Source organism: Agrobacterium sp. NPDC089420 (assembly GCF_044900305.1).
Taxonomy (GTDB): Bacteria; Pseudomonadota; Alphaproteobacteria; order Rhizobiales; family Rhizobiaceae; genus Agrobacterium.
On the sequence record NZ_JBJDMY010000012.1, the window covers coordinates 1 to 114,758 of the forward strand.

Genomic DNA, 114,758 nt, shown 5'->3' on the forward strand with positions numbered 1-114,758 from the left:
TCCTTGTTGATGGCGACGATGACCTTCGAGTCCTTCATGCCGGCCAGATGCTGGATGGCGCCCGAGATGCCCGCCGCGATGTAAAGCTGCGGCGCCACCACCTTGCCGGTCTGGCCCACCTGCCAGTCGTTCGGCGCATAACCGGCATCGACGGCGGCGCGGCTTGCACCGACGGCTGCACCCAGCTTGTCGGCAACCGGCAGGATGACTTCCTTGAACTTCTCCGAAGAGCCAAGCGCACGGCCACCCGAGATGATGATCTTCGCGGACGTCAGCTCCGGACGGTCGGACGACGCCAGCGCATCGGAAACGAAGCTGGAGAGGCCGGGGTTTTCGGCAGCACCGATGGTTTCGACCGCTGCCGAACCGCCTTCCGTTGCTGCCGCAAAAGCGGTCGGGCGCACGGTGATGACCTTCTTCGCATCGCTCGCCTGCACCGTCTGGATGGCGTTGCCGGCATAGATCGGACGCTTGAAGGTGTCAGGCGACACGACCTCGATGATTTCCGAAACCTGCGCCACATCCAGAAGCGCCGCAACGCGCGGCGTGACATTCTTGGCCGATGCGGTGGCCGGCGCAATGATGACATCATAGGAGGGGCTAAGCGAGACGATCAGCGCCGCCAGCGGCTCTGCCAGCGCATTGGCATAGGAGGCGTCGTCGGCAAGCAGCACCTTGGAGACGCCGGAGAGTTTCGCGGCTGCGTCAGCCGCACCCTTTGCGCCGGAGCCGGCGACCAGCACATGCACGTCGCTTCCCGTCCCCTTGGCAATCTGGGTTGCCGCCGTCAGCGTCTTTGCCGTCAGGTCGGAAAGGGTTGCGTTGTCGTGTTCTGCCAGAAGAAGAATGGTCATGAGAATATCTCCCTTTTCCGAAACTCGGAGCATTTCCAGTAAAACTGCGCAGCGGTTTTACGTCCGGAAAATGCGTAAAAACAAAGATGCAGAGTGCGTCCGGGCGGACGCGCTCTAAAGGACGCCGTCGGCCTTGAGCTTTTCGACCAGCTCGGCAACCGAGCCGACCTTGATGCCGGCCTTGCGGCCTGCCGGCTCCTCGGTCTTCAGCACTTTCAGGCGCGGCGACACGTCGACGCCGAAATCGGCCGGAGCCTTTTTGTCGAGCGGCTTCTTCTTGGCTTTCATGATGTTCGGCAGCGAAGCATAACGCGGCTCGTTCAGGCGCAGATCGGTGGTGACGACGGCGGGAAGCTTCAGCTCCACCGTCTGCAGGCCGCCATCGACTTCACGCGTCACGGCGACCTTGCCATCGGAAGGCTCGACCTTGGAGGCGAAGGTGCCCTGGCCCCAGCCGAGCAATGCTGCCAGCATCTGGCCGGTCTGGTTCGAATCGTCATCGATCGCCTGTTTGCCGACAATGACGAGACCGGGCTGTTCGGCTTCCGCCACGCCCTTCAGGAGCTTGGCGACGGCGAGCGGCTCGACGGTTTCGTCGGTCTCGATCAGGATGGCGCGGTCCGCACCCATGGCAAGCGCCGTGCGCAGCGTTTCTTCCGCCTTGGCCGGGCCGATCGACACGACCACAACCTCTTCGGCCTTGCCCGCCTCTTTCAGACGAAGCGCCTCTTCCACCGAGATTTCGTCGAACGGGTTCATCGACATCTTCACATTCGCAAGCTCGACACCAGAACCATTCGATTTCACACGGATCTTCACATTGTAATCGACAACGCGCTTGACGGGGACAAGGATCTTCATCGGCGGCTTTCCTCAGGCAGATGTGTGGTTCCGGCCGGAAAATTTCCGGCCGCTCTATGCATCCTGTCAGGCAATCAGCAGGCTTGCGCGAATGATGCGTTCATAAATATAGACGGAATTCTCAATGATAAGCTCTCTACGACCCTCATCGGGCTCGTAGTGAATCTGCATGGCGGCATAGGCACGCATGCCAAGCAGCTGATAGATGATGCAATCTATCTTGTCGTCGGACAGAAGCGCGATATGTCCCGTCACAATGCCGCGTTTTATCGAACGCCTGTAGCCCGAGACGATATTATCCATATGGATGCGGTGAGCCTCCGGGGCGAAAACCTCCGCCTCGTAGAGGATACGATAAAAGCCCTCATTCTTGACGAGATAGTCGAGAAATGCGTTGAATCTCGCCAGCTCACGCGCCATGCCCGGAGCCGATTTGCGCGCCTCTTCTTCGATGACCGCCAGCATGCGCAGCCCCTCATAGGGCAAGAGCTCATCGAACAGTGCCTGCCGGTCGAAGAAATAATTGTAGAAGGTGCCGTGAGCGACGCCGGCGGTATCCGCGATCTTCGCGATGGAGGCTGAAGCATATCCCTCCGCAGCGACCACCTTGCAACCGGCGGACAGCAGACTTTCACGCGTCAGCTTCGCCTTTTCATCTCTTGAAAGGCGGCGTCCGAAGCGCCGGTTCGACCGTTCATCGTTCATTTCTTCCACGTCCTATCCTGTATGCGAAGTTTCAAAATGACCATGTCGGTCCATGTCCCGCAATATACGTTTGAGTACCTTCCCCGAAGGATTGCGGGGCAGTTCCTTGAGCAGCACCAGATCGTTGGGGCATTTGAACTTCGCCAGCGACTTCTGACAATATGCCGACAATTCCTCGAAGCCGAGGCTGGCGCCCGCATGCAGCACCACGGCGGCAACGGCAACCTCGCCCCATCGGGGATGGGGGCGGGCGAAGACCGCAACCTCCTTGACGGCAGGATGGCCATAAATGACACGCTCCACCTCCGAAGAGGCGATATTTTCTCCCCCGGAAATGATCATGTCCTTCTGTCGATCCGTGATAAACAGGAACCCGTCATCGTCCATATAACCGATATCGCCGGAGCGCATATAACCGTCCGGATGAAACACGGCAGCGGTATTGTCGGGATCGCGCCAGTATTCACGCATGACCTTCGGCCCGCGCATGCAGATTTCCCCTTCCTCGCCCGCAGGCAGCGGTGCGCCCTCGTCATCGCGTATCTGCACCTCGACGAAACGCAGCGCGCGGCCGACCGATCCGATCTTTTCCAGTTCGCGACCGGGTTCCATCATCGTATCGCCGGAGCAGGTCTCGGTCATGCCGTAGGCGTCGATGTAACGAGCCTGGGGAAAACGTTTCATGAAGGCGCTGATGCGCGATTCCGGTGTACGCTCGCCCCCGCCTATACACCACCGAAGGGTGTCCATCGTCGGCAACCCCTCCACCGGCAACGCCAAAATATCATTGGTCATCACCGGCGCCAGCCAGATACCGTCCACACGCCGCAGGACGATGGTCTCCAACACCTTGCGCGGATCGAAATCACGCATGAGCACGATGGCGCCGCCTGTCAGATGCACGGCCAGCCCCGGAAGATCGCACCCACCGACATGATAGAGCGGCCCGACAATCAGCAACCGGCTGCTTCTCTTCAAATCAAGGGCCAGGATGTGATCGAAACATTTCCAGTAATAGCTGTCGTAAGTGTGCACGACACCTTTCGGCCGCGAGGTCGTGCCAGACGTATACATGAGCCGGAAAACATCGTCGCGGCCACGCGGCACCAGACTTATGCGCCTGCGGCCATTGGCCACCGGTTCCAGCATAGCGCCAATATCGCGGCGTCCTTCTTCATCAAGAGAAATGACGGGAAGCCGCGTCTGTTCGGTGGCGTCGACAAAAATGTCGTCGGCGATGACGATCTGCGCTCCGGCATGAACCGTGATATATTTCACCTCATCCGCGGAGAGCCGGAAATTCAGCGGAAGGACGACGGCGCCGATGTGCCCGATCGCATAAATCAACTCGATATAGGCGAGGCTGTTCTTCATCAGCAATGCGACGATTGAGCCTTCTTCAACGCCGCGCCGCGCCAGACAATAGGCAAGATGGCTGACGCGCTTCTCCAGTTTACGCCAGTCCAGACTAATATCGTCGAAGATCAGGGCTTCCGCATCGGGCATCACGCGGGCGTTTTGCGCAAGGATGTGTGACAGGTTGAGTACAGCGCCGCCCGGACCGGATTGCGGCGTCGCGCCCTTGTGAACCAGAGGGCTCACGCCCTTCTTGACCGTGGATTCCTTCTCCACCGGGCGATCATGACGGCCGCTGGTTTGCGATGACTGATCCGGTACGCCGTTCAAACTCATTATGTCGCCTCTCCCGATCCCGTTCATAGTTGTTTTGGCTCCATGATTCAATATTCATTTTGTTGTCCGGCACTCTCCCTGCTTTTGCCGGACGAGGGGCACGGATCAGTTTCGCCAGCCGCGCAGCCGGTTTCCACCGTCGCAGCGAACGACCTCGCAGGTGATGAAGCGCGCATCGTCGGACGCCAGGAAGAGATGCAGGGCGACGATGTCGTCGGGGACGCCGCGAAGGTCGACGAGTTGCATGCCGCGAATGCGTGCATGGGTTTCCGGTGAAAGCCCGGCCAGATTCGCTTCCGTCTCCATCAGCCCCGGTGCAACGGCATTGACCCTGATGCCATCAGGACCAAAGACCTGCGCCATGCCATAGGTCATGGAATTGAGCGCAGCCTTGGTGACGCCATAGGCCGATGCCGGCACAAAGCTCGCCATGGAGGACTGGTTCAGAACGACGCCCCGGGTGCGGGCGAGGGCGGGACGCAGGGCTTGCGCCAGGACGAGTGGCGAGACCGTATTGATCGCCAGAAAGCGCAGCCACTTATCCATGCTCAACGTCTCGAAGGACTGGCTGATTTCCCCATAGGCCAGACCGGCATTGTTGATGAGGACGTCGAGCCGTTCATGACGCTGGTGAAAATCGGCCGCGAAGTCGTGGATGGCGCCTTCGTTTGCAAGATCGATCGTATGGGTGGAGACCCTTGCACCTGTCGCTGCCAATTGTTCAGCGGTGTCGGCGAGCCCCTTCTCATTGATGTCGAGAAGAACCAGTTCCGCCCCCTCGCGTCCAAATCCGAGGGCAAGCGCCCGCCCCAGGCCACCGCCGCCGCCGGTCACCACGACCCGCCTGTTTTCGAAACGTTTTGTCATTGAAGCTCCAAAATTCGATTGTTGCTGAAAAAATCCCACCCTCATTCGCCTGCCGCCGGCACTCCGCCCGGTTCCGCGACGGGTTGATATTTTCTCTCCCGACGCTGAACGAGGAACACGAAGAAGACGGGGGTGAACAAGGCCACCAGCACGGTTGCGGAGATCATTCCGCCAAGGACGCCGGTGCCTATCGCGTTCTGCCCGGCCGACCCGGCGCCTGAGGCCACCGCAAGCGGCAGGACACCGAACATGAAAGCCAGCGATGTCATGACGATAGGCCGGAACCGTATGCGCAGCGCTTCCACGGCAGCGTCCCTCAGGGGCACTCCCTGCCGCAGGAGGTGTCGCGCAAATTCGACGATCAGAATGGCGTTCTTCGCAGACAGCCCGATGATGGTAATGAACCCCACCAGAAAATAGACATCATTGTCCATGCCTCGCATCATGACCGCCACTATCGACCCGATCGCCCCGAGCGGAACGGCCAGCATGACCGAAACCGGTATGAACCAGCTTTCATACAGCGCGGCGAGCAGCAGAAAGACGAACAGAACCGAAAGTGCGATCAGCAACGGCGCCTGCGCCCCGGCCTGGACCTCCTGCAGGGATTCGCCCGTCCAATCGTAACCGAAACCTTCCGGTAGCTTGGCCGCCAGCCGCTCCATCTCGGCGATGGCATCCCCGGAAGAATGGCCGGGCTTTGCCTGGCCACTGATCCGCAAGGCCTGATAACCGTTATATCCGGTGATCTGGGTCGGCCCCATCGACCATTCGACACTCATGAAGGCGGAGAGAGGCACCATGCCACCGCTTGCGTTGCGGACAGAAAGCGTCATCAAATCTCCAGGCAGCATGCGCGCGGCACTATCTGCCTGAACCGTCACGCGCTGCATTCGGCCGGCATTGGGAAAGTCGTTCGCATAGGCCGAGCCGAGATTGGTCGAGATCGTGCTGTTGATGTCGGCAAAGGAAACACCGAAGGCATTGGCCTTTTCCCTGTCGATCATCAGGTTGAGCTGCTGTCCAGCCGGCATGCCCACGACCCTCAGGCCGGTAACGATGTCGGAACCGGCCGCTGCGGCGAGCAGTTCTTCCCATGCCGCCACCAGCGCATCCTGCCCCCTGCCGGCCCGGTCCTCCAGACGGAAATCGATGCCGGCAAGCGAACTGAGGCCCGAAATCGAGGGTGGAAGCATGGCATAGATCTGGGCATCCTTGATGCCGGTGAAGAATTTTTCATTGAGGCGATGCACGATGGCCTGCGCCGAATCCTCCGGTGCCCTTTCCGACCAGTCCTTGAGTGTCAGATAGACGCTGCTGACATTCTGGCCTGACCCCGCCAGGTTTCCGCCCGTCTGGGCGCTGACCCTTGTTATTGCCGGCTCCGACCGCAGGATTTCCTCCATCTGCCGGATCACCAGTTCCGTCCTGCGTGCACTTGCCTCCGTCGGCGCTATGATATCGACCATGATGGTGCCCCTGTCCTCCACCGGAAGGAAGGAAGTGGGAAGCTGCATGAAAGCCCAGCCCGCGCCGGCGGCAAGCGCGGCGTAGATCACCATCATTCGCCCCGTCTTCCTGACGCCGCGCCGCGCGAGCGCGACGTAACCGTTCGTGGTGTCCTTGAAAAAGCGGTCGAACCAGCCGAAGAGACCACGTCCGGCATGATGGCCTGCCGCTGGAGGCCTGAGCAGGCTGGCGCAGAGCGCGGGCGTGAATGTCAGGGCCAGGAAACCCGAAAACAGGATCGATACAACCATCGTCAGGCTGAACTGCCGATAGATCACCCCCACCGCCCCGGGGAAGAAGGCCATCGGAACAAAAACCGCCGTCAAGATCAGCGTAATGCCGACAATGGCGCCGCCAATCTGGCCCATTGCCTTATGGGTCGCCTCGCGCGGGGACAATTGTTCCTCGGCCATGATGCGCTCCACGTTCTCGACCACGATGATCGCGTCATCGACGAGAATGCCGATCACCAGCACCATGGCGAACATGGTGAGAACATTGACCGAAAATCCGGTGACGAACATGATCGCACAGGTTCCGAGCAACGCCACCGGTACGACGAGGGCCGGGATGACAGTGCAGCGAAAACTCTTCAGGAACAACAACATGACCAGAAAGACCAGGCCCATGGCTTCAAGGAGCGTCATGACGACCTTGTCGATGGATGCCCCGACAAACGGCGTGGAATCGAAAGAAATATCGTAGGTGATGCCAGCGGGGAACGATCTGGAAAGCTCGCTCATTCTCTCGCGCACCGCCGCCGCGGTTGAGACGGCATTACCGGTCGGATGAAGCTGCACGCCGATGGCGGCGACGGCCTGGCCATCGAGACGGGCGGTGGAACTGTAGTTCTCTCCACCGATCTCGATCCGCGCGACATCGCGCAGGCGCACCGTTGAACCGTCGGGATTGGCCCGCAGGGTGATCGCGCCGAATTCCTCGACAGTCGACAACTGCCCGTGGACGACGACGCTGGCCGTGATCGCATTGTCTGCCACGCTGGGCTCCGCCCCTATCCGCCCTGCCGCCACCTGGGCATTCTGTGTGCGGATGGCATTCATGACATCATTTGTCGTCAGGCCCAGTCCCAGCATCTTGCCGGGATCGATCCAGACACGCATGGCGCGCGGCGACGCGATCAGCTGTATCGGACCGACGCCCTCGACGCGCTGGATTTCACGCATGATGTTGCGGTCGAGAAAATCGCCGAGGGCGATGGAATCATAGGCTCCGTCGGTGGAACGCAATGCCACGACCATCAATATATCCGCGCTGGCCGGCTCGACGCGAATACCGCCCTGCTGGACGACCGCCTGAGGCAGCCGTCCCTCGATGCGGCGGACGCGGTTCTGGGCATCCATTGCCGCCTCGATGACATTCGTGCCTGGCCTGAATGTCGCATTGATGGAAACGCGGCCGGATGCATCGGAACTGGATTCGAAATAAATCAGGCCCGGCGTGCTGTTGATGGCATCTTCGATCACGCGCGTGACGCTCTGGTAGATTTGATCGGGTGAAGCGCCGGCGTAGTTCGTCGAGAGATTGACCTTTGGAGGCGCCACATTCGGATATTGCGAGACGGGCAGCGCAGGCAGCGCCAGGACACCCGCAAGCATGATGAAGATCGCGGTCACCCATGCAAGAACCGGCCTGTCGATGAAAAAGCGTGTCATGGCCGGTGTTCCTCACTTCAATCCACGGACGGCGGCCTGCATGCCGGTCAGAACCGACAAGCCAGCCCATTCTGTGGGGGAAACCCTGCTTCCGGGCCTGATCTTCTGGAAACCCTCGACAACCGCGCGGTCGCCAGGATTGAGGCCGTCGACCACCACGCGGTCCTTGACCTGACGATTGATCGTGACGAAACGCTGCTCGATCTTCTGCTCACCATTGACGACAAAGACATAGGCCTTGCCGCTGGCATCGCGCTGTATGGCCTGCCGCGGCGCGGCGACAACACCGCGCTCCACGCCGTGTTCGATGACGACGCGCACATACATGCCGGGCAGCAAATCGGCGTCCGGATTGGGGAAAGTGGCGCGCAGCGCGATCTGCCCGGTGGATGAATCGACCGTCGAGTCCGAAAACAGCAGAATACCATGGTGATGATAATCGCTGCCGTCGTCCAGCCGCAGCCGCACATCCGCCTCGCCGGGTGCTATGCTGACAAGCCGGCCCGAAGCCAGCGCCCGGCGCAAATCGCGCATCTCAATGGAAGATTGGGTGAAATCCGCATAGACGGGATCGATGACATGAATGAGGGCCAGAACATTGCTGGAGCTGACCAGTGCTCCTTCGGTCACCAGCGCCCGCCCGATCCGGCCCGAAATCGGCGCCCTCACCTCGGAGTAATCGAGGTTCAGCTGAACCTGCGCCAGATTTGCAGTCGCGATTGCGACATCGGCATTGGCCTGCGCCAACTGGGTGCGGGCATCCTCCAGCTGCTGCGAGCTTGCAACATTGCCCTCCCGGAGTTTCGCCTGGCGATCGGCGCGTTGCCGGGCTGAATTCTGGCTGGTCTTTGCCCGCTGCAGGGCAGCCTGCGCACTTTCGAGCTGCACCCGGAACGGACCGGGGTCAATGCGATAGAGAACATCGCCCTCATTTACGAGGCTCCCCTGCTCGAATACCCGTTCGACCAGAATACCGGAGATCCGGGGCCTGACTTCGGCGATCGTGGTTGGAGCGATGCGGCCCGGCAACTCGTTGACGATCGGAATATCTTCCGAAGTCATCGTTGCGATACTGACGGGCGGTATCGGCTCGGCGGCAGCGCCCTGCGATCCGACCAATGCCATAAACCCGGCCAGAGCCAGAGATCGAGCCGAGCGGCCCATCCGGCCACGGCCACCGGATCCTCCCCGCCCCCCAGGCGCGGCAGATGCCCCGACAGGACCGCGAGACAAATCCGCGCCGGACGAAGATGACGATTTCGTATCCGAGTACTGAAACTCAAACATCATAGAATTCTCCTCCCCTTTTTCCTCCCGATGGACCGCTCCTCAACAGCCCATCGTGATCCGTTATGTCCTTTGCCTTGGGTCGTTCGGCACGAACGTGTTCGTGAAACCCCATGGAATACCCAGACTGGTCTGCGCGTCGGTCACGATCGTCGTTTCATCGCGCATGCTGATCCCCACATTCTCCGCGACCAGATGGCGTTCGACCCGGTCGAGATCGACAACTTTCCACGTCATCGAATAATAGGAATCGCCCGGCGCGGCCGCGGCCAGATGGGCCTGCGCCGCCGTTCCGGCGTCCGGCACGGCGTATTCCAGCACCGTATCGGCAAGGGCGACATACGTACTTGTCGCCGCCAATATCGGGTTGCGGCCCTCATGAATGACCCTGCCACCCAACGCGTTCACCGCGAAGTTGAGCGCTCTGTCTGGCTGGCTCGTCAAAATGGTGTGGTGGGAGCAGCATTCGATGGCAAGCGGGTCGTTTTCCTCGACAGGCGGCAGAAGCCAGCCGGGTGCCGTGCGGGGGTCGAGGGGGAACGGCGTTCCTTCCAGAAAGAACTGGTATTGCAGACCGGCATCCTGCGGCACCGTGAAGAACGTTATGACGCCGCCACCGGGTGAAAGGGGCGGCTGCTCGCCTTCGGCAATCTCGTCCGAAAGTCCCATCGACCGGATACCCGCTCCACGCAGCCCGAGATGCAGCGCGGTCATACCCTCGATATACCAGCCCAATCCCTTCAGGCTTGGAGCCTCGACGGCCGGATAACGCTGGAAACCCGAAACGAAGTGACGTTTCGGATCGATGGAATCGATGAAGACATCGCGGATTACCGTGAAGGTCGAATAGTCGGTGGGATAGTTCGGCGTCGAAGGCAGGATCGTCTCCAGCGACGCGCTCTTGCGCCCGAAAACCCGCTCGAACCAGCCTTCCGTCGTGGCGAGATCGTGCACATGGATCGTCGGATGAAACAATCGCACGACACGAAAATTCTGCTTGCTTGCGTTTTCCTGCGTCGTCATGGGGAATTCCTTTCCGCCTCAGTCTCCGGGCACCGTCGGCATGGAAATGAGCGGCCGCCGATGGCGGCACGCGCTTCCGTTTCAGGCTGGGACGGCGTCTGCCGCAGCCGATGACAGGGTGAAGTTGGCAAAGCCGGATTGCCGGCTGGCGTTCATCACGTCGAACAAAACGCCGCGTCCTGCCGGGTTCAGCAGGAGCTTGCGCGGCTTTCCCGGAATGTTCGAGCCATAATAATAGCTTAGCTCCGGGGAAAACGGCGAGTAGGGCGCTGCGCTGACCATGATGTGGTTCCACTCATCCTCTGCCGCCTGCGTCGGCTCGATGATGTTCGTGCCGCTCTGCTCGGCATGGGTCAGAAGCTCCATGATGAAGTCAATCTGATCGCCATTGTAGCGCGGGTTGTTGGCGGCCGCGCCGTGCGGACCACCGGGGAAGAACAGGTTGGGAAAACCCGCCGCCTGAATGCCGAGGAAGGTACTCGGGCCATCTTTCCATGCGTCTTGCAGCGCAACGCCCCGCCGGCCGCGAATGCCCATGCGCTGCATGGCGCGGGCAAAGTCGAAACCGGTCGCCCAGACGATGATATCGAATTCCTCGAAACCTTCCGTGGTTTCGATGCCCTTTGCGGTAATGCGTGTGATCGGCGTTTCCTTCATCGCCACAAGCTTGACATGTGAATTGTTGAAGGCCTCATAGAAACCGGTCGCATAGGGCGGCCGCTTTTCAGCATAGATGTGATCCTTCGGGATCAATTTGTCTGCCGTGCCCGGATCCTTGACGATGCTGCGGATCTTGCCGGCCAGAAATTCCGAAAACTCTTCGCGCAGCGGCCTGTTGAAAAAGAAGTCGGCATAGTTGGAGGTCATTTTCGAAAAGCCGGGGCTGTTCCAGAGCGTCTCGAAAAAAGCAAACCGCTCCTCCTTGCTGTCCTCGGATGACGAGCGGTTTGACGGCTCGTGCAGAAAACCGCTGATTGACGTGTCGAGCGTCTTCTTGATCGTCTCGAAATCGGCGCGCAACGCACGCTGCTCCTCCTCGGTGATCGGCCGATTGTTGAGCGGCGTGCACCAATTCGGCGAACGCTGATACACCGTCATCGACGCCACATCGCCGGCAATGGCGGGCACGAGCTGAACACCGCTCGAACCGGTGCCGATGACGGCGACGCGCTTTCCCTTGAAATCAACCGGTGCCGCAGGCCAGAGGCCGGTATGGTAGGATTGCCCGGCGAAATTCTCACGCCCCGGTATCGAGGGGAAGAAGGGCACCGACAGCACGCCGGTAGCCGCGACGAGAAAGCGGGCAATATAGGTCGCGCCATCTTCGGACTGCACCGTGTAAGCACCGGTCGTCTCGTTGAAGACCGCCGAGGTGACCCTGGCGTTGAGCCGTATGTGGGCGCGCAGGTCAAACCGGTCGGCGACATGGTTGAGATAGCGCTCGATTTCGGGCTGGCCGGCGAAATGCTCCGACCAGCGCCATTCGTCATAGAGTTCTTTCGAGAACAGATAGGCGTAGGTGTAGCTCTCGGAATCGAAGCGGGCTTCCGGATAGCGGTTCCAGTACCACGTCCCGCCGATGCCGCCGCCGGCCTCAAGGATGATCGCATTGAACCCCGCCTGGCGGGCGCGATAGAGCTGGTAAAGACCGGTTATGCCGGCACCGACGATCAGCATGTCGACCCCGATCGGGCCTGACGTGGTGTGAACAGCGGTATCAATCATGGGACTGTCCTTTCACGGATCAGAGCGAGTGGGCAAACAGGGCGATGTCGGAGAGCGTCGCATCGTAGATATCCGGTATCGCCCGCATGAAATAATTCTCGGCCGCGTGGCAGACGCCGATTACCGTTCTCGCCCGTGACGGAACGCCTGCTGCCTGCAGCTTTCGATAATAGGCCAGCCCTTCGTCCCGGAACGGATCCAGCTCATTGACCGAAACGGCATGGGGCGGCAGCCCCTCGAGGTCTTCGCGGCTGGCATGATAGGGCCAGGCCAGAGGATTGGTGGCATTTTCCCCGTTCGGATCATAGGCAACGGCAGTGGCGGCAACCACCGCCAGCGGCGTGTACAGCCCGTCATTCTCGTAAAGCGACTGCAGCTCGGGCAATTTTTCCGCATAGGCATTGGAAATATACGGGCAAAGCGCGTAGACGCCATCGACGCGGTCAAGCCGGCCCTCGCGCTTTGCCTTGATCGTCGCGGCCATTCCAAGGTTCGCCCCGCCGGATTCGCCCGACAAGACGACTTTGGAGATGCCCAAACGTGCCCTGTTCTCGGCCACCCAGTCCAGCGCGGAACTGACGTCGTTGAGGCCCGCCGGGAAAGGATGTTCTCCCAGATGGCCGGCGGCATTGCGGAACTCGACACCGATCACGATGAGGTTCTTCGCCGCCAGATCGTCACGCCAGCGGGCATAAAGCGGACCTTCCGCATTGAGAATGCACATGCCGCCGCCATGCAGATGCACGATGGCGGGCAACGGTCCCTCAGCGCCTTCCGGGCGGTGAATGAAGAGGGCAATGACATTGCCGTCAACACCCGTGGTTTTCTCGACGATCGTGCTGATGCCCTTGGCCGCGGGAATGCCCGCAACCGCGGCTTCGAGAAACTCGAAGGATCCGGCTTCAGCCGCCTTGAGATATTGCAGGATGCCTTCCAGCGGCGTCTGCGCCGTCACGTAGACCGGCGGCTCGCCGCCCATCTGCGCCGCATCCAGCGCGGCCACGAGACGACGATCGGCCCGGGGATCATCGCGAATGACCAGATCGGGATTTCCAAGCTTGCCGGGGCGGTGTAATTGCGATTGTTCCATTTATATGTCTCCTCCAGGACGTTTGCTGTTCGTATGTTGTCGCGGCGCGCTGGGCATTCCGCTCCATCATGGGTGAAATTTCAGCGTCAGGCGGTCGCGCCGCCATCAACCGCAATGGCCGTTCCGGTCATAAAACCGGAAGCGCCCGAGGCCAGGAACAGCGCGACCTGCGCCATATCCTGGGCGTTGCCCATGCGCTTCATCGGCACGCTTGCGGCGATCTGATCTATCGTGGCCCTGACGGTGCCATCCTCGATGTCGCGCCGCAGTGCCGGCGTGTCGGTGGCGCCGGGGCAGATTGCGTTTACCCGGATACCTTCCGGCGCCAACAGCAGGGCGATCGACTTCACGTACTGGATCAGTGCGGCCTTGCTGGCGGAATAGGTCGGGAAAAAGGAAACCGCCCGAACACCCGCGATCGACGAGGTGCAGATGACGGACGCATGCGAGGACTTGCGCAACAGCGGCAACAGCCGCTTCGTCAGCAGCATGGGAACCCAGAGGTTGATCGTCATGCAGCTTGTCCAGCTGTCCAGATCATAGTCGAAACCAGGCGGCGCCGGCAGACCCGCCTGATTGAACAGAATATCCAGATGCGCATTGTCGCGGACAAAGATTTCCAGAAAGGCATCGAGAGCCTCCCAGTCGAGCAGATCCACCGTGTGTGCTTCAGCCGTCCCACCTGCGCGGCGGATGTCCTCCGCGGTGTCTTGAGCGGCCTCACCGTTGCGGTCGACAATGACGACATGGGCGCCATGGGCGGAAAAGAGCAGGGATGAGGCGCGCCCCATGCCCGACGCGCCGCCAGTTATGAGAGCTTTTCTGCCCTGCAGGGAAAGAAGGGGCTCAGGCACGCTCGTCATTATTCGTTCCTCCACTTTTATCGTTTCGCGTGATTGGTGAGGGGGCGGCGCAGCCGCCGCCGGCAGCGATCAAAACAGCGCATAGACGCTGAACAGCAGATTGAAGGAGCTTCCTTCATCCTTGAAATATTGCAGGCTCGGCTTGTCGGTGTATCCGACACCAAGGGTTGCATAGAGCCCCGGCTTGATATTGGCCATGTATGAAGCAGTGATGCTGTTCGAAGCATTTATGGCGAACATGTTTGTGAAAGCCGACGCCGAATCGATGGCGTTCTTCACATATTTGCTGGTCTCATTGTGGCTGTAGATAACCGACAGCAGATCGCGCGGACGGCTCTCGAACGGCGCGAACCAATAGGCGCGGGCTTCGTAATATTGGGTAAAGGCTGCAACTTCCGGTTCGCCGTACATGAAGGTTCCGCCGACATAAATCCCCTGATAGGCTGTCAGCGGCGAGGACGGATTGGATTGCCATACCTGATAGTCGGCGAGAAGATAGACACCAAGCGCCCCATCTCTCGTTGCATGCGGATCGGAAAGCAGCCGGCTGTAGTCCCTGAACTCGGAATTGTTGTACAGCACGCCACCGCGGACCCAAACGAAGGGATTGTCGGGCGAAGCCTGTCTTTTGTAGCCCACCTCGTTGGTGAAGAGTATGCCGGTTCCCGGAACCGAGGAGCTGAAATCCAGACCGGAGGGATTGGCACGTTCCTCGTCATAGATCGGATTACCCGTCGGTCCGTTGACAGGCAGGCTTCGCTGGACCCCCGTCTGGGCATAAAGCTCTTCGTTCAAATGCCACGTAGCGCGAAAGTTCGGCGTTCCCATGCCGTTCGGGGAAATGCCGAGCACGACCGGAACAGACGCGGCCGGCCCGAACGGACTTGTCACGACCCCGCCAACGAAAGTTCCGGCAAATTCCGGCAGAGACGGGAAATAACCGGCCTTGACTTCCACCTTCCCGTCAAACAGCGTCTGATACCAGGACAGGCTTTGTGCACGAAGGGCGCTGGGGCTGAATTGCTCATCCGTGCTAAATGCATAATGGACACCGGCGGCAATTTGCCCGTCGGGGACACCCCATTGGCTCATGTCATAGGTCAGCAGTCCGATACCGGAAAGATAGGCTTCCGGTCGCTGTCCGAAATAGGAGCGGCCGCCGGCACAATTATAGTCGATATTCGCCGATGTGCAGGGCAGAAACCCTTCCGCGGGAATCTTGCGCGGCGTGTTCAGAATATTTCCCTGGAATATTGCCGAGTTCTGCGAGTGGAATCCGAAGCCGTAAGATGCAAGCCGCGTGCGCCAATAGCCGTCGTCCTGCACCACCGTATCGGCAAAGGAAGGGAAGGTAATGTTCCATCCCTTGTATCCGTAAACTTTGTCGAGAGCCTGGGCGCGCGCGGCAGACCCCATGTCCCGCGTCTCGGCCGCGTCATCCGACTTGATGGCGCTGTCCGCCCCGTCCTGTGGAGTTGCGGCGACCTTGGTTTTCTCGCTCGCCCTCGCCGATTTTGCAACGTGTTGCAACGTCACTTCGGTTGCACCGGCCGCAGAAAGGCCGATGCACATCACCGCTGCGGAACACGGCAAGGCGACCCGCCGGATGCGACAGGCTATGCTGGAAACAAAAGACATGCCCGGACTTCCGCCGGATAAAACAGGTCTGCGCTGCCCTTCAAGTTCACCCTTTTTCACTGTCGATCCTCCCGACATTTGCAAATTATTTCGCGCGTCCCACAAGCGGCCCGTTCTTGCCGGTCAGGGACGTTTGATGCCGCCGCCTCCCACGGAGCGGCATCAAAGGTGTTCATCGGCCCGCAGGGGCCTGCGCCTCGTAAACCGGCCCGGATCGCGGTGCCGGCAAATGGCGGAATTCGTGCGCTCGTACATCCGCGCCTCCTGCCGAACCTCAATAGGACCGTGGCAGGCCAAGATTGTTCATGGCTATGAAGTTCAGGATCATTTCCTCCGAGACCGGCGCGAAACGGAAAAGCCGCGCATCTCGCCACAGGCGTTCCGCATGGAATTCCTTGGCGTAGCCCATGCCCCCCATGACCTGCATCGATCGTTCGATCACGGCCGAGGCCGCCTGGCTGGCGATCAGCTTGGCAGCGTTGCTTTCCGAACCGAAAGGCAGATTGTTATCGAAATTGGAAGCTGCCTTGAGATTGAGCAGACGGGCAGCCTCGATTTCCGCCCAATGCTGGGCGAGCGGAAACTGCAGCCCCTGATAGGCGCCGATTGCCGTGCCATTGAAGACCTTGCGTTCCTTCGCATAATTCACGGCAAGCGAAATGCCGAGATAGCCGGCGCCGACCAGCCCGGCGGTCGTAACGACGCGTTCCGAGTTCAACACGTCGAGAAGCTGGTCCCATCCGCCATCGACCGTCCCGATAACCTCATCGTCACGCGCCTCGACATTGTCCAGAAATACCGATGACGAAGGCAGTGTATTGGTGCCGAGCTTTTCGATCGGCGTATGCGACAGACCGTCTCGCACGGTATCGATCATGAACAGGGAAATGCCGAAGGTCTTGCGCGGCGCTTCCGCCTGCGGCGTTGTGCGCGCCACAACCAGCATTTTCTGAGACTGAGGAACGCCGGTGATCCAGATCTTCTGACCGTTGATCCGCCATACGTTTCCGTCCCGCCGGGCGGTTGTCTTCAAATTCAGCGAATTGGTGCCCGCGTCCGGTTCCGTCAATGCCATGCAGAAGGTCATCTCGCCGGAGCAGAGCCGGGGCAGCCATTCCCGCTTCATCACCTCGCTGCCGTATTTACTGATGGCAACGCCGCCAAAGACGGGATTGAGCATGAACATCTGCGCCAGCGTCGCCCCGGCCCCGGCCTTGCAAAGTTCCTCAATAATCAGCGCGAGATCGACAAGACCAAGGCCGCCGCCGCCATATTCCTCCGGCAGCATCGCGCCGGCCAGGCCCGCGTCGCAGATCGCCTGCCAGCATTCAAAGGGATATTCCTTTGAGGCGTCCTTGGCCCGCCAATAATCCGGTCCGAATTTTTCACCGATCTGGCGCGCCGTCTCGATGATCATCGACTGTTCGTTTGTCAGTTCAAAATTCATGGGCAATATCTTTCCGTCAGGCATTCACAGCCGCCGCACTCCGCAAGAGCCGCAACGGCTCTTCCAGGTTGCGCGATACGAGTTGGAGGAAACGGGCCGCATCGGCGCCGTCGATGATGCGGTGATCCGCAGCAAGCGTCAGGCAGATTTCACGCGACAGCCGGGCTTGCCCCGCCTCGTCCGGCCGGAACATCTGCTGTTCGGCACCGACACCAAGGATCATCGCCTGCGGCGGGCTGATGATCGGCGTGAGGCTGGTCGCTCCGAACATTCCGACATTCGAAACCGAGATCACTCCGCCGCCCACATCCGTTGCGGCCAGCTTGCCATCGCGCGCCCGCGCAGCGAGATCGGCGCCCATGCGGGCGACATCGTCAAGCGGCAGGCGCCCCACATCCCTGAAAACCGGAATACGCAGACCCTGTACGGTTTCGGCCACCATGCCGATATCAGCGGTGGAAAAAGAAAGGATGCCTTCTTCCGTCCAGATACGGTTCATGGCGGGCATCTCCGCAAGAGCGAGCCCAAGCGCCTTGACCAGCATATGGGTAACGGAGATCTTGACCCGACCGGCGCCATCGCCATTGAGATCGTCGCGCAATCGTCCGAGCGGCAGAACGTTCACCATCCGCGTCAGGTAGAAATGCGGAATTTCCCGTTTGGCGGCCTGAACGCGACGGGCGGTTGCAAGCCGCGACGCATCCGGTTTCTTGATATCCGGCTGAAGGAAGGGGACCGGCACGGCGGCGGGCGGCAGATCTTTCGGCAGCGCAACGAGTGCCTGTTCGACATCCGCCACTTTTATGCGGCCATTCGGCCCGCTTCCCGTCACCTCGTGCAGGTCGACGCCATTTTGTCGCGCGACGCGCCGGGCAAGCGGCGTGGCGATGACACGCAATACGTCGCCTTTCATGATCCGCCCGCCACGGCCGCTGCCAACGACATCGGCGGGGGACAGGCCGTGATCCCGCATCAGCTTGCGCGCGGAAGGCGCATCCGATATCGGCGCATTTGATGGGAGAGCGTCGGATGACCGGTTGCGAGCCGACACCGGTACCGGCCCGCCGGCATCATCCTCATAGGCGACACGCGCGATCGGCAGGCCGACTCCCAGGACGTCGCCTTCGCCGGCCAAAATCTCCAGCAATTCTCCATCCGCTTCCGCCTCAACCTCATTGGCGACTTTTTCCGTTTCGACGACGAACAGTACTTCGCCTTTTGCGAACCGCTCGCCGGACTTTCTGTGCCACTGCACGATCTGACCTTCTGTCATGGTCAGTCCGAATTTCGGCATGAGCAATTCAGCCATCGATCCTCACTCCCCCGTGAAATGCGCGGGGCGCTTTTCGAGGAAGGCGGCACATCCTTCATGTGCGTCACGGCTGTCCAGAACCAGGCCGATCATCGCCTGCTCATGCCGGATCGCCGCCGAGAGCGGCATGTCGGCGCCATCGACGAGCGCGCGTTTCAGGAGCTTCAGCACAAGCGGCGATTTCTCCGCCAGACGGCCGGCCAATGCCCGCGCTTCATCCATCAGCGCCTCATGCGCCACCACGCGGTTGGCAAGACCGATCCGCACGGCCTCCTCGGCGGAAATCATATCGCCCAGATACATGAGTTCGCGGGCGCGACAGGAGGGAACCTGCCGGATGAGCCTCTGGGAACCACCGGCGCCGGGAAACAGGCCGAGATTGATTTCCGGCAGGCCGAGCTTGGCCTTGTCCGATACCAGCCGGAGATCGAGAGCGAGCAGGAGTTCCGTGCCGCCGCCCAGCGCAAAACCGTTCACGGCACCCACCGTTGGCTTGTCCAGCATCTCGATACGCCGGAACAGGCGGTGGATGTCCTCGGCAAATTGCTGGTAATGGGCAAGGCCCTGCCGCGAACTCAGATCGGCGATATCACCGCCGGCAATGAAGGCCCGGCCCTCGCCGGTGAAGATCACCACGCGGATCGAAGGATCCGCCTCGATCCGGTCCAGAGCGGCGTTGTAGGCGGCCACGACCTCGGTGTTGAGGGCATTCAACGTCTCTGGCCGATCGATTGTCAATGTGGCGACAGAACCGTCGACCGTAATTTTGATGGGCGAAGTCGTCATGATAGATTCCACTTCATGCAAGAATACGACGCAGCGCGGCGGCAATGTCGGCGCTGTCGGGTCGATAATGCTTCTCCAGCACCGGGCTGAAGGGGACCGGCGCAAAAGGCGCCGCAACGCGAACGATAGGGGCATCCAGCTCATCGAAACCGATATCGGCCATACGCGCGGCGATCTCCGCACCGACGCCGAACGCCTCCACCGCCTCGTGGGCGACAACCAGCCGATGGGTCCGCGACAGGCTCTCGAGCACCAGAGCCTCGTCCCAGGGCTGAATTGACCGAAGATCGATAACCTCGACCGCTATGCCTTCCCCAGCGAGTTCGCTTGCCGCTTCAAGCGCACTAAAAACCATCGCCCCATAGGCGACGACGGTTGCGTCCCGACCGGGCAGGGCGATACGACCCTTGCCGATCGCCACCGGTTCCGGCGTTTCGGCCAGATCACCCTTCATGGCGTAGAGCGCCTTGTTTTCGACGACGATGACCGGATCAGGATCGTCGATAGCGGCACGCAGCAGCGCATAGGCGTCGGCCGGAGTGGCCGGAACGACGACCTTCAGGCCCGGAATATGTGCGAACCAGGCTTCCAGACATTGCGAATGTTGCGGGCCGGCGGACAGTCCCCCGCCATGCGGCGTGCGCAGGACGAGCGGAACGCTTGCCTGCCCACCGAACATGGAACGTGCCTTCGCCGCCTGATTGACCAGCATGTCCATGGTCAGCGTGGAAAAATCCATGAACATGATTTCCAGAACGGGCTTCATGCCCGTCAGCGCCGCGCCAACGGCGATGCCGGCGATGGCCGCTTCGGCAATCGGTGAATCGAACACACGCTCGGGGCCATAGCTGTCGAGCAGGCCCTTCGTCGCCTTGAACGAGCCGCCGGCGCTGGCGATGTCCTCACCGATCAAGATAACCGTCGGGTCGTGACGCATGGCGTCATGCAAGGCTTGATTGACGGCTTTGAGAAAACGGACCTCAGCCATTGCGGCCTCCGGAGATGGTATAAACATCGGCGAGAATATCGGCGGGCACCGGATGCGGCGCCGCGAGAGCGGCCTCAAGTGCGGCGCTGACCTGCGCATCGACCAGTTCGGCGAGTTCCGCGAACCAGCTTTGTGTCACGCCGTCATCTTCCAGGTAGCGGCGGGCAATGGCGAGCGGGTCGCGGGCGGCCATTTCGGCGACCTCCCCTTCGGGACGATAGTCCTGCTTGTCGCCCTCATAATGTCCCCTCACACGGGTGGTTCGGCATTCCAGAATGGACGGGTGGGGGTTGATCCGCATGGCGCCGATGGCGGCTTCGGCCACGTCGTGCACCGCTTGTGCATCATTTCCGTCCACTTCCGCATAGGTGATGCCCCAGGCGGTGGCGAGTTGGCGCAGGCCCGTCGCCATCTGCCTTTCGGTCGGGCTGAATTCCGACCAGCCGTTGTTCTCGCAGACGAACAGAACCGGAAGCGACCACAATTTGGCGATGTTGAAACATTCATGCACCACGCCCTCCGCAAGGGCGCCGTCACCGAAATAGACCACGGCGATATGGCCCTCACCCTGCAGTTTCAGGGCAAGCGCGCTGCCGGTGGTGATCGGCAATCCGGCCGCGACGATACCGTTCGCGCCCAACATCCCGATTTTCAGGTCGGCCACATGCATGGACCCGCCGCGCCCCCGGCACAATCCGGTCGCCCTGCCCAAAATCTCTGCGAAGAACCCCTCCAGAGCCACGCCCTTGGCAAGCGTATGCCCGTGACCGCGATGGTTCGACGAGACCGTGTCCTGCGGGCCAAGACAGCGTGATATAGCCGCCGCCACCGCTTCCTGACCGATGGAAAGATGGAGAAAACCCGGCACCTGGCCGTCAATGAAAAGCTTCTGCAGCGTCTCCTCGGCGCGGCGGATCAAAAGCATCATCCTGTATATATCTTGCAGAACATCACGGTTCATTACCGGCCACCAATCTTCCTGCGATGCCCAGACCAGACCGCACGGTCGTCACGCATAAAATGCCAAATGATTCATAATTCATTTATTTTCTGAGCTCCTCGCCTCGACCGCCCCGTTACGGTTGAAACACAACGTCGGTTGTCAGAAGGAGATGTCGCGACCTGACAGGAAAGGCCATGGATGGGCCTGTTTGACCAAGGCGTGTGACGTTCCTGCCCCGATGCTGCCCGGCAACGCGCACAACCGCTACCACCAGGACGCTGGCGACTGCCGCCAATACCGCAGCCGGAGTGTGAGGTCTGAAATGTCTAGTTTTCCTGATGAGAACGGCGATTTGAGCCCCTCGCAAGACCACGCGGTCACCCGCTGGCCGGACAGCCGGGGATGGCCGGGCTTCACGCCCTTCGGCAAGCCTTGGCGCCGGCAAAAATGCACGGAAACTCTCCATAGGCCGCAGCATTGGCCATCGTCTTCTCGTCATCACCCCTCCTCCCAGGCTGACAAACCGTCTCTTCGATTTGAGACGAGCGCAGAACAGCAAATAATGATTTACGAGTCAATAGTCGTTTTTATCACTCGCTTTTTGCGATCTCCCAGGGATCGGTGAAAATCACAACCAGCCTTTCCGCCAAAACAGATACACGCCCATGCTCATCTGCTTTTCGCCGAAAGCCCTGAAAATCAGGCCTTTTCACGCAATATTTCTGGCGATAGCTCGTGTAAGCCGTTTTTCCCAGACGGTGGCGGTGGCGTCTCGACCGATCCTTCTTCCCTGTTTTTTGCCTCCGCGCACAAATACGAACATAACTAAACAAACTGACTATTGACTCTACAATCATAATTTGTTGTCCTAATAAATAGTACGGCCAAGTTCCCTAATTATGCAAGCCATAAGGGACCGGCGAATGCTTGGGAGGGCATTCATGTTTCGCGAGCTGTTTGACGGAGCTGTCGGCGCCATGCGCCCGACGGGAATTCTTGTGTCGCCTTATTCCCGGACGGCGGGGAGAGCCGCACCATGAGTGTCCCTGCACATGTCCTTATCGTCGGCGCTTCGGCGGCCGGCCTGTGCACCGCCGAAGCATTGCGGCGCGGCGGATTTAAGGGACAACTGACCCTGATCGGCGACGAGGTACATGCCCCTTACGACCGTCCCCCGCTGTCGAAACAGGTTCTCCAGGGTGTTTGGGCGCCGGACAGGGCGGCTTTGCGCCCGCCGCAAGCTCTTTCGGCGCTGGAAGCCGATTTCATTCTCGGGGATGCCGCCGTTGAACTGGATGTCAGCGCGCGTGCTGTGCGAACCAGTTCAGGGCGCCTTTTCGAAGCCGATGCCATCGTCATCGCAACGGGTGTGCGGGCTCGGCGCCTGCCTGACCAGGCGAGCCTTGCCGGCGTGCATGTGCTGCGATCGCTCGACGATGCCTTGGCACTTCACGCAGGGCTGGAAACGGCCTCACGCGTCGTTGTCGTCGGCGAAGGTGTACTAGGCTCCGAGATCGCTGCAACCTCGCGCCTGCTGGGGCTGGATGTGACGCTTGCCGGACCCCTTGCCGCCCCGATGGCCGCCCAGATCGGCCCGCTCGCCTCGGAACTGCTTGGGCAGGTGCACCGGGAGCACGGCGTTCAACTGCGGCTGGGATCGGGCGTCGCTGGCCTTCTGGGCGTCAATGGCCGAGTTACCGGCGTACGTCTGACGGAGGGCGAGGAATTGCCCGCCGATCTGGTGGTCGTCGCGATCGGCGGCACGCCCGCGACTGGCTGGCTCGAGGGTAGCGGACTGCAAATCGACAATGGTGTCGTCTGCGACGCGCGATGCCGGGCCGCCGAGGGAATCTACGCCGTTGGCGACGTGGCGCGCTGGCACCATCAGACACTCGGGCGTCTTGCACGTTTCGAAAACCGGACAAACGCGACGGAACAGGCCGAAGCGGTCGCCGCCGGCATTCTCGGCAACGAAACGATCTACGCGCCCATACCCTATTTCTGGACCGACCAGTTTGACGTGAAGATTCAAGTCTTCGGCGTGATCGGATCCGATGCAGCCGTGGAGATCGTGGAAGGGGACCTCTCCACCCGCCGCTTCGTTGCCCGCTACACCACCGATGGCGCCGTCTCGGCTGTTCTCGGCTGGAACATGCCGAAACAGGTTCGCCAGCATCGGCAGAACCTCGCCGAAGCAATGGGTGTCCGGGAGCGGCTTTGACCGCACCGCAAAAAACAGGATGTGACAAGAGGAAGGATCATCAGATGAAAATTTTCATCGATCAGGAAAAATGCGTCGCGGCCGGGCAATGCGTCGCCTATGCGCCCAATGTTTTCGATCAGCGGGAAGAGGATGGCATCGTCTTCTTCGTAAACGAAAATCCGCCGCCGGAAGAAGCGGAGAATGTCCGCCAGGCCGCCGCAGTCTGTCCGGCGCTGGCAATCCGCATCGAAGAATGAAGATGGCGGCGTTTCCCGCCGCCCAGCCGAATATAGGAGGAAAAGCTATGGCCACCTGTCCATACCACGCGACCACAGAGGTTCTGGAGCACCCAACACCAAGGGACGCTGCCGCACCATTCCTGCCCTCGCCGGAAATCCGTGCGCTGCACGACGCCGGCGTGGAGCTTACCCGTGTCCGGATATGGGATGGCAGCACACCATGGCTCATCCTTTCGCATGCGGCGCAACGCAAGATCATGTCCGATCCGCGGGTAAGCGCCAATGATCATCTTCCCAATTTCCCCTATATGAACCGGGCGATCGCGGAAACGATTCATGATCGTCCGAAGACCATTTTCGACACGGATGGCGAGGATCACGCACGTTTGCGCCGAACGCTGACCAATTCCTTCACCCGCCACCGCATGGAAAAGATCAGGCCGCAAATACAGCAGGTGACGGACGATCTGATCGACGGTCTGCTGGCAGGCCCCAAGCCGGCCGATCTGGTGGAAGCCTTGGCCCTGCCCTTGCCGTCACTGATGATCTGCGACCTTCTGGGCGTTCCCTACGAAGATCACGGCTTTTTCGAACAGCATGCGAAGGTGGCCAATTCCCGTGACAAATCCCCCGAGGAAAACCGGGTTTCATCCCGCGCGCTTGGCGAATATATCGGCACGCTCATTCAGCGCAAAATGGATAATCCCGAAGAGGATGTCGTCTCCGATCTGGGCCAGAGGGTAAAGGCCGGCGACCTGGACATGGCCGGCGCGGTACAGCTCGGCGTTATCCTGCTGATTGCCGGCCATGAAACCAGCGCCAACATGATTGCGCTCGGCACCGCCCTGCTGCTTGAAAACCCGGAGCAGCTGAAATTACTGCGCGAAACCGACGATCCGAAGATCGTTGCCAGCGCCGTCGAGGAACTGCTGCGCTATCTGACCATTCCGCATCTGCTGCAACGCCGCATCGCGCTCGAGGATATAGATTTCAACGGCACGATCATTCGCGCCGGCGAAGGCATCGTCTCGTCCTTGCCCGCCTCCAATTTCGACCCTGTCGCATTCCCTGATCCGGCGAAAGTCGACATCACCCGCGATGCACGTCACCATCACGCCTTCGGCTGGGGTCCGCACCAATGTATCGGCCAGCAGCTTGCGCGCGTCGAACTTCAGGTGGTGTATCCGACGCTGCTGCGCCGAATTCCAACGCTCAAGCTCGCCGTTCCGCTTTCCGAACTCCGCTTCAAGCACGATTCACTCGCCTACGGCATCGAAGCACTGCCTGTAACCTGGTGAGCACGGCGGCTTCACGCTGTCGAGGAGGCGGCATGCGCTGTGGAAACCGAAGCACCTGAAGGTCGCGGCACGCGGCCCGAAGACTAACATTGAAATGGGAGGAGGACAGGATGGTAAAAAACAAGGTGGACGCAACCGAAGCGCCCGACCTGCGCAGGGCGGGGCTGGCGGCATTGAAAGAAGCCATGCCGGGCGTCTTCCCCGATGGTGACGTCGACCTGCGCGACGGCAAATTCGGCGAAGATCTGGTCGAGATCGGCCTCGTCAGCGTCTGGGGCGCTCTATGGGCCAGAGATGGATTGAGCCGCCGCGACCGCAGCCTGGTAACGCTCGCTCTTCTGATCGCGCTGCACGCCGACGCCGAGCTACGCACTCATGTCGGAATAGCCCTGACAAACGGCCTCACGAAAGCCGAGATCGCCGAAGTGATCTATCACTCGGCCGGATACGTCGGTTTCCCCGCCGCCGTGACCGCCCGCAATGCCGCCCGCGAAGCATTGGCGCAAGGTTGAAATATCGGCAAGGCCATCACATCAAAAGGATACGTTGCGAATGTCACTTCAAGGAAAGAATGTCGTGGTCACGGGCGGCGGCCGGGGGATCGGCCGCGCCATCTCGACGGTGCTTGCCGCCCTCGGCGCATCCGTCGCGGTCTGGGATCTCAATGCGCAGGGCGCCGACGAGACGGTCGAGATTATCCGCAAGGCCGGCGGAAAGGCGATTGCCGTGGCAGGCGACGCGGCCGATGCCGCAGCCATCGCGGCATCGGCCGCCCGCATCCGTGATCAACTCGGACCGGTCACGATCCTCGTCAACAATGCCGGGATCAGCAGTTACGTGCCCTTCACAAGCCTCACCGAAGAGGTTTGGGATCGGGTCATCGGCATCAATCTCAAGGGACCTTTTCTCGTCACGCAGGCATTCCTGCCAGACATGCTGGAGGCAGGCTGGGGGCGGATCGTCAATATTTCCTCGTCCTCGGCACAGACCGGCGCTCCCGCCATGGCCCATTATGCCGCCTCAAAGGGCGGCGTCATCGGTTTGACCAAGGCGCTCGCCATCGAATTTGCAGACAAGGGAATTACCGTCAACCATGTGCCGCCCGGTTTCGTGGATACGCCGCTGGTGCGTGAAGGGCCAATCGACGTCGAGGCCGTGGCCCGAACAATGCCTATGAAACGTGCGGGCCAGCCGGACGACATTGCCCATGCCGTGGCCTATCTTGCGTCGGAGGAAGCCGGTTACGTCACCGGCCAAACGCTCAGCGTCAATGGCGGGCGTTATCTTTTCTAGCTTTTAAAAACAGGGCCGGTTAAACACGGAAACGATCGTTACGTTGCCCGTCACCCTGTTCATGGGATGACCGAAACTCCGCCGTCTCCCACCGCCGGCAATCGCCAGCGGGTCCAGCCTCAGAACATGCAGGCCTTGAACGGATCGCATCCGGCAAGGCCAAGCCACCGCTCCGGCGCGCCTCGCGGTCTGCTCCAAAAAACACCATAAGAACTTGATTTTAAACATAAAAAATTCCAACATATAAACACACAGCACAATAAACCACTGGCTAATATGATCTTCTTTGCAACGAGGATTTCCAAGCATGAGTGGACAATTGACTGGGCAGCGGCATCGTATTGCCGCCAATACAGGCACAAAACCGAATGAAAAAAAGTCTCTGCGGGCTACAATTCTCGTAGGCACGCTCCTGGCCGGATGCGTCGGAACGGCGGCGCTTGCCGAGACCTCCGGGCGCAGCGCCTACTCGCTGCCGGCGGGCGATGATCTCTATATGGCCGGTGCGAGGTTTGAGACGGTTCAGGATCGTCACCGCGACCACCGCAGCTATCGGGAATCGGGGGAACGTGCGCAGAGGCTTGGTGCGCGCGACATCATCCGCCTGCTTGAAGATCGGGGATACCGGGTCAGAGACATCGAGAATGTCGGCGATCGCTATCTTGTGAGAGCCTCACGGCGAGGCGATCGGGTATTGGTCAGCGTATCGAGACGCGGAGAAATCATGGGTGTCGTTCGCGACCGCGATTTCTGACAACAACAGCTCCGCTTCGATGAACGCCTGGGCGCGCCTGACCTGAACGAAATCGCCGGCGCGTTCCATGGCCTGTTTGCGGTCGTTCCAGCCCCGAAGCGATCCTCATTTATCGGAAATGCCGCACCGCCGGACACAGACACTAGCGCCGGTCACGGCAACCCTCGAGAAACAGGTCGAGAACACATTTGACATGCCGATGCGGGTCCTGTGCAGGCAGGGCCTGCCTGCCCTGCAGGATCAACGCGCTCATCGGGGCGTACATTATGGCATCCAGATACCGATCCGCGAGGAAATACGCATCGGCCGGCCGAATTTCCCCTCTGGTGATGGCACGCAGGAAGATGGCGGCCACCACCTCGCGCAGCCTTGCCCCACCCTCGTGATAGGTTGCGGTCAATTGGGGAAATTGCACCGATTTGGAGGCGATCAGCCTGTAAAGTGCCTTGGCCTTCGGGGTGAGAGAGCGATCGACAAGCAAGAGGCCGATACGGTACAGCGCCTCATCGACAGGAGCTTCGTCGCCAATGCCTATGGCATCCGCCATGAAGAGGCCGGACATGCCTTTTTTCATAACGGCAACGAAGATGTCCTCCTTGGAGGAAAAGCGGGCATAAAAGGTCTTTTTGGATATCCGCGCCGTCGAGGCGATCATGTCGACGCTGGTGGTCTCGAAATCATTATCGAGAAACAGCTGAGTGGCGACCTGAACGATACGGTCCGTCAGAAGGCCGGTATCTTCTTTCCTGGGCCGACCTGGCCGCCTCACCTCTTTTTTCGCCGGCACTGAATCGGCAATGGTCATGCGCATGCTTCCCCACATTAACGCCGTTACAAAACGACACCTCTATACGCCCGACTATAAGCGCAGAGTGAGGCCAGCATAGACGATAAATAGCGCAGGCAGGTTTGAATGTTGCCGTATTTGCAAAGGTCACGCCGCCCGGATGCGCGCGAGGAGCGTGCCGCCTGGCCAAGGCCGGATCGAAATCCGCGGCGCCGCAGTCGCGAGATGCCCAGCGAAGCCGCTCCTGAGACGATCCGCCATCCCGCCGGTTACCGATCGGGCGGGCCACGTTCGAAGGCAGCCGAAGTCGGATCGACTGCCTCCCTCACCGTTAAAACTTGTAGCTGGCGCCAAAAACGACCTTGTGCTGGTCGGCCTTGAAATCACCGACCGCCGAACCGAAATCCTTGCTGCCGAAATCCGAATAGCGATATTCTCCGCGCACCACGATGTTATCGGTGAATGCACGCTCGACACCGGCGCCGGCCGTCCAGCCGATCAAAATGGCATCATTCTTGGAAGCCTCCGGAACGTCGACCTTCGCACCTGCAGCGGCCACACCGGCCGTTGCAAAAATCAGCGTGCGGTCAAGCGCATAACCGACGCGGCCGCGCGCGGACGCATCCCATTCGAGATTGGCGTCGCCCTTGTTTTCGAAATTGTAGTTGAAGTCGTTCTCGATACCATAAACGATATCGCCGGACTGGAAGTTGTAGCCGGCATGAAGACCGGCCGAACCGCTGTCGAGATCTTCGGCCGAACCGAAGATGGTTGCCTGGTTCCAGGTATAGCCGCCCTGGCCGCCGAGGTAAAAACCGGACCAGTCAAAAGCCGAATAAGCCTGATGTTCGGGCTGGGGGCTGGGCTGCGCAAACGTCATGTCCGCCGCCGTGGCAGGAAGAGCCGCAGAAACGGCCAGCACGGCGAAAACGATTGTCTTGAAATGCATTGGGATGCCTCGTGATCTGTTGGGAGGGAGGGGGCGTTCCGCTTGCGAATCCCCCTCGGAGCAAGACACTGTCTCCCGGATCAAGATTGCGTACTGTGTTATAAGATTAAATTATGTTGCGAACCCTGTCTCGAAGGGCACGCGCGGCGTTGTCAAAGCCCTGCCTCGAGCGGAGCGGCATCTAGCGCGGCGATGAGGACAAATCCGATTTTTCCGAGCACCGGTCGATGGCCGCCATGCAGCTGCGGCGGGCTTCGCAACATTTCTTAACATTAAAGCAGCAACGGCAACGTCTCTTTTTCGTACACTCTGCGCAAAATTCGGAGCTGGTCGACCATTTGCGATGACCGGCCGCGTGGAATAATGAAGGATGAATTGATGCCGCATTTGTCGAAGAAGGCAGGATTTCTGCTCGCTTCCTGTTTCTGCTTCGCGATCGCGGGGTGCTCGGACGAACAGCAGACCAAGGCTCCCGCCGCCCCGCCGACTAAAGTCGCCATCATCGATGTGCAGGCGGAGACCTTGCCGGTGGTCATCGAGCTTCCCGGGCGGGTGGCGCCCATGGTCACGGCCGATGTCCGCCCCCGCGTTACCGGCTTGATCCTCAAGCGGATTTTCGAACAGGGCTCGACGGTTCGCGAGGGTGATGTTCTCTATCTCATCGACCCTGCGCCATTCCGCGCCAAAGTCGCCTCGGCCCAGGCAACGCTGGATGCGGCACTGGCCGCCCAGACCCTTGCCAGGCAGAAGGCGGATCGGCAGACGCAATTGCTGCAGGGCGGCGTTGCCAGCCGGGAGACGACCGAAAGCGCCGTCGCGCAACTGGCGCAGGCCAATGCCGATGTCGAACGCGCGCGGGCGGATTTGAGCACCGCGCAGCTGGAGTTGCAATATACCGAAATCCGCGCGCCGATCTCGGGGCGGATCGGCCGCGCCCTGGTGACGGAAGGCGCTCTGGTCAGCCAGACATCCGATGTTCTGGCAACAATACAGCAGATTGACCCCATCTATGCCGACTTCACCCAGCCGGCAGACAGCCTCATTGCCCTCAAGAATGCGGTGGCCAATGGAAAACTGAAGGCGGATGAATCAGGTAGTGCGCTTCTCAAGCTCGCATCGGCAGAAGGTCAATCCTATCCGCATGACGGCAAGCTGCTGTTTTCGGAAGCGGTCGTCAATGCAGCGACCGGACAGGTCATCCTGCGAGCGGAGTTTCCCAATCCCGAGACGAACCTTCTCCCCGGCATGTATGTCAGGGCGAGAATGGAGCAGGCCTCGATGGAAGGCGCATTCGCCGTGCCCGAGCAGGCGGTGCAACGCGACACTGCCGGGAAATCGCAACTCTATCTGGTCGGGCAGGACGACAAGGTTGAAGTTCGCAATGTCCAGCTCGGCTGGCTTCTGGATGGCCGGTGGGTGATCGTCAACGGGATCGCCCCGCACGACCGCGTCGTCGTCGAAGGATTTCAGCGGATCGCCCCGGGAATAAAGGTGGCGCCGGAGCCGTGGACGAACCCGGCCATCGCCGCTGCGAAAGACACAAAGAGGAACTGAACCGGATGGCCGCCTTTTTCATTGACCGCCCGGTATTTGCCTGGGTCCTTTCCATTGCCATCATGCTGGCCGGTATTCTGTCCCTGACGGCTCTGCCGATCACCCAATATCCCAATGTCGCACCGCCACAGATCAAGATTTCCGCGACCTATCCGGGGGCTTCCCCCGAGGACACCTATGAGGGTGTCACGCGGCTGGTCGAAGAACAGCTGAACGGCATTCCGGGTCTTCTTTATTATGAATCGACGTCGGATGCCGCCGGCGCGATCAATATCACCGTCACTTTCGCCCCCGGCACCAATCCGGACACGGCGGCCGTCGAGACGCAAAACCGGGTGCGACGCGCCGAGGCTCGGCTTCCCGCCGTGATCGTGCAGCGCGGCATCACCGTGACGGCGGCCAGCAGCGGAACCCTGCTTCTCGTCGCCCTGACATCGAAGAGCGGCGGAACCGACGGGCTGGCGCTCGGCGACTATATGAGCAGGAATGTCGCCAATGAGCTGCGCCGCGTTCCCGGCATCGGCAATGTACAGCTTTTTGGCAGCGAGCGGGCGATGCGCATCTGGATCGATCCGGACAAGCTGCTCGGCTTCAACCTCTCTCCCACCGATGTCAGCGATGCTATCCGGTCCCAGAATGCCCAGGTGGCCGCAGGCCGGGTTGGCGCGGCCCCCGTGGAAGCGGACCGCCGCACCACGGGATCCCTGCTGATCAAAGGCCAGCTCATCACTCCGGAGGAATTCGGGGCAATCGTATTGCGGGCGCAGGCCGACGGTTCCACCGTTCGCCTGCGCGATGTGGCACGAATAGAGGTCGGCGCGGAAAGCTACAACACGTCCACACGGATCAACGGCAAACCCGCAGCCGGAGCGGCAATCGAACTGGCGCCTGGCGGCAATGCGCTTTCGGCGGCAACGGCGATCCGCGAGAGGATGGCGGAACTCGCCCCATCCTTCCCGCAGGACGTTGAATGGTCGATCCCGTATGATACGACGCCTTTCGTTTCGATCTCCATCGAAAAGGTCCTGCATACGCTGCTGGAAGCCGTGATCCTGGTGTTTATCGTCATGTTCCTGTTCCTACAGAACATACGCTACACCGTTATTCCCACGATCGTCGTGCCGATCGCGTTGCTCGGCGCCTGCGCCGTCATGCTGCTGCTCGGCTTCTCGATCAACGTGCTCACCATGTTCGGCATGGTGCTGGCCATCGGCATTCTCGTTGATGACGCGATCGTCGTCGTCGAGAATGTCGAGCGCATCATGGCCGAGGAAGGGCTTTCTCCGAAAGAGGCAACCAAGAAGGCGATGAAGCAGATCACCGGCGCGGTTATCGGCATTACGCTGGTTCTCACTTCGGTCTTTGTTCCCATGGCGTTTTTTCCCGGTGCCGTCGGCGTCATCTACAAGCAATTCGCCCTGACGATGGTGGCCTCGATCCTGTTTTCCGCATTTCTGGCGCTTTCGCTGACACCCGCACTCTGCGCGACCTTCCTGAAACCGCTGGCAAAAGGACACGTCCACGCGAAAAAAGGCTTCTTCGGCTGGTTCAACCGGGGCTTCGACAGCCTGTCGCACGGATATAGCGGCTGGGTCGGTCGCCTCATGCGCAAGAGCGGCCGCGTCATGCTGGTCTATCTCGTTATCGTTGGAGCGGCGGCCTACATGTTCGTCCGCCTGCCTACAGACTTTTTGCCGATCGAGGATCAGGGCACGTTGCTGGCGCAGGTACAGGCACCTGCCGACGCCACGTCCGCCAGAACGCTGGAATCGGTGCAGACGATGGAAAAGATCGTGCTCGACAATCCAGCCGTCGAAAGGGTCGTCGCCATCAACGGCTTCAGCTTTTCCGGCGCGGGCGAGAATGCCGCGCTGGTCTTCATGACCCTGAAGGACTGGAGCGAGCGAGGTGCCGGACAAGCCGCCAGCGAGATCACGCAAAAACTCAATGGCGCCTTCCTGTCGATCAAGGATGCCGCCGCCTTCGCCACCTCGCCGCCGGCGATTTCCGGCCTCGGCGCCACCAACGGCTTCGCCTTTCGGCTACAGGACCGGGGCAACCGCGGCCATGCTGCGTTATCGGCCGCGCGTGACCAGTTCCTGGCCGAGGCCCGCAAGAGCCCGATCCTTGCCGGCGTCCGCGAAGAAGGACTGGCGGATGCGCCCCAGATGGTTCTGACGGTCGACCGCGAGAAGGCAAATGCGTTCGGCGTTACCTTCGCCGATATCAATCAGACGATCAGCACCAATATCGGCTCCGCCTATGTCAATGATTTTCCAAATGCCGGCCGCATGCAACGCGTCACCGTGCAGGCAGAACCCGGCAAACGCGGCAATGTTTTCGACGTCATGAAAATGAACGTGCGCAACACCGAAGGAAGCATGGTGCCGTTTTCCGCCTTCACCACCTATAATTGGACAAAGGGAGCCACGCAGCTCGTGGGTTACAACGGCTTTCCGGCGATACGCATCAGCGGCCAGGCGGCCCCTGGACACTCTTCCGGTGAAGCCATCGCCGAAGTCGAGCGCATTGCACAGTTGCTTCCGTCCGGATTCGGGTTCGAATGGAGCGGCCAGTCACTTCAGGAAATCCAGTCCGGCTCGCAAGTCCCGATGCTGCTTGGGCTTTCCTGCCTGCTGGTCTTCCTGTGCCTTGCGGCCCTCTACGAGAGCTGGTCCATTCCGCTCTCCGTCATGCTGGTCATTCCCCTCGGCATCATCGGCTCGCTCGCGGCCGTCATGCTGCGCGATATGCCCAACGATGTCTATTTCAAGGTCGGTCTCATCACGATCATCGGGTTGTCAGCCAAAAATGCCATCTTGATCATCGAGTTCGCCAAGGATCTGCGTGCGGAGGGACGTACCGTCATCGAAGCGGCAATCGAGGCGGCGCATCTGCGTTTCCGGCCAATCCTGATGACCTCCCTCGCCTTCACGCTTGGTGTCGTGCCACTCGCCATCGCCACCGGCGCCGGTTCGGCCAGCCAAAGGGCGATCGGCACGGGGGTCATGGGCGGCATGATTTCGGCCACGATATTGGCTGTCCTTTTCGTGCCGGTGTTTTTTGCGGTCGTCATGCGGTTCACCGGGCGGCGCCTGCAGCACGAGACCCCGCGAGATGGAGCACCGTCCGCGGCGGAGTGACGACGCAACATTACCGCATCAAACGCCTTCAGTCGGACATGTTTTCTGACCGAAAACACCAAAATGGCAGCGTTAGATGGCAATGACGAAGCCGCAAGGAGAACACAATGACCGTGCCGCACTGGATATCGCAGATAAAAGAGCAAAAGACCGGAAAAATCGCCCTTAGCCTGGGTGCGGTGGGTTTCGGCTTTCTTTCGCTTTACGCCGTTGCTGACGCTGTGCTTCGCAAAGAGAACCACCTCCCCACGGAACTTGCAAAAACGGAAGCGGTCCCTTTCGTGAAGCAGGAAACGGTTGATCAGGACGAAGGACGGAAAATCCCGGAAATCCCACCCCTGGCTCAAGTCCCCGGTCCTGTCGAACGCGTTCCTTTGCCCAGCCCGGCATTGCTGCGCGCGAGTGTGACGCCAAGCGTGAAGAAGGCGCCCCAGCCAGTTTACAATGTGCAACGGTTTGACCGTTGCGTCCCGGCCTGCGATACACGCGATCCTCAAATCACGGGCGCGGTTGCATCGGCGCAACCGCCCCTGCCCCCCGCCGAAGCCGAGGTGCCGCTGCCGCCGGAACCGGAAGCATCCGGCAATAATTTTTCGTTGCTGGAAAGCGGCGGTCAATTGCTTGGAAAAGTCGCGGAAGCTCCAGGCATGACGTTGGACAAAGGCCGGCAGGTGATCCGATTTGCCGCCGACGCTTTCCGCTGACCCGGTTTTGCGGATTTTCCTCGTCAAAGCGCCACGCCACCAGCCTCTTGAAATTTAATGGCGGTCTACCCTTCCTCTATCGGACGCCGAAACATGTGAGCGGCGCTTCACCGAGCCGGACGGCAGATCGCAAGCTCGACCAGCAGGAGCACATTGTCGGCGCGCGAACGCAGCTCCGCCTGCCTCGTGGTACCGATGATCGCTGGATGGAGTACGCACAGGAAGGCGTCGGCCAGCATTTCCACCATCCGTTCCGTTTCATGGGGCAACGGAATATCGGCCAGTGCCTCCCGGATTCCCGCCACCATGTGATCCCGAAGCAATTGATCAACCTCATCCGCGGTCAGAAATGTCGTCATCACCGCGAAAAGAAGGGGTTCCTTCTTGAGGCAGGCATTGAGTTCCACCAGGAGGTCGAACAGAAAATTCCTTATTCGCGCAAGCGGCGTCAGTCCCCGGATTTTTCGACCGGAGCGGAAGCGATCGATGAGGACCGCGTGGGCCAGTTCGGCTTTTGAATGGAAGTGTTTGAAGACGTTTGCGGGCGACATGTTCAATGTGACCGCGATATCCGATATCGATGTCTTTTTATGACCCAGCACGATGAATGATCGCCTCGCCTCATGCAGGATCAGCACGCGCGTCGCCAGAGCGGTGCGTCGCACGCGCCGTGGATTTGATACCTGCTTCTCCACAGGACCTCCGGGAAAATACACAGGACTGAACTGTCCGTCCGGATGAACAGGACGGACTTCGTTTTTAATCGCGGCCGTGCACGTCAGGCCAGCGCGTCAATACCCCTCATGAACGACGCCCATGATCTCTCCCCCGCGTGAAACGCTCACCAGCAGATCATCGCCGTCTCGCGAGGCGCGAACCAGAAAGCGTTCTCCCACATCCGTGACAGTCTTGACGCGATAACCGCGCCGCTCCAGAAGATGGATCGCATCATCGGGACCGAACCGGTCCCATCCCCGCCGCTCGTGGCGCTGGTTCCACCGACCCAGGAAATCGGCTTCCGCCTGGCCGCGATCCTGTGAATAGGCGGGCGGGTCATCATTGTAGATCACGACCTGAGCCTGCGATGGCAAGGCAAACGCCAAAGACGAGGCAACCGTTATTGCTGCAGTGACGGGATATAACTTCATAGCGGAACCTTTCCTCATGTCCTTGTCCGGGGCGGGTTTCGCCAACGGCAAGCAACGGAAGGAGCATAGGTTTCCGCCAATGCGACGGTATTTTTTTTGATTGCGAAATGTTGCGGAGCCATTCCGCGTATCGGCAGGCTTTTTACACGGCCGACCGCACCGGCGGCCAGGCCGTGAAACCATGCCACCGCTGGCGTGGCGGATCGGAGCCGTAACAAAACGAAACAAATTAAAACACCGCTTTGCAGATCGCGCACGTAAGATGATTGCCATATAAGAGGTGTAACAATGTCATCTTGCTCATCCCCGACATCCATGCGCCAGGTGCTGATCTGCCTGCAGAGCCCGAAATCAGCCGCGCGCATACAGGCAGCCCTGTCACAATATGGGCTTGCGGCGATCCCGGTCTCGCTCACCGAAAGACCGTATGAAACGGACATCGCTCATTCCCGGCTCGTGGTGACCTATACCGCCATGGTTGGCCGGGTAAGAACGGCCTTTAATCTGCCTATCGTGAACATAGAAGCGTTCATGTTCGAGAAGCAAGGCGAAGCCTCGTCTCAACCGATCCGGCACTTTGACGGCGCGGCATTTGTAAAACGCGTTCTTGCAATCATCAATTCCGAACGGCGTTTCCCGTCATGACGGATTTTCCTCACCGGTGCATTCTGCTCTTGGCCAACGCCACGGCAGAAAACCAAGATTTTCGCCGGCAATATTTCTCAATATTTAAAAATACAACTCCACGAGCTCCTGGCTATTTTACTGATCTCCTGCCTTGAAGATTTAACGCCGGACAATTGACGGCGAAACATCCGGTCGAAACCGATTTTCCCTCGGTACGGCGATGGCTGCCGATGTTTGGCTTATGATAGGAATAGTAGCGTGACATATCCACATCTTGATGAGATAATTTCCCTTCCAACGCACGCGCCGCACGTCACTCAAGTATCTGCAACGGCATATGAAATGACGGTATCTGAAACATCCAGCGGGCAACCCAATATTCTGATCGTCGAGGACGATACGGAAATTGCGGGCATGTTGGTGGATTTGCTGAAGCGCAATGGCTTTACGGCATCGGCCACAAGCAATGGTGCCGAAATGGATCGCGTGCTTGCCCGTAAAAAATTCGACCTTGTCGTGCTTGATGCGATGCTTCCGGGAGAAGACGGGTTCAATATCTGCATGCGGCTGCGCGCATCGCGCGCAATTCCCATTATCATGCTCACCGCCCGGCGGGAGGAGATCGACCGGATTCTGGGGCTCGAACTGGGTGCCGACGACTACGTCACCAAACCGTTCAACTCGCGCGAATTGCTGGCGAGGATCAAGAGCGTCCTGAGACGATCCTCCCTTTCGCGGCAACGGGAGGAGGTTTCCGGGCCGTTGGCCTTCGCCGGTTGGCGCATTGACCCAAGCAGCCGGCAACTTTTCGACGCCGAAGGCGACGAGGTTTCCATGACCACAGCCGAGTTTGACCTGTTGTGGGCATTTTGCTGCAATCCGAACAGGGTGCTGACGCGTGAACAACTTCTTTCCATGACCCATGCCGGATCGGCAGGACCGGTGGAGCGAAGCATCGACGCCCATATCAGCCGCATAAGACAGAAGATCGAAGCCAATCTCAAGGAGCCGGCCTTCATCAAAACCGTTCGTCTGGGCGGCTATCTCTTTGCGGCAAGCGTCGAGAGAATCTCTTGAAAAAACTCCGATCGGCATCAATCCGAACACAGATTCTCGTTCTGGCGGTGCTGCTCATCGTTCTGGTCTCGGTCGTTGCCGCCACGACGGAGCCTTTCATCTACGGCCGTCACGACAAGGGTATCCAGATCGGCCTGCTGGCCGGCCGGATTGAACGCGTGGTTGACCAATTCCACGATGCCCGCTCTCCCGAGGAAGAGGAGGACGCGCGAAAACTGGCCGCCAGCCTGGGACTTCCCATCGAGGTCCGCACGGCGGATCAAACTCCCGCGGCCAACATAGCCAACACGACATCGGCTGATATTCTCCGCAGCGTGCGCCTTGCGCTTGAGGAAAACTTTCAGGACGTCCTGCACGGCCTGTTCGAGAAGCAGCCGGAAGCGCGACCGCTCGTGGTCAAGCTGGACGATGCCCGGCTTCTTGTTTTCCATCTTCCGGCCTTCCCTCGCTCCTTGTGGTTCTTTCCGGCATTCATCAGCGGAATTCTCAAGATCGTGATCCCGCTGATCGTCCTCGCCTATGTTGGCAGCTGGCTCATCATCAGGCCGATTGCGCGTTTTGCGGCGACGGCGGAGCGCGCCAGCGCGGATGACAGTCTTGAGCAGCCCTTCGTTGCGGAAGGGGCTTCGGAAATACGAAGTCTTGCCGCATCCCTCAATGTCATGCGCAAGCGCATATTGGACATGGCGGAACATCGGACGCGCATGCTCAGCTCGATCAGCCACGACCTGAGAACACCCCTGACGCGGTTGCGTATGCGGGTCGAACGCTGCGAGCAGCCGGAATTGCAGAAAAAGATGCTTGAGGATCTCGACGCTCTGGATTCAATGATCAATGAGAGCCTGTCGTTCCTGACCAATCCCCTGCACAACGTGCCCTCACGCAAGGTGGATCTGTCGAGCCTGCTTCAGACGATCGCCACGGATTTTTCGGAAACGGGTGTCGATGTCAGATATTCCGGCCCTCGCCGGCTGAAATATGTTTGCAAGCCGCAGGCATTGACACGGGCGGTCTCCAACATGGTGGAAAATGCCTCACGTTATGCCACACAGATCGATGTCGAGCTCGAGGATGCGGGCAAGCATGGCATTTTCATCAGGATAAGCGACAACGGCCCGGGATTGAGCGACGACCTCAAGGCGCGCGTTCTGGAGCCGTTTTTCAAGGCTGACGAAGCCCGCACCGCAGGCAGCGGCAGCGGTTTCGGCCTGGGTCTGCCGACGGCGGAAGGCATCATCCGGAAAGGGCATGGCGGAACGCTGACCTTGCGGGACGGAAAACCCAATGGCCTGGTCATTGAAATCCACCTGCCGCCGTTCCACGACCATGGATCAGGCCGTCTTTCAACACCTTCGGGCAATGCCGCCATCTGACCGTCCGAAGCATTCGCAAAGAGCACGCAGCCATGCCGCGCCTTCAGAATTGGTGAAGGTGATGAGTGAACGTGCCCGGCCGCGCGCCCAACTGGCCTGCTCGGGGTCTGCGAATATTTCCGAACATGAAAGAAAACATCGCAACGCGATCGCTCTGTAGAAATGCCGCAGTTGAATTTCCCTCAGACTGCGGAGCCAATCGTGCAAAACATGTTCAGGAAAGCCGTCGCGATGGCTGCATTCGGATCGATCGTCACGGGCTGCTCGACCGCCAGCCCGACGATGTACCAGGCATTGACTTCCGCCTCGCAGCTGCAACCCAATCCACAGGACAAAAGTGGCCGCATCCCCTATCAATACAAGGCTCCCGTCAACTGGCGCCAATATGACAAAATCATCGTTGAGCCGGTCGTCATCTATCGTGGTCCCGACAACCAGTTCGTCAAGATTGAAGAAAACGAGAAGGCCGAACTCGCCGACGACATGGCCACCCAGTTCAAGCAAAAGCTGGGATCCCGCTTCAGGATCATCGGGACGCGTGGACCCGGTACGCTGAGGCTTCGCCTGACCCTGACGGGAGCCAAAAAGACCAGCCCGGTGCTGGGTCCGCTGTCACGCATCGATGTCGGCGGTGGCGTATACAATACCGTTCAGGCTATCCGGGACCAAGAGGGCGCGATGACCGGTTCGGTAAGCTATGCCGTCGAGATCCATGATGCGGAAAGCGATACGTTGCTGTATGCCTATGTTACCAAGCAATATCCCGGGGCCATGAACATCGGCGCCACCTTCTCCTCGCTTGAGGCGTCAAAGGTGGGTATCGGCAAGGGTGCGGATGCCCTCCTTGCAGATATCGGACGCTGAATGCCGGGAGCAGCGCAACAATATTAAACAAAATGCCGGTTTTGGGCCGGATTTAGGACAAAACCTGTCTGCAAAGGGCCGCTAGTTTCTCCACAGATACAGGAGACTAAAATGTCCGCCAACGATTTGACAATTGCGCAAGCACTTCGCGACCCACTCATCCGGCAGATGCTGAAGGCAGATAAGGTCGCACGCTCTGATTTCGCGACCCTGCTCTGGGAAGCCGCCGATAGGGCAAGAAACGCGGCATCGGCGTCCTGCGCCATTGCGCCGCCAGCCACCATGACCGGGGACGAACAAGCGGCGTGACCGCCTTCTTCCGTCAGTTCCCGACCGCCACCCAGGCAAGGCGTGCCGCAACCGTCTCAATATCCAGACGGATCGCGCTGAATGGCAGACGGTGATATCGCCCTGGCCTTCGATGCCGCCATGGGCGTAGGCACATGACCATTAGCCCGGCCATGAAAATTTGACGTTCCCGGGGCTCCTCTAACATTCGGCAGCGCCCCCTTATCACGCACATCCCCACCTTTAGCGTTTCGCTCTGCGGACGATGATGATGCAATCGCACCCATATTAACGAGCTTCAGCGTGCCGCTGGTGGACGCGCGGCATATGATTGCAGGACCGGCAGCCAGAAACTGGCTGCCGGATTTATCTGTTTAAACGGGATCAGCTTGCAAAGGAGCTGTCAAAGCTGAAGGAACCCGAGGCGTTGCTGAAGGAGAATGTCCCGGCTTTCTGCACGAGTTCCGCCGGCAGCGTTGCCGAGAAGGTGCCCGAACGGCTGCCGAAAGTGTAGCTGCCACTGACGGCGCCATCCGCACCAATGGTGACCGTCGAAGCAACGGTTGCAGCACCGCCGCTGACGAGATCGAGCATGTCGTCGTTGATTTCAGTGATCTTGCTCATGTTAGTCTCCTGTTGGGTTAAGGGTGAGGGATTGACCAGAACGGTCCTCCCCTCGTCTTGTCGTCACCGGCTGCCTATGGCCCGCAGGGGGTCCAGTATCCAGTCGGTGAAGTGCCGGCGATCCGTTATGATATCGCCGATGAGGGTCATGCCGGGGGTCAGCGGGCGCTCGTCGCCATAGGCGGTGATGCTGGTACGCTCCAGACTGACGGTCACCCGGTAGACGGGATCCTTGAAAGCAATGGGAGCCAGAAGCTCGCCCTCGCGATAAGTGGCGCGGGAAACCTGCGCCACATGACCCGACACCACGCCGAAGCGCTGATACGGGAAAGCATCGACCCTGAGCCGTACCTCCTGCCCCGGCTGGATCAGGCCGGCGGCGCGCGGCGGCACCAGCAGGTTGGCCTCGAGATCGCTGCCCGCCGGCACAACGGCCGCAAGCGGTGACTGTGCGCCGGCCGTCTGCCCCGGCTGGGCCTGCAATGCAGCAACCCGGCCGGGCACCGGCGCAACCACGACATAGGCGCGGTTCACCTCCAATTGCGCAAGCGACTGTTCCAGCTCGCTGCGAAGGCCCTGCAGCTGCGCAAGCTTGTCATCCCGCTCGGCCGGCAGCCCCGCCAGCTGCGAACGCGCATCGTTGAGGTCTCCCTGCCGCTGCTCCTTCTGTCGTTCAAGTTCGTGAATGACGCTTTCCTGGGAATAGATTTGCTGCTGCCGGCGCGACAATTCGAAGCGCGTACCGCTGCCCTTGAGCTGGAGCTGCGCATAGCGGCCGGCATCGTCCGTCTGCAACGCCTGCAGCCGACGTTCCGATTCCAGCCGCCGTTCCTGGCTTGCCAGCTCGTCGCCCAACCCGCCGATACGCGCCGACAGGCGCCGTTCCTCCCCGTCGAAACGGGTCTGCACCGCCGCAATCTGCGTATCGACCGACCGGATACGGGCCTGCGTTTCAAGGCGCAGCTTTTCTCCGACCTGGCCGTCGGCACCGGTCGTTTCCAGCGACAGTTCCACCATCGGCTGGCCCTGGGTCACCACGTCGCCTTCATGAACGAACACTTTGCTGACGATGCCGCCTCTCGTCGCGTATAGCTGTGCCAGGCCGCCCGTTGGAGCGACATAGCCGGCAACCGTTTCCTTGCGCGCATAGGTGCCGGTCATAAGATAGGTTGCGCCAACGGCTACGAAGACACCGAGGATCGCTGTCATCATCCCGTGGCTTATAGGCTGCGCGATCATCACCTCGCCACCGAGCCGGCGGCGATGTTCAATGACTTCGCGGCGGAACAGGACGTCGCTCATGGAACCACCTGCAAAGTCTGTGTCGACACATCGCGCGACAGCTCGCGGACATGGCCGTTCTCCACGGCGAAGACACGCGCGGCACCTTCGATAGCACCGGGACGATGGGCAACCATCACCTGGGTGACGCCGAGCCTGCTCAGCGCCTGCATGAGGCGTCGCTCCGCCAGCACGTCGAGATTGGCGGTCCCCTCGTCGAGAAACAGGATGGACGGCCGGCGATAGAGCGCCCGCGCCAGCAATGCCCGTTGCTGCTGGCCGCCGGACAACGTGGATCCAAGATCTCCCACCAGGGTCATGTAACCCATCGGCATGCGCAGTATCTCGTCGTGAAGTCCGACAAGACCGGCAACCGTTTCGACCCGTGCGAGGTCGATATCCGGATCGAAAAACGCTATGTTGTCGGCGATCGTGCCCGCAAAAAGCTGGTCGTCCTGCATCACCGCGCCGATCTGTCCGCGGTAGGTCCGCATTCCGAGCGTGTTGAGCGGAAGGTCGTCGACAAGAACCTCGCCCTCATTCGGCGGATAAAGGCCCATCAGCAATTTCAGAAGCGTTGATTTGCCGCCGCCCGACGGCCCGACAAACACCACGGATTGCCCCGGCTTGATCGTCAGCGAAACGTCCTTCAGCACCCAGGCCTCGCGTTCGGCATAACGGAAGGAGAGATTGCGCATCTCGAGAGCGCCAGCAAGCGGACGATCCTTGCGCATCTCGATGTCCAGGTCTGGTTCGGGATCCTGATGCACGGCATCGGCCAGGCGCTCCAGATGCAGACCGGTCATGCGGAACTTGAAGTATTGATCGACAAGCGACAGCGCGGCGGTACTGAACTGGCCGCGGTAGGAGAGGAAGGCCAGCAACATGCCGAGCGTCATCTCGCCTCGGATGATGGCGTCCGCACCGAGATAGAATACCAGCAGCATCTCCGCCCCGGTGAGCAGGGACAGGCCGGCCGTCCCCTGGAGACCAATCTTCTGCAGGCGAACGGTGTTGTTGATACTGTCGGCATAGGCATTCTGCCACAGGCCATGGCGCTCCACCTCCCGGCCGAACAGCTTGAAGGCACGCGCACCGCGAATGGTCTCGAAGAAAATGCCGTCCACCCTGGCCTGATACTGGATGCCTTCATTGGTCACGCTCCGCAGCCAGGGGAAGATTGCGAGCCGGATGCAGATGGTGAGCGTGAGCGAGACCAGCACAATGCCTGCCAGAGCAGGGGCGTAGATCAGCATTACCACCAGGGTGATGATGGCCATCAGCCCGTCCAGGACGCCGGAGACGAGGCCGCCGGACAGCAGTTCCTGCACTGGCTGGAGGGAGTTGAAACGGGACAGGATATCGCCGAGCCGGCGCTTTTCGAACCATGGAACCGGCAGGCGCAAAGCATGACGCAACAGATTTCCACGCATCTGGAAAGTCAAAAGCGTGCTGAAATGCATCTGCACATAGCCGCGCAGCAAGGTCGTGGCGCTCTGGATCAGCAGCAGCAGTCCCGCGCCGACGACAATGATGTTGAGAAGGCTGAGATCTCCCTTGGATATGGCCTCGTCGACGATCGTCTGATTGACGAGCGGAGAGACCAAAGCGAAGAACTGCAGCAGGGCGGATAATATCAGGATTTGCAGCAGGCTCGGAATGAAGCCGGCGCTTTTGGACCAGAGGTCGGTCAGTCGTACGCGTTCCACGACCTTGCGTTTGCGGAAGGTGGCGGCCGGTGTGAGTTCCAGTGCAACGCCGGTAAAGTGCCTGGATGCCTCGATATGCGACAATCGCCGCTGACCGCTGGCCGGATCATGAATCTCGATCCGCCCCGGCATCGCTCGGCTCAAGACGACGTAATGCGACATGTCCCAGTGCAGAATGCAGGGCATCCTCAGCTTGCCGATGTCTTCCATATCGAGCTTCAATGCCCGGCCGGCAAAACCCAGATCATCGGCAATCGCGATGAGGGTCTTCAACGTCGTGCCCTTGGAGGAGACCGTGTGGCGTCGCCTCAGTTCCGGCAGCGTCACATGGTGACCATGGTGGCCCGCAACCATCGCCAGGCAGGCAAGTCCGCATTCAGCAGCTTCAGACTGCAGAAGAGGCTCGATCCGGGTGCGACTGTAAAGGGCTGTAAGACGCAACTCACCATCCCGCTTTTGAACTATGGGACCAGGACTATCGAATCCCGCTTTTCACAAGTGCCGACCCCGCCGCCGAGCGAAGGGGTTCTGCAGCAGCGGATTTGCAGGCATTCCTCTGCCGATAATGGGGGAAGCCGGGGGGCTTGGCTTCCCCCATCCAATTCAGGATTTGTATCCAGCCGTGAGCGTTACCGGTGGCTGTACATCCTCCCGAACAAGAGGGTTCTCAGTTGGAAGGAGGCCTGCAATCACGCCTCCCGATTTCGTAGCCGATGGGCAATTGTGTCACTGATGGTTTGTGCCACGGGCGTTCGAACCGCCGTATCCGAATGTATGGCAGACCTGAATGTTCAGTTGGGTCTTATTATGTTGAGAGATATTATCGCACATCACGAAGTGGCCACATTTGCGCGGCGCCTGCCTGCTCCTCGGCTGGAAGCGGGCAGCCATCAGGGTGTGTTGGCGATTGGTGGGAACCCCGGGGTCGGATGGCGGTGTAGGCCAGCGGCAATGTCATCGCCGGCATAAATACACCGTTGAATTGAAAGGCGGGTTGATGTCGGATCGGCACCAGCCACCGCCACGCGCGCCGCACTGTCCAGCGGAGACGGCTTCGTCACGAAAAAAAGGAAAGCAAAGGCATGATCCAGCACGACGCATACCGGGGGCCGGTCGTCGTTTTCGTCGGCTCCTTGACTGAACACGTCACCGACGGCGGTCTCATGCCGTCGTTCCAACCAATTTAAGACGACGATCACGGCGCATCGTATTGACGAAGGATATCGGCCGCCCACTGGACGACCGGACGGTCAATCATTTTTCCTCCCAGCTGAATGACGTTGTCTCCCGCGGCCTCGACAGCGGCGGCTATGGCCTTGGCCCAAGTGATTTCCTCGTCACTGGGACCGAGAAGGACATTTGCAGTCCCCACCTGCTTTGGATGTATACAAAGCTTTCCGCCGAACCCGAACTCCCGCGCCTGTCTTACATCACGGGCCAGGGCGGCATCGTCATCGAGCGCCAGGGTTACACCGTCTACGGGAGGAGGCAGTCCTGCGGCGCGTGACGCCATCGCAATCTGGAATCTTGCATGGTCCAGAGCGGGGCTCGTCACTGGCAATCTTGCATCGGTGGTAAAGTCGATATTGCCGAATGCAAGGCGGGAAACCCCTCTCAGCCGCGAGATCTCATGCACCTGCATGAGGCCTGATACCGTTTCGATCAGGGCGATCACCGGACGATCGACGAGATAGTGGAGAACGCGCTCCAGCGACGGCACATCTGCCTTGGGGAGCATGATTTCCGCCCGCGAAAAAGTGGCGGCGGCCGCCAGATCCGCGTCGAACCAGAAGCTGTCAGCTGAATTTATACGCAATACGGCGCTATTGCCGTCCCTGAACCAACGGCCGGCGGCATTTCGGGCATCGTCTTTCTCCGCGGGCGCGACGGCGTCCTCGAGGTCGAGTATGATCCTGTCCGCCCCTGAAGCGACCGCCTTTTGAAACCTGTCAAACCGATTGCCCGGAACAAACAGATAGCTGCGCGCATCGCACATGCGCGCGTTTTTTTCGGAAGTGCCAGCCGTCATGCGAACCCAGCCTCCGCCGTCATCGCCAGATTGTTACCCGGTCCCTTCGCCCACAACCGCATCACACCTGCAGCGTCGCTTTCTGTTGCTTCAACATGGAAGGGCCGGTTCACGAAAAGCGGCGAAACGGCGCGAAAGTCAAAGCGTGCCAATGGTCGGCCGCGGCTGGCACGTTGGGCAAGTCCCTGCAGAAGGCTCGAAATCAGCGGTCCATGAACGACAAGATCGGGATATCCCTCTTCAGCCTGGGCATAAGGCGCATCATAGTGAATCCTGTGGCCGTTGGAGGTCAGCGCCGAATACCGGAACAGCAGAACCGGATCGGGCGTCACGACGTCCGACCATGATGCGTCCTGCGGCGCCGGTTGCGCGGCAGGTGGCGGCAAACCGGGCTGCGGCGACTCGCGATAGACGATATCCTGCTCCTCCTCGATGCAGACCCGCCCCTCCGTCATCACACGATGACGCACCGTCACGAAGACAAGCCGTCCGGCTTTGCCTGACTTTGGCGTCACGCTCAAAATCTCGCTGACCCGTTCCGCCTTAGCCCCGATCGGCAGCGGCGCATGGTATCGCAGGCGGCCGCCGGCCCACATGCGCCGGGGCAGCCCGACATCGGGCAGGAAACCGCCCTTCTTCGGATGGCCATCGCTGCCGACCTCACTGCGGCGCACGAAAGGATTGAAGAATATCCAGTGCCAGGCTGCAGGAAGAGCCTTGCCGTCACCCGGCACCGATGGCAGGTCGAACGTGCTGGCAAGGGCCGCAACGCGATCTGGGTCGATCAGCGCAAGGCGTCGCTCCGTGCGTCCCACATATTCCGAATAGTTATGTGCAATCCCGATTCCCGGATCCGCGGACATTTAAAACCTCCCTGGCGTTCAGAAGATCACGTCGCGCTCGATGAGCCCGTCGATTTCACGTTTGGACATTTTGAGAAGCTCGCCATAAACGAAATCCTCGTGCTCCCCGAGCTTCGGCGTGCCCCTCTCGATCGTTGCCGGCGCGCTTACCGAGAAACGGCCGGGAAATCCAACCGCTGCTCGCCGGCCGCCGCCGTTGTCCTCGACATCCACGATCGCCCCGCGCTGCCGCAGATGCTCGTCGTGTACGAGATCATGCGTATTGAATGACACATGGGCGGGAACGCCGACCCCCTGAAGAGCCGCGGCCGCAGCCTCGGCATTCTGACCGACGCTCCATGCGGAAATCGCAACATCTAACTCCCGCCTGTTGGCGTGGCGTGTGTCCGCACTGCAAAACCGATCATCCGATACCAAATGCGCAAGCCCGGCGAAGGTAGCGAAAGCACGCCATTGTCCTTCGCTTCCCACCGCGATGCTGAGCCACCGATCAGGCTTGTCCGTCGCATAGAGCCCGTGCGGGGACATGCGGTAATCGTCGTTGCCAAGCCGCTCGATATGTCCGCCCGCCGATACGGACATCAAGGAATCTCCTACAAGCGAAGAGGCCACGTCGCGGGCGGCAATGTCGACATGCGACCCCTGCCCGGTCCGGCGCCGCCGATGCAGGGCGGCAACTGTCGCCAGCGCGGCATTGAGCCCGACCGAATGATCCATGACGTGCCGCATTTCCATCGGCGGACCATCCCTATATCCCGAAAGGAATCCGAGGCCGCCCCATGCGCCGAACAGCGGGGCGTAACCCGCAAAATGCGAGTCCGGACCCGTCTGCCCCGATGAGGACACCGACACCATCACGATGTCGGGCTTCACATCCTTCAAGTCCGCATAGCCAAGCCCGAGCCGGTTCATCACGCCTGCGCGAAAACTTTCCGCAGCCACATCCGAAATGGCCACCAGCCGCTTCGCCAGGGCAACGCCTTCGGGATGCTTCATGTTCAAGCGGATCGACAGCTTGTTTGACGCCACCTGATCGAAACTCGCAGGCCCGTTTCGGCCATAGACCGCATGCGGCTTTCTGAAAATGTCCGGCCGAAGCGCGCTCTCGACCTTGATGCATTCGGCACCCAGCTGCGACAGCATATGCGTGCAGAACGGTCCTGCGGCATGCACCGTGAAGTCGGCAATCCTGACGCCTTCAAGAGGTTTCATGCCCGCTCCTTCAGCAACGTCTTTTTCCGTGCGGCCAATTGATCTCGCGTTGCAGCGTCGGGGCAAGAAGCTGGGGAGGACGGCCAGGGCCGAACCGGAAGCGGCTCCTTGTCGAACCGAAACGGAGCGGACTGGATGCTGCACGTCCTGCCATCGGCAAGGTCTACCGTCGAGAACAAGCCGCGTGCGTTCTCGTGACGACCGGAAAGGATCTGTTCCGGCGTGTTGTAACGCGCCATGGGTACACCGAGGCGCTGAGCGGCGGCGACGATCTCCTCCACGGGATGTCGTGCGGCCCATTTCCGTATTTGTTCGTTGATGAAATCGCCCTTATGGCTGCGCACGACAGCGTCCTCCAGGCCAACATCCTGCGCCCATTCGGGGTAACCCATCAGTTCCACGAGACCATGCCACTGGCGCTGCTCCAGCGTCAGGAGTTCAACGAAACCGTCACGGCATTCAATCACGCCGCCATAACGAAACGAGCGCGACAGCCTGTGTTCCAGAGACCCGTCGCCATAACGCTGAACAGTGAAGGCGCCGACGGCAAGATTGGCATCCTGAACCGCCACGTCGACATATTGTCCCTTTCCGCTCCAGACGGCGGCGAGCGCGCTCAGAGCGCCGGCGACACCGCCCTGCATTTCTGCGAAATGTCCTGCGATCTTCAATGGCGGCCGGTCGGGAAAAAGCGTGGCGGAAAGACCGTTCGGCAGAAGGAAACCTTCTCCCGCCGAATGGATGAGGTTGAGTTCGGTGCCAAGCCAACCGGATTTCGGTCCATAAGAACCGAACGGCAGGACCGACAGATGCACAAGCCCGGGGCATGCGCCGGAGAGCGCATCGGGATCCAGCTCCCACCGCTTCTTGTCGCCGGTGGCAACATCCTCGATCAGGATATGCGCCGTCTCGATCTGCGTCCGGAACGCCTGCCTGCCGGAGTCCGTTTCCAGATCGAGCGTTACGGACCGCTTTCCCGCAGACACATAGGCAAACAGGGCGCTTTCCCCGCTATCCAGCCCGAGGAAGGGAGGCTCCCGCCTGAGCGGCGAGCCTTCCGTCGGTTCGATCAGGACGACCTCGGCACCCATTGCCGCCAGAAGACGCCCGGCATAGGCCGCGGCGACACCGGTCGAGCATTCGACGCATCGAATTCCGGAAAGAGGAAGCGACATATCCATGATTGCGCCCCGATTTTTACCGGACGACCGGAAGTTCGAGATCGAGATTTCCGCCGTCGAAATGAACCGGAATATTGGGATCGCGACTGGGCAGGATGACGGTCGCCAGTCCCGGTGTCGTGATTTCGCCGCGCTGGTTCTCCCCCCAGATCTCGAGATCGACGAGAGCGTGGCGATCCTTGATATATTTGCGGGTGACCTTGCCCTTGCACCAGGTGGAGTCGCCCATCGTGTTGAACCGGCGCATTTCGGTGCGGACGCGCTTCAGGAAGGCTGCGTCACCCATCCAGTTCGTGACCAGCGAGCACATCCAGGAGGAACGCTGCGGGCCGTAATCATAAACGCCCGGAACACCGACCTCTTTCGCGGTGGATTCGCGGTGATGGCCGATCCCGGTATATTCGATGCCGCCACCGGCCTCCGGATTCCGGAAGAAATGCCCGGGATGCTTCATTGCGGCCTTGAACACGACGCCATGGGTGTGGCCGCGCCCGCACCCGACGAGGAAGCCCATCGTATCCATCAGAGACAGCGGACCGCGAACGATCGGATCAAGCTCCTCACCTTCCTTCACGTCTTCCCAATAGCGGACATTGGCGCCGCGAATCCGGGATTCTTCGCGCAGTATGGCCTCGTCGATCTTTTCAAACTCCTCGGCCGTATATTCGTGGGTTACGATGTCCTTGTACTTGCCGGCATCGCGTGCCGCCTTGCGCTCGTGCCGCGTGCAGGTTCCAAGCGCCCTCGCGACAAGCTCGCCGAACTGGTTGCTGTAGCTCGCCTCGACATATTGCAGCACAAGACGACCGGAGAACTTGCTTTCCTTCTCCTCAACCCCGACAACCCGTTCGATGGCGCTGATGCGGTCACCTGGACGGATGTGGCGAAACAATTCCCAATCGTTACCCGCATAGAAGCCGTGAACGCCTGGCAGTCCCCAGCGCGTGCGTCCGACCCAGCCGAATGCCATTGGGAACATCGGATGAGCGACCTGCCCGCCATAGCGGGAATTGCGGCCATATTCCTGTTCGCGATAAAGCGGATTGAGATCGCCGATACCATTGCACCAGTTGCGGAGCGTGTCGGCGGTCGCATCCTGCAGATAGGGTCCTTCCGGTCTCAACTGAAGACCGATCATGTTGCGGGCGGCTGCGACAGCCTCATCCGTGATGCGGCCCTCTGCAGGTGCGCCACCGACATCCTGCTTAGATTTGTCGATAACCTCAACGTTCATGTTTTCCTCCAACGAATTTGCCGATGCCCGCATCCGATGACGCGACATACCGATCAAGATAATGCATTATATATTATTTTGGTCAACAGGAAATCGAAGGCAAAACACGAAGCCATGGCATTGATTTAAAACAATATTATAAAAAACAAGCGCCTGCATTCCCAGGAAACCTGGGTCCACAGACGCTATGCGATGCATTATTTCAGATCGTCACGCCTGCGGCGCTGGAGATCGTGGCAAAACGACGGACACCCGCCAATGCGTAGTCGTGCTCGTCGTCAGTCGCTCCCGCGCAACAATCCTCCAGCACAACACACTCGAAATCCCTGTCGTGGCCTTCACGGGCGGCAGCCTGCACCACACCATTGGTCGATACTCCGGTGAGAAGCAGGCGTTTCACGCCCATGGCACTGAGCAAGGGCGTAAGCTTGGTGCCGTAAAACGGGCTGACGCGATGCTTGATGATGTCGATATCCCCATCCTGGGGAGCGAAATCCCCGTACACTTCGGTGCCCCACTGCCCCAGCTTGAAGAAACCATTGTCTCTCGCTTTGGAAAAGACGGGAGAATTGGGTGGACATTCCCGATAATCCGGAGAAAAGCCCACCCTGACGTAGCCGATCGGCAGGCCGGCTTCGCGCGCGCGTCGAATGATCGACGTCGTGTTTTGATAGACGTTCCTCTCACGGCATTTGACGACATAGGTCTTCGCCCCCATCCCATCGGGATGGACAAGGTCATTGATCATGTCCATGACGAGCAGAATAGTATCAGCGGCCATTGCGGTACTCCTGGATTGAATTTCCTGTGACGGGACTCAGAACCGGGAGATTGGATGCAGACCTCGCCGACGAGACCTCTATGAGGCGTAGCCAGCCTTGAACTCGTCCCACCCGGAACGGATATGCACGCGAAGCGCCGACAGCATCGCCGCTTCGTCTCGAACGATGATCGCACCGAGCATTTCGCGATGCTCTGCCGATGCCCGCTCGATGCGGCTCTCCAGCTTGTTGATCAGATCGAACGGATAACGCGCCCAGAGGATGCGCACGAACTGCAACGTCTGCGGCAGCTCCGAGGCCATATATATGGTCTCGTGGAAGCGGTAGTTGATGAGACGCACCGCTTCCCGGTCTCCGTCTGCAGCAGCCTGTTCGATCCGCTTCTGCAGCTCGCGCAACTCTTCCACCGTCTGCGGCGTCAATCGCTTCAGCGCGGCCAGCGCGAGCTTCGATTCCAAGGTTACCCGCAGGTCGACGATTTCCTCTGTCGCGTCCATATCGAACGGCGCGACAATCGCACCGCGATGAGAGTCCCCGAGAACGAAACCTTCCGCCTCGAGAATTTTGATCGCCTCGCGAACCGGGGTGATGCTCATGCCCGTCATTTGGGCAAGTTCCGCCTGCTTCAGCTTGGACCCACGCGCGAAACGCCCGGAAATGATTCCTTCCCTCAGGAAATCGGCGACGAATTCCTCTTTCGTACGATGTTTCAAGCCCATGCCTTTCATGACCGAATTCTATTCCGGAATTATCCCGGAAATAGTGCACAATGCAATATCTGATCATGACGCCGCGCTCCCCGAGAGAGGAGGCAGGTCGAGGCGGAACAGGGATCCTCCCGGCTGGCCGGCCGAACCGGGGTAGATGCGTGCAATGCGCGGATCGTGCGCGGGAACCACGTGGTCATCGCCGTCGGCAAGATTGCGGATGCGCTCATGCCCGGCAATCATGTCGGAAAGATTGAAAGCGACGGAGAAAGGAATTCCGCGCTCATACTCCTCGTAATAGTGCAGGGCGTCCGAGGCGAGGACCACCCAGCCCCGCGCCGTCCTGACACGGACTATTTCCTGACCCGCGCAATGGCCACCGACCCAGTGAACAGACACCCCCTCGGCAATATCCTGATCGCGGCCATGCAATGTCAAACGATCGGAATGGAGCAGGTGGACGAGACGCGCGATTTCATCGGCCTCATAGGCTCGACGGAACCACGGCCTTTGCATCCATGGACCCGTGACATAATCCATTTCCTCGGCCTGCATGTAAAAATGTGCATTTTCCAATGCATCCAGATGGCCGAGATGGTCATAATGGGCGTGCGTCAGGATGACGGTTTCCACCAAGACCGGGTCGATGCCAAGCGACCGCCACGCCTGGACCGGACTGTGCTCTATCGTGTGGCCGTGCCTTGCCGCTTTTTCCGGGTCCATGCCAGTATCAACCACAATCACCTGGCCGGGCGCCCGCAGGACCCAGCAGTAGAAGTCCATCGGCATCGCTTCCGTGGGCCGCTTTTCGAGGATGAAGTTTTCCCCCCGCGTGCGGCTCTGGTTGGTCCCATAGCGGATCGCGTGGATTTCCCACAGCGTATCGCTGCCTGCCATGGCCGTTACGTCAGGCATGTGCTTTGTCATCTTCGCTCTCCGAAATCGAGGTCGCACCGAGATAGGTGTCGATCGCCTGCTGGCGTGCAGTATCGTCACGCAGATCTTCGGCACGACGGTAACCGACTATCCGACCGCTTCTGAGGAAATGCAGATCGTCGCAGAGGCGCATCGTCATGCGAAGGTTCTGTTCGACGAGAACGATGGCCAGATCGCCGCCACCGCGGATCGCCCCCAGCCTTTCGAAGACGCGGCGGACAAGAAGCGGCGCAAGGCCGAGCGATGGCTCGTCCAGGAGAAGCAGCCTCGGACCTGACATCAATCCGCGTCCGATCGCCAGCATTTGCTGTTCGCCGCCACTCAAACGCCACGCGCCGCCGTTCAGCTTGTTGGCGATCTCGGGGAACAGATCGAGGATCGCATCCATCCGCGTTCGGCGTTCCCCGGCGGGTATCTGGTATCCGCCGAGGATGAGATTTTCCCTGACACTGAGATCGCCGACAATTTCGCGCCTCTCCGGCACATAGACAATGCCGCGCCTGACCCGCTCACGCGTCGGCAGACCCGCCATTTCCTCACCCTCAAAGAGAATTTGCCCCCTTGACGGGATCAGCCCCGCAATCGCCTGCATGATGGAGGATTTTCCGGCGCCATTCGCCCCGAGAAGCGCCGTGACCTTTGCCGGCTCCACCTCGAAGTGCACATTTTCTACAGCCTGCGCTCCCGCGCCATAAAAGACCGAAAGATTCCTGACGGAAAGGAGGCTAGTCATCGTCGCTCCCCAGATAGACGGAAACCACTTTTTCATTGGTGCGTACCGCCTCCGGCGGGCCGCAGGCGATCACCTCACCGAAGTTGATCACATAGATCCGGTCGCAGAGCGACATGACAAGATCCATGTCATGCTCGACAACGACCATGACCAGATCCGGAGAGGCAATGGTCCGCAAGGTGCGCGTCAGATCCCGCGTCTCCGCATTGTTGAGGCCTGCAGCGGGCTCGTCGAGCAGAAGAACGGATGGCTTGCCGACGATGGCGCGGGCGATCTCAACCAGCCGCTGCATACCCGGCGGCAATTGCTGCGGATAGAGATCGCGCGCTTCGGCAAGCCCCAGATTGGACAATGCGCCCAGCGCGGCCTGCCGCATTTCCGCCGTTTCCCGACGGCCCCGTGCCAGCGGAAGGAAAGCGCTCGTCCAACCGGCGTGGTAGTTGCGGGCAAGTCCCATCATCACATTTTCAATGACCGTAAGGTCCGGGCACAATGCCACCGTCTGAAAGCTGCGGACGACCCCACGCGCAGAACGCGCCGCCGGAGACAATCCATCGAGCGGACGACCATCATACATGATCGAACCGCTCTGCGGCTGGTAGGCGCCCGTCAGGCAATTGAAAAGGCTTGTCTTTCCGGCTCCATTCGGACCTATAAGGCCCGTGATTTCGCCAGCCCTGAATTCGACATCCAGCCCTTGAAACACCTTGAGGCCGCCGAAAGAAAGAGAGATCGCTTCGCCCTTGAGCGATGTGTTGCGCGCATCCATCACTTTGCCTCCCGCCGTCTGGTAGCCAGGTCGGCGATCCTCGGCGAAAAATGCCCGATGAGCACGACCGCTATGAGGGCCACACCGTAGAATACCGGAATCCATGCACCCGAGCCCGACAGAAGTTGCGGTATCAGCGTGAGGAAAGCGCCGCCGATCAGCGCCCGCGTCAGGGTGAGCCCGTAGAAGCTGACCACGGATCCGACGAGAAGAAAGATCGATGACCAGAATGTGTATCCCGTAGGCGAGACGGCCGAACTTGCAAAGGCGAGCATTGCGCCGGAGATTGCGGCGATCCCGCCGCTGATCCCCATGACGCTGACCCTTGCCCAGGCGCGGCGGGTGCCGAAGGCTTCCGCTGCTGCCGGATGCGTGCGGGCGAGCAGAAGTGCTCGTCCCTGCCGCGATTGCCTGAGCTGGACCAGCGCATAAACGACGAAGGCCAGCGCGATCAGGGTGACATAATAGCGTTGCGGTTCGATCGGCACGCGCGGAAGAAGCGGCTTCGATACGTAAAGACCTTCAAAACCGCCGGTCCAGCGGTCTGCACTGATGATGACCTCCGGCAAGGCGAGCGCCAGCGCCATGGTCGATACGGCAAGGTAGATGCCGGAAAGGCGTCGGGACGGCCATGCGAAGAGGACACCGAAAAGGGTGCCGGCCGCCACCGCGACCGGAAGCGAGAGGAACAGCGGGACACCGAGATGCGCTTCCAGTATCGCCACGCAATATGCGCCGATAGCAGCGAAGAAGCTGTGGCCGATGGAGACTTCTCCACCGTAGCGCACCAGCGTGCTGACGGCCAGCACACCGATGCTGTTGGCAAAACAGAGCCCCAGTGCATAGCTCCAGGAGCCGGAAATGACGAGCGGCAAGATGAGCAGCACGGTGAGAACGACGATGTCTATTTTATCCTGGCTCATCGTCGACCGGAGTATCGTCCTAACGGAACGCTCGTCGTTGATTATCACGGCACTATCAGACACGGCTGCCTCCTGCCCTGGCGAAGAGCCCATTGGGGAAAATGTTCAAAGCAAGAAGGATGACGACGAGCAGAAATGTGTTGGTGAACTCTGGTGACACATAAAACGTGAACAGGTTCATGAGGATGCCGATAAGCACACCGCCTACGAGCGCTCCGGGCAGACTGCCGAAGCCTCCCAGCACGGCCGCAGCGAAAGCCTGCAGCATGAAGGTCGCGACAGTGGTTGAACTGAGAAATGTCGTCGGCACGATGAGCAGCGCCCCGATCACGCCGAGGATTGCCGAAACGAGCCAGGCGAACAGGTGGATTGAGCGAAGGTTCAGCCCGCAAATTTCGGCAGCGATGGGATTGACCGATATCGCCCGGAACGCCACACCGAGTTTGGTGTAATCGATCACCAGAAACAACGCGATAATGGTCACGACAGCGACGGCCAGTACGGTGAGATCATAACCCGTGATCCGCAGGCCGAAGACCAGAGCGCTGAAGCGTGGCAGCGGCAGGTCAAGCGGCACGATATCTGCTCCGAAGACGAGAAGCGTCACGCCCTGGGCGATAAGGCCGATGCCGAGCGTGGTGATCGTCGCCGTCAGGTCGGAGGCACCCATGATCGGCGCGATGACGGCGTAGCTGAGGAACGCGATGGTGACGGCGATCAGGAGGGCAAGCAGAACCGCGCTCCCCCACGAGAGGCTCATCAATGTTCCGCTGGAGAAGCCGTAGATCAGAAAAGCGGCAAGACCTGCGACGTTGCCATGGGAAAAGTTCACGACGCGCGAACTCTTGAAGATCATCACGAGACCGAGAGCACCCAGCGCGTAGAGACAACCGGTGACGATGCCGGACCACAGGAGGGGAAAAAGGTCGAGGGTGAAGTCGTAAAGCCTGCTCATGCCTGGGTCTCCGACATGCTGCCATCCTCGACGAGGCGGATCACGCCCGGGAAATATCGACCGCCGAGCCCCTTCTCCACGGCCATCTCGTAATAGCGACGAACCGTTTCCGCAGCCTTGATCGGCACTCCGGTCTCGGCCGCGAGCTGGAATACGTAGTCGATATCCTTGAGGACATATTCCGGAGGGAATGAACGCTCGGGAAATTCACGCGGCAGCATGGCTTTGCGGCCGTGATTGCGCAGCACGAAGCTGTCGCCGGACCCCTTCGAGACGGCATCGAGCAAGGTTTCCGCCTTCACCCCCGCCCGCTCGCCGAGCACGATCATCTCGGCAAGCGTCACGACATGTTCGAACACGAGCATGTTGTTGACCAGTTTGAGCACCTGCCCGGCGCCGACCTCACCGCCATGGGTGACATCTGTCGCCATGTAATCGAGGATAGGCTTGATTGTGCCGAAAACCGGCTGGGTCGCGCCCACCATGATGCTGAGTTCACCGCGCTGGGCTGCCTCACGGGTGCGAGCGACCGGAGCATCCGCGAAATGGATCTCGCGGGCGCTGAGGCTTGCCGCAACCTGCCGGGCAAGAGCGACGGGCGTGGTCGAGAGATCCACGACCGTGGTGCCGGGACTTGCATGAAGGGCGATCTCGGCGGTGACGGCCTCGACCTGCGGGCCTCCGGGCAACGAGAGCAGGACGAAATCTGCCTCAGTCGCAAGCTTTGCAATCGATGGCGCTCGTTCACCCCTGGTGCCTTCGATGGCGGAAAACGCCTCGTCATTCATGTCGAACGCGATGACATGGCCCTGATGCTTGAGCGCAACGTTGCGGCACATGGGGCCGCCCATGACGCCGAGGCCGATGAAACCGATCTTGGATGTGTTCATCATTGGTTCAATCCATCAACATGCCGCCGTTCACATCGAGAACGGTTCCGGTGATCCAGTTCGATGCGGGCGAGCAGAGGAAAAGAATGGCCTGGGCAATGTCTTCCGGCTGGCCGTATCTGCCGAGAGGCACATTGCCATTTGCCGACGGCGCGGCGCGCTGGGTCACCGTGTTCCACATCGTCGTCTCGACGGGACCCGGCGCGACGACGCTGGCATAGACCCCTTTTGCGGCACCCGCCTTGGCGACCCATTTCATCAATCCGTGGACCGCGGATTTAGCTGCCACATAGGCAGGCCCCGATGCCACGCCGCCGATCTTTGCGGCGATCGATCCAAGTGCGACAATCTTGCCGCCGCCGTTTTCGGCCATGACCGGATAGATCTCCCGGACGGGATTGACGACGCCCATGAGGTTGACGTCGAGCATGGCGCGCCATTCCTCGTCAGTCGATTCCGTCAGCGGTCGGTGTGTGATCGTACCTGCGCACAGAACCAATATATCGAGCTGACCGTAAAGACGAAGAATATCGGCCATGACCGACCTGGTCTGCTCAGGCGAGGTGACATCATATTTCAGATAAGCGATGGCCGGACTGGCGAAGTCCGCCTTGTCGGCGATATCGGTCGCGACCACAGTTGCGCCTGCTTCCGCAAGCGCAATGGCTGTCGCCTTGCCAATCCCCCCGGCGGCGCCGGTTACGAGAGCGACGCGGCCGTCGAGGCGGGCGGGAGCACTAGTCGGTATGTTCATCAAAAGCTCCTTAATGCATGGCGGTTCTCCCGCCCGGCGGGGCGGGAGGGACTACGGCGAGGAGCTTATTGGGCAGGCGCGTCGAAGACGGCCGTGGGATAGGGGCGGAACTCACGCACGAGCTCGAACTTTCCGTCCTTTGCCTGGATGATGCCCTCCTGGCGTGTCCCGCGATGATCCCCGACCTTGAACGACACGCCCTGCGCTCCTCCCACCGAGGCATCGTTCAAGGTTTCCAGAGCCGCAATCAGATTTTCTCCGGTCAACGGCTTGCCGCTATCCAACAACGCTTCGAAGCCCTTTGCAAACAGTGCCGCATTGCTCCAGCCATTGAGCCCGAAAACGCCGATCGGATCGCTCGGATAATGTTTGGCGACGGATTCGCGATAGGCCTTCACGTCCGGCTCATCGCTGCTGACCGGCAACAGCCATGACGAAAAATAGGTGCCGTTGAGCAGGTTTCCCGCCAGCTTGACCGTCGATGGGTCTGCTGTAAAGAACGGTGCGAACCATTTCACATCGAGTGCCTGCAAATCCGCGGCCTTGAGCGCGGCGGCAAGATTTGCGTTGGAGCCGAAGAGAATAACGGCTTCCGCACCGGAATTGGCGACGCGGCGAATATGGGGGCTGAAACTGGTCGTCTTGACATCGAAGGGAACCGACTCGGCCGGCGCGAGGCCCAGTTCCTTCATGTAGAGGTCAAAACCGCGTTTCGCCGACTTGCCGAGTTCGTCATTCTCCCATAGCAGCGCAATTTTCTTGAGCCCAAGATCCTTGACGGCATAATCGACATTCGAGGCGGCCGACCAGCCGTAATCCGGCAGAAGCGGAAACACATTCGGCTCCACGAAGAACGCGCTCGCTCCTCCGATCGGCCCGATCATCGGCACATTCTTCTCTCTCGCATAAGGAATTGCGGCGACATTGGTGGCCGTACCGACCGGCGCGGCCAGTGCGAAGGCGCCATCCTCCTCGACGAGTTTACGGCTGACCGCGACGCTGCGCGCCGGATCGTAGCCGTCGTCATAGGTGATGTAGTTGACCTTCCAGCCTTTGATGCCGCCACTCTCGTTGAGATGCTTGAAGTAGGCGTCGGCGGCATGGGTGAGAACCGAATAGAAGGGAACGGGACCGGTAACGGGGGTAAATGCACCAACGGTCACAACCTTCTTTTCGGTATCTATTCCCTTCTCCTGCGCGAGTGCTCCGGCGGAAACGACCAGCGTCATTGTAACGGCGCCGGCAGTCAATCCGACCAGTCTTGCGATACCTGGCAACATTTCGATCCTCCCATCGAATTAGACCAACCATCAATCGATCCGGACGGTATGCCAAGGACGAAATTCGGTCAACATAAAATGCATTATGCGGCGCAGCAATTCCTTGAAGATCGAGAGATATCGGATCCCGCCAGCACGGGAAGGAAACGAAAAAATTCGACTATAGTCAATTAAAATCAACATATTGAGCATAGCGCGAACAATACCGCATAGCGACATGAGACAAACAACTTGTGCATGATATAAAATGCATTATTATTCCAAAAAAACCTCGGGAGGGATGGATGAAAGGCGTATTGGCAGGGAGAACCGTGCTTGAGCTGGGGAGCATGATCGCAGCACCCTTCGCCACGCATATTCTGCAGCAACTGGGAGCCAGAGTTATAAAAATCGAGCCCCCGGGCGGAGAGACAACACGCAAGTTGGTACGGGGTGGCCCGAGTGGCACTTACATTGCCTACAATCGAGGAAAGAACAGCATTTGTCTGAACTTGCAGACAAAGGACGGTGCGCTTGTTTTCCGTGACCTCGTTGCGTCAGCGGATATCGTCCTGCACAATCTCTCTCCCGGCGCCGCCCGCAAGATGAAGGTAACCTTCGAGGATTGTGAGGCGATCAGGCCGGGGATCGTCTTTTGCCACATCAAAGGTTATGGACCCGGGCCGCAATCTGAAGAAATCGCGTCGAACCCCATAGCGGAAGCTGCCACGGGCGTCATGTTCAACAACCGATCGGCGGGGAAGCCGTCGCGGCTGGGACCATCATATCATGACCAGTTTGCCGGCTGTTATGCAGTCATCGGCGTTCTGTCCGCCCTGCTCGACCCCGACGCATCGCCGGAGCGCAGGAACATCGAACTGGGCCTCTACGAAACGGGGCTGCATATCGCGGCCAGGGAACTCGTCGGTGTCCAACTCAAGTCGCAAATCACCGGGAAGCCGGAACAGGAGCCGTCTCCCGAATTCAGCATGCCTGGATACGGGGCATATGAGACCTCCGACGGCCGATGGATCTATCTCGTGATGCTGACAGACGAACATTGGCGGAAGTTCTGCCTCGCTGCCGGGCTGAGCCTCGATCCCGAATTGGCCTCGCTGCGGCAGCGGCGAAAGCACAGGCCTGTCGTAGAAGATATCGTTTCGCAAGCCGTCAGGGGCTCGTCCTATTCGGCACTGAGCACGGCCTTGGCAGCGGCGGGCGTGGGTTTCACCGAGGTACTCTCGGGTGACAAGGTGCTTGACGCGCAGCAGGCCCGAAATCCACCGAAATATACCAACCTGTCATTTGCATCCTTCATGTTTGACGCGCCGGATTTTCCAGTATCGGCTGCGAGTTCCAACGAAGGTCGTGAAATGTCGCCGCCGCTTCTCGGGGAGCACACGGTTACGCTTCTGCGACAGTCCGGCTATCCCGAAGACGAGATCGATAGGCTCCTCGAGATCGGCGCAATAAACGGTGCAAGCGAAGGTGACGATCTCTGGAACACGAAAACCGAAAAACTCGTGCTCGCGCGCTGAAATACCCGCCCCTGTCCGAGGTCCGATCCTAAAGCGTCGAGATCGCCCCCTCGGGCGGTGGTCTCGGCAGGTGGCGCTGTGCCGTCACCTGCCGAACACCCAAGACCAGTCAAAGGCAACCGACGGCGCCGCGGCTTTCGCTCGCCGAGAGGTGGTGAGTTCAAAGGTGTCTGCTTTTCAGCTCAGGCGCATCGCTAAGGTTGCCTGAACCAAGCGCAATCATCGCCGTGACTTGCCGGTTCCTGCTGCGAAATCCATTCTTCCGTGCGTCGTCAGTCTGTTGATAGGATCGCTCGTTGCGCTATTGTCACCGGACAAAGAAACTGACACTATTAGGTGACGGCTCCCAAATGGGGCGCGTATATTCCATGGGCAGGGTAGCTCTCGACCGGAAACGGGCGGGAGCTTTTTTATTTTTTGGTGGCGATGATGAATTCAGAAAGCTGGCGGGTCGGCGTGCTGTTCTCCGAAACGGGCGTGACTGGAGCCGTGGAACAAACCCAGAGGGCGGCGAGCCTGCTGGCGATCGATGAAATCAACGCAGCCGGCGGCGTACTCGGTCGAGAGATAGAGCCCATCGCCTATGATCCGCAATCGACCCCCAGCCTCTATAAGGAACTTGCGGTCAGGCTTTGTGACGAAGACCGTGTCCGGGTCGTTTTCGGTTGCCATATGTCGAGCACCCGCAAAGCCGTTTTGCCCGTTATCGAGGCCCGGAATGCATTGCTGTTCTACCCGACGCTGTACGAGGGATTCGAATACTCCCGGAACTGCATCTATACCGGCGCAGCTCCCAACCAGAACTCCGTCCAATTGGTCGATTTCCTCACCACCCATTATGGAAAGCGGGTCTTCCTTGTGGGTTCGAACTATGTTTATCCTTACGAATCCAACCGAACGATCAGTGACCTCTTTCTTCAGGTAGGCGGACAGGTTCTGGACGAGATGTATGTTCCGCTGAACCTTAAAACGGAGGACGTCTCCAAGATCATCCGGCACATTCGCGCGGCACAGCCGGATGTCATCTATTCCACGATCGTCGGCGACGGTATCATCCCTTTTTATACGGCGTTCAAGGAGGCGGGTTTTCAAGCAGCAACGACACCGATTGCAAGCCAGTCGACAAGCGAGGCCGACGTGATACGCATGCGGCCGGAGGTGGCCGAGGGACATATCACCGCAGCTCCTTTCTTCGCCTCTCTGGATACGCCCCGTGCTCGCGGCTTCGTTTCAGCCTACCAAAAGCGGTACGGTTCGCGGATGCTGCCAACAGCTCCAGCCGAAGCCGCCTATTTCCAGGTCTACCTCTATGCGGCAGCTTTGCAGCGCGCCGGCGGCGATGGTTTCGACCAGCTTCTGCCGGCTCTTTATGATGTCGAATACGATGCTCCGCAGGGCGCGGTAAAAATAGACCGGCTGACGAACCACACGCATCTATGGCCAAGAGTGGCAAAGGTGAATGCGCAGGGGAGCTACGACATCGTCTACGACCCGTCGCTGCGGGTGGCGCCAGATCCGTTCATGCGTGAATATCGCCCGGACCTGACGCAGACCTTTCAAAATCGCGTCCAGGTCTGAGAAGGAGCGACGATGTCTTTCGCCCTTCTCCGAGATTTGCGGGATCTTAAGGTTCTGGTCATCCACCCCCGGACATCCGAAGGAGAGTTTCTCGTTGATCATCTGCGTCGTATCGGTTGTACGGTCAATTGCCTCTGGCCGGTACCGGCCGAACTGCCCCACGGCACGGATGTCGTCTTCCTTGCCATGGAAGATGAGGCGCGGCCGGAAATCGAACGCCTGTTGAAGTGTTTTCCCAACCCTGCGCCGACCATGCTTGCCATCGTCGGCTACGAAAACCCCTCGACATTGCAGATCGTTCTCGAAAGCGGCGCGCTCGCCATTGTCGAAAGACCGATCAAGCCATTCGGTCTGCTGACCAACCTCGCCATCGCCCGCAATCTCTGGCTGGAGCGTCAGAAGCTCGTCAAGGAAGCACGCAAATACAAACGCAAGGTGCTGGGAGACCAGAAGCTGGCCCGAGCGAAAGCCATTCTGATGGCCAATCGCGGCACCAGCGAGAACGAGGCATATCGCGAAATGCGTGAGCAGGCGATGGCCCGGCGCGTGCCAATCGATGAAATCGCCAATTCGATTATCAACGCCGAACAGCTCTTGCGCCCGTCCCAAAAACATGATTAGTTTTTCATGTGTTTCAAAGAAACACCTCCGGCACATCCCTTCGTTTTGCGAAGCCATGTGTCGCTGTTGCACGCGGTACAGCCGTGATGCGGTGATGGCAAAGGCGCCCGCAGGCTTTGACAGGCCTCGCGGGTTTTTTGTTGTCTGCTGACAGTGACGTCAGCCTTTCAATCATTTTTTTCGGCACGACAACCTCGCCTCCTGGCCGGGAAGTGCCGTCGCGTGCACCAATCAAAAAAAGGGGAACCAAGATGGTGTTTAACAGACGTGAATTTCTGAAAACCGCAGCCACCGCTTCCGCCGCGCTCACCCTGCCGGTTATGGGCGGCCGCGCATTTGCAGCCGACACCATAAAGGTCGGCGCGCTTTATTCACAGACGGGCGGCCTTTCTGTCGCCGAGAAACTTCTGGCCAACGGTGTCATGATGGCCGTGGCTGAAATCAACGCCGCCGGCGGCGTTCTCGGCCGCCAGGTCGAGGTCGTCGTTGAAGACGGCGCTTCAGATCCCAAAATCTTCAGCGAGAAAGCGTCGAAGCTGATCCTCAAGGACAAGATTGCCACCGTATTCGGCTGCCACACATCTGCCAGCCGCAAGGCCGTGCTGCCAATCTTCGAGCGACGCGGTGCGATGCTGTTCTATCAGACCCATTATGAAGGTTTCGAATGCTCCCGCAACGTCGTCTATTCGGGCGCCGTTCCTAACCAGCAGCTCTCCAACTACATTCCCTGGATCGTCGAGAAACTGGGCAAGAAGAAATTCTTCATCGTTGGTTCGAACTACGTCTATCCGCGCGAGATGGCCAAGGTTTCCAAGAAACTGATCGAGGCAGCCGGCGCGGAATGGGTCGCGGACGAATATCTGGAACTTGGCCATTCTGAATGGGCGGTAATGGTCAGCAAGATCAAGGAATCCGGCGCGGACGTCGTTCTTTCCAACGTGGTCGGCGACTCCATCATCGCCTTTTACCGCGAGTTCAAGAACCAGGGCCTCTCGCAGGAGGTTATCCCGATCTGCGCAACGGTCACATCCGAGATCGAGATCGCGGCCATGGGCGCCGAATATGCGGCAGGCAGCTACACCTCGTTCCCGTATTTCATGTCGATCGAAACACCTGCCAACAAGAGCTTCATCGATCGTTTCAGGACGTTCGTCAACGATCCGAAAGCGGTGACATACCATTCGCTCGAGGCCGCCTATTTCCAGGTATTTCTGTGGAAGCAGGCGGTCGAGAAATCCGGCGATCTGTCAGCGGATGCGATCCGGGCCGGCATTCGTGGTCAGACCTATGACGCACCCGGCGGCAAGGTGACCACCGATCCGGATAACCTGCATTGCTGGCTGACGCCACGCATCGGGCAATGGCAGCCGGACGGACAGAGCAAGGTCGTCAACGCCTATCCGGCACCGATAAAGCCGCTGCCTTATTCGGCCTATGGTGAGACGGAAAGCAATCTGTTCTGCACCGGCAACGGTCTTGACGCAGCAAAGCTAAAGGGCTGACCCCTCCCCGCGTCGTCCCGCCATCCATGCATGGCGGGACCATGTCTCGGCAAGGCGGATCTGCATTTTCCCTCTCTCGGCGCCAATCCGCTTTCGGGACTGGCAAGGAGCGCGAAAAATCCAGCCCGCCCTTCTCATGAACGGTGGCGTTATGCTCGACATTCTCTTCATCGGCCTCAGTCTCGGCTCGATCCTTCTTCTGGTGGCACTCGGCCTTGCCATCACCTACGGCGCCATGGGCGTCATCAACATGGCCCACGGCGAAATGGTCATGATCGGCGCCTATGTCGCCGTCCTCTCGGGCATCTGGCTCAAAACAAGCCTTCTGCTCGCAATACCGCTCGCTTTCATCATGACAGCATTGCTCGGCCTGATGATCGAACGACTGGTCGTGCGCCGCCTTTACGGCCGCCTGCTGGACACGCTTCTCGCCACGTGGGGCATCGCCATCCTGCTGCAGCAGGCCGTGCGGCTCGAATTCGGCCTCTCCTTTTTCGGCATTCATATTGAAGGCCTTGGTGCCGGATTGCAAAACGTCGCGGTGCCTTCGTATCTGCAAGGCACGTTCAGGCTTGCCGGCGCGGACATCAACGCTTACCGCACCTTCACCATCGCGGTCACCGCCGCGCTGACGCTGGCGACGTGGTTCATTCTTTACCGGACGACGGCGGGCATGCAGGTGCGCGCCATCATCCGCAACCCGAAAATGGCTGCGGCCTGCGGCATCGACGTGAAACGTGTCAACGCCGTGACTTTCGCCTTCGGTTCTGGTCTTGCCGGCGTCGCCGGCGTCATGATGTCCGGCTTCAAAACCGTTTTCCCAGATATGGGCACGACGATGGTCGTTGACGGCTTCATGGTCGTGGTCACAGGCGGGGTCGGCAGCCTTTTCGGCACAATCCTGTCTTCGGGGCTTCTGGGTGAAATCAACGCGCTGGTGGCCATCGGCACGAACGACATCCTCGCACGCGCCGTCGTTTTCGGGGTCGTCATCCTCGTCATTCTCGTCAAGCCCAGCGGGCTGTTCTCGTTCAAGGGGCGCTGACATGAGCATCGAACGAAAATTCCAGATCGCCGCCTACGTCATTTTCATAGCGCTGCTTTTTGCGGCGCCCATTTTCGGCGACGAATTCTGGCTGAACCGCATTTCGAAATATCTTGTCTATGGCATGCTCGGGGTCGCCATTGCGCTGACATGGGGATATGCCGGCATTCTCAATCTCGGCCAGGGACTGTTTTTCGGTCTCGGCGCCTACATGCTCGCCATGTCGCTGAAGCTGTCGAGCGCCACCAGCCTCCAGCAGGGCTCGGATACGCCGGTCCCGGACTTCATGCTTTGGAATGCCGAGCCCGGCGCCCCGACGGAACTTTGCTGTATCAACAAGGGCTCGTTCCTCTGGCTTCCCTTTCAAAGCCAGTCGGTGGGTCTCGTGCTCGGCATCCTGCTTCCCGTGACGATTGCCGGCGCCCTCGGCATGCTGGTTTTCCGCAAGCGCATTGCCGGCGTGTTCGTCTCGATCATCACGCTGGCGCTTGTTCTGCTCGTCCGCCTCGTCATGGTCGACGCGCAACCGTTGACCAACGGCTTCAACGGCCTGACCGATCTTGGCTGGCTGACGATCGGCGGAATCGAGTTCGATCCCTACAGCCGGGCAACCTATTACCTATGCGCCACATGCCTGTCCCTCACCCTCATCGGCGCCCGCCTTGTCGTCGAAACCCGCGCCGGCCTGATCCTGCAGGCAATCCGGGATGACCAGGTACGCGCCCGTTATCTCGGTTTCGACGTCTCCCTCTACCAGGTGTTCTTCTTTGTCATTTCGGCGGGTATCGCCGGTGTCGCCGGTATGCTGTACGTGGTCGTCGCGGAATTCGCCTCGCCGACATTCATGGATCTGTCCTTCTCGGTGACGATGGTCGTCTGGGCCGCCGTCGGCGGCCGCTCCTCCCTGCTCGGCGCTTGTATCGGGGCGATCCTGATCAACATGATCGAGGCCGGGGTCAGCGAGACCGAAGCGCTTGTCGAAGCGTGGAAAGCGATTATCGGCCTTATCTTCGTGCTCGTCGTCCTGTTCATGCCGCGTGGCCTCGGCGGCGTCGCGCATGATGTGCTGCGGCAGCTTGTCCGCCGGCTCAAACCGGGTGTGGCGTCTTCATCATTGCAGCAACAAAGCGAGGCATTGTGACATGAGTGCAATCGCATTGACCATCGATGGTCTCAGCGTCGATTTCGGCGGCTTCAGAGCCGTCAACAATGTCAGCCTCACTGTGCGCGATGGCGAATTGCGCGTGTTGCTGGGCGCCAACGGCGCCGGCAAGACGACCCTGATGGATCTCGTCAGCGGCAAGACCCACAGTACGCAGGGCAAGGTCTTCGTCTACGACACCGACATCACCAACTGGCCCGAACACAGGATAGCGCGCGCCGGAATTGGGCGGAAGTTCCAGATTCCGAGCGTCTTTCGTGACCTGACCGTTCGTCAGAACCTGGAGGTTGCCAATTGCAGGAACCCTTCGGTGTTTGCAAATCTCCGTTTCGGCTTTTCGCATGCCGAGGCGAACCGCGTGGACGACGTCCTGGCGCTCACGGGCCTCGAGGCCGAACAGGACATGATGGCCGCCTATCTCAGCCATGGCCAGACACAATGGCTGGAACTTGGAATGCTCATCGTGCAGGACCCCAAAGTGGTTCTGCTCGACGAACCGACGGCCGGCATGACTGAGGCCGAAACCCGCAAGACCGCGGAGATCATCAACAACCTTAAAGGTCGTCATACGATCCTCGTCGTCGAACACGACATGGGATTCATCCGCGAGATCGCCGAGTGCATCACGGTTCTCCACCTCGGAGAAGTTCTGGCAGAGGGAAGCGTTGAAGATATCGAGCGCAATCCAAAAGTCCGCGAGGCCTATCTCGGTTCGAAAGGAATATCCTGATGCTGACATTAAAAAACGTGCACAGCTATTACGGTCGCAGCCATATCTTGCACGGCGTCACGCTCGATGTTCCGACCGGCAAGGTAACGAGCATTCTCGGCCGCAACGGCACCGGCAAGACAACCCTGTTAAAAACCTTGATGGCGCTGACCGACCGCATGACGGGCGAGATGTCCCTGCAGGGAAAAGACATCTCGTCCTCCCCGACACATCTGCGAGCGCAGGCCGGTATTGCCTATGTTCCCCAGGGCAGGGAGATCATTCCCGATTTTACCATCCGCGAAAACATCCTGATGGGCGCCTTTGCGCGTGCCGATCGCAAACGCGAAATTCCGGCGCTGGTGCCGGAGCTCTTTCCATATCTGATGGCCAACCTTGATCGGCCGGGGGGCGTGCTTTCGGGCGGCCAGCAACAGCAGCTCGCCATCGCACGCGCGCTGGCGGCAGATCCGAAAGTGTTGCTTCTCGATGAACCCAACGAAGGCATCCAGCCCTCGATCGTCGAGGAGATCGAAAAGATCATCATCCGGCTCAACCGCGAGATCGGCATGACGATCGTTCTCGTCGAGCAAAACGTCGCATTTGCGCGGCATGCGTCTCACCAGTTCGCCATGCTGGAGAAAGGCGCCGTCGTTGCGGCGGGCGCTATCGACACGCTCTCCGACGCGCTTGTTCACCGGCATATGGCTGTCTGAAACGGACGGTAACCTTAGTGAAGAAAATGAGGACAACGATGACATCGACACAAAGCTACACCGCCGCCGCCATCCAGTTCGAGCCGACCATGTTCGAAAAGGCACGCAACATCGCGAGACTTGCAGCCCTTTGCGAGGAAGCGGCAGCGGCAGGTGCGCGCCTGATCGTCACGCCGGAAATGGGCACGACAGGCTATTGCTGGTTTGACAGGGCCGAGGTGAAGCCTTTCGTCGAGGCGATCCCCGGGCCGACCACCGATGTTTTCCAGGCCATTGCCAGCAAACACCGCTGCTATATCGTCGTCGGCATGCCGGAAGTCGACCCGGCGAGCGACCTTTATTACAATACGGCCGTTCTCATCGGTCCCGATGGTGTCGTCGGCCGGCATCGCAAGTCGCATCCCTATATAGCCGAGCCGAAATGGGCCGCCAATGGCGACATCGTGCACGAGGTATTCGAAACGGAGATCGGCCGGATTTCCATGCTGGTCTGCATGGATCTGCACTTTTTCGAAACGGCCCGGCTGGAGGCCCTGGCCGGCGCCGATATCATCTGCCACATCTCCAACTGGCTGCAGGAGCGCACGCCCGCTCCCTATTGGATCAACCGCGCCTTCGAAAACGCCTGCTATGTCATCGAAAGCAACCGGTGGGGACTGGAGAGAACCGTGCAGTTTTCTGGGGGAAGCTGCCTGATCGAACCCGACGGAACGGTTGCCGCGTCAATCGATACTGGCGACGGGATTGCCTATGGCACAATCGACCTTGCCCGTGCCCGCCGCCGTCAGGTTTTGTGCGAACCCGTCTTCGAATCCCGTCGGCCCGAACTCTACATGAACATGATGACCAACAGTTTCACCTGGAATCCGGGCGACTATTTCCGTCTTTATGGCTACCAGCCCATCCCACGCGGACGCACATCACGCGCCGCCGTTGCCCAGTTCTCCCCATCGTCCATTATCGCAGATAATATTGCCCACATCACCAGACTGGCGACCGAAGCCAAGGCGGCGACAGCGCCCGATATTCTGGTTTTTCCCGAATTGTCGCTGACAGGACTGGAAGCTCCCCAGACCCGGGCAGAGCCGCTCTCAGGCCCGACGGTATCCGCTTTCGTTCGTCTGGCAATGAAGCTCGGCTTTTATCTGGTTGCCGGATTTGCCGAGGCGGACGGAGACAAGGTCTATAACAGCGCGGTCCTTGCAGGACCCGAGGGACTTGTGGGCAGTTACCGCAAGACGCATCTCGGCATTGCCGACAGTTGGGCGACGGCCGGCGACGAATGGAAAATATACGATCTCGCCATCGGCCGGGTGGGCCTGGCGATTGGCCACGATGCGCTTTATCCGGAAGCCATCCGCTCGCTCTCGCTCATGGGATGCGATCTGGTCGCCTGCCCGTCGGCGATCGCCGGCACTTTCACCGGCGGCCATGCGGGCACAAAAATCCCGCACAACTATCCGATCCCGAAGGGCGCAGATCCCTTCCACTGGCATGCGTTGCGCGTGCGCGGCGGTGAAAACAACGTCTATTTCGCTTTCGCCAATGTGCTGGATGAAGATCACGGATATCAGGGAAAAAGCGCGGTTTTCGGGCCGGATTCCTTCGCCTTTCCCCGCCAGGAATCGGCAATCTTGGACGAAGTCGGGATTGCGACCGCAACCGTCGATACCACCAATCTCGACACCCCTTATCCGACGAACATCGTCCGCAGAAAGGATCTTGTCGTCATGCGCCAGCCGCATCACTATCAGCCTCTCGTCAAATGGCATCAGTGAGAGACCGACAAGATGTCCACATTCACATTCGCAACCGTCCCGCAGATCATTGCAGGTCCCGGCTGCATCGCTAGGCTTTCGGAGCTGAAGGTCAGGCTCGGGCCGCGTATCCTGGTGATCTCGGACGATGGCGTCTTTCGGGCGGGGCTGGTTCAGCCGGCCCTTGCCAGCCTTGCGGAAGCTGGCGCTGAAACGTCAATCTTCACCGGCGTTGTCGCTGACCCGCCGGAAACCGTCATTTACGAGGCTGTGGCCCAGGCAATCGCGTTCGGCGCGACCGGTGTACTGGGCATCGGCGGCGGCTCGTCGCTTGATGTCGCCAAGCTCGTAGCCCTTGTGGCCAAAAGCCGTGAAACACTCGCCGACATCTACGGGATCGGCAATGTGAAGGGGGAACGTCTGCCGTTGGTGCTCGTGCCGACAACGGCAGGCACCGGATCGGAAGTGACGCCGATTTCCATCGTTACCACGGATGCGTACCAGAAAAAGGGCGTGGTATCGCCGGTTCTGCTGCCCGATGCGGCCCTTCTCGACGCGAACTTGACAATCGGCCTTCCCCCGGCGGTGACGGCGGCAACGGGGATCGACGCAATGGTTCACGCCATCGAGTCATTCACATCCGCAAGTGCAAACAATAATCCGGTTTCCCGTGCGCTTGCCAAGGAAGCTCTCCGGTTGCTCGGAGCGAATATCGAGGTCGCCGTTGAGAACGGAACCGACCTCATCGCCCGGCAGGCGATGCTGCTCGGTGCTATGCTGGCCGGCCAGGCCTTCGCCAATTCGCCGGTCGCCGCCGTTCATGCTCTCGCCTATCCGATCGGCGGACGCTATCACGTTCCACACGGTCTTTCCAACAGCCTTGTCCTGCCGCATGTGTTGCGCTTCAACGCGGCGGTATGTGGCGATGCTTACGCGGAATTGGCGCCGCGCCTCTTTCCTCACCTCGAGCCTGCCGACCGGGCTGAACGGCTTTCCGGCTTTCTCGATGGACTGGCATCGATGCCCGTGCGCCTGAACCTGCCAGTACGGCTGCGAGATGTCGGGATTCCCCAAAACGGGCTTTCTCTACTCGCGGAAAATGCGATGGAACAGACCCGCCTGCTGGTCAACAACCCGCGCACGATGTCGCTGTCGGACGCCGAAAGAATCTACGAAGACGCCTGGTAAACGACAGCCAGCGCCACCGTGTCTTCCTGCTTCATATAAGGCATCGTCGAAAACAGGCGATAGGCTGGCGACAGGCCCTGCGACCCTCCGTCTGCTTGCCGATCACAGCACTGAAAAAACGCGCGGCGGCCATGAGACGCCCCGCATCCGCCACCAAGCCGGGAGCGATCTCCGCGAAAGGCTTCGGTGGCGGTATGTGCGACCGCAAGGCGCCTACAGCCACGGGACAGGTGCTTCGGAAGCCATTGCAACCGCGTCCAGACGAACCGACACGATCTGCATTACATCTCGATGGCGGCGACAGGCGCCAATCGCGTCACCGACAGGTCCCGGCGCTGTGTGCCGTCAATGCCTGACAGCGGGCGTGATGGCCTGTCGTGCGGCGCGCAGTTCCATGTTTCTCGGGCACTTTCGTCACGTCCTTTGCACCATGATCATTGCCGGCGGATACAGACATTACCAAGTATGATCCACTATATGGACCTTAATGAAAGACGAATAAACTAAACAAACCCATTTATTTACTGTTGATTTTGTCAATTTTCCTGTGTATCCCGAATATATGGTTTTGTAACGGTCCATATTGTGGAGGCAATACACCGATACTTTCAGACTTTTGGAGGGGTCTGGCCAGTCTGGCAACAGCAGATGTACCCTGATGTCGCGGTCGCGGCACAGGCGCCCTGTTTTGCTAGCCACCATCCATTGCGAAGGTTGTTCTGCGGGAGAGGAGGCCCAATGACCATGACCGCAAGCACAAGTGACGACGTCTTTGTACTCGACGGCGAGATGCTGCACACGGAGCCGGCAACAGGCTCCTGGTTCATGCGGCCGATTGAGGCAGTGGCAGCCGCGCTGTTGGCGGCGATGATCGGCCTGCTTCTGCTGGGCGTGACATCGCGCTATGCCCTGCATCTGCCTATTGTCTGGATCGATGAAGCGGCGTCGTTGTGCTTCCTGTGGTTTGCGATGCTGGGTGCAGCCATTGCCATCGACCGCAGCGAACACCTGCGCCTGACGCTGTTTCTCACCATGTTTCCGCAGCGTTTTCGGGGTTATATCAATTCGCTGGCCCTGGTGCTCGTGGCGACATTTCTGGCGGCGATCATTCAGCCCGCCATGGAATATGCCATCGAGGAATGGGTGGTCACATCGGCTGCGCTGAATATTCCGATGACCTTCCGCGCCGCGGCTCTGCCGTTTGGCGCCTGTCTTATGCTGCTGCTGGTCCTCAACAATCTTTTCCGCAGGGAAAGACTGCGCGATATCATCGTGGCGCTTGTCACCGTCGCGGTCGCTTCCGGCCTGCTTTATCTGGCGTCGCCGACGCTCGAAACCTTCGGCAATTTCAACCTGGCGATCTTCCTCGGCCTGTTCGTGGCGGTGTTTCTGGTGGTGGGCGTACCGATCGCCTTCTGCTTTGGCCTCGGAACCCTCGCCTACCTGACCTTCACCACCTGGGTTCCGACCATCGTGATGATCGGGCGCATGGATGAGGGCATGTCGGGCATCATTTTGCTGTCCGTGCCGGTTTTCGTGCTGCTCGGCTGCGTGCTCGATGCCACCGGCATGGGCAAGGCGATTGTCGAATTGCTGTCCTCGATGTTCGGCCATATCCGCGCCGGCATGTCCTATGTGCTGCTCGGCTCACTGTTCCTCGTCTCGGGCATCTCCGGCTCCAAGGTTTCGGATATGGCGACCGTCGCACCGGCGCTGTTTCCGGAAATGAAGCGTCGCGGCCACAAGCCCAAGGAAATGATCGCGCTTCTGGCCACCGGTGCGGCCATGGCCGATACGGTTCCGCCATCGATCGTGCTCATCGTGCTCGGCTCAGCCGCCGGCGTATCGATTGCCGGCCTGTTCACCTCCGGCTTCATGATTGCCATGGTGCTGCTGCTGGTGCTGGCCGTGCTGGCCCGCTGGAAGGCGCGGCACGAAAACATGGAAGGGGCAAAACGCACGCCATGGCCGCTGGTCGGCAAGGCGGCCCTGCTGGCAGCCCCGGCGCTGGTTCTGCCCTTCCTCATCCGCAGCCTGGTGGGCGGCGGCGTTGCGACGGCAACCGAGGTTTCCACCATCGCCGTGCTTTATGCCATGATCATCGGCGCAGTGCTTTATGGCGGCATCAGCCTCAAGAAGCTTTATGCCATGCTGGTGGAGACGGCAGCCCTTTCCGGCGCCATCCTGCTGATCCTTGGCTGCGCCTCGGCCATGGCCTGGGGCCTGACGCAGAGCGGCTTTGCTTTCCAGCTCACCGCGATGATCACCGATCTGCCGGGCGGCTGGATGACCTATATGGTCGTATCGATCCTGATTTTCATGATCCTCGGCTGCGTGCTGGAAGGTCTGCCGGCGATCGTCCTGCTCGCGCCGATCATGTTCCCGATTGCCCGCACGCTTGGCATCAACGACATCCATTATTCGATGGTCGTGGTGGTGGCCATGAATATCGGCCTGATGGCCCCGCCCATCGGCATCGGCTTTTATATCGCCTGCAAGATCGGCAATGTTTCGCCCGACGAGGCCATGGGCGCCATCTGGCCTTACCTCGCGGCAATGGTCATCGGCCTGCTGCTGATTGCCGCAATTCCGGGTTTCTCGACAATTCTGCTCTGAGGCCTCTGGCGGGGCGGCCGCAATGCCGAGGAAGGACACATGCTTTATTTTGGGAGGAGAAAGCAATGAATATCAACAGACGTACCATGCTCGCCGGCGCCGGTTCGGCCGTTCTGGCCACCGCCTTTGTGTCACGCGCCCGCGCTGCCCAGTTCAACTATAAATATGCCAACAATCTGCCTGCCGCGCACCCCATGAACATCCGCGCCAAGGAGGCCGCAGACCGTATCGCCAAGGAAACCGATGGCCAGGTGAACATCAGCATCTTCCCCAGCAGCCAGCTGGGCGCCGATACGGACGTGCTGAGCCAGGTGCGCTCAGGCGGCGTTGAATTCTTCACGCTTTCGCCGTTGATCCTGTCGACGCTGGTGCCGAACGCTTCCATCAGCGGCATCGGCTTCGCTTTCCCGAACTACGATTCCGTCTGGGCCGCCATGGACGGCGATCTCGGCAAATATGTGCGCGGCGAAATCGCCAAGCAGAATCTCGTTGCCATGGACACCATCTGGGATAACGGCTTCCGCCAGATCACCAGCGCGTCCAAGCCCATCGCCACGCCGGCCGATCTCGAAAGCTTCAAGATCCGCGTGCCGGTGAGCCCGCTCTGGACCTCGATGTTCAAGGCCTTCAAGTCGGCTCCTGCGTCGATCAATTTCGCCGAAGTCTACACCGCGCTGCAAACCGGTGTGGTTGACGGCCAGGAAAATCCGCTGGCAATCATTTCCACCGCCAAGCTGTTCGAAGTGCAGAAATTCTGCTCGGTCACAAACCACATGTGGGATGGCTTCTGGTTCCTGGCCAACAAACGCGCCTGGGAGCGTCTGCCGGACGATCTGCGCGCCATTGTGGCGAAGAACCTCAACCAGTCCGGCAAGGATGAACGCGCCGACGTGGCGAAATTGAACGCCTCGGTGAAGGAAGACCTGATCGGCAAGGGCATGACCTTTAATGAAACCGACGCGACACTCTTCCGGGCCGCGCTGAAGGAGGCGGGCTTCTATTCCGAGTGGAAGGGCAAATACGGAGATGAGGCCTGGGCCATTCTCGAAAAGGCCGTCGGCGCCAGCCTGACCTGATCGATCCGCTGAATAATTGGCCTCGCCTTCAGCGAGGCCAACCCGATTATGTCTGACGATTGCAATGGAGACTGTTTTGACAGGTCGCCTGACGGGAAAACGCGCGCTTGTGTTTGGCGCAGGATCATCGGGTCCGGGTTTCGGCAATGGCAAGGCTGCGGCCGTGCAATTTGCCCGCGAAGGCGCGCGTGTGGCCTGTGTCGATCTCTCCGCTGACGCGGCTGACGAGACGGCGCAGATCATTCGCGGCGAAGGGTTCGAGGCAATTGCTGTCACAGCCGATGTCACCGAGCTACAGTCCGTATCGGCCACCGTTGCCCGCACCCTCGAGGCCTTTGGCGGTATCGATATCCTGCACAACAATGTCGGCGTGACCCATATAGGCGGGCCGGTCGAGCTGGATGAAGAACGCTTTCGCGCCTCCGTCGATCTCAATATCGGCTCGGTTTATCGCACTGCCAAGGCCGTGTTGCCGGTAATGCTGGCGCAGGGCGGCGGAGCAATCGTCAATATCTCCTCGCTCGCCTCCATCCGCTGGACCGGTTATCCCTATTTTGCCTATTACGCCATGAAAGCCGCCGTCAACCAGGCGACCGTGGCTCTGGCCATGCAATATGCCCGGCAGGGCATTCGCGCCAATTGCATTTTGCCCGGCATGATCGACACGCCGCTGATCTACAGGCAGATCAGCAACCAATATGCCTCCGTCGAGGACATGGTTGCGGCGCGTAATGCCGCCGTTCCGGTGGGCCGCATGGGCGATGCCTTCGATATCGCCCGCGCCGCCGCATTTCTGGCATCCGATGAGGCGAAGTTCATCACCGGCGTCTGTTTGCCGGTGGATGGCGGGCAAAGTTGCGCGGTGGGGGCGTTTTCCTGATATGGCGACGGCAATTCCGGTAGAGAATGATCTGACAGGCGCGCGTGCGGTAGACCGGGCGCTGGCGCTGCTGTCCATGGTGGGAAGACACGCCGAGCGCGGCGTATCGCTTTCCGTCATCGTCACCGAAAGCGGGCTCAACAAACCCACGGCCCGCCGCCTGTTGCTGGCGCTGATCCGCGCCGGCCTTGTCGAGCAGGACGAGGAAACACGGCGTTATTATCTCGGCGAGGAAGCCTATGTTCTGGGCAGCCTGTCGTCTCGCCGTTTCGGCCTTCTTCAAATGGCCCAGGACGGGCTGACGCGCATTTCCCGCCGCACCGAGGATTCGAGCTTCCTGTCCGTGCGCCGCGATACATTCGCGCTCTGCCTTTATCGCGAAGAAGGCACCTGGCCGGTGCGCACCCACGCGCTCCAGGCCGGTTTCGAGCATCCGCTCGGTATTGGCGCGGGGTCGCTCGCCATGCTGGCCGCCCTGCCCGATGCCGAGGTGGAAAGTATCATCGCCGCCAATAGCGGGCTGATTGCCGCGAACTATCCCGGCATCACGCTGGACGGGCTGCGCCGCGATGTAGAACTGACGAGAACCAATGGTTATTCACTCAACCCCGGCCTGATCCTTTCGAATTCCTGGGGTATCGGCGTTGCCATCCGCACACCGGAGGGCGCGGTGGCGGGAGCGCTGAGCATCGCCGCCGTCGATAGCCGCATGCGGCCGGAACGCCAGCCGGAACTGGCGGTGCTGCTGCGCGAGGAAGTGACCCGCATCGAAACGCGCATTGCGGAGATGATGGCCAGCCGTGCCCGCACGCGCGGCGACGGCGACACCAAACGGCAAACAAGGAGAACGAGCAAATGAGCAAAGCGCAGATCGTCGGCTGGGCGCATTCGCCTTTCGGCAAATCGGCCCTTGAAAATACCGAGCAGCTGATGGCTTCGGTCGTGACGCCGGCCATAGACCATGCGGGCGTCGATATCGGCGATATTGACGGCATTTTCGTTGGCGTGATGAATAACGGTTTCTCGAAGCAGGATTTTCAGGGCGCACTCGTGGCCATGGGCGATGAGCGCCTGGCCTATACGCCCGCCGTGCGCTTCGAGAATGCCTGCTCCACGGGGTCGGCCGCCCTTTACAGTGCCATGGATTTCATCGAGGCCGGGCGTGGACGCATCGCGCTCGTTGTCGGCGCGGAAAAAATGACGGCGCTGCCGACTGCTGAAGTCGGTGAAATCCTGCTCTCCGCCTGCTACCGCGCGGAGGAGGCCGATATTTCCGGCGGCTTTGCCGGCCAGTTCGGACGTATCGCTGAGGCCTATTTCCAGCGTTATGGCGACCGCTCAGAAGAGCTGGCGATGATTGCCGCCAAGAACCACGCCAATGGCGCGGTCAATCCCTATGCCCATATGCGCAAGGATTTCGGCCTCGATTTCTGCAATACGGTATCGGAGAAAAATCCCTATGTCGCAGGCCCCCTGCGCCGTACCGACTGCTCGCTGATCTCCGACGGGGCCGCCGCGATCATTCTAGCCGACGAGGAAACGGCAGCCACACTCAACCGCGCCATCGGCTTCAGGGGCCGCAAGCATGTCAATGACATTCTGGCATTGAGCCGCCGCGATCCGCTGGCATTTGAAGGCGCGCGCCGCGCCTGGGCCGGCTCGCTGGAACTCGCCGGCGCGACCCTCAACGATCTCTCCTTCGTTGAAACCCATGATTGTTTCACCATCGCCGAACTCATCGAATATGAGGCAATGGGGCTGGCGAAGCCGGGGGAAGGCCACAGGGTGGTGCGCGAAGGGACGGCGCTGAAAACCGGCCGCCTGCCGATCAACCCATCCGGCGGCCTGAAATCCAAGGGGCACCCGGTCGGGGCAACGGGTGTCTCGATGCATGTCATGGCCGCAATGCAATTGATGGACGAGGCGGGCGACATGCAGATCCCCGGCGCCGCGCTTGCCGGCGTCTTCAACATGGGCGGCACGGCGGTCGCCAATTACGTCTCGATCATGGAGCGCGTGAAATGACGATGCAAGACGCCGCGCAGCACCCCCCGGGCGGTGTTGTGCCTTCCACCACACGGGTGATGAACCTCTCGCATTTTCTGACCCAGGCCGCGCGCCGCAACCCGGCCGATACGGGTTTCGTCTGGGGCGACAGGACATGGAGCTGGGCGGAAATGGACGCCCGCGTCGACGCCATGGCGCAGGCGCTGATCACCGAATTCGGCGTGCAGAAGGGTGACCGCATTCTGGTGCAGTCGTCCAACAACAACCAGATGTTCGAATCCATGTTCGCCTGCTTCCGCGTGGGCGCAGTGTGGGTGCCAACCAATTACCGCCAGTCGCCCGATGAAGTGGCCTATCTGGCAAAGGCCAGCGGCGCGCGCGGCATGATCTGCGCCAGCGCTTTTCCAGAGCATGCGAAGGCAAGCCGGGAAGCGACCACGATCGATTTCACCATTGCCATAGGCCCCGCCGCGTTCGGCGAGGATTATGATGCCATCGTGGCCCGTCACCTCGGTCAGAAGGTCAAAAGCCGGGCGGTGGATCGGGACGATCCCTGCTGGTTCTTTTTCACGTCAGGCACCACCGGCCGGCCCAAGGCCGCAGTGTTGACGCATGGCCAGATGGCCTTTGTCATCACCAACCATCTCTGCGATCTGATGCCCGGCACCGGACCGGGCGACGCCTCCATCGTCGTTGCGCCGCTTTCGCACGGGGCGGGCATTCACCAGCTGGTGCAGGTGGCGCATGGGGCGAAAACGGTACTTCCGGCAGCGGAAAAACTCGATGTTCCGGCCGTCTGGGCGCTGATCGAGAAATGGCGCGTCACCAATGCCTTTACCGTGCCGACCATCCTGAAAATGCTGATCGAAGACGCCTCGGTTGATCGTTTCGACCACTCTTCCCTGCGTTACGTCATCTATGCCGGCGCGCCGATGTATCGGGCCGATCAGAAACGGGCGCTCTCAAAGCTCGGCCCGGTGCTGGTGCAATATTTCGGCCTCGGCGAAGTCACCGGCAATATTACCGTGCTGCCGCCTTCCTTCCACAGCACCGAAGATGGCCCGGCGGCACGGGTCGGCACCTGCGGTTTCGACCGCACCGGCATGGAAGTGCAAATTCAGAACGAAGCGGGCGAGGAGGTTGGAGCCGGTGAAACCGGCGAGATCTGCGTCATCGGTCCCGCCGTTTTTGCCGGCTATTACGACAATCCCGAGGCCAATGCCAAAGCCTTCCGCAACGGCTGGTTCCGCACCGGCGATCTTGGCCACCGCGATGACAACGGCTTCGTCTACATCACCGGCCGCGCCTCCGACATGTATATTTCCGGCGGCTCCAACATCTATCCGCGCGAGATCGAAGAGAAGATCCTCATGCACCCGGATATCAGCGAGACGGCGGTTCTGGGTGTGCCGGATGCGGTGTGGGGCGAGGTCGGCGTCGCCGTCTGCGTGGCGCGCGAGGGCGCAGATATCGCCGGCATCGACCTCAAGGCCTATCTCGAGGGCAAGATGGCTCGCTACAAGCTGCCGAAAACGGTGGTGTTCTGGGATGCCATGCCGAAATCCGCCTATGGCAAGATCACCAAGAAAATGATCCGCGAGGAGCTGGAGAGACGCGGCCAGATGCCCGCCTTCGAAGAAAAACGGACCGGCTGACGGGTACGACATCCAATCGGGAGGAGAGGCAATGACACAGCAGACGGCAGGGACAAAAGGCGGTGTCGCGATCACCGGCGGCGCATCCGGCATCGGTTTTTCCACGGCGCGGCTCTTGATGGCGCGCGGCTGGGAGCCATGGTTGCTGGATCTCAAGCGCGACGCGCTGGATGCGGCCTGCGAAAAACTCGGCATGGACCCGTCACGCGGCATCGTCTGCAACGTGGCGGATGAAGCGTCGATAGAACAGGCTTTCAACGCCCTGACGGCTGGTGACATCGGTCATGCCGTCAATCTGGTGGCGGTGGTCAACAGCGCGGGCATCGGCATCGACAAGCTTTCCGTCGATACCAGCGTGGAAGAGTTCCGCCGTATCGTCGACGTCAATCTGGTCGGCAGCTTCGCGGTGGCCCGCGCCGCCGCGCGTTACTGGCTGGAGCACGAGATTTCCGGCTCCATCGTCAATATCAGCTCTGTCTCCGGCATGTGCGGCAATCGTGGCCGCAGCGCCTATGGTGCTTCAAAGGGCGGCGTCAATCTTCTGACGATGGTAATGGCAAACGAGCTGGGACAATCCGGCATTCGCGTCAATGCGATCGCTCCCGGCCCGGTCGATACACCGCTGACCCAGGCGGTTCATACGGAGAATGTTCGCAACCAGTGGCATAGCCGCGTTCCCATGCACCGCTATGGCAGGACGGAAGAGATCGCCTCCGCCGTGGCTTTCCTCGTATCGGACGACGCGAGCTACATCAACGGGCAGGTGCTGGCCGTGGATGGCGGCTTCATTACCGCAGGGCTTGCGGTATGACGGAAACAGGCACGCAAGAGCTGCCCCGCCGCATCGTTCATCCAGGACCGATAACGCGCGAACGCTTTCGTGTGGTCGGCTGCCACGCCCATCCCGTCACGCTGACGGTCAGGCCAGGCGTGTGCGTCAACGCTGCCATTGCCGACGCCTTTGCGGAGCAGGGTTTCGATGGCGGTTATGTCAGGCTGAAAAACGTACCGATGCAGCGATTGCAATATGTCATGCCCGCAGCCGCCCCCGATGACAGCCACGCTGCCTGGTATAGCGAAACCTTCTCCATGCCGGGCGGTACGATCATCGATGCCGGCCTGCATATGGGGCGCCGCGGCGGCGAGCCCTTTCTGCACTGCCACGGCGCGTGGAAAAGCGCTGACGGCATTTTATCCATGGGCCATCTGCTGCCCTTCGAGGCCGAATTTGCCGGGGAAACGTCGCTGGAGGCGCTGGCGCTGGATGGTGCGATCCTCGATGTGCAAAAGGATGAGGAAACGAATTTCCCTCTCTTCACGCCCATCGTGCAACCGCGCCACCGCAGAAGTGCCGGCCTGAAGGCGTTGTTATGCACCGTGCGGCCCAATACCGATATCTGCACGGCGCTTGAAGCCGTCGCCGCGAAATTCGGCCTGCGGGAGGCCGAGATCAATGGCATAGGCAGCCTGATCGGTGCGGACTATGAGGACGGAACGACCCTTGCCGCCTATGCCAGCGAAATCCTCATCCGCAGCGGTCGCGTCAGTACCGTCACGGGCGGTCGAAAAGCGGCGCTGGATATCGCAATGGTCGATCTCACCGCAAATATCAGCGGCGGACGGCTGGTGCGCGGCCGAAACCCGGTTTGCGTCACCTTCGAACTGCTCCTGACCGAAAGAGAGGCCGCCGCATGAGCTGCGCCGGGGTCGATGGCGGCGCGGCGCAGGCCAATGGCCGCTCCTATCATACCTCAGGCTACCTGCGGCTTCTGCGCCGGCAACCATTCTTCCAGCGTCACTTCGAAGGTCATGCACACGGGATTGACCCCTGCAACGAAGGGGCCGCCGTAAACAGCGCCTTCGGTATCGGCGACGACACCGGTGAGCGCGGCGCGCAACGAACCATCGGGCTGGGCGCGCACTTCACCGGCAAGGGAGACGATTTCCACTGCCGGACCGCGAATTTGAACGAACTCGCCGCTGCGGGTGCCGAGGCATGCATCGACCAGGCTGCCCAGCGCGCCACGCACGAAAGCGTTGCGGAAACCTTCGGCGAGGCACAGTTTCTCGACGCCGAGCACCAGGTCCTCATTCGGCCCGATACGGGCATAGGCCACACGGCCCATGGAGCCGGATTCGACAATATCATGCGTGTCCATCGGCGCGCTCCGTGCGGTTCTCTGGTTGAAGAAGAGGAATATTGGTCTCGGGATCGAAAGACTGTTGCAGCACGAAACTGTCGAGCGAGGTCACCAGTGCGGAAATGCCGCCGTCACCGACAATGCAGGATTCGGTCAGCAAATGGCCGCCCCTGACCATACCCGTCACGGTGCGCATGGCGGCGTGGCAATGAACGATCGGCGCGCCCTTCATGCTGCGCCCGAGAGTGGCATTGCCGAAGATCAGCCAGGCCGCTCCGGCATCGATGGGTTTCGTATAGGCAATGACCGCCCTGCCGGAGGGATCGGGCGGAGCCACGCAATAGCACAATATGTCGAAATAACCACCGAGAATGGTCAGAGACGCGTTTTCGATACCATCTTCGAAGAGTGGCCGCACGATGCCGTCGAAAAGGCTGCAGCCCGGTGCAAGGAACAACCGTACATGACGCGCAGATGGCGAGCGCCGGCTGTTGATCCGCACCGGCGAGGAGATACCGGGATGTATCAGCATGCGCGGCCTTGGAAAATGCTGTTGCTGTACCGGTGCCATGACTGCTCCTCCCTGCTGCCTGTCGTTTGCAGTACGGTATTCGAAGACCGGCCGAAGGTGCTTTCGAATGACATTGTGAAAATACGCGCCGGAAAACACTTCTTTCGCAAGCGGCCCCATGGGCGGCAGATTTTTTTGCAGCCTGTTTCGGGGAGATCGGCATGACGAAGCCGCTGGACAGAATTGACCGTAAAATATTGCGGGCGCTGCTGGAGAACGGCAGGCTGAGCAATACGGAACTGTCGGAAAAGGTGGGGTTGTCACCCAGCCCTTGCTGGCAGCGCACCAAGCGGATGGAAGACGAAGGGGTTATTCGCGGTTACACGGCCATTATCGATCAGGCCCATCTGGGGCTGACCGAAACGGTGATCATCGAGGTGATGCTGGAGCGCCACGACGATGAGGTCCTGGAACGTTTCGGCGCAGCCATGGCCGCTCTTCCGGAGGTGCTGGAAGCCTATCTGACCACCGGCGAGTATGATTATCTCATCAAGGTGGCGGTGGCAGGAACGAAAGGTTACGAGCAGTTTCTGCGCCGCAAACTCTACAAGATCGAGGGCGTACGTCATTCCCGTTCCTGTTTCGCACTTAAATGTCTCAAGCACACACTGTCGGTCGTCCCCGATGCCGAGCCTCCGTCCGGTTGATTTGCCTGCGCCCGTCGATTTTCAATCTTCCGCGATGTGCAGGCCGTTACGCCAGGGAAACATTCGTGAAAGCCGGATGCGCCACCCAATTATTCGGTGAAAGCTTCCTCACGTTTGCGGCTGATGCTCGGTGACAGCACCAGCGCCAGTACGGCCACGGCAAATATCAGCAGCGAGAAGCTGAGCGGGCTGCGCAGAAAGATCATGGGATCCCCCTGGCTGATCAGCATCGCACGGCGCAGGTTTTCCTCCAGCATCGGCCCGAGAATGAAACCGAGCAGCAACGGCGCCGGTTCGAACCGCATCTTGCTCAGTGCAAAACCGACAATGCTGAATCCTGCCATGACGAAGACATCAAAAACACTGTTGTTGATGCTGTAGGCGCCGATGCAGCAGAAGCCGATGATCGCCGGAAACAAAAGATGATACGGCACGGTGAGCATCCGCACCCAGAGGCCGATCAGCGGCAGGTTGAGAATGACGAGCATGAGATTGCCCGACCACATGGAGACGATCATGCCCCAGAACAGGCGCGGTTCGTCGGAAATCACGTTCGGGCCTGGGGTGATCCCCTGGATTATCATGGCACCGACCATCAGCGCCATGACCGGATTTCCGGGAATGCCGAGGGTAAGCATGGGAATGAACGAGGTCTGCGCGCCGGCATTGTTGGCGGATTCGGGAGCCGCGACCCCTTCGATGGCGCCTTTGCCGAATTCGGCCCGGTTGGGAGAAACGCGTTTCTCCACCGCATAGGCGGCAAAGGAGGCCAGCATCGCACCTCCACCCGGCAAAACGCCGAGAAGGGAGCCGAGCCCCGTGCCCCTCAAGACCGGTGCGCAGATCCGCCGGAAATCTTCCCTCGTCAGCATCAGTCCCGTGACGCGCTTGACGCCGACCGAGCGCTCATGCTCGTTTTCCAGATTGCGCAGGATCTCGCAAATGCCGAATATACCCATGCTGACGGCAACGAAATTCAGTCCGTCATAAAGTTCCGGAATATCGAAGACATACCGCGGCGTACCGCTTTCGACATCGGTGCCGACCGTACCCAGCAGCAGGCCGAAGACAATCATGGCGAAGGCCTTGAGCAGCGAGCCGCTTGCGAGCGCCACGGAGGCGACCAGGCCAAGAACCATCAGCGAGAAATATTCGGCGGGTCCGAAGTTGAGCGCGACGGCGGCAAGCGGCGGCGCCGCCACCGCAAGCAGGATGGTCGCCACCGTGCCGGCAAAGAAGGAGCCGAGGGCTGCCGTTGCAAGCGCCGCACCCGCGCGCCCGTTGCGAGCCATCTGGTAACCGTCGATGACAGTGACGACGGACGAACTCTCGCCGGGCAGATTGATGAGAATGGCCGTTGTCGAACCGCCATATTGCGCCCCGTAGAAGATGCCCGCCAGCATGATGAGCGCGGATTCCGGCGGCAAGCCGAAGGTGATGGGCAGCAGCATCGCGATCGTGGCCGTTGGCCCAAGGCCCGGCAGCACGCCGATCGCAGTGCCCAGAAGACAACCGATGAAGCCATAAAGCAGGTTCATCGGCAGGAAGGCCGTCGACGCACCCAGCCAGAGGTTAGAAAAGATATCCATGAGCAATCCGATCCGGTTTCGCGACTGGCTGGCAAACCCTAGAAAAGGTCACCGATGAAGGGGATCCATGGCCCGAAGGCTCGGACGGGAAGCGCCAGGAGCTTCGTGAAAAGCAAAGCCGAGCAGCCTGCCAGAAACAGGCCCAGCAGGATCGAATGACGCCAGTTGGCATAACGGCTTGCGGCCGAAGCCCCGACAATGAGCAGGAACATCGCGGGTGCGAGACCAAGCCCCGCCAGCACGAGACCGAAGCCGACGGGAGCGAGGATCACCAGAAAGGAGGCCTTCCAGTTCCAGATCTCGGCCTCTTCCTCTTCAGCACCGACCATCAGCGACTGGATGAGGATGAGCACGCCCAGCGCCATCAGGATCAGGCTCAGCATGACCGGGAAATAGCCCGGCCCCATGCGGAACGAAGTGCCGACGTCGAGATTCCCGCCGAACCAGATGAATAACAGGCCGGCAAAAATCATCGTCACGCCGCCGGCGAAGTCGCGACCGTTTTTTATCTTCAGCATGGCATGATACTCGCGTGTGGAAAATGGGCCGGTCGGAATGACATAACGGAACATCATGTCCGACCGGCAGACCGGATCACTGCGGCGGCACCTGCGCAACCTTGATGACCTCGGCCCACTTTGCCGTTTCCTTGTCGATAAAGGCCTGGAACTCCGTCGAGCTATTGCCGACCGGCGTGACGCCCATCGCTTCAAGCTTCGCTTTCATCGCCGGATCCGCAATGATCGCCTGGACTTCCTTGCTGAGTTTTTCAACAATTTCCGGCGGGGTGCCAGGAGGTGCAAACAGGCCATGCCAAGAGGTCGCTTCGAAACCGGGAATGACGCTTGCCATGGTTGGCACGTCGGGCAGCAGGTTGGCTTTCTCCAGGCTGGTGACGGCGAGCGCCTTGACCTTGCCGGCCTTCACCTGCTGGGCCGCTGTCGGAATATTGTCGAACATCATGTCCACATGCCCGCCGACGACGTCGAGAATGGCCTGGCTGCTGCCCTTATAGGGTACATGCGTGATCTTGAGATCAGCCTTCGTAGCCAGAAGTTCGCCCGCGAGATGGATGGACGTGCCGACGCCGGAAGAGGCATAAGTGTGCTTGCCCGGCTCAGCCTTCAGGAAGGCGATCAATTCTTCGACGGAATTCGCCTTTATCTTGTCCGGATTGACGACCAGCACGTTCGGCAGGCTGGCAATCAGCGAGATCGGCGCAAATCCCTTTTCCCTGTCATAGGGCAACGTCTTGTAGAGCGTCTGGTTGATGGCGTTGGAGCTGACCGTGCCCATGCCGATCGTATAGCCGTCCGGTTTTGACCGGGCCAGATCGCCGAGGCCGATATTGCCGCCGGCGCCGGGCTTGTTTTCAACGATGAAACGTTGCCCCAGCCTCTTGTCCAATTGTTCAGCCACAAGGCGGCCGAATGTATCCGTATTGCCGCCTGCGGCAAAGGGAACGATCACGGTCACCGTCCTGGACGGATAGTCTTCGGCAAGGCTTGGCTGCGGAACGGTTGCGCATGATACGGCTGTAAAAGCCGCAAACGTCATGAAACGCCTGAGGTTCATTATATTTCCTCCACTTTTCTGGCTTCCCGCCAGCGCTGTTCACCACCCTTCGAAACCCTCCTCCCGAAGAAATGGAAGCGCTTTCATTCTAACCTCAAAATCGTTGACTGCAACCACGAGAAGATTTTTTTAAATCAATATAAATCAGTTGATTAGACAAAATTAGGAGAAAGAGCGAACATGGGAACTTGATTAAACCAAAAATGAAAGCGTAAATCATTTTTAAAAAGGATGACGACAATGTCCGAGCACGATAAGAACAGCCATATCATTACAAACGGCCCGGTGACGCTCGCCGACATTGCAAAGCTTGCAGGCGTTTCGCCGGTCACGGTTTCGCGGGCAATCAACACGCCGAACATGGTCAAACCGCGCACGCTGGAAGCGATTGAACGCGTCATCGCAAGGACGGGTTACGTGCCGAACCTCCTGGCCGGCGGCCTCGCGTCCAGACGATCCCGGCTGATAGCAGCGATCGTGCCATCGGTCTCCAGCACCATTTTCGCGGAGACCATCGAGGGCCTGAATGCCGAGCTCGTCTCCGCCGGCTACCAGCTTCTGCTTGGCCTCTCCGGTTACGACAACGCCCGCGAACTGGAACTGACGCGTGCAATTCTGGCGCGTCGTCCCGATGGCATTATTCTCACGGGCATCACGCATCTGAAGGAAACGCGCGCCATGTTGACCGGCGCCGGCCTGCCGATCGTCGAAATCTGGGATTCCACACCCTCGCCGCTCGACACTGCGGTCGGGTTTTCGCATGCGGCGGTTGGCGCGCTGGTGGCCGAACATTTGTTGATCAGAGGCTACGACCGCTATGCCCAGATTGGCGCCAACGACCCCCGCGCCGTTCAACGCCGCGACGGCTTCGTTGGCCGGCTCAGAGGGATCGCGGATGTCGAATTGCCGGCACTGGAAATGAACTCCCCCTCCACCTTCCGCGACGGCAGGCTGGCGATGGCGCAGCTTCTGGATCGCGGACAGGGCACGCTCGGCGTTTTCTGCTCGTCAGACGTGGTCGCCCATGGCGCCCTGGCGGAAGCGCATGCGCGCGGCTGCAGCATTCCCGATAGGCTTGCTATCGTCGGTTTCGGCGATTTCGACTTTGCTCCCTATACGCACCCGCCACTGACCACCGTTCGTATTGACCGCCGCGACATCGGCACCAAGGCAGCGCGTTCCATTCTCAGGAAAATAGAAGGCGACAGGGATGTGGAGGCCATGATCAACATCGACTTCCATATCGTTGCCCGAGGCACCGCGTGACGCCCACGGCTAAGGCCGCTTGCCAAATTCCGCCGTGCCCCGCGTCCAGTGACCGGCCTGTTCAGAAAGCGTAATGCCAAGTCCCGGCCGGGTCGGCACCAGCATGCGGCCATCGCGGATCTCCTGCCGCTCATTGAACAGCGGATCGAGCCAGTTGAAATGCTCCACCCAGGGCTCAAGCTCATAGGCCGCCGCCAGATGAAGGTGGATTTCCATGGCGAAATGGGGCGCAAGCTGCAGCTTCTTCGCCTCGGCCAGTGCGCAGATTTTCAGGAATTGCGTAATGCCCCCGACGCGCGGCGCATCGGGCTGGATGAAATCGACCGCTTTATTCTCGATCAATGAACTATGTTCCAGAACGCTTGCCAGCATTTCGCCGGTTGCGATCGGTGTATCGAGCTGTGCGGCAAGCGCCGCATGCCCCTCGACATCATAGGCATCGAGCGGTTCTTCGATCCACGTCAGATCATAGGGCTCCATCAGACGCCCGAAACGCATCGCCCGAGGACGATCCCATTGCTGGTTCGCATCGACCATCATCGCCACCCTGCTACCAAGGCGCTCATGCACCGCGGCGACGCGCTTGAGGTCGACAGCCATGTCGGGATGGCCGACCTTGATCTTGATCCCACCGATCCCCGCAGCAATCGAGCGCTCGAGATTTTCGAGCACCTCCTCGATCGGTGACGAGAGAAAGCCGCCGGACGTGTTGTAGCATTGCACGGAATCGCGATGCGCACCGAGCAGCTTTGCCAAAGGCAGCCCTGCGCGTTTCGCCTTGAGATCCCACAAGGCCACGTCGAAGGCTGCTATCGCCTGAACCGCAAGCCCGCTGCGGCCGACCGATGCACCCGCCCAGCAAAGCTTGTTCCACAGTCTGCCGATGTCGCTCGGATCCTCGCCGATCAGAACGCCTGCAATCTCCCTGGCATGTTCAAACTGACCCGGACCGCCGGCACGCTTGGAGTAGCTGAAGCCAATGCCGCTATGGCCGTGCTTTGTCTCGATTTCCGCGAACAGAAACGCTACTTCGGTCAGGGGCCTTTGCCTGCCGGTCAAAACTTTTGCGTCGCTGATCGGCGTCTTCAGCGGCAGGAAGATCGAGGAAAGCTTTATCCAGGCAATACTGTCTGCGCCCGTGGCCTGCTGCAGGTGGCCTGTTTCTGCTGACCGCGTATCCATCTTCGCCTCTTTGATTTTCACCCGCAGGAGCGGTTCTCGTCTTGACTGATATCGCAGCGATCAATTTAAGTCCAAGCTGTTTTCTGTTGGATATTGATACCGGATTTGAATAGATGCTTGATTTGGGACAGGTCCGTTCATTTATCGCCGTCGCCACCGAGCTGAACTTCAGCCGCGCAGCCCGGCGCTTGAATATGACCCAGCCTCCACTCAGCCGGCAGATCAGATTGCTGGAGCAGGAGCTCGATGTCATCCTCTTCGAAAGGACCAGCCGAAATGTTGTCCTGACACCGGCCGGGCTGGCGTTTCTGGCCGAGGCGCAAAAATTGCTGGAGCTGGGCAATGCGGCGATAACCGTGACGAGAAGGGCGGCGCGCGGCAGTGCAGGATCGGTGAAAATAGCCTTTGTCGGCGCCAGCACCTATAGTTTCCTGCCGAAATTCATCAGCCAGGCCCGCGCCTCCGCGCCTCAGGTTGAACTCGAACTGGTGCAGATGGAAACGGCCGAGCAACGTCAAGCCATCAATGCCGGCAATATCGATCTCGGTCTGTCCCGCCCGCTTACCGGCAAACATCATCTGGAAAGCCTGTGCGTTGCGCGCGAACCCATGATGTTGGCTATCCCCCGCGCGCATCCGCTTGCCGCCAGACGCCGACCGGCACTGAACGCGCTCAACGGCGAGCCCTTCATCATGTTTTCTTCGCCGGCGCGTTATCTGCACGACAAGCTGACCGGGTTGATAGAGCAGAACGGGCTGATGCCCCGCATCGTGCAAAGCATGACGCATTCTCAGGCCATCCTCTCACTGGTCAGTGCAGGCATCGGCCTGGCGCTTGTTCCCGCCGACACCCAAAATGCCTGCTTTGACAATGTGGTGTTTCGAACGCTCGATATGGAAGAGGAATGTATTGCAGAGCTTCATGCCATTTGGAGCCCCGACAACCGCAATCCCCTGCTACCGGAAATACGCAGCCTCCTCTTTAGGATGCCACGCTCCTCGTGACACGAGCAGGCCCCTTCGCCAGCGGCCTGATCTCCTCGACCTCCCCGGTATCTGCGTGCCCCTGGCGCTCCAGTTCGCAAACGTCTTCTTCAAATCGGACAGGAAAGGCCGGCACGCCCCGAGTTGCCCCAAAGCGAGGAAAGAATGTTTTCACCTCCTCGCCGGCTTAAATGTTTCAAAGATGATGAGGGATCCAATCACGACACCTCAACGCTTTCCTTCACCGAATTTCTCGGTCGCGAAATCCAGAAAGCTGCGAAGCTTGGGCGTCATCCGTCGGTCCGACGCAAAAAGTGCATGTAAGGCACGCGGGGGCGGTTCAAATTCAGGCAGGAGCTGGACCAGCCGCCCTGCCGACAGTTCATTGGCGATATCGCGCCGGAACAGACCAAGGTGATATTCGCCACGCAGCATCCGGCAAAGGCCAAAAGCTTCGACGGGGTATCGGCAGCCGCCCGGACGGCGAAGCCATCCTGGTATGTGGTGAGCGAGCAAGACCGCATGATTCAGCCGGCGCTTCAAGCCGCAATGGCGTAGAGGATTTCCGCAAACGTGACCACGCTGCAAGCCGGACACGCGCCGCACATTTACCGCTCGTCCGAGGAGAGAAAGATGGACCGACAATCCTGGTCCACCTCCCTGATCACGGCTCCGGAAAGGTTCAATTGATGACGATGACTTCAGGGTTCCAGCCATCCGGAACTGGCGATGGTCGCGTTATCTCGACATCGGACAGTGACAGGTTCGCGACATTATAACTGAACAGGCCCGGCATGCCGCCTGGATAATCGTTAAGACCAATAATCCGGCCATTGTCGTCACGTACCCAAGCACCGACGCGGCCTGCGGCGTCCTTGGACGGGGCGAGGTCGGCCTCAGTGGGCCGAATATCCTGCTGTTGCCCAGTGCCCAACGCGCCCGGCCGTTGCGTGAGCCTGACACCATTGATAGTGATGTCGGTAATATCACCCGGCTGGGCCGCATAAAAATTGACCGCCCCTTCATGAACGCCCGTCATGTTCTCAACAAGGACGCGGCGCACTTTGCCGGCCGGCACGCTCGGCCGCCGATCGAGTTGCGTAATGGTCAGAGCTTCACCCGAGCCCCAGAAGCCGAAAGGGGTTTCGCGACAATCCAGATCGATATTGCGATAGCTTATGTCACAAATTTCCCCGCCATCGCGCGACAGGATGCCGAGGCCGCGATTGCATCCCTCTAGAGTGCAATTGTCGACGCTGACGCGCTCGACATTGCCAAACGTTTCCGTACCGATCTTGATAGCACAGCTGCCGCTTTCGATGATGCACTCGGCGATCGAGATGTCGGTGCAATGCCATTGCGGCTGGCTCTGGCAGGTCTTGAGGACCACGCCGTCGTCTGCGGTCCGGATGACCGAATTGCGAACGCTGACGTTGACGCATCCATCCAGGACGAGACCGTCTGTATTGGGCATTCGCATGTCGTTGAACACCTTGTAGCCATCGACAATCACGTTGGTGCAGTGAATGAGATGCATGGTCCAGCTGGAGGCTTCGCGCAGTGTCAGCTGCTCGATACGGACGTTGCTGCTCTCTTCTAGCACCACGGTGCGCAGCCTAGGCTCAAGGGGAATATAGACGCCAGCCTCGGCGTCATCGCCGGCCACGAAATGCGAGCCGCCGCCATCAATCGTGCCGGGGCCTGTAATGGAAACGTTTTCAAGATTTTGACCGAGGATCATGCATCTCTCGCTTCCCTCGACACGTATGGTTGAGATGTTAGCTTCATACAGAGCGTGGTCGGGAAACGGTGAGAGCACGGCACTCTCCTCGAGATGAAGATCAATGTTACTCCTCAATTGCAGTGGCCCGCAGACGTGCTGGCCGGGGAGCAGCCTGACCCGGCCGCCACCGGCAGCGGAGAGCTTGTCTATTTCGCCCTGTAGGTGACCGGGTGCGGAACCGGGTGCGATGTTGATTACAGTTGTCATGATCAATCCTGGTCCTTAGCGGATGCGCCGTCCATGAGCGTCAAAGAGACGCGCCTTGACCGGATCGAACCCCAGATACACCTCGACGCCCTGCTCCGGCGCCTCGGTATCGCGGAGTTCGACAACGATCGGTTCGCCATCCTTGGTCGTGCAATACAGGTAGCCGTTGGTACCCAGATATTCTGCGTAGTCGACGCGGACGGCAAAGGTGGCCGCACTTGCGGGTGTAACGAATAGATGTTCGGGTCGAATACCCAGGCGGACCGTATTGCTTTGCTGCAGTGGCTCGCAAACAGGAACGGTGACTTCAGCGCCCTGGCAGGTGATTGCTCCCCCGGCGTTCACCTTGCCGGGCAGGAAGTTCATACGTGGCGAGCCGATGAAGCCGGCAACGAACTCATTGTCCGGATCTTCGTAAACGTCTTTTGGACTACCGACCTGTTCAATGCACCCATCGCGTAGCACGACGATCCTGTCCGCAAGCGTCATCGCCTCGGTCTGATCATGCGTCACGTAGATCATCGTATTGCCGAGCCGCTGGTGCAGCTTTGCGATTTCGATACGCATGCTGACGCGCAACTCGGCATCAAGGTTGGACAGTGGCTCGTCGAAGAGAAAGACCTTGGGCTTGCGTACGATGGCTCGGCCGATTGCCACACGTTGGCGCTGCCCGCCAGAAAGCTGACGCGGGCGGCGATCGAGCAGCTTGGTGATCTGCAGTACCTCGGCAGCAGCTTCGACCTGGCGCTCGATCTCGTCCTTAGGCGTACCCGCGACCTTGAGGCCATAAGCGAGGTTCTGTCTTACGCTCATATGGGGATAGAGCGCATATGACTGGAATACCATCGCGATCCCGCGCTTTGCCGGTTCTGCATCGGTGACGTCGGCGCCGTCGATGATGATCGCACCTTCCGAAACATCTTCCAGCCCGGCGATCATCCGCAACAACGTGGACTTGCCGCAACCCGAGGGGCCGACAAACACGATGAAGTTGCCGCCCTCGATTTCGAGGTCGAGGCCGTGGATGACTTCCAGGCTACCGAACCGCTTGCGGATGGACTTGAGAGAAATTCCGGCACGGGTGCCGTTGAAGACGGTGTTTTGGAACATACGATTATCCTATTGCGCCGCTGGCGATAGCGCGCCGCTTACTTGAGACCGGTGGTGGCAATTCCCTTGACGAGGTATTTCTGACCGAAAAGGAAAGCGAAGAAGACAGGAACCAGAGATACAATCGACATTGCGAACATCGGTCCGAAGGAGGATGATCCGGTTGCGTCAATAAAACCGCGCAGCGCTACCGGCACGGTACGAACCTCGTTTTTGGTCAGGTAGATCAGGGCACTGAAGAAGTCATTCCAGGAGCCAATGAAAGTGAAAACGGCGGTTGCGGCGAGTGCCGGCATCATCAGCGGCAGGATGATCTGGAAGAAAATCCGGAAGTGATTGGCACCATCGATGCGGGCAGCTTCATCAAGTTCCCGGGGGATGCCACGGATGAACTGCACCATCAGAAAGATGTAGAAGGCGTCGGTCGCAAGGAACTTAGGCAGGATGATCGGCCAGAATGTGTTCACCATGCCCATCTGAGCAAACATGATATACTGCGGCACGATAATCACGTGGATCGGAATCATGATGGTCACAAGCATGATCGCGAACATGATTCGTTTGGCAAAAAACTCCATACGCGCAAAAGCATATGCCGCCAATGAACAGGAGAACAGATTACCAATCACGCAGCCGATTGTGACGATTGCGGAATTGACGAGATAGGTACCGAACGGGCTCTGCAGCGCCGTCCACCCGTTAACGTAATTGCTGATGTCGAAAGACAGCGGCCAAATGCCGGGGTTGCGGAAGATTTCGTCGCTCGGCCGCAGTGAGCTGACCACCAGCCAGAGCAGCGGATAAATCATCACGATACTTGCCATGATCATGACGCCGTGCCGGCGGAACGAAACGTACCAGGGCAAATTGTGAGCCCGGGCCAAGGTAGCTGTAGCTGGATCAGTCATCGTAGAACACCCAATAGCGAGCCGCGAAGAAGTTGATGGCTGTAAAGGCGCCAATGATGAAGACGAGACCCCAGGCCAGCGCCGATGCGTAGCCCATGTCGAGCTGCGCAAACCCCTTCTGATAGAGATAGAGCGTATAGAACATGGTGGAATCCACCGGCCCGCCGTCGCCCCCTGAAACGATGAAGGCCTGGGTGAAGGATTGGAAGCTGCCGATGATCTGCAGTACGAGATTGAAGAAGATGATTGGAGTCAGCATAGGCAGCGTGATCGTGAAGAACTGCTGCCGCTTGGACGCCCCGTCGACCCGGGCCGCCTCATAATAGAGAGACGGAATCTGACGTAGACCTGCCAGGAAAATCAGCATCGGCGCGCCGAAAGTCCAGACATTGAGCAGAATAATCGTGCCGAGGGCAGTGTCCGGATTGGAGATCCAGCCCATTCCCTGAATTCCGACCATCCCGAGCATCTGGTTGACCAATCCCTGAGTACCGAACAGCTGACGCCACAGAATGGCGATGGCAACGGAAGAACCAAGCAAAGACGGGAGGTAGAAGATCGATCGGTAGAGGGCCAGTCCACGCATGCCACGATCCAAGGCGACCGCAACCATCAGGGCGAAAAGCAGCTGGAGTGGTACCGAGACCAAAACATAGGTGAACGTCACGCGGAGCGAATTGAGAAGCCGCGGGTCGGAGAACATGCGCAAGTAGTTGTCAAAGCCGATAAAGCGGGGAGGCTGAATCAGATTGTATTTGCTGAAGGATATGTAAAGCGAAGCAATCATCGGTCCGAGGGTCAGGGCGACAAGGCCGATTAGCCAAGGCAGCAGAAAGGCGTAGGCAACCAGCGTATTGCCCTTGCCGCGACGGCTTTGACTACCCAGGGAGCGCAGTTCGTTAAGAGCACTCATAGCGTTACCAATATTTGGAGGGCGCGCCGATGCGCGGCGGGAAGCCCGGACCCGGGACGCCGGGCCAGGATTTTTACGGAACTATATTGTTCTTGAGCTCGCCGATCATCTGATTAGCAGCATCTTCGGCAGAAAGGCGGCCGAAGAGGTACTGAGCGGTATAACGACGGAAGATATCGCGGAACGTGCCGTAGCCTGCAGGCGGAAGCGGAACAGAAATGGCTTCTGTACTTAACGTGCCGATGAAATTGGCGGCAACCGCATCGGTGGGCGAAAGATTGCTGGCAATCGCGTCGCGGACATCGCTGTTCGGCGGCGTTCCACGCACGATCAGCAGGGCCTTGCCCGCGTCAACGTCGTTGACGATGAAGTCGAGTAGCGCCTGGGCTTCCGCAGGATGGGCGGAGCGCGACGAAACCGACCAATACTGCGCTACGCCAATCGACATCTGATGGGCGCCGGCTTTGCCGGTCATGCTTGGCAGACGCAAGAGTGTAAGATCTTCGCCCGATGCCTTGGCAAGAGCGGTGAATTGGGCTGAGGCCCAAAAACCCATGGCCGCGGTATTGGTCGCAGAGGGTGTCTGCTCGATCGGGAGTGCGGTGACTTCCGATGAGGTTTCAGCGCCGTACGAACCGCCTTCCTGGATGATTTTCTTGGTCAGTTCAAGGTAGGGGATAACGTCTTCAGGCTCGATCAGGATATTGCCCTGAGCGTCATACACCTGGGAGCCATTCTGACGAAGATAGGCTTCGAAAGAGGTAAGATCGGTTCCGAGAGCTTGAGTGCCAACGACGCCCGACGCACTGCCTTTCGAGATGGCCTTGGATGTGGCCGCAAAGTCATCCCACGTCCATGTCGCATCGTCCGGAAGTGGCACGTTGGCAGCCTTGAAAAGGCTCTTATTGGCGACGATTGCCGTTGCCGACAGGCCTGAGGCCACGGCCAATTGCTTGCCGTCAATATTGGCGGCCTGCGTCGTAGCAGGATCCAGCTTGGCCAGATCGACCGCATCGAGATCGAGCAGAGCGCCGCCAGATGCGAGCTGCGACACATATTCGACCGGCAGCTGGATCACGTCGGGTGCATCATTTGCCGCGATCTGAGTGGAAAGCTTGTCCATATAGCCGTCGAATGGCAAAGCTTCAGCCTGAACATGGATATCCGGGTGGCGTTCTTCGAACTGCTTAATCGCCTGAAGCGTCGCACTTGTGCGGCCCTCCGATCCCCACCACACCAAGCGCAGGGTCACCTTGTCCTGCGCGAACGCATCTGTGGCGAGCAGCGGCATACAGGACACTCCAGCCAGGAATAAACTCGTCAAAAATTTGGACATCATTCTCCTCCTCAAACAAATTGGCGGCACTTCACGAACTACTGTCTTGGAAGGGCGAAAACACCACCGACCGCACGATTGGCCGGCTCGTCGATATTGATCTCCGCTTCCGGAGCGATGGCGGCATAGGCCCGGGCCGACACCCGTGGCTTCCAGCTGAGGCCGGAATCAGGCTCGTTGACGAAGAATGGATTGGGGGTTCCGAGAGGGCATAAACGGTACGGAAGCCAAGGTTCGGCATATCAAGTCGGCCGTCCACACCGCGCGCTAGGTCGTCCCGATCGCAAAAATTGCGAGTGCCTCTCCGCGACTTGGGCGGAAAAGCCGTACAGATGCGAACGACAAGACACTCCAGTCCATAGCGCCCGTAGCAATACCGGTGACAGCTCTCGCCAAAGATCTTGGAGACCGCGTACATCGTATCAGGCCGGACCGAGGCACCGAGGCGAATGGGTGAATCGGCCCTCGGATAGAATCCCATGACATGGCAGGAAGAAGCGCAAATCACCCGCCGAACACCGTGCTTGCGCGCGCTTTCAGAAATAGTGCGCGTACCCCCGATGTTTACGGACTGGATGAGGTCCCGGCTCTTCTCGCTCGAGATTGCTCCAAAGCGCACAATTTCGTCGACGCCGTCGACAAGTCTGTCCACGCTCTCGGCACTGAAGAGATCGACTTCCACAACATCGTGCCGGTCGGCGGCTGGACGAATATCGGTCTCCATGACGCGACAGCCAGCACCCTCCATATGTGCGCGCAGGTGGCTGCCTAAGACGCCGCTTGCGCCCGTCAGTAGCATTGTTGTCATCGGCGCCTCCTCCCCGAGGGCGGCCTATGAATGGCAATTGCCGGCGCCATTGTCAACAATATATATTACTACTTTTAAATAAATCGTACTTCTTTCTGATTTATCGAGCAGTGAGTTCTTGCATTACCCACTTGAGGTGTCCGCTTGGTCCCCCCTATCCAAGCGCGGAAATCCCAGGAATTGCTGCCTGTAATCGTGATAGAAGTCGGCGCTTATAGAGCCTCCATCCCGGAGCCTACGCCGATCCGCTGCGGCGGCTTTTGTCCCATGGGGCTGCCCGGCGGATCGATTGCGACGTGCTTCAGGCCCAGTTGAGCCAGTTGTCGGCGGTAGCGGTCCCCAAGGCGCTCTATATCCCTGCCGCCGAGTTGTGGTCCTACACACATCATTCGCCCAAAGTTATGTGAATTCTCTAATGTTGTATGACTAATTTACCGATGCTACAAGGGCAATCACACCTGTTCAGATCCATCGGATATCCAGCTTGCCGGTGTGACCTCGAAGAGATGGGTGAAGATGCAGGATACGGCACGGAACGATGACTGATACGATCGGGGATGGAATGATCAGTCTGACAATTTGCGATCGGGCGACAAACTGTCTGCGTTTGGACGGTAGGCTTTCCGTTGTCCGGGAAGCGATTGCAGGCGTTCGGGCAGAGAGCAGGCTTGGTAGCGGAATGCCGGAAGACCTGGAGTTTCAAACGAGCGTCGAGATCGAGGCTGCAGGTCTCGCTGCCAAGCGCCGCGCCATCGTGGGCGCCATAGCGAACCGGCAGCCCAGGATCGCCCGCGCCCGCATGCATGCCTATCTCGATAATGGCCGTCATCGCTACCGCAACTGGAACCTAGAACATAACGTGACGGTAACCTATGAGTAATCCGGAGGCTGCTTTTGTCGTTGCGGAGCGTTTTGGAGCAGCCGAAAGCCCGACCTGGGATGCGGCAACCGGAGAGTTGTTCTGGTGCGATATTCCGGCAGGCACGATACACAGCTTGGTTATTGAAAGCGGTCAGCGAAAAAGGTGGTCATTCGGCGAGCCCGTCGCCAGCTTTGGGCTGGCGGATTCTGGACGCTTAGTGGTTGCTCTTTCAAGCAGCATAGTCTTTTTCAATCTCGAAACCGGAAAACGCGAACTCATCGCAACAATACGACTGCCAGCCGGAGTGAGTAGGCTCAACGACGGCAAGGTCGGCCCGGATGGCGCGTTCTACGTTGGCAGCATGGATCGGTCGGCGACAACGCCACAGGGCGCACTTTATCGGGTCGACGAGAGCGGCCGGACAGACATTCTCACCTCGGGCTTTTCGGCCTCCAATGGCCTTGCTTGGACGGGTGACGGACAGACAATGTTTCATTCAGACTCGCAGGGAGAGATGTTCGTTGATCGATGGGACTTCTGTCCTCAGTCCGGTGCGATTTCAAACAGACGCCGGCTGCGGGCGCATGACCTGGCCAACGGGCGAGCAGACGGCGGCGCTTTCGACACAGCCAGTGTCTACTGGTCCGCGGCTCCGTCCTGCAGTCGTCTCAACTGCATCGCCCTAGATGGCACCCTGCTGCGCTGGGTGGAGCTCCCCATCTCCAAGCCAGCCATGCCGTGTTTCGGTGGGGCGGACATGTGCACCGTCTATGTTACCAGCCTGGACTCTGGGCTATCTGGAACGGGCAAGGACGGGATCGTCAGTTTCAGGTCCGCTGTTCCGGGCCTGTTGCCCTATATTTTCGGAAGGCGCTCGGCCAAGTGATAGAGCGCCGGGTGGCCATGCCTCGCCTTGGCGACCACGCCTCAGGCATGACACGCGGCAGTTGGTTGTTGTAACTGCACGCCCCAAGAAGTATGAACAATTTGAATTTTGAGAGGTGTCAAATTCCATGAATCCGCCCGTACCGGCCCGCCTTACTGATCAGGTGAAGGCCGGAATCGTGAAGATGATAGAAGAGCGGGGTCTTGCTGCTAACGACAAGTTGCCGACCGCAGAACAGCTTTGCACAATGTTCGGCGTTAGCCGCACAGTAATCCGTGAAGCGGTCGCCAGCCTGACCGCGGAAGGGTTGCTATGGTCTCGCCGTGGCAGCGGCGTGTTTGTAAGATTGGCCGAACGGCCGCGGATCAGCTCACTTTGCATGCAGGAGCCTGAGGACGCAGGCGCCGTTCTTGAGATGATGGAACTGCGAATGTGTGTAGAAACCGAAGCTGCGGCCCTCGCGGCCGAGCGGCGAACAGAAACACATCTGCTGCGCATGGAGGCCGCGTTGAGGTCCGCAGGAAATGATCCGCTCACAGTCTCCGGCGGCAGCAATACGGATCGAATTTTCCACCGGGAGATCGCCATAGCCACGGGAAACAGCCGTTTCCTCATGTTCCTCGACGATCTTGGTTATCTGCTCATTCCGCGCCATGTGCTAGATACGTCGGTCGAGAGCGAAGACGACCGCCGTAAATTTTTGGCTGAGGTCCATGCCGAGCACTATGGGATCTATGAGGCCATCACATCGCGAAATCCTGCCGAGGCACGAGCGGCCATGAGAACACATCTTGAGAAGGGCCGCAAACGTTACCGCGAATGGAGCCTGATGCAAAACATCGGCACTTCAAACTCAGTTCCCTAGTTGTGAGGACAGGAAGATCTGGGTTGCAGCGGTTCATTGTTTAATCAGGTCCAGTCCTGAACCAGTGGGTCGTGTGGGCATGCGGATCGATGATAGGCAGTTCACGCGCCCCTTCGTAAAGTGCGTGCGCCAAGCACGGCGACTGCTCTTCGGTGGAAACCAGCCGATCATCATCCAGCAGTTTCATCGCAATCTTCTCATCGAACTTTGCAAGCGTTTGGGAAAATCGGTCAGACATCAACCATGTCAGCGACTTCGACCGGCAGGCCCGCCTGGAACGAGCGGTTGGCGGCAAGGCCGGTCAGGATCGACATGGCGCCGTCACGAAAATCTGCGGTGAACACGCTGCCCGAGTTCGAGCCGCCAAAAATATCCGCGGCATACGCTTGTCGCCACCGCCGTGTCCGCCCTCCTCCATCAACCGGTAAGACACGCGGTTCCCGTAATGTTACGATGGCAGGCCGCCAGCTACGAACATGTTGCTTTGATCGTCGAAATGCACGGTTTGTGCGGCATTGCTTGAACTGAAATCGAGGATCAATGGTGGCTGAGCAGCGATTTGAGACGAGCTTTGCGCCTTACGTGCGCCTGCTGCGTAGTTTGGAAGGACCTGACTGGGAATGACCAGCCCAGCTTCGGCACCGCTCAGCAAGGTCAGCATTATCGCATTCCCGATCTCAAAGCTTCCCAGCCCGTAAGGCAATATGGAGGCTGCACTGAGAATTGCAGGAGCTTGCTGGGCTCCATTAATGCTGAATACCCTGGCCAAACCGGAGACTATTGTGCTTTGTGAGGAATTTGAAAGTTGAACGGTATCCGGCAGATTGTTCGTTCCAGACTGGCTAATCATACTACCATTAAAATCAAATGTTTGGCCAGGAAGGGCAGTGGCCTGAGAATTGATCTTAAGCACCGTGTAAGGCTGCAAGAGATAGGATGACGAATAGACCAGCTGGGTATCTGACCAACCGACCTGCAGGTTGTTCGCTGCAGACATCAGTAACGTAACAATCTGGTAGTCCGAGGAAGGTTGAGGCTTCAGGAGTGCCACAGACATCTTGGCGCTCGATATCGTTTCAAGCCCTGCATTGTCTATTTGGATATCTAAAGCGTAACCGCTCATGGCTGTTATCCGGAACAAAAAATGAGATTCATGCTGACAGTACAGGTCCTGTATTTGCCCGGAAGAACAAACTGCTCCTCCAGGCAAACATATCGCAAAGCAGCGTAGCGCTACCAGCTTAGAGTCAAATTATCAGGACCAGGGTTAGGCGTCGTATTCGTAATCGAAACGCTTTGACCGTTGATCGCATAATTATCAACGACGCCGACAGCTGCGACATGCGCGACGGCCGCACCTCCATTAATCGAAATGGTGTAAGGCGTGGCAACGCCAACAATGTGAAGGGTGCCTGCAACGACGTTGGCCCCCAGATTGGCCGTAAGTCCACGACCCAGAGTTTGAACTGGCATGATGCTTCCTTTCTTGATCATAACCATCAGATCTTTGATCTGCGTTGTCCTAGGAATGCTCGTATGCGAGAGATCAGCTTGGTATCAGCTCAAGATGAACTGGTTCTGCTGATCGTTGTACGTGATGCTGGCTTTGGGGCTTGTGGTATACTGCACGGTCAGAGCGTTGCCGGCGACCTGCGAGATAACGATACCGTTGTTGGAGTAGCTCGATGTGTATACCTGGATGGTTTCAATCGGCGTAAACAACGCCGTTTGATTAAATAGAACGCCTGCGGCACATATAGGCGCCAGAACCGTACTGCCGTTAACGCTGGCGCCTTGCACCAGTCCGGCTGTGACCATCGCTGTTCCGCTGATGGTAAGGTTGGGATCGTTATTGATGACCTGATACTGGGTTGGACCAACAACTCCGGGATTGCCCGTGTCGAAATACCCTGCGGTGTTCAGCGTGTAGCTGCTGCCCGCGATCGCAGAAGCCTGCGAACTGGTGACAATGACCGCGCCGGACTGCGCATTGGTTGTCGAAGAATAAACAGAGTACTGTTCCGTCCAGGTAATAATGTTGGTCATCTGCGGCGTGAACGAAATCCAGGCAGTGGGTTTGCCACCGCTGGATTGCTTAACGATCGTTACGCTCTGGCCTGCAGCGTTTAGTGCATTGAGACCAGCCTGATCGAACGCGATGTCTAATTCGTAACTTGGCATTGTATCGCTCCTCTAGAAAGGCCCTTCATCAAAAGCAGATTAGGGCAATGTTGACAGAGTGAGGCTCACGTTCCATCCAGACGGTAGTCCATGCTTTATTCAACGGCATGGCGATTTCTCTATCAGGAAACAACCTCAAGTTAAATTTAGCGGGAACAGGATTTTATTCTTTTGCGCCAGTCACATTAAGTTTTGCGCGTCCCAGCCTGCGATAGCGCAGTGGCGTCATGCCGAAATGCCGGAGGAAGGCTGTTGCAAAGTTGGCGGGCAGTTCATAACCAAATCGCTCTGCAATTACATTTATTGGAGAGTCTGTAATCCTCAACTGGCGTGCGGCACCCTCCAGGCGCATCTTTCGCTGCCACGCCATAGGTGGCAGGCCCATCTCGCGATTGAACAACGCGTTCAACGTGTTGTGATTGGTGTTGAACAGCCGCACCAATGCAGCAACTGAAATGTCGCGCGCTATGTTTTCGATTAAATGGGCGCAGCATCGTTCCACCAACGCCACAGGGGAGTACCGGAAGTGTGAATCGCTGAGCGACAACGACCTGCATTGTCCCAACAGACGCGTATATAATTCCGGCGCCAAAACTGGCCAGCTTAAAAAATCTGCAAATCCACTCGTGAAAACAGCGTCCCGATTGAACCGCTCAGGTTCGATAAGCGCAATGTTTGCATGAGCAATGCTATTTTCCTGAAAAAAGACACCGCTAATATCCGGTAGGCTGCGCCGGCAATCATGAATGACGATCCGGTTATCTACATCCTGGGTGACTGGGCCTGCATCTACAATATCCAGCTTATTTGGACTAAAGATTATATGTCGCAAGGTGCCGTCGAGACCCAAATCCTCTGATTGGATCATAAGCTGAAACGTTTGCAAGCCGCGGTGGGTCGTTGTGCGAAAAAAAGCGATATGACGAATAGCGCCCTTCGACATCGATTGGATTTCTCAACTCAGTTTGCGAGGAAACAACCTGAAGTTAAGTTATTTAGTTGACTACCAGTATGCTTTTGCAATTTTCAGTCAGATTTTTGCCTGTTTCATTGGCGCTTTTACGTAAACTCGTTAACGAAATCCATTTCTTGGAGTTCGGAGATGACAGCCCTCAAAAGCGTTGCCGCGGCGCAGGCAAGGCAGCGGCAACGCTGTCCACACTGCTGTCCTTGATCTATAGCCTCGCGTTCAATGCAAGGGCGGTCTACTCGCCAAACGGAAGTCCAATATCTTCGCGGTTTTCTTCGCGCCGTCGATTAGGACTGTTTTGAACCGGTCTGCATCTGGCGCCGGCAGCATCCCCGCCGTGGCTCGGATAGCTTCTTGCCAAGCAAGCTCGCGCTCCCATGCTTCGTTGTAGACGAGAGCCAAGTCGGCGGATGGCCCTGTCTGCGGCAGTGCCTCAAAAAGCAGCGCGGCTTGGCGAATGTTCTTCTCGCGCTTCGCTGGCCCCTGCCCGTCAATGTGGCGGCGGCCCTGTAAAGACCGTTAATCGTTTCGGCGAACGCGTTGTCATAACTGTCGCCGACGCTTCCGGCAGACGGCTCGATGCCCGCCTCCGCCAGCCGTTCAAAATAGCGCATGGACACATATTGCGAGCCGCGGTCGGAATGATGAACCAACCCGCCACGATGGACGGGCCGCCGATCATGCAAGTGCCTGGTCGAAGACATCGAGCACGGAACCCGCATGAGCAGTCCGGCTTAGTTGCTTCTCCGATTTTACTTACATGGCGACTTGGTAGGGCTTCATCCATGTGCCCTTCGTCATCGATGCCTTTGCACACCATATCATCGGTTGGCGGGCAAAGCAGCTCAGCGAGCCGGTATTGAAGCCAGAAGGGGTCATCGAAAATTGTACCGGGGAAAGAAACCGAGCTTTGACCGGAATACGCTCCAGCGGGTCGTGCAAATGCTGGCAACCGGATTGACTAGGCAGACGGTTCTTAGAACCAAAGCATACCAACCCCGGGCGGAAAATGCTCTGATCAGATGGGGTCTATGAAACGCTTCGGTTATGGCAACGGGCGAAAAACGACCATAACTAATTGATGGCGCTGATATATGGCGGAGAGGGTGGGATTCGAACCCACGATACCCTTGCAGGTATGCCGCATTTCGAGTGCGGTGCATTCGACCACTCTGCCACCTCTCCGCATGCGCGAACGCTTGCGTTGCGCGCTCCTCTTAAACATCAATGGCCGGGCTGACAAGGGGAATTTCGTGTTTGTGTCACAAATTATTCGTCACGGATGAGGTCCGGGAAGCGCTTGCGCATTTCGCTGTTTCGCCGGTGATTTTCGACGTGGCGCGCCCCGGTATTTTCCATGCCCGCCACATTCGGCAGGGCGTCACGGCTCTTGATGGCGGCTGAGAATTTCCAGAATTTTTTTATCCTGTTCGCGATCCGGCAGAAGGGCCGGCTGACGGCTGGCGCCGACGGAGGGATCTTGAAGGTAAAGCGAGCGCTTGACCATGGCGGGCGCAAAACCGAGGGCATAGAGGTCGGTGCGGAAGGCCGTATAGATCGCCTGCTGGCGTTCGGCCTCGGCGATATCGCCGGCGTTGAAAGCATTGAGAATGCCGGCGAGCACATTCGGCATTGCATTGCCGAGGCCGGAAATGCAACCGGCCGCACCATTCTGCAACGACCAGAGAACGAGGTGATCGGGACCTGAATAGACCTCGAAACCGGGCACGTCCCTTGCAACCTGAAGATAGGCTTCAAGCGTCTGCTGCGCGCCGCCGGAATCCTTGATGCCGGCAATATTGCCGTGGACTGCCAGTTTCTGTGCGGTTTGCGGTTCTATGTGGTTCTGGGTGCGGGCGGGAATGTCATAGAGATAGATCGGCGTTTCGACGGCATCGGCCACCGTCGAGAAATGCCGGATCAGCCCATCCTGCGTACAGGCGATGAAGAAGGGGGTGATGACGGCGATGCCGTCGACGCCGATACGGTCGAAGGCCTTGGCAAGTTGCAGGGTTTCAAACGTGGCGGGCATGCCGGCATTGACGATCACCCTGGCGCGGCCGGCCACCTCGTCCACCACCTCTTCCGTCAGCCGGATTTTTTCCGCATGCGTCAGCGCGGTGAAATCGCCATTGGTGCCGGCGCACATGATATTGTTGCCGGCCGCCACCTGGCGGCGAACCTGCGCACGCGTCGCCGCGTAATTGATGGTTTCGTCCTCGTTGAAACAGGTGACGAGCGCGACGAAAGCTTGTTTGCTCATGAAAGAACTCCACTTGAATTTCCGATGCCATGGCCGGCGGCGGCGGCGTGATGCCGGGATTGCATATCGGGGTCCGGATCGAGGCTCGCCGAAAGAAGCGCGCGGGTATAGGCCTCGCGCGGCGTTTCGAAGACCTGGCGGACCGTGCCGAATTCCACCACCTCTCCCCGCCGCATGACCATGACATGATCGGCAAAGTCGCGCACCACCGGCAGGTCATGGGCGATGAAGATGAAGGACAGGCCCATGTCGCGGCGCAGCCTGTCGAGAAGCGCGATGACCTGCGCCTGAACCGAAACATCGAGCGCCGAGACCGCCTCGTCGCAGATGATGAGCTTCGGCTCCAGCGCCAATGCGCGGGCAATGGCGATGCGCTGCCGCTGGCCGCCGGAAAACTGATGCGGATAACGGCGCATATGTTCCGGCGAGAGGCCAACCTGCTGCAGCAGCTCACCAACCCGTTCGCGCCATTTCGCTTTCGGCACTATGTCGGGATGAATCACCCAGGCCTCGGAAATCAGCTGGAACACCGTCATGCGCGGATTGAGCGACTGGGTGGGGTCCTGAAACACCATCTGCAGATCGCGCCTCAGAGCAAACAATTCCGCTGGCGGCAGCCTGAACAGATCCTGCCCTTTCCAGACGGCGCTGCCCGTATCCGGCTCGTCGAGCCGCAGCAGAATGCGCGCGAGCGTCGATTTGCCGGAGCCGCTCTCGCCGACGACAGCAATCGTCTCGCCGGCCATCAGATCGAAGGAGACGCCCTTCAACGCTTCGAACGCGCCGTAACGCTTGCGCACGTCGCGCACGCTGAGCAGCGGTTCGCCCGTCGCTTGCGGCTCGTGCATGTCGCCCTTGCCGGGGGCGGCGCTGATGAGCTTGCGCGTATAGGGATGCTGGGGGTTGCGGTAAACCGCGCTGACCGTGCCGGCCTCCACCAGGACGCCCTTTTCCATCACCACCACCCGGTCGGCAATTTCGGCGACAACGCCGAGATCATGGGTGATGATGAGCACGGCCATGCCGGTTTCCCGCTGCAATTCCTTGAGCAGCGAAAGCACCTCGGCCTGCACCGTCACGTCCAGCGCGGTTGTGGGTTCATCGGCGATCAGAAGATCGGGCCGCAGCGCCAGCGCCATGGCGATCATCACACGCTGGCGCTGGCCGCCGGAAAATTCATGCGGATATTTCGAAAGCGCCCGGTCGGGATCGGGAATGCCGACACGGGCGATAAGCCGCCTTGCTTCCGCTTCGGCCTCAATCTTGCCCATGCCATGGGTCGTCATGGCCTCGCGGATTTGCCAGCCGACGGTATAAACGGGATTGAGATGGCTAAGCGGATCCTGGAAGATCATGGCGATCCGCCGCCCGTTGATCTCGCGGCGCGCCTCGGCAGGCATGGTGAGGAGATCCTTGCCGTCCAGCAGGATGCGGCCGCCGCTGATGCGGCCGGGCGGCATGTCGATGAGGTTCATGATGGCCGAGGAGGATACCGACTTTCCCGAACCGCTTTCGCCGAGGATCGCCAGCGTTTCACCGCGGTCGATATGATAGGAAACATCCTTCACCGCATGCACGACACCACTTGCGGTATGGAACTCCACGGAAAGATTGCGCACGTCGAGAAGATGGTCAGCCATGCTTGCGGCCCTTCATTTCCAGCCGCCAGCGTTGCACGGGGTCGAGCGCGATGCGCAGCCAGTTGGACAGCAGGTTCAGCGACAGGGTGGTGAGAATGATGGCAAGCCCCGGCCAGAAGGACAGCCACCAGGCATTGGTGAGATATTGCCGCCCCTGCGAAATCATCAGGCCCCAGGTGATTTCCGGCGGCTGAATGCCGATGCCGAGGAAGGACAGCGCGCTTTCCGCCAGCATCACATAGGCGAAATCAAGCGTGGCGAGCGTCGTCAATGTCGGCAGCACGACGGGCAGGATATGGCGGAACAGGATGCGCTTGCCCGATGCGCCCATCACCCTTGCCGCCTGCACGAACATGCGTTCGCGCACCTCCAGCACCTCCGCCCTCGTGGTGCGGATATAAACCGGGATGCGCGTGATAGCGAGCACCAGCATCAGGTTTAGGATGGAGGAACCGAGCAGATAAAGCACGATGACCGCGATCAGCAGCGACGGAAAGGACATGATCACATCCGCAAGCCGCATGATGATCTGGCCGACGCGGTTGGACGAAAAACCAGCGATCAGGCCGAGTACGGTGCCGGTGACGGCGGAGAGGAGAACGGCGCCGGCGGCGATCATCATCGTGTTCTGCGTGGCGGCGACGATACGTGCCAGAAGCGAACGTCCGAGCGCATCCGCCCCCAGCCAGAAATACCATTGGCGCTGAAAGTCGAACGGGGCAAGGTTGCGCCCGCGCAGGTTCTGCTTGGTGGCCAGATCGCCGAGCCAGGCCGGGCCGACAAAGGCGAGCACGACAATGACGACGAGGAAGATCGCGGCACAGAGCGCGAATTTATCCGCCGACAACATGCGCAGCATGCGCGTTGCGAAGGACGGTTCATCGATGATCTGGGTATCGGCGTTCAAAAGGCTCACGGATCACCTCCCTCAGTGCCGGATACGCGGATCGAGCAGCGCATAGGCAATGTCGATCAGAAGGTTCATCAGGAAGATGGCCAGCGCGGTGACGAGAATGGCGGCCAGCACGACGTTGAAGTCGCGCTGAAGAATGGAATCGATCATCAGCTTGCCGACACCGGGAAACCCGAAGATGGTTTCGACGATGACAGCTCCGTTGAGAAGGCTCGCCGCCTGGTCGCCGATGACGGTGATGACCGGCAGCATGGCATTGCGCAGGGCATGGACGAAGATGATCGGTCCCGACTTCACCCCCTTGGCACGCGCCGTCTTGACATAGGCCGACGACAAGGCGCCGATCATCGAACCGCGCACCACCTGCACGATGATGCCGAAGGGGCGCACGAACAGCACCGAGATCGGCAAGATCCAGTGCAGCACCGAGCCCGTGCCTGACGTGGGCAGCCAGGCGAGATTGACGGAAAAGACGACGATCGCCACGATGGCCAGCCAGAAATCCGGAACAGACGCGCCGATCAGCGAAATGGTCGAGGCCATGCGATCGAAAAAACCGCCGGAGCGGAAAGCCGCAAGCGAACCGACGACAATGGCCGCCGTCGTGACCAGCGACATGGTGATGACCGCAAGCCAGAGTGTCCAGACAAAAGCCTCCAGCACCACATCCAGCGCCGGGCGGGCTTTTCTGAGCGATTCCCCCAGATCCCCCGTCATCACGTCACCCGCATAACGCAGGAACTGCACCATCAGGGGATCGTTCAGGCCATGCAGCGCGCGAAACTGCTGTTTCAGCTCCTCCGAGGCTTCCACCGGCAGGAACAATGCGGCCGGGTCCCCCGTCAGGCGGGACAGGAAGAAAACCATCACGATGAGGCCGATCAGGGAGATCAGGCTCGCAACGGAACGTTTTCGGATGAAGCTCAGCATGGTTGCCTCCGTTTTTTCAACGCGGGCGGCGACGCTTTCGCCCCGCCGCCGCTCTCTGGCAGATTAAGACATCCGCTTATTTGATGCCGATTTCCGAAAGCTGCAGCATCGAATTCGTGGCGATGGTGGGCTTGAAATCCAGCCGCTCGGAGACGCGGGAGAAGCCAACCATGTGGAACAGCAGCACATCCGCCACCACATCATCATGCAGGTAGGCGATGAGCTCCGACCAGAGCTTGGCGCGCTCGTCACCCACCGCCGCGGAGGCGCGTTCGATCAGGTCATCCACCTTGGGATCCGAGAAACCGGACTGGGTGCCCTTGGTGGCGTATTTGAAGAACATGGTGAAGGACGGATCGCCCTTGGAATTGTCATGCATGGCGGCAACGATCTGCGGACCGCGACCTTCCTTGAAGGGTTTGGAATAATAGCTTTCGTGTTCGGCCACTTCCACGAATTTCAGGTCGATCTTGAAGCCGACATCCTGCAATTGCTGCTGGATCGCCTCCATGATCTCGGTGACATTGGGGAAATTCGCGGTGCGCGCAATGATGGTGATCGGCGTATCCACTTTCACGCCGGCAGCCTTGGCTTCCTCCAGGAGCTTCTTCGCGCCTTCGGGATCATAAGGGAAGACCTTCACATCCGGGTTCCAGCCGAGTGTCGTCGGCGGCACCAGCGCCGTGGCCAGCACCGCGCCTTCCGGAACCAGCGTGCCGAGGAAAGCCTGCCTGTCGATGGCAAGGTTGAGCGCGCGGCGCACCCTGACGTCGTTCAACGGCGCTATATTGTGATCGAGACGCATATAGACCGTCTCACTGTCGAGATAGGAAAAATCGGTCTTCGGATTGGTGGCGTCGAGCTGGGAAATCGAGGGCGAAAGATCGGCCTCGCCCGTCTGCACCATGGCGGCGCGAACCGAAGGATCGGCGCGGAAAAGATAGGTCGCTTCCGTGACCTGCGGCTTCTTGCCCCAATAGTCGTCGCGCGCGGTCAGCACGATCTGCTGGCCGGGGGTCCAGTTGGTCAGCTTGTAAGGCCCGGTACCGACCGGCTCGCGGATGAATTCCATCCTGGTTTCTTCCGGAACGATGGTAACGAGCGACATCAGGAGCGGCAAGATGGGCTGGGCCGGCTCCGTCTTGAAATCGATCGTATAATCGTCGACGACTGAAGGCGTCACCGTCATGCCGCCGAAATAACGGCGGGACTCGCAGGCATTCTTGTCGCTCATGATGCGTTCGAAGCTGTGCTTCACGTCCCTGGCGTCGAAACCCGTACCGTCGGAGAATTTCACGCCCTGGCGCAGATGAAAACGCCAGCTGCCGTCGGCATTCTGCTCCCATTTTTCGGCAAGGCGCGGCTGAACGCCGTTCTTGCCGCGCACGTCAAGCTCGGTCAGCGTCTCGCTGACATTTTCCATGATGATGCGGCCGATATTGGAGCGGGTGGCCATGCAGGGTTCAAGCAGGTCCGCCTCTTCCGCCAACACGATCTTGATCGGCCCCGACGCCGCAAGCGCCGGCGAAAACGCGGCGCTGAGGGAACCCAAAACAAGGGCGCCCGCAATCAATGACTTCTTCATTCCGTTCTCCTCCCAGATCAGAAATTCAGCAACATGGCGGCGTACCGCAAGGGGTATCCTGAAAAGCCCCGTCTCCTGCCTTGAGGAGCATGGCGTGCGGATGATCGTCTCCTCCACCCGTAAACAAAGCATCGGCGTTATCTCATTTTTTGTCAATTTATTTTTCATTGGCATTTTTTATTCGTGGCAAATTGATAATTTTTATCATTTTAAAACAAAGATTTAAATTCATAAATCTAAAAAATACGACGCTCTTTTTATATCAAATAAACTTGACAACTTTTTGAATATGTCATTTTCATCAGAACAAGAGGAGACCACGATGACCCCTGATGACATCGCTCACGCCATGACCGGAGCCATGCACCCCGCATCGGAAAAGCGGCAGGAAGCCTTCCTTCCGTCGCCGATGATCCAGAACCATGCGAGCTTCCTGCATCGTCTCGATGACGGCACGCTGCTCTGCGCCTGGTTCGGCGGCACGTTGGAAGGCAAGTCGGATATTTCGATCTTCGCATCCGTACTGACGCCGGGCGCCGACTACTGGGGAGCCCCGCAGCGCCTCAGCAACGACCCTGCCCATTCCGAACAGAACCCGGTGCTCTTCACCGCGCCGGATGGCGCACTATGGCTGTTTCATACCTCCCAGCCTTCAGGCAATCAGGATGAATGCCGCATCCGCATGGCCCGCATTCACCGCGACGCGGCGGAAGCGGAAAAACTCTCATCCGAGGAAGGGCGCTTCCTTGATCTTCCGAAGGGCTGCTTCATCCGCGCGCCGCTTTGCATCCGCGATGACGGCGCCTGGCTCCTGCCGATCTTTCGCTGCATCCAGCGCCCCGGCCAGAAATGGAACGGCAGCCACGACACGGCAGCGCTCGGCATATCGAAAGACAATGGCGTGACGTGGCAGTTGCAGGAATTGCCGGAATCGACCGGTTGCGTGCATATGAGCCCGGTCATGGGGATGAATGGAGATTACGCCGCCTTCTTCCGCCGTCGTCAGGCCGATTTCGTCTATCGCACGCAGAGCATCGATGGCGGCCGCTCGTGGTCGGAGCCGCAGCCGACAGACGTGCCGAACAACAACTCCTCGATCGCCGTCATCAGGCTCGCTGACGGCCGTCTCGCAATGATTTGCAACCCCGTCAGCGCCGCACAATCAAGCGACCGGCGCGCCTCGCTATATGACGAGCTTGGCGAGGATGACGGCAGGCCGGATGCCGATCCGAGCGGTGGATGCATACCCGTCTGGGGCGTGCCGCGCGCACCGGTCTCCATCTGCCTCTCCGACGACGACGGGCGCAGCTTTCCAACGCGGATCCTGATCGAGGATGGGCCTGGAACCTGCCTGTCGAACGATTCCACCGATGGCCGCAATCTGGAAATGTCCTATCCGTGGCTTCTCGAAGCGCCGGACGGCACGCTACATGCAAGCTATACCTATCATCGCCGTGCCATCAAATATGTCCGGCTGGCGCCCGGCTGGGCAGAGGTCAAGGACGAGGGAAAAAGATGAGTAATATCATTGGTATCACCATGGGAGACCCCTGCGGGGTAGGCCCGGAAATCACCGTGAGGGCGCTTGCTGAAATGTCCGCCTCCGATCGGGCCGCAACGCGGATTTACGGCAATCTCCCGACGCTTGAGGCGGCGCGGGAGGCGCTCGGCATCGACATGGACCTTGCTCCCCACGTGGTTGATCTGCCCGTGGAAGGCGCGCCGCTGCCTTGGGGCACGCTGTCGCCGGTCGCAGGCGACGCCGCCTTTCGTTTCATCGAAAGGTCTGTGCGCGATGCCGAGGCGGGGCAGATCGGCTGCATCGTCACCGCGCCGATCAACAAGGAGGCCCTCAACCTTGCGGGCCATCATTATGACGGCCACACCGGCATGCTGCGCAGCCTGACCGGCTCTTCCGCCGCCTATATGCTGCTCGCCTCGGAGCGGCTGAAGGTCATTCACGTTTCGACCCATGTTTCCCTGCAGGACGCTATCCGTCGGGCAACGACGGAGCGCGTGCTGGCGACCATCCGTGCCGGCAACGCCCATCTGAAGCGCATCGGTTACGAACGGCCACGGATCGCAGTCGCGGGCATCAATCCGCATTGTGGTGAAAACGGTCTTTTCGGCACCGAGGATGACGATCAGATCGCGCCGGCCGTTGCGGCTGCCAGGGCCGAAGGCATCGAGGTCCATGGTCCGATTTCAGCCGATACCGTGTTCCACAGGGCCTATTCGGGCGCTTTCGATCTCGTCGTCGCGCAATATCATGATCAGGGCCATATCCCGATCAAGCTCGTCGCCTTCGATACCGCCGTCAATGTTTCGGTCGACCTGCCGATAGACCGCACTTCCGTCGATCACGGCACGGCTTTCGACATTGCCGGCAAGGGCATCGCCAATCACGGCAACATGAATGCGGCCATCGCCTATGCGCGCAAGCTCGTCGCGGGCAAGGACCGAAAGGGATAAGCACCATGTCCACAGCTCCCATTCTCATCCATCAGCCGCGCAGGCTCGCCGTTGGCGCGGGCACCGTCGCGCAGGTCGGCGCCTTTGCCGGTAAAAGCGCATCGGCCCTGGTGATCGCCACGCCGCTGACGGCGAAATTCGTCGACCGTCTGCAATTACAGGGTCCATTCACGGTTTTCGACGCCATTCCCGGCGAGCCGGATACCGCAACGCTCAATGCAGCATTGACGGCGGCACGCGCCGCCGGACCGGACCTCGTCATCGGTCTTGGCGGCGGTTCGGTGATGGATGTGGCGAAGCTGGTCGCCGCATTGTGGAATTCAGATCAGACGCTTGCCGATGTGGCCGGACCGAACAGGGTCGCAGCGCGCAACACCCGGCTTGTGCAGATCGCCACCACTGCCGGCACCGGTTCGGAAGCCGGTATCCGCTCGCTCATTACCGACCCCGTCAAGGGCAACAAGATCGCGGTCGAAAGCCCTTGCCTGATCGCGGATTTCGCCGTGCTCGATCCCGAACTCACCTATTCCGTACCGGCCGCAGTAACGGCGGCCACCGGGGTGGATGCAATGGCCCATTGCGTGGAAGCCTTCACCAACCGCAAGGCCCATCCGATGATCGACGGTTTCGCCCGCATGGGCTTTGCACTGGTCGGCAAATATCTGGCGCGTGCCGTTCGCGATGGCGCGGATACGGAAGCCCGCGAAGGCATGATGCTTGCTTCCTATTATGGCGGCATCTGCCTCGGCCCGGTCAACACGGCCGCCGGCCATGCCATCGCCTATCCGCTCGGCACGCTTCTCAACCTGCCGCACGGGCTGGCGAACGCCATCGTGTTTCCGCATGTTCTCGCCTTCAACCAGCCCGCGGTTTCGGCAAAGACAGCGGAAGTGGCAGGAGCGCTCGGGCTTCGTGAGCATCTTTCGCCCGATGATCTGCGCAAGGCCGCGGCGGATTTCTGCGCCGGGCTCGGCATTGAAATGTCGCTTGCACGGCATGGCGCGACTGAAGCCGATCTTCCCCGCTATGCCGAAGACGCACATGCCATCCGTCGGCTGATGGATAACAACCCCGTCGACATGAGCGTCGAAGACGTGCTCGGCATTTACCGACACGCCTTCTGAGCAAAATCGGTTGCGCGGACACACGCACCGGCGCTTGGCCACGCCTTAATCCGTATGCGACGACTCGAAAAGGCGGTCGCGCGATCCCGTCAGATGCTGGAGCATCAGCTGACGGGCTGCCTCCGCATCGCCATCGGCAATCGCTTTTGCAATGGCCTCATGTTCGGCGAATACACGGGCGAGGCCGGAAGCCTCGCGTTTCACCGACATGCCGTGGAATTTCATGCCCATCGCGATATGATCTTTCAGAGCCTCCATCGCGGTGGAGAAATAACTGTTTCGCGCCGCGCGCGCGATGGCGAGATGGAACTGGTAGTCGGCATCCTCGCGGTGCGACTGGCGATTGGTGGCATCCCGCATCAATTCCAGCGCCTTCTTGATCGCCGCAAGCCTCTCGCCGTCATGCCGCAATGCCGCAGCCGCAGCGGCGGCCGGTTCCAGCGTCAGCCGGAATTCGTAACAGTTCAGAAGGTCGGCGACATTTTCCAGCTGGCCGAAACCGAGGGGTTCACGCAGGCCGAAGGCGCGCACATAGCTGCCGGACCCCCTGCGGGAATAAATGAACCCCTGTTCGCGCAGCCGCCGCAGCGCTTCGCGCACGACCGGCCTCGACACTTCGAACTCCATGGCAAGTTCGTGTTCGGTCGGCAGTCTTTCGTCCGGCTTGTAGGCGCCGGATTTGATCGCCCGGTGCATTCTCTCGAAAATAATGTCCGGTAGTGCCTTGCGCGCCGTTTCCTTCATCAGCCCCATCTGGTCAGCTCTCTCCAGCACCATTTTCGCCAAGCATCATTTTTGCAATGCGTTTCAACGTGTCAGCTTGCCCAAAACCGCCGGATTTCGCAATGATACATTGGTTGCCGGACCAGCCGACGCCCAGACCCGGCAGGCATTCACCGGCAAGACGCAGGCGCGAAATGCCCATTGCCCGCAGCACGGCCTCGGCCGTCGCTCCGCCCGACAAAAGCAGCCGGCCGCAACCGGCCGTCAAGGACGGCACGACGCTTTCCGCCAGGCGGTCGGAAACCGCAAGCGGGGACAGGTCCCGCATCCCCTGCGTCGCCTGAACCAGCGTCAGGCCGCAACCATCCTCGGCGTGACGGGGCATGATACCGTTAGGTGCCTCGATGATCGAAACAAGCCCGCCGATCTTGAGGACGTCAATCTGCTCCAGCGTGATCGGATCCCGGGAGCCGATGACGAAAAGCCCCTTGCCGGGAGGAATGGCCGCCGCCTCGGCAACAATCTGCGCCGTCATCGTTTCGGCCAGGGCTTCCGCAAGCCCGCGTGCCCCGACCAGAAGATCAACCCCTTCCGCCTGTGCCGCAACCAGAGCCTCCCTGATATCACCCTGCACACGCGTATCAGGGATCGTGCAGCGGCTGGCGTGACCACCCAGCGTCGCATCAATCGGAATGGCGGTTTCGACCCCGAAACCGGAGACTTCTCCCGCCATGACGATACGCCCAAAATCCGGAATCGCGGGGGCGACAAGCGCGTGCCGGTAGGAAATTGCATCCATTTCTGCTGCGATCTGCCCTTTCAGGCGGGAATCGATCTTCTTGAACAAGACCGTGCCGGCTGGAACCAGCGCCAAAAGCTCCCGGGTATGACGGCGGGCCTCTTCTGCCTCACCATCGCGGCAACCGAGATTGACACTGAGAACGGCAGGCGCATCCGCCAGCGCCGCCCGCACGCCACCAGGTCCGATTGCAACCTCGGTGACCAGCCCGCGCCCGGCAAAGGGGGCGGCCGCATCGAGCGCACCGGTCAAGTCATCGGCAAAAATCAACAGCACGGGGCACGGCCTTCAAAAAGTTGTAATGTTTTACCTCGATAAACTTATTTATAATCAATAGATAAATAGATGTGAATAACAAAAATTACATGCGCGATACAAAGGTGCATCGCAACCGGATACGACCCGTCGGGCGGACAAAAGAAGAGAAACAGATATGGCACCTAGACGAAGCGGAAAGGCAGGCCCGAGATGAGCGCTTTGACAAAACGCCTTTTCTGAAAGCGCCCGTTCAACGAAACACGCGGCAATTGCGCCAGCTTTTGGAGGCTGTGAGGGTTGAGAACACCGGCCTGTGTGGTGACCGCCACCGAAAACCCCGCCTGAAGCACCGCCTCTGCTTCACGCTCCGCCACCGCCTTCGTCCAGCCATAGGGATATGAAAAAGATTGCGGCCGAGAACCGACATAGGCCTCCACCCGGCGTGTCGATTCCTCGATCTCGTAAACCAGACGGGCCGCATCGATCTTGCGCATATTCACGTGTGTCATGGTATGCGCGCCGAAATGCACCAGCGGGTCCGCCGACAACGCGCGCAGTTCGGCGGCGTCCATGACGAGATCATCCACGATAGCGATGGGGTCGACACCGTGTTGTCGCCCGACCTTATCGATCATTTCCACCGCCGCGTCTTCCGAAAAATTCTGGACGAAGTTTTCCAGGCGGGCGAAAGCCTCCGCTTTTTGCGAAAGTGTCGCAGACGCCACCTGCTCAAGCCCTATCCCGAAATCGAATTCGAACGACGTGGCTTTCTGCGTTAGCGCGGCAGCGGTTTCCCACCACAGGCTGCGCGTC

General features: G+C 59.6%; 105 protein-coding genes, 1 tRNA gene and 3 pseudogenes (1 of these 109 running past the window's edge). 41 read left to right on the forward strand and 68 right to left on the reverse strand.

Annotated elements, in window-relative coordinates; translation table 11 throughout:
• From ACI2KA_RS18025 to ACI2KA_RS18105, 17 genes are all read right to left on the reverse strand, one after another.
• A partial coding sequence (locus ACI2KA_RS18025) for an electron transfer flavoprotein subunit alpha/FixB family protein (RefSeq protein ID WP_404503825.1) occupies positions 1-854 on the reverse strand: 854 nt, incomplete at its 3' end.
• 114 nt (positions 855-968) lie between these two features.
• Complete coding sequence (locus tag ACI2KA_RS18030) at positions 969-1,715, reverse strand: electron transfer flavoprotein subunit beta/FixA family protein (protein ID WP_404503826.1); 747 nt, start codon at positions 1,713-1,715, stop codon at positions 969-971.
• Positions 1,716-1,781: 66 nt separating this feature from the next.
• Complete coding sequence (locus tag ACI2KA_RS18035; RefSeq protein ID WP_404503827.1) at positions 1,782-2,420, reverse strand: TetR/AcrR family transcriptional regulator; 639 nt, start codon at positions 2,418-2,420, stop codon at positions 1,782-1,784.
• Positions 2,421-2,432: 12 nt separating this feature from the next.
• Complete coding sequence (locus ACI2KA_RS18040; protein ID WP_404503828.1) at positions 2,433-4,112, reverse strand: AMP-binding protein; 1,680 nt, start codon at positions 4,110-4,112, stop codon at positions 2,433-2,435.
• A gap of 105 nt (positions 4,113-4,217) precedes the next feature.
• The gene (locus ACI2KA_RS18045) at positions 4,218-4,979 is read right to left on the reverse strand and encodes an SDR family NAD(P)-dependent oxidoreductase (protein ID WP_404503829.1); all 762 of its coding nucleotides are present in this window, start codon (positions 4,977-4,979) and stop codon (positions 4,218-4,220) included.
• Between the two features lie 41 nt (positions 4,980-5,020).
• Positions 5,021-8,161: a multidrug efflux RND transporter permease subunit gene (locus ACI2KA_RS18050; RefSeq protein WP_404503830.1), complete on the reverse strand. Its 3,141-nt coding sequence runs from the start codon at positions 8,159-8,161 to the stop codon at positions 5,021-5,023.
• 12 nt (positions 8,162-8,173) lie between these two features.
• Positions 8,174-9,286: an efflux RND transporter periplasmic adaptor subunit gene (locus tag ACI2KA_RS18055; RefSeq protein ID WP_404503831.1), complete on the reverse strand. Its 1,113-nt coding sequence runs from the start codon at positions 9,284-9,286 to the stop codon at positions 8,174-8,176.
• Between the two features lie 225 nt (positions 9,287-9,511).
• Positions 9,512-10,471, reverse strand: coding sequence for a hypothetical protein (locus tag ACI2KA_RS18060; RefSeq protein ID WP_404503832.1), 960 nt, complete (start codon positions 10,469-10,471; stop codon positions 9,512-9,514).
• An 81-nt stretch (positions 10,472-10,552) separates the two neighbouring features.
• Positions 10,553-12,196, reverse strand: a complete 1,644-nt coding sequence (locus ACI2KA_RS18065; protein WP_404503833.1) for a flavin-containing monooxygenase — start codon at positions 12,194-12,196, stop codon at positions 10,553-10,555.
• A gap of 19 nt (positions 12,197-12,215) precedes the next feature.
• Complete coding sequence (locus ACI2KA_RS18070; protein ID WP_404503834.1) at positions 12,216-13,286, reverse strand: alpha/beta hydrolase; 1,071 nt, start codon at positions 13,284-13,286, stop codon at positions 12,216-12,218.
• 86 nt (positions 13,287-13,372) lie between these two features.
• A complete protein-coding gene (locus tag ACI2KA_RS18075) occupies positions 13,373-14,149 on the reverse strand; it encodes an SDR family NAD(P)-dependent oxidoreductase (RefSeq protein WP_404503835.1) in 777 nt (258 codons plus the stop codon).
• Positions 14,150-14,218: 69 nt separating this feature from the next.
• Positions 14,219-15,787 (reverse strand): carbohydrate porin, encoded by a 1,569-nt coding sequence (locus tag ACI2KA_RS18080; RefSeq protein WP_404503836.1) that lies wholly within the window; start codon positions 15,785-15,787, stop codon positions 14,219-14,221.
• 274 nt (positions 15,788-16,061) lie between these two features.
• A complete protein-coding gene (locus ACI2KA_RS18085; protein WP_404503837.1) occupies positions 16,062-17,234 on the reverse strand; it encodes an acyl-CoA dehydrogenase family protein in 1,173 nt (390 codons plus the stop codon).
• Positions 17,235-17,250: 16 nt separating this feature from the next.
• On the reverse strand, positions 17,251-18,543 hold the full coding sequence (locus tag ACI2KA_RS18090; RefSeq protein WP_404503838.1) for a dihydrolipoamide acetyltransferase family protein: 1,293 nt from the start codon (positions 18,541-18,543) through the stop codon (positions 17,251-17,253).
• Positions 18,544-18,549: 6 nt separating this feature from the next.
• The gene (locus ACI2KA_RS18095) at positions 18,550-19,332 is read right to left on the reverse strand and encodes an enoyl-CoA hydratase/isomerase family protein (RefSeq protein ID WP_404503839.1); all 783 of its coding nucleotides are present in this window, start codon (positions 19,330-19,332) and stop codon (positions 18,550-18,552) included.
• A gap of 13 nt (positions 19,333-19,345) precedes the next feature.
• Entirely contained in the window at positions 19,346-20,320 is a 975-nt protein-coding gene (locus ACI2KA_RS18100) for an alpha-ketoacid dehydrogenase subunit beta (protein WP_404503840.1), read from the reverse strand.
• Positions 20,313-21,248, reverse strand: coding sequence for a thiamine pyrophosphate-dependent dehydrogenase E1 component subunit alpha (locus ACI2KA_RS18105; protein WP_404503841.1), 936 nt, complete (start codon positions 21,246-21,248; stop codon positions 20,313-20,315). Before ACI2KA_RS18105 ends, ACI2KA_RS18100 begins: the two co-directional genes overlap by 8 nt.
• 1,051 nt (positions 21,249-22,299) lie before the next feature.
• Here ACI2KA_RS18105 and ACI2KA_RS18110 point away from each other — a divergent pair.
• The 6 genes from ACI2KA_RS18110 to ACI2KA_RS18135 all read left to right on the forward strand — a co-directional run bounded on the left by ACI2KA_RS18110 (position 22,300) and on the right by ACI2KA_RS18135 (position 27,050).
• Positions 22,300-23,484 (forward strand): NAD(P)/FAD-dependent oxidoreductase, encoded by a 1,185-nt coding sequence (locus ACI2KA_RS18110; protein WP_404503842.1) that lies wholly within the window; start codon positions 22,300-22,302, stop codon positions 23,482-23,484.
• Positions 23,485-23,528: 44 nt separating this feature from the next.
• Positions 23,529-23,723 (forward strand): ferredoxin, encoded by a 195-nt coding sequence (locus tag ACI2KA_RS18115; RefSeq protein ID WP_404503843.1) that lies wholly within the window; start codon positions 23,529-23,531, stop codon positions 23,721-23,723.
• 47 nt (positions 23,724-23,770) lie between these two features.
• The gene (locus ACI2KA_RS18120; RefSeq protein ID WP_404503844.1) at positions 23,771-25,003 is read left to right on the forward strand and encodes a cytochrome P450; all 1,233 of its coding nucleotides are present in this window, start codon (positions 23,771-23,773) and stop codon (positions 25,001-25,003) included.
• 110 nt (positions 25,004-25,113) lie between these two features.
• Positions 25,114-25,515, forward strand: coding sequence for a carboxymuconolactone decarboxylase family protein (locus ACI2KA_RS18125; RefSeq protein WP_404503845.1), 402 nt, complete (start codon positions 25,114-25,116; stop codon positions 25,513-25,515).
• Positions 25,516-25,555: 40 nt separating this feature from the next.
• Positions 25,556-26,296 carry an SDR family oxidoreductase gene (locus ACI2KA_RS18130; protein WP_404503846.1) on the forward strand — a complete coding sequence of 247 codons (741 nt, stop codon included), beginning with the start codon at positions 25,556-25,558 and terminating at the stop codon, positions 26,294-26,296.
• Positions 26,297-26,603: 307 nt separating this feature from the next.
• Entirely contained in the window at positions 26,604-27,050 is a 447-nt protein-coding gene (locus ACI2KA_RS18135) for a hypothetical protein (protein WP_404503847.1), read from the forward strand.
• A 142-nt stretch (positions 27,051-27,192) separates the two neighbouring features.
• Here the strand turns inward: ACI2KA_RS18135 and ACI2KA_RS18140 are convergent, their stop codons facing one another.
• Positions 27,193-27,855, reverse strand: a complete 663-nt coding sequence (locus tag ACI2KA_RS18140) for a TetR/AcrR family transcriptional regulator (RefSeq protein ID WP_404503848.1) — start codon at positions 27,853-27,855, stop codon at positions 27,193-27,195.
• Positions 27,856-28,168: 313 nt separating this feature from the next.
• On the reverse strand, positions 28,169-28,786 hold the full coding sequence (locus ACI2KA_RS18145; RefSeq protein ID WP_404503849.1) for an outer membrane protein: 618 nt from the start codon (positions 28,784-28,786) through the stop codon (positions 28,169-28,171).
• A gap of 378 nt (positions 28,787-29,164) precedes the next feature.
• Between ACI2KA_RS18145 and ACI2KA_RS18150 the strand changes: the two genes are divergently transcribed.
• The 3 genes from ACI2KA_RS18150 (at position 29,165) to ACI2KA_RS18160 (ending at position 34,187) form a co-directional block, all read left to right on the forward strand.
• Positions 29,165-30,340: an efflux RND transporter periplasmic adaptor subunit gene (locus ACI2KA_RS18150; RefSeq protein WP_404503850.1), complete on the forward strand. Its 1,176-nt coding sequence runs from the start codon at positions 29,165-29,167 to the stop codon at positions 30,338-30,340.
• Between the two features lie 5 nt (positions 30,341-30,345).
• Complete coding sequence (locus ACI2KA_RS18155; protein WP_404503851.1) at positions 30,346-33,483, forward strand: multidrug efflux RND transporter permease subunit; 3,138 nt, start codon at positions 30,346-30,348, stop codon at positions 33,481-33,483.
• 107 nt (positions 33,484-33,590) lie between these two features.
• Positions 33,591-34,187, forward strand: coding sequence for a hypothetical protein (locus tag ACI2KA_RS18160; protein ID WP_404503852.1), 597 nt, complete (start codon positions 33,591-33,593; stop codon positions 34,185-34,187).
• A gap of 107 nt (positions 34,188-34,294) precedes the next feature.
• On the opposite strand, the gene ACI2KA_RS18165 is transcribed toward ACI2KA_RS18160, so the two are convergent.
• Positions 34,295-34,882, reverse strand: coding sequence for a TetR/AcrR family transcriptional regulator (locus ACI2KA_RS18165; RefSeq protein ID WP_404503853.1), 588 nt, complete (start codon positions 34,880-34,882; stop codon positions 34,295-34,297).
• A 96-nt stretch (positions 34,883-34,978) separates the two neighbouring features.
• Positions 34,979-35,335: a hypothetical protein gene (locus ACI2KA_RS18170; protein ID WP_404503854.1), complete on the reverse strand. Its 357-nt coding sequence runs from the start codon at positions 35,333-35,335 to the stop codon at positions 34,979-34,981.
• 315 nt (positions 35,336-35,650) lie between these two features.
• Here ACI2KA_RS18170 and ACI2KA_RS18175 point away from each other — a divergent pair, with 315 nt between their 5' ends.
• From ACI2KA_RS18175 to ACI2KA_RS18195, 5 genes are all read left to right on the forward strand, one after another.
• Complete coding sequence (locus ACI2KA_RS18175) at positions 35,651-35,980, forward strand: hypothetical protein (protein WP_404503855.1); 330 nt, start codon at positions 35,651-35,653, stop codon at positions 35,978-35,980.
• 324 nt (positions 35,981-36,304) lie between these two features.
• Positions 36,305-37,039, forward strand: coding sequence for a response regulator (locus tag ACI2KA_RS18180; RefSeq protein ID WP_404503988.1), 735 nt, complete (start codon positions 36,305-36,307; stop codon positions 37,037-37,039).
• A complete protein-coding gene (locus ACI2KA_RS18185; protein ID WP_404503856.1) occupies positions 37,036-38,412 on the forward strand; it encodes an ATP-binding protein in 1,377 nt (458 codons plus the stop codon). Before ACI2KA_RS18180 ends, ACI2KA_RS18185 begins: the two co-directional genes overlap by 4 nt.
• A gap of 210 nt (positions 38,413-38,622) precedes the next feature.
• The gene (locus ACI2KA_RS18190; protein WP_404503989.1) at positions 38,623-39,276 is read left to right on the forward strand and encodes a DUF3313 domain-containing protein; all 654 of its coding nucleotides are present in this window, start codon (positions 38,623-38,625) and stop codon (positions 39,274-39,276) included.
• Between the two features lie 111 nt (positions 39,277-39,387).
• Entirely contained in the window at positions 39,388-39,585 is a 198-nt protein-coding gene (locus ACI2KA_RS18195; protein WP_404503857.1) for a hypothetical protein, read from the forward strand.
• Between the two features lie 363 nt (positions 39,586-39,948).
• Here ACI2KA_RS18195 and ACI2KA_RS18200 read toward each other — a convergent pair whose 3' ends face one another.
• From ACI2KA_RS18200 to ACI2KA_RS18285, 18 genes are all read right to left on the reverse strand, one after another.
• Positions 39,949-40,188: a flagellar hook protein gene (locus ACI2KA_RS18200; RefSeq protein ID WP_404503858.1), complete on the reverse strand. Its 240-nt coding sequence runs from the start codon at positions 40,186-40,188 to the stop codon at positions 39,949-39,951.
• A 63-nt stretch (positions 40,189-40,251) separates the two neighbouring features.
• On the reverse strand, positions 40,252-41,490 hold the full coding sequence (locus ACI2KA_RS18205) for an HlyD family secretion protein (protein ID WP_404503859.1): 1,239 nt from the start codon (positions 41,488-41,490) through the stop codon (positions 40,252-40,254).
• Positions 41,487-43,619 (reverse strand): peptidase domain-containing ABC transporter, encoded by a 2,133-nt coding sequence (locus ACI2KA_RS18210; protein ID WP_404503860.1) that lies wholly within the window; start codon positions 43,617-43,619, stop codon positions 41,487-41,489. The genes ACI2KA_RS18205 and ACI2KA_RS18210 overlap by 4 nt, the downstream gene beginning before the upstream one ends.
• Positions 43,620-44,373: 754 nt before the next feature.
• On the reverse strand, positions 44,374-45,207 hold the full coding sequence (locus ACI2KA_RS18215) for an HpcH/HpaI aldolase/citrate lyase family protein (protein WP_404503861.1): 834 nt from the start codon (positions 45,205-45,207) through the stop codon (positions 44,374-44,376).
• On the reverse strand, positions 45,204-46,070 hold the full coding sequence (locus ACI2KA_RS18220) for an acyl-CoA dehydrogenase (RefSeq protein ID WP_404503862.1): 867 nt from the start codon (positions 46,068-46,070) through the stop codon (positions 45,204-45,206). Before ACI2KA_RS18220 ends, ACI2KA_RS18215 begins: the two co-directional genes overlap by 4 nt.
• Before the next feature lie 18 nt (positions 46,071-46,088).
• The gene (locus ACI2KA_RS18225; protein ID WP_404503863.1) at positions 46,089-47,282 is read right to left on the reverse strand and encodes a CaiB/BaiF CoA transferase family protein; all 1,194 of its coding nucleotides are present in this window, start codon (positions 47,280-47,282) and stop codon (positions 46,089-46,091) included.
• The gene (locus ACI2KA_RS18230; protein ID WP_404503864.1) at positions 47,279-48,463 is read right to left on the reverse strand and encodes a CaiB/BaiF CoA transferase family protein; all 1,185 of its coding nucleotides are present in this window, start codon (positions 48,461-48,463) and stop codon (positions 47,279-47,281) included. Before ACI2KA_RS18230 ends, ACI2KA_RS18225 begins: the two co-directional genes overlap by 4 nt.
• 16 nt (positions 48,464-48,479) lie before the next feature.
• Entirely contained in the window at positions 48,480-49,697 is a 1,218-nt protein-coding gene (locus tag ACI2KA_RS18235) for a MaoC family dehydratase N-terminal domain-containing protein (RefSeq protein WP_404503865.1), read from the reverse strand.
• Between the two features lie 202 nt (positions 49,698-49,899).
• Entirely contained in the window at positions 49,900-50,478 is a 579-nt protein-coding gene (locus ACI2KA_RS18240) for a cysteine hydrolase family protein (RefSeq protein WP_404503866.1), read from the reverse strand.
• 78 nt (positions 50,479-50,556) lie between these two features.
• Positions 50,557-51,207 (reverse strand): GntR family transcriptional regulator, encoded by a 651-nt coding sequence (locus tag ACI2KA_RS18245; protein WP_404503867.1) that lies wholly within the window; start codon positions 51,205-51,207, stop codon positions 50,557-50,559.
• Between the two features lie 54 nt (positions 51,208-51,261).
• Entirely contained in the window at positions 51,262-52,083 is an 822-nt protein-coding gene (locus ACI2KA_RS18250; RefSeq protein WP_404503868.1) for an N-acyl homoserine lactonase family protein, read from the reverse strand.
• A gap of 10 nt (positions 52,084-52,093) precedes the next feature.
• On the reverse strand, positions 52,094-52,855 hold the full coding sequence (locus tag ACI2KA_RS18255) for an ABC transporter ATP-binding protein (protein ID WP_404503869.1): 762 nt from the start codon (positions 52,853-52,855) through the stop codon (positions 52,094-52,096).
• Complete coding sequence (locus tag ACI2KA_RS18260) at positions 52,848-53,624, reverse strand: ABC transporter ATP-binding protein (RefSeq protein WP_404503870.1); 777 nt, start codon at positions 53,622-53,624, stop codon at positions 52,848-52,850. Before ACI2KA_RS18260 ends, ACI2KA_RS18255 begins: the two co-directional genes overlap by 8 nt.
• Positions 53,624-54,610 carry a branched-chain amino acid ABC transporter permease gene (locus tag ACI2KA_RS18265; protein ID WP_404503871.1) on the reverse strand — a complete coding sequence of 329 codons (987 nt, stop codon included), beginning with the start codon at positions 54,608-54,610 and terminating at the stop codon, positions 53,624-53,626. The genes ACI2KA_RS18260 and ACI2KA_RS18265 overlap by 1 nt, the downstream gene beginning before the upstream one ends.
• Positions 54,603-55,502 carry a branched-chain amino acid ABC transporter permease gene (locus ACI2KA_RS18270; RefSeq protein ID WP_404503872.1) on the reverse strand — a complete coding sequence of 300 codons (900 nt, stop codon included), beginning with the start codon at positions 55,500-55,502 and terminating at the stop codon, positions 54,603-54,605. Before ACI2KA_RS18270 ends, ACI2KA_RS18265 begins: the two co-directional genes overlap by 8 nt.
• Positions 55,499-56,395, reverse strand: a complete 897-nt coding sequence (locus tag ACI2KA_RS18275) for an NAD(P)-dependent oxidoreductase (protein ID WP_404503873.1) — start codon at positions 56,393-56,395, stop codon at positions 55,499-55,501. The genes ACI2KA_RS18270 and ACI2KA_RS18275 overlap by 4 nt, the downstream gene beginning before the upstream one ends.
• A gap of 4 nt (positions 56,396-56,399) precedes the next feature.
• On the reverse strand, positions 56,400-57,146 hold the full coding sequence (locus ACI2KA_RS18280; RefSeq protein WP_404503874.1) for an SDR family NAD(P)-dependent oxidoreductase: 747 nt from the start codon (positions 57,144-57,146) through the stop codon (positions 56,400-56,402).
• 65 nt (positions 57,147-57,211) lie between these two features.
• On the reverse strand, positions 57,212-58,426 hold the full coding sequence (locus ACI2KA_RS18285) for an ABC transporter substrate-binding protein (protein ID WP_404503875.1): 1,215 nt from the start codon (positions 58,424-58,426) through the stop codon (positions 57,212-57,214).
• A 284-nt stretch (positions 58,427-58,710) separates the two neighbouring features.
• On the opposite strand from ACI2KA_RS18285, the gene ACI2KA_RS18290 reads away from it, so the two are divergent.
• From ACI2KA_RS18290 to ACI2KA_RS18375, 18 genes are all read left to right on the forward strand, one after another.
• Entirely contained in the window at positions 58,711-59,943 is a 1,233-nt protein-coding gene (locus ACI2KA_RS18290) for a CaiB/BaiF CoA transferase family protein (RefSeq protein WP_404503876.1), read from the forward strand.
• 426 nt (positions 59,944-60,369) lie between these two features.
• Positions 60,370-61,521, forward strand: a complete 1,152-nt coding sequence (locus ACI2KA_RS18295) for a transporter substrate-binding domain-containing protein (RefSeq protein ID WP_404503990.1) — start codon at positions 60,370-60,372, stop codon at positions 61,519-61,521.
• Between the two features lie 12 nt (positions 61,522-61,533).
• A complete protein-coding gene (locus tag ACI2KA_RS18300) occupies positions 61,534-62,142 on the forward strand; it encodes an ANTAR domain-containing response regulator (protein WP_404503877.1) in 609 nt (202 codons plus the stop codon).
• A 251-nt stretch (positions 62,143-62,393) separates the two neighbouring features.
• Entirely contained in the window at positions 62,394-63,644 is a 1,251-nt protein-coding gene (locus tag ACI2KA_RS18305) for a transporter substrate-binding domain-containing protein (protein ID WP_404503878.1), read from the forward strand.
• 151 nt (positions 63,645-63,795) lie between these two features.
• Positions 63,796-64,689, forward strand: a complete 894-nt coding sequence (urtB, locus tag ACI2KA_RS18310) for an urea ABC transporter permease subunit UrtB (protein WP_404503879.1) — start codon at positions 63,796-63,798, stop codon at positions 64,687-64,689.
• A 1-nt stretch (position 64,690) separates the two neighbouring features.
• A complete protein-coding gene (urtC, locus tag ACI2KA_RS18315; RefSeq protein WP_404503880.1) occupies positions 64,691-65,830 on the forward strand; it encodes an urea ABC transporter permease subunit UrtC in 1,140 nt (379 codons plus the stop codon).
• A 1-nt stretch (position 65,831) separates the two neighbouring features.
• Positions 65,832-66,581 (forward strand): urea ABC transporter ATP-binding protein UrtD, encoded by a 750-nt coding sequence (gene urtD, locus ACI2KA_RS18320; RefSeq protein WP_404503881.1) that lies wholly within the window; start codon positions 65,832-65,834, stop codon positions 66,579-66,581.
• Positions 66,581-67,276 carry an urea ABC transporter ATP-binding subunit UrtE gene (urtE, locus tag ACI2KA_RS18325; RefSeq protein WP_404503882.1) on the forward strand — a complete coding sequence of 232 codons (696 nt, stop codon included), beginning with the start codon at positions 66,581-66,583 and terminating at the stop codon, positions 67,274-67,276. Before urtD ends, urtE begins: the two co-directional genes overlap by 1 nt.
• 26 nt (positions 67,277-67,302) lie before the next feature.
• Positions 67,303-69,054 (forward strand): nitrilase-related carbon-nitrogen hydrolase, encoded by a 1,752-nt coding sequence (locus ACI2KA_RS18330; RefSeq protein ID WP_404503883.1) that lies wholly within the window; start codon positions 67,303-67,305, stop codon positions 69,052-69,054.
• Between the two features lie 12 nt (positions 69,055-69,066).
• Positions 69,067-70,221: an iron-containing alcohol dehydrogenase gene (locus ACI2KA_RS18335; protein ID WP_404503884.1), complete on the forward strand. Its 1,155-nt coding sequence runs from the start codon at positions 69,067-69,069 to the stop codon at positions 70,219-70,221.
• Positions 70,222-70,959: 738 nt separating this feature from the next.
• Positions 70,960-72,837, forward strand: a complete 1,878-nt coding sequence (locus tag ACI2KA_RS18340) for a TRAP transporter large permease subunit (RefSeq protein ID WP_404503885.1) — start codon at positions 70,960-70,962, stop codon at positions 72,835-72,837.
• A 65-nt stretch (positions 72,838-72,902) separates the two neighbouring features.
• Positions 72,903-73,913, forward strand: coding sequence for a TRAP transporter substrate-binding protein (locus ACI2KA_RS18345; RefSeq protein WP_404503886.1), 1,011 nt, complete (start codon positions 72,903-72,905; stop codon positions 73,911-73,913).
• Positions 73,914-73,989: 76 nt separating this feature from the next.
• A complete protein-coding gene (locus ACI2KA_RS18350) occupies positions 73,990-74,793 on the forward strand; it encodes an SDR family NAD(P)-dependent oxidoreductase (RefSeq protein ID WP_404503887.1) in 804 nt (267 codons plus the stop codon).
• Between the two features lies 1 nt (position 74,794).
• Positions 74,795-75,652 (forward strand): IclR family transcriptional regulator, encoded by an 858-nt coding sequence (locus ACI2KA_RS18355; protein WP_404503888.1) that lies wholly within the window; start codon positions 74,795-74,797, stop codon positions 75,650-75,652.
• A complete protein-coding gene (locus tag ACI2KA_RS18360) occupies positions 75,649-76,818 on the forward strand; it encodes an acetyl-CoA acetyltransferase (protein ID WP_404503889.1) in 1,170 nt (389 codons plus the stop codon). Before ACI2KA_RS18355 ends, ACI2KA_RS18360 begins: the two co-directional genes overlap by 4 nt.
• Entirely contained in the window at positions 76,815-78,455 is a 1,641-nt protein-coding gene (locus ACI2KA_RS18365) for an acyl-CoA synthetase (RefSeq protein WP_404503890.1), read from the forward strand. Before ACI2KA_RS18360 ends, ACI2KA_RS18365 begins: the two co-directional genes overlap by 4 nt.
• A 31-nt stretch (positions 78,456-78,486) precedes the next feature.
• Positions 78,487-79,266: an SDR family NAD(P)-dependent oxidoreductase gene (locus ACI2KA_RS18370; protein WP_404503891.1), complete on the forward strand. Its 780-nt coding sequence runs from the start codon at positions 78,487-78,489 to the stop codon at positions 79,264-79,266.
• The gene (locus ACI2KA_RS18375) at positions 79,263-80,150 is read left to right on the forward strand and encodes a PCC domain-containing protein (RefSeq protein ID WP_404503892.1); all 888 of its coding nucleotides are present in this window, start codon (positions 79,263-79,265) and stop codon (positions 80,148-80,150) included. Before ACI2KA_RS18370 ends, ACI2KA_RS18375 begins: the two co-directional genes overlap by 4 nt.
• A 56-nt stretch (positions 80,151-80,206) precedes the next feature.
• On the opposite strand, the gene ACI2KA_RS18380 is transcribed toward ACI2KA_RS18375, so the two are convergent.
• A complete protein-coding gene (locus ACI2KA_RS18380; protein WP_404503893.1) occupies positions 80,207-80,614 on the reverse strand; it encodes a PPC domain-containing DNA-binding protein in 408 nt (135 codons plus the stop codon).
• Entirely contained in the window at positions 80,601-81,167 is a 567-nt protein-coding gene (locus tag ACI2KA_RS18385; RefSeq protein ID WP_404503894.1) for a DUF296 domain-containing protein, read from the reverse strand. The genes ACI2KA_RS18380 and ACI2KA_RS18385 overlap by 14 nt, the downstream gene beginning before the upstream one ends.
• Positions 81,168-81,328: 161 nt before the next feature.
• Between ACI2KA_RS18385 and ACI2KA_RS18390 the strand changes: the two genes are divergently transcribed.
• Entirely contained in the window at positions 81,329-81,814 is a 486-nt protein-coding gene (locus tag ACI2KA_RS18390) for an Lrp/AsnC family transcriptional regulator (protein WP_404503895.1), read from the forward strand.
• Between the two features lie 89 nt (positions 81,815-81,903).
• On the opposite strand, the gene ACI2KA_RS18395 is transcribed toward ACI2KA_RS18390, so the two are convergent.
• The 3 genes from ACI2KA_RS18395 to ACI2KA_RS18405 form a co-directional block, all read right to left on the reverse strand.
• Complete coding sequence (locus ACI2KA_RS18395; RefSeq protein WP_404503896.1) at positions 81,904-83,403, reverse strand: tripartite tricarboxylate transporter permease; 1,500 nt, start codon at positions 83,401-83,403, stop codon at positions 81,904-81,906.
• 38 nt (positions 83,404-83,441) lie between these two features.
• Entirely contained in the window at positions 83,442-83,921 is a 480-nt protein-coding gene (locus ACI2KA_RS18400; protein ID WP_404503897.1) for a tripartite tricarboxylate transporter TctB family protein, read from the reverse strand.
• 76 nt (positions 83,922-83,997) lie between these two features.
• Positions 83,998-84,978 carry a Bug family tripartite tricarboxylate transporter substrate binding protein gene (locus ACI2KA_RS18405; RefSeq protein ID WP_404503898.1) on the reverse strand — a complete coding sequence of 327 codons (981 nt, stop codon included), beginning with the start codon at positions 84,976-84,978 and terminating at the stop codon, positions 83,998-84,000.
• A gap of 240 nt (positions 84,979-85,218) precedes the next feature.
• Between ACI2KA_RS18405 and ACI2KA_RS18410 the strand changes: the two genes are divergently transcribed.
• Positions 85,219-86,244, forward strand: coding sequence for a LacI family DNA-binding transcriptional regulator (locus ACI2KA_RS18410; protein WP_404503899.1), 1,026 nt, complete (start codon positions 85,219-85,221; stop codon positions 86,242-86,244).
• Between the two features lie 9 nt (positions 86,245-86,253).
• Here the strand turns inward: ACI2KA_RS18410 and ACI2KA_RS18415 are convergent, their stop codons facing one another.
• On the reverse strand, positions 86,254-87,426 hold the full coding sequence (locus ACI2KA_RS18415; RefSeq protein ID WP_404503900.1) for a mandelate racemase/muconate lactonizing enzyme family protein: 1,173 nt from the start codon (positions 87,424-87,426) through the stop codon (positions 86,254-86,256).
• Positions 87,427-87,539: 113 nt separating this feature from the next.
• Here ACI2KA_RS18415 and ACI2KA_RS18420 point away from each other — a divergent pair, with 113 nt between their 5' ends.
• Entirely contained in the window at positions 87,540-88,430 is an 891-nt protein-coding gene (locus tag ACI2KA_RS18420) for a LysR family transcriptional regulator (protein ID WP_404503901.1), read from the forward strand.
• Positions 88,431-88,637: 207 nt separating this feature from the next.
• Here ACI2KA_RS18420 and ACI2KA_RS18425 read toward each other — a convergent pair whose 3' ends face one another.
• The 7 genes and pseudogenes from ACI2KA_RS18425 to ACI2KA_RS18455 all read right to left on the reverse strand — a co-directional run.
• Positions 88,638-88,844 (reverse strand): LysR substrate-binding domain-containing protein, encoded by a 207-nt coding sequence (locus ACI2KA_RS18425; RefSeq protein WP_404503902.1) that lies wholly within the window; start codon positions 88,842-88,844, stop codon positions 88,638-88,640.
• Between the two features lie 247 nt (positions 88,845-89,091).
• Positions 89,092-90,399, reverse strand: a complete 1,308-nt coding sequence (locus tag ACI2KA_RS18430) for a glycoside hydrolase family 28 protein (protein ID WP_404503903.1) — start codon at positions 90,397-90,399, stop codon at positions 89,092-89,094.
• A 15-nt stretch (positions 90,400-90,414) separates the two neighbouring features.
• Positions 90,415-91,509: an ABC transporter ATP-binding protein gene (locus ACI2KA_RS18435; protein ID WP_404503904.1), complete on the reverse strand. Its 1,095-nt coding sequence runs from the start codon at positions 91,507-91,509 to the stop codon at positions 90,415-90,417.
• Between the two features lie 38 nt (positions 91,510-91,547).
• Positions 91,548-92,417 (reverse strand): carbohydrate ABC transporter permease, encoded by an 870-nt coding sequence (locus ACI2KA_RS18440; RefSeq protein WP_404503905.1) that lies wholly within the window; start codon positions 92,415-92,417, stop codon positions 91,548-91,550.
• Positions 92,410-93,342, reverse strand: coding sequence for a carbohydrate ABC transporter permease (locus ACI2KA_RS18445; RefSeq protein WP_404503991.1), 933 nt, complete (start codon positions 93,340-93,342; stop codon positions 92,410-92,412). The genes ACI2KA_RS18440 and ACI2KA_RS18445 overlap by 8 nt, the downstream gene beginning before the upstream one ends.
• Positions 93,343-93,403: 61 nt before the next feature.
• The gene (locus ACI2KA_RS18450) at positions 93,404-94,666 is read right to left on the reverse strand and encodes an ABC transporter substrate-binding protein (RefSeq protein ID WP_404503906.1); all 1,263 of its coding nucleotides are present in this window, start codon (positions 94,664-94,666) and stop codon (positions 93,404-93,406) included.
• A gap of 370 nt (positions 94,667-95,036) precedes the next feature.
• Positions 95,037-95,474, reverse strand: a pseudogene (locus ACI2KA_RS18455) (NAD-dependent epimerase/dehydratase family protein); the annotation flags it as partial.
• A gap of 679 nt (positions 95,475-96,153) precedes the next feature.
• Between ACI2KA_RS18455 and ACI2KA_RS18460 the strand changes: the two are divergent.
• The 3 genes from ACI2KA_RS18460 (at position 96,154) to ACI2KA_RS18470 (ending at position 98,087) form a co-directional block, all read left to right on the forward strand.
• Complete coding sequence (locus ACI2KA_RS18460) at positions 96,154-96,354, forward strand: hypothetical protein (RefSeq protein WP_404503907.1); 201 nt, start codon at positions 96,154-96,156, stop codon at positions 96,352-96,354.
• Entirely contained in the window at positions 96,347-97,222 is an 876-nt protein-coding gene (locus ACI2KA_RS18465) for an SMP-30/gluconolactonase/LRE family protein (protein ID WP_404503908.1), read from the forward strand. Before ACI2KA_RS18460 ends, ACI2KA_RS18465 begins: the two co-directional genes overlap by 8 nt.
• 127 nt (positions 97,223-97,349) lie before the next feature.
• Positions 97,350-98,087 (forward strand): FadR/GntR family transcriptional regulator, encoded by a 738-nt coding sequence (locus tag ACI2KA_RS18470; protein ID WP_404503909.1) that lies wholly within the window; start codon positions 97,350-97,352, stop codon positions 98,085-98,087.
• 40 nt (positions 98,088-98,127) lie between these two features.
• Here the strand turns inward: ACI2KA_RS18470 and ACI2KA_RS18475 are convergent, their stop codons facing one another.
• From ACI2KA_RS18475 to ACI2KA_RS18535, 13 genes and pseudogenes are all read right to left on the reverse strand, one after another.
• Positions 98,128-98,274, reverse strand: a complete 147-nt coding sequence (locus ACI2KA_RS18475) for a hypothetical protein (protein WP_404503910.1) — start codon at positions 98,272-98,274, stop codon at positions 98,128-98,130.
• A gap of 261 nt (positions 98,275-98,535) precedes the next feature.
• A complete protein-coding gene (locus ACI2KA_RS18480) occupies positions 98,536-99,210 on the reverse strand; it encodes a hypothetical protein (protein WP_404503911.1) in 675 nt (224 codons plus the stop codon).
• A gap of 110 nt (positions 99,211-99,320) precedes the next feature.
• On the reverse strand, positions 99,321-99,587 hold the full coding sequence (locus ACI2KA_RS18485) for a hypothetical protein (protein ID WP_404503912.1): 267 nt from the start codon (positions 99,585-99,587) through the stop codon (positions 99,321-99,323).
• 57 nt (positions 99,588-99,644) lie between these two features.
• The gene (locus ACI2KA_RS18490; protein ID WP_404503913.1) at positions 99,645-100,268 is read right to left on the reverse strand and encodes a hypothetical protein; all 624 of its coding nucleotides are present in this window, start codon (positions 100,266-100,268) and stop codon (positions 99,645-99,647) included.
• A 163-nt stretch (positions 100,269-100,431) separates the two neighbouring features.
• Positions 100,432-101,211, reverse strand: coding sequence for a helix-turn-helix domain-containing protein (locus tag ACI2KA_RS18495; protein ID WP_404503914.1), 780 nt, complete (start codon positions 101,209-101,211; stop codon positions 100,432-100,434).
• A gap of 262 nt (positions 101,212-101,473) precedes the next feature.
• A pseudogene (locus tag ACI2KA_RS18500) lies at positions 101,474-101,742 on the reverse strand (hypothetical protein); the annotation flags it as partial.
• Positions 101,742-101,973, reverse strand: a pseudogene (locus ACI2KA_RS18505) (DDE-type integrase/transposase/recombinase); the annotation flags it as partial. The pseudogenes ACI2KA_RS18500 and ACI2KA_RS18505, both read right to left, overlap by 1 nt.
• A 360-nt stretch (positions 101,974-102,333) precedes the next feature.
• Positions 102,334-102,423, reverse strand: a tRNA-Ser gene (locus ACI2KA_RS18510).
• A 196-nt stretch (positions 102,424-102,619) separates the two neighbouring features.
• The gene (locus tag ACI2KA_RS18515) at positions 102,620-103,501 is read right to left on the reverse strand and encodes a dihydrodipicolinate synthase family protein (protein WP_404503915.1); all 882 of its coding nucleotides are present in this window, start codon (positions 103,499-103,501) and stop codon (positions 102,620-102,622) included.
• Positions 103,498-105,141, reverse strand: a complete 1,644-nt coding sequence (locus tag ACI2KA_RS18520) for an ABC transporter ATP-binding protein (RefSeq protein ID WP_404503916.1) — start codon at positions 105,139-105,141, stop codon at positions 103,498-103,500. Before ACI2KA_RS18520 ends, ACI2KA_RS18515 begins: the two co-directional genes overlap by 4 nt.
• Entirely contained in the window at positions 105,134-106,057 is a 924-nt protein-coding gene (locus ACI2KA_RS18525; RefSeq protein ID WP_404503917.1) for an ABC transporter permease, read from the reverse strand. The genes ACI2KA_RS18520 and ACI2KA_RS18525 overlap by 8 nt, the downstream gene beginning before the upstream one ends.
• 12 nt (positions 106,058-106,069) lie before the next feature.
• Positions 106,070-106,984: an ABC transporter permease gene (locus tag ACI2KA_RS18530; RefSeq protein ID WP_404503918.1), complete on the reverse strand. Its 915-nt coding sequence runs from the start codon at positions 106,982-106,984 to the stop codon at positions 106,070-106,072.
• Positions 106,985-107,060: 76 nt separating this feature from the next.
• Positions 107,061-108,569, reverse strand: a complete 1,509-nt coding sequence (locus tag ACI2KA_RS18535; RefSeq protein ID WP_404503919.1) for an ABC transporter substrate-binding protein — start codon at positions 108,567-108,569, stop codon at positions 107,061-107,063.
• Positions 108,570-108,891: 322 nt separating this feature from the next.
• On the opposite strand from ACI2KA_RS18535, the gene ACI2KA_RS18540 reads away from it, so the two are divergent.
• The 3 genes from ACI2KA_RS18540 to ACI2KA_RS18550 are packed head-to-tail and all read left to right on the forward strand — an operon-like array spanning position 108,892 to position 112,165.
• Complete coding sequence (locus ACI2KA_RS18540) at positions 108,892-110,088, forward strand: exo-alpha-sialidase (RefSeq protein ID WP_404503920.1); 1,197 nt, start codon at positions 108,892-108,894, stop codon at positions 110,086-110,088.
• On the forward strand, positions 110,085-111,041 hold the full coding sequence (pdxA, locus tag ACI2KA_RS18545) for a 4-hydroxythreonine-4-phosphate dehydrogenase PdxA (protein ID WP_404503921.1): 957 nt from the start codon (positions 110,085-110,087) through the stop codon (positions 111,039-111,041). Before ACI2KA_RS18540 ends, pdxA begins: the two co-directional genes overlap by 4 nt.
• Before the next feature lie 5 nt (positions 111,042-111,046).
• On the forward strand, positions 111,047-112,165 hold the full coding sequence (locus tag ACI2KA_RS18550) for an iron-containing alcohol dehydrogenase (protein WP_404503922.1): 1,119 nt from the start codon (positions 111,047-111,049) through the stop codon (positions 112,163-112,165).
• A gap of 45 nt (positions 112,166-112,210) precedes the next feature.
• On the opposite strand, the gene ACI2KA_RS18555 is transcribed toward ACI2KA_RS18550, so the two are convergent.
• The 3 genes from ACI2KA_RS18555 to ACI2KA_RS18565 form a co-directional block, all read right to left on the reverse strand.
• Positions 112,211-112,918: a FadR/GntR family transcriptional regulator gene (locus ACI2KA_RS18555; RefSeq protein ID WP_404503992.1), complete on the reverse strand. Its 708-nt coding sequence runs from the start codon at positions 112,916-112,918 to the stop codon at positions 112,211-112,213.
• A gap of 4 nt (positions 112,919-112,922) precedes the next feature.
• Positions 112,923-113,963 (reverse strand): four-carbon acid sugar kinase family protein, encoded by a 1,041-nt coding sequence (locus ACI2KA_RS18560; RefSeq protein ID WP_404503923.1) that lies wholly within the window; start codon positions 113,961-113,963, stop codon positions 112,923-112,925.
• Positions 113,964-114,127: 164 nt separating this feature from the next.
• On the reverse strand, positions 114,128-114,758 hold the 3' portion of the coding sequence (locus ACI2KA_RS18565) for a polysaccharide deacetylase family protein (RefSeq protein ID WP_404503924.1). It continues 1,613 nt past the right edge of the window; 631 of the gene's 2,244 nt are visible here — the last part of the coding sequence; its start codon lies off the right edge, out of view; its stop codon occupies positions 114,128-114,130.

What these genes read in the sequence shown, in the direction of transcription:
- ACI2KA_RS18030 (WP_404503826.1), bottom strand. Translation starts at nt 1,715, where the DNA reads ATGAAGATCCTTGTCCCCGTCAAGCGCGTTGTCGATTACAATGTGAAG.
- ACI2KA_RS18035 (WP_404503827.1), bottom strand. Translation starts at nt 2,420, where the DNA reads ATGAACGATGAACGGTCGAACCGGCGCTTCGGACGCCGCCTTTCAAGA.
- ACI2KA_RS18040 (WP_404503828.1), bottom strand. Translation starts at nt 4,112, where the DNA reads ATGAGTTTGAACGGCGTACCGGATCAGTCATCGCAAACCAGCGGCCGT.
- ACI2KA_RS18045 (WP_404503829.1), bottom strand. Translation starts at nt 4,979, where the DNA reads ATGACAAAACGTTTCGAAAACAGGCGGGTCGTGGTGACCGGCGGCGGC.
- ACI2KA_RS18050 (WP_404503830.1), bottom strand. Translation starts at nt 8,161, where the DNA reads ATGACACGCTTTTTCATCGACAGGCCGGTTCTTGCATGGGTGACCGCG.
- ACI2KA_RS18055 (WP_404503831.1), bottom strand. Translation starts at nt 9,286, where the DNA reads ATGGCATTGGTCGGATCGCAGGGCGCTGCCGCCGAGCCGATACCGCCC.
- ACI2KA_RS18060 (WP_404503832.1), bottom strand. Translation starts at nt 10,471, where the DNA reads ATGACGACGCAGGAAAACGCAAGCAAGCAGAATTTTCGTGTCGTGCGA.
- ACI2KA_RS18065 (WP_404503833.1), bottom strand. Translation starts at nt 12,196, where the DNA reads ATGATTGATACCGCTGTTCACACCACGTCAGGCCCGATCGGGGTCGAC.
- ACI2KA_RS18070 (WP_404503834.1), bottom strand. Translation starts at nt 13,286, where the DNA reads ATGGAACAATCGCAATTACACCGCCCCGGCAAGCTTGGAAATCCCGAT.
- ACI2KA_RS18075 (WP_404503835.1), bottom strand. Translation starts at nt 14,149, where the DNA reads ATGACGAGCGTGCCTGAGCCCCTTCTTTCCCTGCAGGGCAGAAAAGCT.
- ACI2KA_RS18080 (WP_404503836.1), bottom strand. Translation starts at nt 15,787, where the DNA reads ATGTCTTTTGTTTCCAGCATAGCCTGTCGCATCCGGCGGGTCGCCTTG.
- ACI2KA_RS18085 (WP_404503837.1), bottom strand. Translation starts at nt 17,234, where the DNA reads ATGAATTTTGAACTGACAAACGAACAGTCGATGATCATCGAGACGGCG.
- ACI2KA_RS18090 (WP_404503838.1), bottom strand. Translation starts at nt 18,543, where the DNA reads ATGGCTGAATTGCTCATGCCGAAATTCGGACTGACCATGACAGAAGGT.
- ACI2KA_RS18095 (WP_404503839.1), bottom strand. Translation starts at nt 19,332, where the DNA reads ATGACGACTTCGCCCATCAAAATTACGGTCGACGGTTCTGTCGCCACA.
- ACI2KA_RS18100 (WP_404503840.1), bottom strand. Translation starts at nt 20,320, where the DNA reads ATGGCTGAGGTCCGTTTTCTCAAAGCCGTCAATCAAGCCTTGCATGAC.
- ACI2KA_RS18105 (WP_404503841.1), bottom strand. Translation starts at nt 21,248, where the DNA reads ATGATGCTTTTGATCCGCCGCGCCGAGGAGACGCTGCAGAAGCTTTTC.
- ACI2KA_RS18110 (WP_404503842.1), top strand. Translation starts at nt 22,300, where the DNA reads ATGAGTGTCCCTGCACATGTCCTTATCGTCGGCGCTTCGGCGGCCGGC.
- ACI2KA_RS18115 (WP_404503843.1), top strand. Translation starts at nt 23,529, where the DNA reads ATGAAAATTTTCATCGATCAGGAAAAATGCGTCGCGGCCGGGCAATGC.
- ACI2KA_RS18120 (WP_404503844.1), top strand. Translation starts at nt 23,771, where the DNA reads ATGGCCACCTGTCCATACCACGCGACCACAGAGGTTCTGGAGCACCCA.
- ACI2KA_RS18125 (WP_404503845.1), top strand. Translation starts at nt 25,114, where the DNA reads ATGGTAAAAAACAAGGTGGACGCAACCGAAGCGCCCGACCTGCGCAGG.
- ACI2KA_RS18130 (WP_404503846.1), top strand. Translation starts at nt 25,556, where the DNA reads ATGTCACTTCAAGGAAAGAATGTCGTGGTCACGGGCGGCGGCCGGGGG.
- ACI2KA_RS18135 (WP_404503847.1), top strand. Translation starts at nt 26,604, where the DNA reads ATGAGTGGACAATTGACTGGGCAGCGGCATCGTATTGCCGCCAATACA.
- ACI2KA_RS18140 (WP_404503848.1), bottom strand. Translation starts at nt 27,855, where the DNA reads ATGACCATTGCCGATTCAGTGCCGGCGAAAAAAGAGGTGAGGCGGCCA.
- ACI2KA_RS18145 (WP_404503849.1), bottom strand. Translation starts at nt 28,786, where the DNA reads ATGCATTTCAAGACAATCGTTTTCGCCGTGCTGGCCGTTTCTGCGGCT.
- ACI2KA_RS18150 (WP_404503850.1), top strand. Translation starts at nt 29,165, where the DNA reads ATGCCGCATTTGTCGAAGAAGGCAGGATTTCTGCTCGCTTCCTGTTTC.
- ACI2KA_RS18155 (WP_404503851.1), top strand. Translation starts at nt 30,346, where the DNA reads ATGGCCGCCTTTTTCATTGACCGCCCGGTATTTGCCTGGGTCCTTTCC.
- ACI2KA_RS18160 (WP_404503852.1), top strand. Translation starts at nt 33,591, where the DNA reads ATGACCGTGCCGCACTGGATATCGCAGATAAAAGAGCAAAAGACCGGA.
- ACI2KA_RS18170 (WP_404503854.1), bottom strand. Translation starts at nt 35,335, where the DNA reads ATGAAGTTATATCCCGTCACTGCAGCAATAACGGTTGCCTCGTCTTTG.
- ACI2KA_RS18175 (WP_404503855.1), top strand. Translation starts at nt 35,651, where the DNA reads ATGCGCCAGGTGCTGATCTGCCTGCAGAGCCCGAAATCAGCCGCGCGC.
- ACI2KA_RS18180 (WP_404503988.1), top strand. Translation starts at nt 36,305, where the DNA reads ATGACGGTATCTGAAACATCCAGCGGGCAACCCAATATTCTGATCGTC.
- ACI2KA_RS18190 (WP_404503989.1), top strand. Translation starts at nt 38,623, where the DNA reads ATGTTCAGGAAAGCCGTCGCGATGGCTGCATTCGGATCGATCGTCACG.
- ACI2KA_RS18195 (WP_404503857.1), top strand. Translation starts at nt 39,388, where the DNA reads ATGTCCGCCAACGATTTGACAATTGCGCAAGCACTTCGCGACCCACTC.
- ACI2KA_RS18200 (WP_404503858.1), bottom strand. Translation starts at nt 40,188, where the DNA reads ATGAGCAAGATCACTGAAATCAACGACGACATGCTCGATCTCGTCAGC.
- ACI2KA_RS18205 (WP_404503859.1), bottom strand. Translation starts at nt 41,490, where the DNA reads ATGAGCGACGTCCTGTTCCGCCGCGAAGTCATTGAACATCGCCGCCGG.
- ACI2KA_RS18215 (WP_404503861.1), bottom strand. Translation starts at nt 45,207, where the DNA reads ATGACGGCTGGCACTTCCGAAAAAAACGCGCGCATGTGCGATGCGCGC.
- ACI2KA_RS18220 (WP_404503862.1), bottom strand. Translation starts at nt 46,070, where the DNA reads ATGTCCGCGGATCCGGGAATCGGGATTGCACATAACTATTCGGAATAT.
- ACI2KA_RS18225 (WP_404503863.1), bottom strand. Translation starts at nt 47,282, where the DNA reads ATGAAACCTCTTGAAGGCGTCAGGATTGCCGACTTCACGGTGCATGCC.
- ACI2KA_RS18230 (WP_404503864.1), bottom strand. Translation starts at nt 48,463, where the DNA reads ATGGATATGTCGCTTCCTCTTTCCGGAATTCGATGCGTCGAATGCTCG.
- ACI2KA_RS18235 (WP_404503865.1), bottom strand. Translation starts at nt 49,697, where the DNA reads ATGAACGTTGAGGTTATCGACAAATCTAAGCAGGATGTCGGTGGCGCA.
- ACI2KA_RS18240 (WP_404503866.1), bottom strand. Translation starts at nt 50,478, where the DNA reads ATGGCCGCTGATACTATTCTGCTCGTCATGGACATGATCAATGACCTT.
- ACI2KA_RS18245 (WP_404503867.1), bottom strand. Translation starts at nt 51,207, where the DNA reads ATGAAAGGCATGGGCTTGAAACATCGTACGAAAGAGGAATTCGTCGCC.
- ACI2KA_RS18250 (WP_404503868.1), bottom strand. Translation starts at nt 52,083, where the DNA reads ATGGCAGGCAGCGATACGCTGTGGGAAATCCACGCGATCCGCTATGGG.
- ACI2KA_RS18255 (WP_404503869.1), bottom strand. Translation starts at nt 52,855, where the DNA reads ATGACTAGCCTCCTTTCCGTCAGGAATCTTTCGGTCTTTTATGGCGCG.
- ACI2KA_RS18260 (WP_404503870.1), bottom strand. Translation starts at nt 53,624, where the DNA reads ATGGATGCGCGCAACACATCGCTCAAGGGCGAAGCGATCTCTCTTTCT.
- ACI2KA_RS18270 (WP_404503872.1), bottom strand. Translation starts at nt 55,502, where the DNA reads ATGAGCAGGCTTTACGACTTCACCCTCGACCTTTTTCCCCTCCTGTGG.
- ACI2KA_RS18275 (WP_404503873.1), bottom strand. Translation starts at nt 56,395, where the DNA reads ATGATGAACACATCCAAGATCGGTTTCATCGGCCTCGGCGTCATGGGC.
- ACI2KA_RS18280 (WP_404503874.1), bottom strand. Translation starts at nt 57,146, where the DNA reads ATGAACATACCGACTAGTGCTCCCGCCCGCCTCGACGGCCGCGTCGCT.
- ACI2KA_RS18285 (WP_404503875.1), bottom strand. Translation starts at nt 58,426, where the DNA reads ATGTTGCCAGGTATCGCAAGACTGGTCGGATTGACTGCCGGCGCCGTT.
- ACI2KA_RS18290 (WP_404503876.1), top strand. Translation starts at nt 58,711, where the DNA reads ATGAAAGGCGTATTGGCAGGGAGAACCGTGCTTGAGCTGGGGAGCATG.
- ACI2KA_RS18295 (WP_404503990.1), top strand. Translation starts at nt 60,370, where the DNA reads ATGATGAATTCAGAAAGCTGGCGGGTCGGCGTGCTGTTCTCCGAAACG.
- ACI2KA_RS18300 (WP_404503877.1), top strand. Translation starts at nt 61,534, where the DNA reads ATGTCTTTCGCCCTTCTCCGAGATTTGCGGGATCTTAAGGTTCTGGTC.
- ACI2KA_RS18305 (WP_404503878.1), top strand. Translation starts at nt 62,394, where the DNA reads ATGGTGTTTAACAGACGTGAATTTCTGAAAACCGCAGCCACCGCTTCC.
- urtB (WP_404503879.1), top strand. Translation starts at nt 63,796, where the DNA reads ATGCTCGACATTCTCTTCATCGGCCTCAGTCTCGGCTCGATCCTTCTT.
- urtC (WP_404503880.1), top strand. Translation starts at nt 64,691, where the DNA reads ATGAGCATCGAACGAAAATTCCAGATCGCCGCCTACGTCATTTTCATA.
- urtD (WP_404503881.1), top strand. Translation starts at nt 65,832, where the DNA reads ATGAGTGCAATCGCATTGACCATCGATGGTCTCAGCGTCGATTTCGGC.
- urtE (WP_404503882.1), top strand. Translation starts at nt 66,581, where the DNA reads ATGCTGACATTAAAAAACGTGCACAGCTATTACGGTCGCAGCCATATC.
- ACI2KA_RS18330 (WP_404503883.1), top strand. Translation starts at nt 67,303, where the DNA reads ATGAGGACAACGATGACATCGACACAAAGCTACACCGCCGCCGCCATC.
- ACI2KA_RS18335 (WP_404503884.1), top strand. Translation starts at nt 69,067, where the DNA reads ATGTCCACATTCACATTCGCAACCGTCCCGCAGATCATTGCAGGTCCC.
- ACI2KA_RS18340 (WP_404503885.1), top strand. Translation starts at nt 70,960, where the DNA reads ATGACCATGACCGCAAGCACAAGTGACGACGTCTTTGTACTCGACGGC.
- ACI2KA_RS18345 (WP_404503886.1), top strand. Translation starts at nt 72,903, where the DNA reads ATGAATATCAACAGACGTACCATGCTCGCCGGCGCCGGTTCGGCCGTT.
- ACI2KA_RS18355 (WP_404503888.1), top strand. Translation starts at nt 74,795, where the DNA reads ATGGCGACGGCAATTCCGGTAGAGAATGATCTGACAGGCGCGCGTGCG.
- ACI2KA_RS18360 (WP_404503889.1), top strand. Translation starts at nt 75,649, where the DNA reads ATGAGCAAAGCGCAGATCGTCGGCTGGGCGCATTCGCCTTTCGGCAAA.
- ACI2KA_RS18365 (WP_404503890.1), top strand. Translation starts at nt 76,815, where the DNA reads ATGACGATGCAAGACGCCGCGCAGCACCCCCCGGGCGGTGTTGTGCCT.
- ACI2KA_RS18370 (WP_404503891.1), top strand. Translation starts at nt 78,487, where the DNA reads ATGACACAGCAGACGGCAGGGACAAAAGGCGGTGTCGCGATCACCGGC.
- ACI2KA_RS18375 (WP_404503892.1), top strand. Translation starts at nt 79,263, where the DNA reads ATGACGGAAACAGGCACGCAAGAGCTGCCCCGCCGCATCGTTCATCCA.
- ACI2KA_RS18380 (WP_404503893.1), bottom strand. Translation starts at nt 80,614, where the DNA reads ATGGACACGCATGATATTGTCGAATCCGGCTCCATGGGCCGTGTGGCC.
- ACI2KA_RS18385 (WP_404503894.1), bottom strand. Translation starts at nt 81,167, where the DNA reads ATGGCACCGGTACAGCAACAGCATTTTCCAAGGCCGCGCATGCTGATA.
- ACI2KA_RS18390 (WP_404503895.1), top strand. Translation starts at nt 81,329, where the DNA reads ATGACGAAGCCGCTGGACAGAATTGACCGTAAAATATTGCGGGCGCTG.
- ACI2KA_RS18395 (WP_404503896.1), bottom strand. Translation starts at nt 83,403, where the DNA reads ATGGATATCTTTTCTAACCTCTGGCTGGGTGCGTCGACGGCCTTCCTG.
- ACI2KA_RS18400 (WP_404503897.1), bottom strand. Translation starts at nt 83,921, where the DNA reads ATGCTGAAGATAAAAAACGGTCGCGACTTCGCCGGCGGCGTGACGATG.
- ACI2KA_RS18405 (WP_404503898.1), bottom strand. Translation starts at nt 84,978, where the DNA reads ATGAACCTCAGGCGTTTCATGACGTTTGCGGCTTTTACAGCCGTATCA.
- ACI2KA_RS18410 (WP_404503899.1), top strand. Translation starts at nt 85,219, where the DNA reads ATGTCCGAGCACGATAAGAACAGCCATATCATTACAAACGGCCCGGTG.
- ACI2KA_RS18415 (WP_404503900.1), bottom strand. Translation starts at nt 87,426, where the DNA reads ATGGATACGCGGTCAGCAGAAACAGGCCACCTGCAGCAGGCCACGGGC.
- ACI2KA_RS18420 (WP_404503901.1), top strand. Translation starts at nt 87,540, where the DNA reads ATGCTTGATTTGGGACAGGTCCGTTCATTTATCGCCGTCGCCACCGAG.
- ACI2KA_RS18425 (WP_404503902.1), bottom strand. Translation starts at nt 88,844, where the DNA reads ATGCTGCGTGGCGAATATCACCTTGGTCTGTTCCGGCGCGATATCGCC.
- ACI2KA_RS18430 (WP_404503903.1), bottom strand. Translation starts at nt 90,399, where the DNA reads ATGACAACTGTAATCAACATCGCACCCGGTTCCGCACCCGGTCACCTA.
- ACI2KA_RS18435 (WP_404503904.1), bottom strand. Translation starts at nt 91,509, where the DNA reads ATGTTCCAAAACACCGTCTTCAACGGCACCCGTGCCGGAATTTCTCTC.
- ACI2KA_RS18440 (WP_404503905.1), bottom strand. Translation starts at nt 92,417, where the DNA reads ATGACTGATCCAGCTACAGCTACCTTGGCCCGGGCTCACAATTTGCCC.
- ACI2KA_RS18450 (WP_404503906.1), bottom strand. Translation starts at nt 94,666, where the DNA reads ATGTCCAAATTTTTGACGAGTTTATTCCTGGCTGGAGTGTCCTGTATG.
- ACI2KA_RS18460 (WP_404503907.1), top strand. Translation starts at nt 96,154, where the DNA reads ATGCCGGAAGACCTGGAGTTTCAAACGAGCGTCGAGATCGAGGCTGCA.
- ACI2KA_RS18465 (WP_404503908.1), top strand. Translation starts at nt 96,347, where the DNA reads ATGAGTAATCCGGAGGCTGCTTTTGTCGTTGCGGAGCGTTTTGGAGCA.
- ACI2KA_RS18470 (WP_404503909.1), top strand. Translation starts at nt 97,350, where the DNA reads ATGAATCCGCCCGTACCGGCCCGCCTTACTGATCAGGTGAAGGCCGGA.
- ACI2KA_RS18475 (WP_404503910.1), bottom strand. Translation starts at nt 98,274, where the DNA reads ATGAAACTGCTGGATGATGATCGGCTGGTTTCCACCGAAGAGCAGTCG.
- ACI2KA_RS18480 (WP_404503911.1), bottom strand. Translation starts at nt 99,210, where the DNA reads ATGAGCGGTTACGCTTTAGATATCCAAATAGACAATGCAGGGCTTGAA.
- ACI2KA_RS18485 (WP_404503912.1), bottom strand. Translation starts at nt 99,587, where the DNA reads ATGGTTATGATCAAGAAAGGAAGCATCATGCCAGTTCAAACTCTGGGT.
- ACI2KA_RS18490 (WP_404503913.1), bottom strand. Translation starts at nt 100,268, where the DNA reads ATGCCAAGTTACGAATTAGACATCGCGTTCGATCAGGCTGGTCTCAAT.
- ACI2KA_RS18495 (WP_404503914.1), bottom strand. Translation starts at nt 101,211, where the DNA reads ATGTCGAAGGGCGCTATTCGTCATATCGCTTTTTTTCGCACAACGACC.
- ACI2KA_RS18515 (WP_404503915.1), bottom strand. Translation starts at nt 103,501, where the DNA reads ATGAGCAAACAAGCTTTCGTCGCGCTCGTCACCTGTTTCAACGAGGAC.
- ACI2KA_RS18520 (WP_404503916.1), bottom strand. Translation starts at nt 105,141, where the DNA reads ATGGCTGACCATCTTCTCGACGTGCGCAATCTTTCCGTGGAGTTCCAT.
- ACI2KA_RS18530 (WP_404503918.1), bottom strand. Translation starts at nt 106,984, where the DNA reads ATGCTGAGCTTCATCCGAAAACGTTCCGTTGCGAGCCTGATCTCCCTG.
- ACI2KA_RS18535 (WP_404503919.1), bottom strand. Translation starts at nt 108,569, where the DNA reads ATGAAGAAGTCATTGATTGCGGGCGCCCTTGTTTTGGGTTCCCTCAGC.
- ACI2KA_RS18540 (WP_404503920.1), top strand. Translation starts at nt 108,892, where the DNA reads ATGACCCCTGATGACATCGCTCACGCCATGACCGGAGCCATGCACCCC.
- pdxA (WP_404503921.1), top strand. Translation starts at nt 110,085, where the DNA reads ATGAGTAATATCATTGGTATCACCATGGGAGACCCCTGCGGGGTAGGC.
- ACI2KA_RS18550 (WP_404503922.1), top strand. Translation starts at nt 111,047, where the DNA reads ATGTCCACAGCTCCCATTCTCATCCATCAGCCGCGCAGGCTCGCCGTT.
- ACI2KA_RS18555 (WP_404503992.1), bottom strand. Translation starts at nt 112,918, where the DNA reads ATGGGGCTGATGAAGGAAACGGCGCGCAAGGCACTACCGGACATTATT.